Raw genomic sequence first — 115,343 nt, forward strand, 5'->3', positions numbered from 1 at the left:
CACAGTCCACACCGGCCGCGAAATACTCACGGTGCACATTGGCCACGATGTCCGGACGCGTCACGTTCAAGACCTCGTTACAGCCCTCCAACTGCTGGAAGTCCTCCATCGACGGGTCCTGCGCCTGAAGCATCGTCCCCATCGCCCCATCGGCGACCACCACCCGGGTGGCGAGCGCCTCCCGAAGGGCGTCGGCCCGCTCTCGCGCACTCCTCATCTCGGCCCCGGCAGGGCGGTCTCGATGCCCTGCGCCGCCGCAGGCCCGTACGTGGCGGCCAGCCGGGACAGGAGCGCCCCGCGGTCGAGCCCGTATTCCTGGGTCCCCACGCATTCCAGCGCGGTGGTGGCCAGGGCGCTGCCCAGGCGGGCGGCCTGCTCCGGGTCCAGCCCCCGGGCCGTCGCCGCGAGGAAACCCGCCCGGAAGGCGTCGCCGACGCCCGTCGGGTCCACCGCCGCCGGGCTAGGTACGGCGGGCACGTGCAGGGTTGCCGCGCCGGTGCGACGGATGTGCGAGCCGGCTTCGCCGAGCGTGCTGACCCACAGGCCGGTCCGGTCGAGGACCTGCGCTTCGGTCCAGCCGGTGCGCTCCTGCAGGAGTGCGGACTCGTATGCGTTCGTGAAGAGCCAGCGGGCACCATCGACGAGGGTGCGTACCTGGTCCCGGTCCAGGCGGGCGAGCTGCTGGGAGGGGTCCGCGGCGAAGGGGATGCCGAGGCGGCGGGCCTCACTGGTGTGGTTGAGCATCGCCTGGGGGTCGTTCGGCGAGACCAGGACCAGGTCGAGGCCCCCCACGCGCTGGGCGATCGGCTCCAGGGCGATGTTCCGTGCCTCCGCCATCGCACCGGCGTAGAAGGTCGCGATCTGGTTGTGGTCGGCGTCGGTGGTGCAGACGAAGCGGGCGGTGTGGTGGTCTGCCGAGACGTGCACCGCGTCGGTGTCGACTCCGTGTTCCTTGAGCCGGACCGCGTACTCCGCGAAGTCCGGGCCGACCGCACCGATCAGAACCGGGGCGAGGCCCAGCAGCCCCAGGCCGTACGCGATGTTCGCCGCCACTCCCCCTCGCCGGATGTCGAGACTGTCGGCGAGGAAGGAGAGGGAGACGTGGTCCAACCGGTCGGCCACGAGCTGGTCGGAGAACCGGCCGGGGAACACCATCAGGTGGTCCGTGGCGATGGACCCGGAAAGAGCGATGCGCATGGGTGTGTCTCGGCCTTCCTCGGTCAGATGCCGGCGGCGGTGCGCAGGGCGTCGGCGCGGTCGGTGCGTTCCCAGGTGAAGTCGGGGAGTTCGCGGCCGAAGTGGCCGTAGGCGGCGGTCTGTGCGTACACGGGCCGCAGCAGGTCCAGGTCGCGGATGATCGCGGCCGGGCGCAGGTCGAAGACTTCGCCGATGGCGCGCTCGATCCGGTCGGTGGGCACGGTGTGGGTGCCGAAGGTCTCCACGAACAGTCCTACCGGCTCGGCCTTGCCGATGGCGTACGCGACCTGCACCTCGCAGCGCGAGGCGAGACCGGCGGCGACCACGTTCTTCGCGACCCAGCGCATCGCGTACGCGGCCGAACGGTCGACCTTGGACGGGTCCTTGCCGGAGAACGCGCCGCCACCGTGACGGGCCATCCCGCCGTACGTGTCGATGATGATCTTGCGGCCGGTCAGGCCCGCGTCACCCATCGGACCACCGATCTCGAAACGACCGGTCGGGTTCACCAGGAGGCGATAGCCCTCGGTGTCCAGCTTGATCCCGTCCCGCGCCAACTGCCCGAGGACGTGCTCCACGACGAACTCGCGGATGTCCGGGGTCAGCAGGGACTCCAGGTCGATGTCGGCGGCGTGCTGTGAGGACACGACGACGGTGTCGAGGCGCACGGGCCTGTCCCCGTCGTACTCGATGGTGACCTGCGTCTTGCCGTCCGGGCGCAGGTACGGGACGACGCCGTCCTTGCGGACCTCCGTCAGGCGCCGCGAGAGCCGGTGGGCCAGGGCGATGGGCAGGGGCATCAGCTCGGGCGTCTCGTCGCAGGCATAGCCGAACATCAGGCCCTGGTCGCCGGCGCCCTGCTTGTCCAGCTCGTCCTCGTCGCCTTCGACGCGCTGCTCGTAGGCGGTGTCGACGCCCTGGGCGATGTCGGGCGACTGCGCGCCGATGGACACCGACACGCCACAGGAGGCGCCGTCGAAGCCCTTGGCGGAGGAGTCGTAGCCGATCTCCAGGATCTTGTCGCGGACGAGCTGCGCGATCGGCGCGTACGCCTTCGTCGTCACCTCGCCCGCGATGTGCACGAGACCGGTGGTGATCAGCGTCTCCACGGCGACGCGCGAGGTGGGGTCCTCGGTGAGGAGGGCGTCGAGGATCGTGTCGCTGATCTGGTCGGCGATCTTGTCGGGGTGACCCTCGGTCACGGACTCCGAGGTGAACAGACGGCGGGACATGGGGCTCCTGAGGGCGTTCGGGGACTGCGCATTCGCGGGCTGCGGGACGGGCTGGAGGATCGTCGAGTGGTGTGCTTGCGAGCTGCTAAAGGGATCCGGCCGGCGTGGGCCGGCGGGGCGCCGTCCAGGACCGGGGAGAGCGGTAGCCGCGGTCCAGGTCCCAGGCCGCCGCCGGAACGGGTGCCTGGACCGGCGTGCACGGGGCGGTGTACGCGCCGCGCGTACGCAGAACGGCGAGCAGCGCCAGGGTCGCCGCGACGATCTGCTGCTCCTGCGGCTCGCCGCGGACGAAGCGGAGCACGTGAGTCTGGTCTGCGGGCGTCATGCGGCCCAGGCCATGGCCGCGGGGCCGGGGTTGGCCCGGGTGGTGTCCGTCGCGCACCACAGTTCGGGCGCGTCCGCCAGCCCGTGCAGGACGCGCGCCAGGACCAGTGTCGCCAGGGTGCCGCGCGGCAGGCCGAGTCCGGGACCGCAGGACGTGCCGTCGGCCTCCAGCAGGCAGAGCACGCCCGCGGGGGCGGCTCCAGTGACGTCCGCGGCCAAGCGCTGCGCCAGCGCCTCCTCCTCGGCCGCGTCGGTGAGGTCCACGGTGCGGACGCCGACCTCCACACCACGTACGGCGAGTGCCTCCAGGGCGGCGGTGACGAACGGGTCCTCGGTGAACCCGGCCGGGACGAGCGCCAGCCAGCCGGCTCCCGTCGGCTCCGGCGGCCCGGCCGCGGGCCGCCAGTCCAGACTCCGGTGCTCCGACACTGCGCGCGCGGGTACGCCCAGCCAGTAGGGCTGCCGCTGGAAGGCGTACGTGGGGAGGTCCAGCGGCCCATGTCCGGGGTCGGCCGGGGCCTCGCCCAAGGTGTGCCAGTCGACGTGGGCGCCGTGCACGTACGCCCGGGCCAGTCCGGCCGCCACGTTCCCTCCGGGCGGGAGCAGTTCCACGAGGGTGACGTAGTCCTCGCATGTCTGCTGGTCGGAGGAGGGTCGGAAGAGGGCCCAGGACGGCTGTGCGGGGTCGGGCGTTTCGTCCAGGGCCGCGCAGCGAGCGGCGGCGTCCAACCCGAGGGCGCCGGCCGCGTGGACGGCCGCGGGCTCGTGCACCGGGTCGCCGACGAAGGCGTCGAGGCGTACGCCGAGGGCACGCCACATGCGGACGAGGGCGACGGTGAAGGCGAAGAGGGCGCAGCGGTCGGCGGCTTCGTCCTCCGGCTGCGGCTCAGCGGAGAGGAGCCGGTCCAGGACCGGGGCGTCGGTGTAGGGACGCAGGGCGTGCGCGCAGGCTTCCAGGTGACCGCGGAACTCCGTTGATTCCCCCGCGAGTCGGCGTGCCGACGCACGCCAGGGGCCCTGGGGGTCGGGCAGCACGTAGCCGATGCGCTCGTCGGTGACCTCACCCCGGACGACGTACGGGGAGTCCTCGCCGGCGGCGAGGGCGCGCAGGCCCGCTTCGAGGGCGGTCCGGTCGCTGCCCAGGACCACGGCGCGGTGGGACAGTGCGGCCCGGGTGGTGGAGAGCGCGTGGGTGAGGGCGGCCGGATCGGTGTCGGGGTGGGCGGCGGTGAATTCGAGGAGCCGTTCCGCCTGGGCGTGCAGGGCCTCGGGGCCGCGGGCGGAGACCGGCCAGGCGAGGGGGGCGGAGCCGAGCACGGCCGCGGGGGCGGAGGAGTCGTCCGGCGCCGGGACGGTGGGCGCCTCCTCGACGATGACGTGGGCGTTGGTGCCGCTGATGCCGAAGGAAGAGACGGCGGCCCGGCGCGGACGACCGGTCCGAGGCCACGCGACCTGCTCGGTGACCAGTTCCACGGCGCCCGCGTCCCACTCCACGTGCGGGGTCGGCTCGTCGACGTGCAGGGTCTTCGGGACGACGCCCGCCCGGAGGGCCATCACCATCTTGATGACGCCGCCGACGCCGGCGGCGGCCTGCGTGTGGCCCAAATTGGACTTCAGGGAGCCGAGCAGCAGCGGCCGTCCGTCCGGGCGGCCCTGCCCGTACGTCTCCAGCAGGGCCTGCGCCTCGATCGGGTCGCCGAGCCGGGTACCGGTGCCGTGCGCCTCGACCACGTCCACGTCTGCCGGGGTGAGCCCGGCCTGCGTGAGCGCCTGACGGATGACTTTCCGCTGGGCGCGGCCGCTGGGCGCGGTGAGCCCGTTGCTGGCTCCGTCCTGGTTGACGGCGGAGGACCGGATGACCGCGTGCACGCGGTGGCGGTTGCGCAGTGCGTCGGAGAGCCGTTCCAGGACGAGCACCCCCGCGCCCTCGCCCCAGCCCGTGCCGTCCGCCGCGGCGGCGAATGCCTTGCAGCGGCCGTCGGGAGCCATGCCGCGTTGGCGGGAGAACTCGACGAACACGCCGGGTGAGGCGAGCACGGTGACCCCGCCGGCCAGGGCCAGGTCGGTTTCGCCGGAACGCAGGGCCTGGCAGGCGGTGTGCAGGGCGACCAGGGAGGACGAGCAGGCGGTGTCGAGGGTGACGGCGGGGCCCTCCAGGCCCAGGGCGTAGGAGATCCGGCCTGACACCACGCTGGCCGTGGTGCCGGTGAGGAGGTGACCGTCGGCGCCGTCCCACGGCTGGTGCAGGCGCGGGCCGTACTCCTGGGCGATGGCGCCGATGTAGACGCCGGTGTTGCTGCCGCGGACGGTGAGCGGGTCGATGCCGGACCGCTCCAGCGCCTCCCAGGAGGTTTCCAGGAGCACCCTTTGCTGGGGGTCCATGGCGACGGCCTCGCGGGGCGAGATGCCGAAGAACTCGGCGTCGAAGCGGTCGGCGTCGTGCAGGAAGCCGCCTTCGTAGGCATACGACCGGCCGGGCCGGTCGGGGTCCGGGTCGTAGAGGTTCTCGATGTCCCAGCCCCGGTTGTCGGGCAGTTCCGTCAGGACGTCGCGGCCTTCGGCCACCAGGTCCCACAGCGCCTCGGGAGAGGTGGTGCCGCCGGGGTAGCGGCAGGCCATGCCGACGATGGCGACCGGCTCGGTGCGGCGGTCCTCCTGCTCCCGCAGTCGTCCCTTCACCTCGCGCAGCTCGGTCATCGCGCGGCGCAGGTACGCGCGCAGCTTCTCCTCGTTGCCCTCGTCGGCGGCGCCGATCTCGCGCTCGCCCGTGTTCTCGTTCCCCATGGGGATGCCGGCCTCCTCAGCCTCAGAAAAGATCGAGTTCGTCTTCGAGGGCCGCGAACAGCTCCTCGTCGGTCGCCGCCGCCAGGTCGTCCCGGGCGGGGACCGGGGCCTGCTGCTCCGTCGCCGGCTGCCGGTCCCAGCGCTGGAGCAGCTCGCGCAGCCGGTTGCCGATGTCCTGCCGGGCCGAGGCGTCCGGAGCGGCGGCGAGCAGGGTTTCGAACTCCGCCTCCAGTCGCCCCAGTCGGCCGTCGTCGGTGGCTTCCCCGGTCGCCGCGGCGCCGTCCGCCGGGGCCAGTTCGCCGTAGAGGTAGTCGGCGAGCGCCGCGGGGGTGGGGTGGTCGAAGACCAGCGTGGCGGGGAGCCTCAGGCCGGTCGCGGCCTTGAGCCGGTTGCGCAGTTCCACCGAGGTGAGCGAGTCCGAGCCGAGCTCCTTGAAGGCCCGGTTAGGCCCGATCGCGGCCGGCGAGGGTTCGCCGAGCACGACGGCCGCGTGCTCGCGGACGAGGTCCAGCAACATCCGGCGGCGCTCGGCCTCGGGCAGCGGCAGCAGCCTGTCGGCCGGCGCGACGGGCCCGGAGGCCCCTCCCGTGGCCTGGGCCCGGCGGCGTACCGGCGTACGGACCAGGCCCCGCAGCAGCGCCGGGATCTCGGCCCCGGCCCCGGTGAGGCCCGCGGTGTCCAGCCGTACGGGGGTGAGCGCCGGCCGGTCGCCGGCCAGGCCCGCGTCGAACAGGGCCAGCGCCTCCGGTGTGGGCATGGGGGCCACACCGGTGCGGGAGAGCCGGCGCAGGTCCTTGTCGTCCAGCGTGCCGGTCAGGGAGCTGGTCTGCTGCCACAGGCCCCAGGCGAGGGAGAGGGCGGGCAGGCCTTGGGCGCGCCGCTGCTGGGCAAGGGCGTCCAGGAAGGCGTTGGCCGCGGCGTAGTTGGCCTGTCCGGCCGTGCCGAGTGTGCCGGCCGCGGAGGAGAAGAGCACGAAGGCGGCGAGGTCCAGGTCGCGCGTCAGCTCGTGCAGGTGCCAGGCGGCGTCCGCCTTGGGGCGTAGTACGCGGTCCACCTGGTCCGCGGTCAGCTGTTCGACGGCGGTGTCGTCGAGGGTTCCGGCGGCGTGCACGACCGCGGTCAGCGGGTGCGCCGGTTCCACCGAGGCCAGGGCGGCTTCGAGTTCCGCCCGGTCCGACGCGTCACAGGCCGCGAGGGTCACGCGGGCGCCCAGCGCGCCGAGTTCTTCGGCGAGGGTCTGCGCGCCGGGGGCCTGGGCGCCCTGCCGGCTGGTCAGCAGCAGATGGCGTATGCCGTGCTGTTCCACCAAGTGCCGGGCGACGATCGCGCCGAGGGTGCCGGTGCCGCCGGTGACCAGGGCCGTCCCGTTCGGGTCCAGCGGCCGGGGGACGGTGAGGACCAGCTTGCCGGTGTGCCGGGCCTGGCTCATGTGCCGGAAGACGGCCGGCGCCTGGCGCAGGTCGCGGGCGGTGGCCGGCAGGGCCCGCAGGGTGCCGTCGGCGAACCGGGCCAGGACTTCGGCGAGCATCTCCCCGACCCGCTCGGGGGCGACGAGATTGAGGTCGTACGCGTGGTAGGAGACGCCGGGATGGTCCGCGGCGACCCGGTGCGGGTCCCTGATGTCGGTCTTGCCCATCTCGATGAGCCGCCCGGCGGGGGCGAGGAGGCGCAGTGAGGCGTCGACGAAGTCTCCGGCGAGGGAGCCGAGGACGATGTCCACGCCGCGGCCGTCGGTGGCCGCCCGGACGCGGTCCTCGAAGGCGAGGGTGCGGGAGTCGCAGATGTGCGCGTCGTCCAGCCCGTGGGAGCGCAGGGTCTCCCACTTGCCCCGGCTCGCTGTCGCGTACACCTCGGCGCCGAGGTGGCGGGCGAGCTGGACGGCCGCCATACCGACTCCGCCGGTCGCCGCGTGGATCAGGACGGTGTCGCCGGGGCGGATTCCGGCGAGGTCGACCAGCCCGTAGTAGGCGGTGAGGAAGGCGACGGGCACGGCCGCGGCCTCGGCGAAGGTCCAGCCCTCCGGGACGGGCGCGACGAGCCTGCTGTCGGCGACCGCGAGGGGCCCGAAGCCGTCGCGGACCAGGCCCAGGACCCGGTCGCCCGGGGCGAGGCCGGTGACGCCGGGCCCGGTCTCGACGACGACGCCGGCGGCCTCGTAGCCGAAGCGGTCCTCGTCCTCCTCGATCATGCCGAGGGCGAGGACGACATCGTGGAAGTTGAGCCCGGCGGCGCGGACGGCGATCCGGACCTGCCCGGGCCGCAGCGCGGCCGTCGCCTCGGGGGCGGGGGCGAGGGCCAGGTTCTCCAGGCTGCCCTTGCCTTCGGTGACCAGCCGCCAGGTGTCCGTCCCCGCCGGCGCCACCAGGCCCGTGACGGTATCGGCCGCGACCAGCCGGGGGACGAGGAACCGGCCTGCGCGCAAGGCGAGTTCAGGCTCGGTGCGCAGCAGCGGCGGGAGGGCGTTCAGGGCGGTATCCGGGTCCGTGCCGTCGAGGTCGAGCAGGGCGAAGCGGCCTGGGTGCTCGCGCTGGGCGGAGCGGATCAGGCCCCAGACGGCCGCGCCGGTCAGCGAGGCCGGCCGTTCGTGCGGGCCGGTGGCCACGGCCCGGTCGGTGACCAGGACCAGCGGGATGTCGGTGAGCCGGTCCTCCGCGAGCCAGGCGCGCAGCAGGGCGAGGACGGCGTCCAGTTCGGCACGGACCTCGTCGGTGGGCCGGTCGCCGGGCGTGAGCGCCGCGGTGGCGGCGACGGGCGCGAGAACGGCGGCGGGGGTACGGGGAGCGGCCCCGGCCAGGCTGTCCAGCAGGCCGGCGATGCTCTCGTGCGCCTCGTCGCCGCCCAGGCCGTGGCCGGTCCCGAGCAGCGCGAGCCGCTCGTCCGCGGCAGGGGCGGGGGGTTCCCCGAGCGGGCTCCAGTCGACGGCGTACAGCGAGCGCCGTACGTCGGCTCCGGCCCCGGTGAGGGCACCGGGGGGAAGCGCGCGCACGGTGAGCGCCTCGGCGGAGAGCACCGGGGCCCCCGCGGGGTCCCAGGCGGTCAGGCCGACGGTGTCCGACGCGTTACGGGTGAGCCGTACGCGCAGGGTCGTGGCTCCGGTGGCGTGCAGCCGTACTCCGGACCAGCCGAAGGGCAGCACCACCTGGCGGGTACCCTCGCCGTCCGGCCCCCGCACGATCAGCGGGTGCAGGGCGGCGTCGAGCAGCGCCGGGTGGAACGCGAACGCCCGGGTGTCGGCGTGCCCGTCGTCGCCGAGGGCGACCTCGCCGTAGAGGTCGTCTCCGATCTGCCAGGCCGCGGTGAGCCCGCGGAAGGCGGGGCCGTAGGCGTATCCGGCCTCCGCCAGCCGTTCGTACGCGCCCTCGACGGGCAGCGGTTCGGCGTCGCGCGGCGGCCAGGACGCGGGGGCGGCCGGCTCCGGGACGGCGGCGCCGGCGGCGAGGCGGCCACCCGCGTGGTAGGTCCAGCCGGTTTCCGGGGCGTCCTCGCGCAGGGCGTGGACGGACACCGCGCGTCGGCCTGCGGCGTCGGGTGCGGCGACGCCCACCTGGATTCGGACGCCGTGTTCGGCGGGCACGACCAGCGGGACGGCGAGGTCGAGTTCCTCGACGAGGTCGCAGCCGGTCCGGTCGCCCGCCGCGACGAGCAGTTCGAGCAGGGCGGTGCCGGGCAGCAGGACCGTGCCGAAGACTGCGTGGTCGGCCAGCCAGGGGTGGGTGTGCAGGGAGATCCGGCCGGTGAGCAGGGTGGTGCCGTCCTCGGCGGACTCGACGACGGCGCCGAGCAGGGGGTGGCCGAACGGTTCCAGGCCGAGACCGGCCGCGTCGGCCGCCTGCGCCGGCGCGTCGAGCCAATATGAGGTCCGCTGGAAGGCGTACGTCGGCAGCGGCGCGGGCAGGGCCGGTGCGGCCGGTGCGGCGAGCAGCGCCTGCCAGTCGAGCGGCAGGCCGTGGACGTGGGCCCGGGCCAGCGAGGTGGTGAGCCGGGCGGGGCCGCCTTCGTCACGGCGCAGGGTTTCGAGCACGACGGCGCTCAGGTCGTCCGCGTCCGCGATCTCCTGCACGGCGGAGGTCAGCAGCGGGTGCGGGGTGGGCTCGACGAACACCCGGAAACCGTCGGCGAAGAGGGCGCGCGTGGCGTCGGTGAAGCGGACGGTGCTGCGCAGGTTGCGGTACCAGTAGGCGGCGTCCAGCCCGGCGGTGTCGAGGACGGCGCCGGTAACGGTGGAGTAGAAGGGGATGCGGGAGGCGCGGGGCGCGACAGGAGCGAGGGCGGCGAGCAGTTCCGCCCGGACGGGCTCGACCTGGGCGACGTGCGAGGCGTAGTCGACGGGTATCCGGCGGCTCCGTACGCCGTCGGCGTCCCAGGCGGCGAGCAGGGTGTCGAGGGCGTCCGCCGGTCCGGCCACGACCGTCGAGGCGGGGCTGCTGACGGAGGCGATCTGGATCTGCCCGTCGGTGTCGGCGAGCAGCGACTCGACCTGGTCGGCGGGGAGCAGCACGGAGGCCATGGCGCCGGTACCGGAGAGCCGGTCGCGGCAGAGCAGGCTGCGCAGGGCGACGATCCGGGCCGCGTCGTCGAGGCTGAGGGCGCCGCAGACGTAGGCTGCGGCGATCTCGCCCTGGGACTGTCCGACGACGGCGGCCGGGCGGATGCCCGCGGCCTGCCATACGTCGGCCAGCGCGACCATCACCGCGAAGAGGGCGGGCTGGACCACGTCCACCCGGTCCAGCGGCGGGGCGGCGGCGTCCGCGCCGCGCAGCACGGCGGTGAGCGACCAGTCGATGTACGGGGCGAGGGCTGCATCGCACGCCTCGATGGAGGCCCGGAACACCGGTGAGGTGTCCAGGAGTTCGCGGGCCATGCCGGGCCACTGGGCGCCCTGGCCGGGGAAGACGAAGACGGGTCGACCGCCGGTCGCCTCGGCACGGAGCAGGTACGGCGAGTCCTGGCCCGCCGCCAGGGCGCGCAGCCCCACCTCCAGTTCGACCGGATCGGCGCCGATCGCCACGGCCCGGTGGGAGAGGGCCGCCCGGGTGGTGGTCAGGGCATGGGCGACGGCTGCGGGATCGGCCTCCGGGTGGGCGGTGGTGAAGTCCAGCAGGCGCTCCGCCTGGGCCCGCAGCGCGTCGTCGCCGCGGGCGGACAGGGGCCAGGCCGCGGGCGCACGGGTGAGCACCGGGGCCTCGGACCGGGTCCGGTCGAGCTCGGCGGGGGTGGCGGCGGCCTGCGGGTCCTCGGCCGGGGCCTGTTCGAGGATGACGTGGGCGTTGGTGCCGCTGATGCCGAAGGAGGAGACGGCGGCCCGGCGCGGGCGGCCGGTGTCCGGCCAGTCAACGGCCTCGGTGAGCAGCCGTACCGCGCCGGACTCCCAGTCGACGTGCGGCGTCGGCTCGTCGACGTGCAGGGTCTTGGGGGCCACCCCCTCGCGCAGCGCCATCACCGTCTTGATGACTCCGGCGACGCCGGCGGCGGCCTGCGTGTGGCCCAGGTTGGACTTCAGGGAGCCGAGCAGCAGCGGCCGTTCGGCGGGGCGGCCCTGCCCGTACGTCTCCAACAGGGCCTGCGCCTCGATCGGGTCGCCGAGCCGGGTGCCGGTGCCGTGTGCCTCGACCACGTCCACGTCCTGCGGGGTGAGACCGGCGTCGGAGAGGGCCTGGCGGACCACCCGCTCCTGGGAGGGGCCGTTGGGCGCGGTGAGGCCGTTGCTGGCACCGTCCTGGTTCACGGCCGAGCCGCGGATCACGGCCAGCACCTCGTGTCCGTTGCGCAGCGCGTCGGAGAGGCGTTCCAAGACGACCAGGCCGACGCCCTCGCCCCAGCTGGTGCCGTCGGCCCCTGCGGCGAATGCCTTGCTGCGGCCGTCGGGGGCGAGGCCGCGCTGCCGCGAGAACTCCAGGAAGATCGTCGGGGTCGGCATGATCGCCGCACCGCCGACCAGGGCGAGCCCGCACTCGCCGCGGCGCAGCGACTGGACGGCCATGTGCATGGTCACCAGGGAGGACGAGCAGGCGGTGTCCACGGTGACCGCCGGGCCTTCCAGGCCCAGGGTGTACGCGATCCGGCCGGAAGCCACGCTGGAGGAGCCGCCGGTGACGGCGTATCCCTCGTACTCTTCCGGGACGTGGCCCAGCCGGGCGGTGTAGTCGTGGTACATGAGCCCGACGAAGACCCCCGCGTCGGTGCCGCGCAGGCCGGTCGGGTCGATGCCGGCCCGCTCCAACGCCTCCCAGGAGGTCTCCAGCAGCAGCCGCTGCTGCGGGTCCATCGCCACCGCCTCGCGCGAGGAGATGCCGAAGAAGGCCGCGTCGAACTCGGTGGCGCCGTGCAGGAAGCCGCCTTCTCGGACGTACGACTTGCCGGCCTTGCCGGGCTCCGGGTCGTACAACCCGTCCACGTCCCAGCCGCGGTCGAGCGGGAAGCCGCCCATCGCGTCCGTGCCCGTGGCGACCAGCTGCCACAGGTCCTCCGGGGATTCCACACCACCCGGGAACCGGCACCCCATGCCCACCACGGCGATCGGCTCGTGGGCGCGCTCGTCGATCTCGCGCAGCCGCTGCCGGGTGGCGTGGAGGTCGGTGGTGACTTTCCTCAGGTAGTCGCGGAGCTTGTCCTCGTTAGCCATCCGACCCAACACTCCTCATGAGATACCGAGTTCACTTTCGATGAACGTGAAGATTTCGTCGTCGCTCGCGGACGCGATGGCCGCGAGCACGGGTTCGTCCATGGCCGGCACGGAGACCGGGGGCGTCACCGCCGCGGCCGTGGCGGGGGCGGACGGCGGGTCCTGGGGGGTGAGCCGCGTCAGGATCCGTTCGGTGACCGCCGCCGGGCTGGGGCAGTCGAAAAGCAGGGTGGTCGGCAACCGCAGCCCGGTCGCCGCGTTGAGCCGGTTGCGCAGCTCGACCGAGGTGAGGGAGTCGAAGCCGAGTGAGGAGAAGGCCCGTTCGGGTTCGACGGTCTCGGGCGAGCCGTGGCCGAGGACCACGGCAGCGCTGCGCCGGACCAGGTCCAGCACGGTGTGCCGGCGCTCGTCGGCGTCCAGTCCCGCCAGCCGCTCGGCCAGGCCCGGCCCCCCGGCCGGGGACCGTTCGGGCGCCGCCTGGGCCGCCTCGGTGCGGCGGACCGCGGCGACGCGGACCAGGCCGCGCAGCATCGGGGGCGGGATGGTGCCGTCGGCCGCGGCGCGGGCGCGCAGGGCCGAGGTCTCCAGGGCCACGGGTACGAGCAGCGGGTTGCCGGCCTCCGCCCATGCGGTGTCCAGCATCCGCAGGCCGTCCGCCGAGGCCAGTGGGGCGATGCCCGCGCGCGCCATCCGGGCCAGGTCGGCCGCGCTCAGCCGCCCCGTCATCCCGCTGGCCTCCTCCCACAGGCCCCAGGCGAGGGAGACGGCGGGCAGGCCCTGGGCCCGGCGCAGGTGCGCGAGGGAGTCCAGGAAGGCGTTGGCGGCGGCGTAGTTGGCCTGGCCGCCGAGACCGAGGACACCCGCCACAGAGGAAAAGAGGACGAAGGCGGTCAGGTCGAGGTCGCGGGTCAGCTCGTGCAGGTTCCAGGCAGCGTCGGCCTTGGGCAGCATCACCCGGTCCACCCGGTCCGGGGTGAGGGCCGTGACGGTGGCGTCGTCGAGCAGCCCGGCGGCGTGCACGACGGCGGTCAGCGGGTGCGCGGGGTCCACCGCGGCGAGCGTCGCCGCCAACTGCGTACGGTCGGCGGCGTCGCAGGACACCACCTCGGCCCGGGCCCCGAGGTCCGCCAGTTCGGCCACCAGTCGGGCCGCGCCCGGAGCCGCCGGTCCCCGGCGGCTGGTGAGCAGGAGGCGCCGTACGCCGTACTCGGTGACGAGGTGACGGGCCACCAGCGCGCCCAGGGTTCCGGTGCCGCCCGTGACCAGCACGGTCGCGTCCGACTCCAGCGGCCGGGCGACGGGGGAGCCGCCCGGCTCCGGGCGGACCAGGCGGGGTGCGTATCCCCGGCCGTCGCGGAGCGCGAGCTGGTACTCGCCTCGGGCGAAGGCGGCGGCGGCGAGCGCGGCCAGGTCGACGGTGCCGGTGTCGCTCCCGGTGCCGGTGCCGGTGCCGGTGTCGGTGTCGAGCAGCAGGCATCGGTCCGGGAACTCGGTCTGGACCGAGCGGATCAGACCCCAGGCCGCCGAGGCGGCGAGGTCCTTGATGCCGGCCTGCGGGTCGGTGGCCACCGCTCCCCGGGTCACCACGACCAGGCGGCTCCCGACCAGCCGGTCCTCGGCAAGCCACTGCTGCACGGTGGCGAGCAGGTCGCGGGTCAGCTGCCGGGCGGCGCCGCCGGGGTCGGCCCCGTCCGCGGTCCCGTCCGCGGTGACGGGTACGAAGATCAGGTCGGGGGCGGGGGCGCCGGCGTTCACGGCCCGGAGCAGGGCGGCGATCCCGTCGTACCCGGCGGCCCGGCCGAGGCCCGGCAGCCCGGCGCAGGCGCCGAGCACCACGTGGGTGCCCGCCTGGGCGGAGCGCAGGTCGAGCGGGGCGGGAGCCCACTCGACCGTGAACAGCGGGTCGGCGCGGAGGGCCACGGCCGCCAACCGCTCCGGTTCCACCGGCCGCATCACCAGGGAGTCGATGCCGACCACAGGCTGTCCGGCCATGTCGGTGGCAAGGACCGTGACAGCGTCGGTGTCCGCGCCGTCTCCCGCGGGGGTGAGCCGCACACGCAGCGCGGTGGCCCCGTGGGCGTGCAGCCGTACGCCGCTCCAGGCGAACGGAAGCAACGGCTTGCCGGTGGCCGTGGCGTCCGCGGGACCGGCGCGACCGAGCAGGCCCAAGGCGTGCAGCGCGGCGTCCAGGGCTGCCGGATGGACCCCGAACCCGGCACTGGAGGAGTCCGGTTCGGCGAGGACCACCTCGGCGAACACCTCCTCACCGCGCCGCCAGGCCGCGCGCAACCCCTGGAAGGCCGGTCCGTACTCGTAACCCTGCGCCGTCAGTTCGCCGTAGCGGCCGGCAATGTCGACCGGTTCGGCCCCGACGGGTGGCCACGCGGACTCGGCCGCCGGAACGGGGCCGGCGTCCGCCGCGAGCCACCCCTGCGCGTGCCGGGTCCACAGACGGTCGGCGGGGTCCGCGGCGCCGCCCTCCCCCGCCTCGGGGCGGGAGTGGACGGCGACCGGTCGGCGGCCGGACGCGTCGGCGTCACCGATGACGACCTGAATCTGTACGGCGCCCTCCTCGCCCAGTACCAGCGGCGCCTGGAGCACCAGCTCGTCCAAGGCGGCGTGGTCCACCGCGGCGCCGGCGTGCAGCACCAGGTCGACGAAGGCCGTGCCGGGCAGCAGAACCGTGCCGAGGACCGCGTGGTCGCGCAGCCAGCCGTGCTCGCGCAGCGCCAGGGAGCCGGTGAGGACCACCGGGCCGCCGTCGGGGAGGTCGAGACGGGCTCCGAGGAAGGGGTGTCCGCCAACGCCGTCCAGGCCGAGGCCGGCGGGCGTGGCGGCGGGGCTCGGCCGGTCCAGCCAGAACCGCGCGCGCTGGAAGGCGTAGGTGGGCAGTTCGGTGGCGGGGCCGGCCGGACTGCCGTGCAACGGGGACCAGTCGACGGCGAGCCCGCGGACCCACGCCTCGGCCGCGGAGGCGGCGAAGCGGTCAAGTCCGCCGTCGTCGCGGCGCAGCGACCCGACCACGAGGCGGGGTTCGAGGCCGGTGGCCTCCTCCACCGTCTCCTGGATGCCGGTGGAGAGCACGGGGTGGGCGCTGACCTCGACGAACGTGTCGTGACCCTCCCGCGCCAGCAGGGCGACGGTCTCCTGGAAGCGGACGGCGCCGCGCAGGTTGCGGTACCAGTAGCCGGCGTCCAGCCGCTCGTCGGTGATCCGGCGGGCCAGCAGCGCCGAGTAGAAGGGGATGCGCGGCGGTCGCGGCGACACCGGCGCCAGGGCGCGGAGCACGCCGTCCTCGATGGCTTCGACGTACTGCGAGTGCGAGGCGTAGTCGACGGGGATCAGGCGGGCCCTGCCGCCGTCGGCGGTGCATGCCTCCACGAACTCGGCGAGCGCGGCCGGTTCGCCCGCCAGGACGGTCGAGGTGGGGCTGTTGAAGGCGGCGACGCCCAGTCGTCCGCCCCAGGCGGCGATCCGCTCGCGCACTTCGGCTGCGGGCAGGGCCACCGAGGCCATTCCGCCGCGGCCGGCGAGGCGCCCGGCGATCTCTCGGCTGCGCAGGGCCACCACCCGGGCGGCGTCGTCGAGAGTGAGCGCACCGGCCACGTACGCGGCGGCGATCTCGCCCTGCGAGTGGCCCACCACGGCGGCCGGCTCGACGCCCCAGGAGCGCCACAGTCCGGCGAGCGACACCATCACGGCGAAGGAGACGGGCTGGACGACGTCCACCCGGTCCAGGGAGGGCGCGCCCTCGGCGCCGAGCAGCACCTCGGTCAGCGACCAGTCGGTGTACGGGGCGAGCGCCGCCTCGCAGGCTTCGATTGCCCGGCGGAACTCGGTTGACTGGCGGAGCAGTTCACGGCCCATGCCGGCCCACTGGGCGCCCTGGCCGGGGAAGACGAAGACGGGGCCGTCCGCGGCCGGGCCGGTGACGGCGCCCCGGACCAGGGTGCCCGACTCGCCGTCCCCGGCGAGTGCGGCCAGGCCGGATTCCAGTTCCGCCAGGCCCGCTGCGACGACCACGGCGCGGTGCTCGAAGGCGGTCCGGGTTTCGGCGAGCGCGTGGCCGAGCGCGGCGGGGTCGGCGACCGGGGCCTCGGCGAGTCGTTGTGCCAGCCGAGCTGCCTGGGCGCGCAGTGCCTCCTGGGTACGGGCGGAGAGCACCAGCGCGGCCGGAACACCGTCGGGGCGCGGCTGCGCGGGTGCACAAGCCTGCTCGGCGGGCGCGACGCGGTCGGCGGGAGCCTGTTCCAGGATCACGTGGGCGTTGGTCCCGCTGATGCCGAACGAGGAGACGGCGGCCCGGCGCGGGCGGCCCGTCCGGGGCCAGTCGGCGGCTTCCGTCAGGAGTTCCACCGCGCCGGCGGACCAGTCGACGTGCGGGCTGGGCTCGTCGAGGTGCAGGGTGCGCGGGGCGACGCCCTCGCGCATGGCCATCACCATCTTGATGACACCCCCTACGCCTGCGGCGGCCTGGGTGTGCCCGATGTTCGACTTCAACGAGCCGAGCAGCAGGGGCCGTCGCGTCGACCGTCCCTGGCCGTAGGTGGCGAGCAGGGCGCGGGCCTCGATCGGGTCGCCGAGCCGGGTGCCGGTGCCGTGCGCCTCGACCACGTCGACGTCCGCCGTGGTGAGTCCCGCCTGCGCCAGGGCCTGCCGGATCACCCGTTCCTGCGCGAGGCCGTTAGGGGCGGAGAGGCCGTTGCTGGCGCCGTCCTGGTTGGTCGCGGAGCCGCGGACGACCGCCAGGACACGGTGGCCGTTGCGTAGGGCGTCGGAGAGCCGTTCCAGGACGACCAGGCCGGCGCCCTCTCCCCAGCTGGTGCCGTCGGCCGCTGCCGAGAACGCCTTGCTGCGGCTGTCGGGGGCGAGTCCGCGCTGCTGCCCGAACTCGACGAAGATGCCCGGGGTGGACATCACGCACACACCGCCGGCCAGCGCGAGGGAGGTCTCGCCGGTGCGAAGGGACTGGCAGGCGGTGTGCAGGGCGACCAGGGACGAGGAGCAGGCGGTGTCGATCGTGAGGGCGGGCCCCTCCAGGCCCAGCGTGTAGGCGATCCGGCCGGATGCGACGCTGGTGGTGCTGCCGGTCAGCAGGTACCCCTCGGAACCCTGCGCGGGCTCGTGCAGGCGGGGGCCGTAGTCCTGCGCCATGGCGCCGACGAACACACCCGTGTCGCTGCCGCGAAGGCGGTGCGGGTCGATGCCGGCCCGTTCGAGTGCCTCCCAGGCGGTCTCCAGCAGCAGTCGCTGCTGGGGATCCATGGCGACGGCCTCGCGCGGCGAGATGCCGAAGAAGCCCGGGTCGAACTCGGCGGCGCCGTGGAGGAATCCGCCTTCGCGGACATACGACCGGCCTGGTGTACCGGGCTCGGGGTCGTACAGCGTCTCCAGGTCCCAGCCGCGGTCGGTGGGGAAGGCGCCGATGGCGTCGGCTCCTTCGGCGACCAGCTGCCACAGATCCTCGGGGGACTCGACGCCGCCGGGGAAGCGGCAGCCCATGCCGACGATGACGACGGGGTCTTCCTCGGCGGCGACCGCGGTCGGGCCGCCGGCGTGGGGCGCGGGCAGCTCGGCGGCGGGGCCGTCGGAGCTCTGCTCGACATCGCCGAACCGCTCCAGCAGGTGGTCCGCGAGCGCCTGCGGGGTGGGCCGCTCGTAGGCCAGCGTGGTGGAGAGCTTGAGAGCGGTCAGCGCCTGGAGCTTGTTGCGGAGCTCGACGGCGGTGAGGGAGCCCAGGCCTTGGTTCTTGAAGGTGACGGCGGGATCGACCCGGGCGGCCCCGTCCAGGCCGAGCACGGCGGCGGCGGTGGAGCGGACGAGGTGCAGGACGCGGCGCGCCCGTTCCGCGGGCCGGAGGGCGGCGAGCTCGCGGCGCAGCCCGTTCTCCCGCGAGTCCCCCGCTTCGTGCGCGTTCCCCGGGTCGTCGCGGTCGCGGTCCGTTGACCGGAGTAGGGGCGCGGGCGGCGCGGCGGCGTCCAGTTCGGGGAGCCAGTGCCGCACGCGCTGGAAGGCATACGTGGGCAGGTCGACGGGCCGGGCGCCCGGGAACGCGGCGGTGAAGTCGACGGGGAGGCCCCGGGTCCACGCCTCGGCGAGGGAGACGAGGAAGCGGGTGGGGCCGCCGTCCTCACGGCGCAGGGAGCCCACGGCGGCGACCGGGACGCCGGCCCGCTCGGCGGTGTCCTCGACGGCCGGGGTCAGCAGGGGGTGGGCGCTCGTCTCGACGAAGGCGGTGTGGCCGTCGGCGAGCAGCGCCTCGACGGCGTCCTGGAATCGGACGGTGCCGCGCAGGTTGCGGTACCAGTAGCCGGCGTCCAGCGGCTCGTCGGTGATCCGGCGGGCCAGCAGCGTCGAGTAGAACGGGATCCGCGGTACCCCGGGCGCGAGTGGGGCGAGGGCGGCCGACACCTCCTCCTCGATCTCCTCGACGTAGGCGGAGTGCGAGGCGTAGTCGACCGCGATGCGGCGGACGCGGATCTCCTCGCGCTCCAGCTCGGCGGCGAGGGTGTCGAGGACAGCCGGGTCGCCGCACACGACGGTGGCGGCGGGGCCGTTGACGACTGCGATCTCCACGCCCGCGTAAGGGCCGTGCAGGCGCTCCGCCACCTGGGCGGCGGGCAGGGCGACGGAGGCCATGCCGCCGCGGCCGGCGAGCCGGCGGGCGATCACGGCGCTGCGCAGGGCCACGACCCGGGCGGCGTCGTCGAGGGACAGGGCACCCGCCACGTACGCGGCGGCGATCTCGCCCTGCGAGTGGCCCACCACGGCGGCCGGCTCGACGCCCCAGGAGCGCCACAGCGCGGCCAGGGCGACCATGACGGCGAACAGGGCGGGCTGGACCACGTCGACCCGGTCGAGACTCGGCGCCCCACCCTCGCCGCGCAGCACCTCGGTCAGCGACCAGTCGGTGTAGGGGGCGAGCGCCGCCTCGCAGGCCTGGATCTCCCGGCGGAACACCTCGGAGGTGTCCAGCAGTTCGCGTCCCATGCCCGCCCACTGGGCGCCCTGCCCGGGAAAGACGAAGACGGTTCCGCTCCCGGCGCCTGTGGCGGTGCCCCGGACCACGGAGGCCGACTCCTCGCCCCCGCCGAGCGCGGCCAGTCCGGCCGTGAGGCCGGCCGGGTCGGCGCCGAGCACGACGGCGCGGTGGGTGAAGGCGGTACGGGTCGCGGCCAGCGAGTGGCCGACGTCTGCCTCGTCGAGCGGGCGCCGGTCGCGGGTGAAGTCGAGCAGCCGTACGGCCTGGGCGCGCAGCGCCTGCTCCGAACGGCCCGACACGGGCCAGGGCGTGACGGCCCCGGCGAACGGTGCGCGCGTCGGCGCCTCGGCCGGGGCGGGGAGGGCCGGGGCCTCGGCCACGACCAGGTGGCAGTTGGTCCCGCCCATGCCGAAGGAGGAGACGCCCGCGAGCCGCGGTCGGTCCGCCGCGACGGCGGGCCAGTCCGTGAGCGCGGTCGTCACCCGCAGGCCCAGGCGGTCGAGGGGGATCTCCGGGTGGGGGTTCTCGTGGTGGAGGGTCGCCGGGATGCGCCGGTGCGTCAGGCACAGGGCCGTCTTGATCAGGCCGACGATGCCCGCAGCGCCCTCCAGATGGCCGACGTTGGTCTTGGCGGAGCCGACCGCGAGCGGAGCCGTCCCGCCGGCGGCGCCCGTGTCGGCGCTTCGGACGGCGCCCAGCGCGGCGGCCTCGACCGGGTCGCCGACGGGCGTGCCGGTGCCGTGCAGCTCGACGTAGCCGAGCTCGCGCGCCGCGACACCCGCCCGCCGCAGCGCGGCCCGCAGTACCTCCTCCTGCGCGGCCTGGTCCGGTGCGGTCAGACCGGCTCCGCCGCCGTCGTTGTTGACCGCGCCGCCCCGGATCACACAGTGGATCCGGTCGCCGTCGGCCAGCGCGTCGGCCAGCCGCTTGAGGACGACGGTGGCGCCGCCCTCCCCGCGCACGTAGCCGTTGGCGCGTGCGTCGAAGGTGTGGCTGCGCCCGTCGGGGGAGAGCGCGCCCATGCACTCCATGCCCAGGGTGCTCTCGTCGGCGAGGATGAGGTTGACCCCCGCCGCGACGGCCACGTCACTCTCGGAACGTCGCAGGCTCTCGCAGGCCAGGTGGACCGCGACCAGCGAGGACGACTGGGCGCAGTCCACGGTCAGGCTCGGTCCACGCAGCCGCAGCAGGTAGGACAGCCGGTTGGCGATCAGTGCGCGGTGCAGGCCCGTGGCGGTCAGGCCGGAGATCGCGGCCGGTCCGGTACGGCGCACCAGCGTGGCGTAGTCGTCGTTGATCACGCCGACGAACACACCCGTTCGGGTGCCGCCGAGCCGGTCGGGGAGCATGCGCGCGTCCTCGAACCCCGCCCAGGCCAGTTCGAGCACCAAACGCTGCTGCGGGTCCATGGCCGCGGCCTCGCGCGGCGTGAGGCCGAAGAAGGCCGCGTCGAACCGGTCCTTGTCTTCGATGAACCCGGCCCACTGCCCGGTCCGCTCGTCCCGGGACACCGCGCAGGTGCCGCTGCTGAGCAGCTGCCAGAACGCCTCGGGCGTGTCCGCCCCCGCGACCCGGCAGGACATGCCGACGACGGCGATGGCCTCACCGTCGGCGGCGTGGTCGGGGGAGGCGGTCCCCTCGTCGGTCAGCATGTGAACTCGTGTCCCCTCGTGGTGGGCAGGGCGGGCCGGGCGTGACGGCGCGGCGGGAGTGCGGGTGGGGCCGTGTGCCCGCGGGACGCCGGCGGCCCGGCAGAGCGGGCCGCGGGCGCCGTGGGCGCCGCCGGGACGGCGGCGGGCGCGCTCAGCTGGAGAGCACGGCCTTGAGGGTGCTGCCGGCGGCGACGTCGGCGAGGGCGGCGCCGTGCTCGGCCAGCGGGTAGGAGGTGACCAGGCTCCGCAGGTCGAACCGGGCCGTCAGGGCGGGCAGCAGTTTCACGTACTCGGTCAGGTGGGCGCCGGTGAAGGCCCAGGAGCCCACGACGTCCAGTTGCCTAAAGACGATCTGGTGCGGGTTGAGCAGGGTGTCCCCCGCGTCCGTGTACTGCCCGATGATCAGGTACGAGCCGCCGCGGCGGGCCAGGGTGAGGCCCTGGGCCACGGCCGCGGGCACGCCCGCGCACTCGATGACCAGGTCGGCGCCGCGGCCGCCGGTTTCCTCGCGGACCTGCTCCAGGGCCGCTTCGGTGCCCGCGGGGCCGGTGATGTCGATGTGCACGTCGCCGATGCCGGCCTTGGCCGCGAGGTCGAGCCGGCCCTGCGGGCCGCCGACCACGACCACCTTGGCGGCCCCGGCGAGCTGGGCCAGGGCGGCGGCGGCCAGTCCGACGGGGCCGGCGCCCTGGACCACCACCACCTCTCCGACGCGGACCGGGCGACGCTCGTAGAGGGCGTGCACGACGGTGGGGCCGGCGCAGGCGAACGCCATGGCGGCGAGCGGGTCGACGGTGTCGTCGAGCCGGACCACGGTGGCGCCTTCGTGCAGCACGATGGCCTCGGCCCAGGCCCCGGCGAGCTCCGAACCCCCGTCCAGGGGGCGGTTGACGCCGTAGGTCCGCCGGTTCTCGCAGAGGGTGGGCTCGCGGTGCAGCCGGCAGGGCACGCAGGTGCCGCAGGCGATGGAGGAGGCCCACATGACGGTGTCGCCGACGCGCAGTTCGCGGCCGGCCGCGTCGCGGGCCGGGGTGCCCGGCCCGAACTGTTCGACGGTGCCGAGTCCTTCGTGGCCGAGGACGAGCGGGGTGGGGATGGGCAGGTGGCCCTGGGCCAGGTGCAGGTCGGTGCCGCAGACCCCGCCGTGGCGGCAGGCGACGACCATGCCGCCCGCGGGGGCCTCGGGCACCTCGAAGGTGCGCAGGGAGAGCGGCGCGCCGAACTCCTCCAGGACGACGGCGTGGGCGGTGCGGCTCATGCTCCGGCTCCCTGGAGGGCTTCGAGGAACGGGGCGTCCAGGACGCGCAGCGGCTCGGTGTCGCGGCAGACCACGTAGTCGGGGCGGGGCTGCCCGTCCGGGTAGCTCGGCAGGTTGGTGGTGTCGTTGTACGTCATGATCAGCAGGCGGCGGGGGAACGGCGACATGTTGGGCGCGGAGCCGTGCACGATCTCGGGCGAGAAGAGGACCACGGAGCCGGCCCGGCCCTTGGGGCTGACCATGCCGCGTTCGGCGACGAGTCCGGAGAGCTGGTGCTCGGTGAGGGCGATGTCGTCGGGGTCGAGGTGCTGCGTCGACTTGGCGGTGGCCTTGCGGCTGTCGTTGATCAGACCGGAGCGGTGCGAGCCGGGCAGGAAGATGACCGGCCCGTTGAACTCGTCGACGTCGTCCAGGAAGACGGCCGCGTTGACCTGGAGGGGGGCGGGCAGGTTGTCGGCGATCCGCCAGGCGACGTAGTCCTGGTGCCAGGACCACTTCTCGCCGCCGAACGCCGGCTTGGCGTTGATCTTGAACTGGTAGATGTAGACGTCGTCGGTGAGCAGTTGCCGCACCGGGGTGAGCAGGCGCGGGTCGCGGACGAGGCCGGCGTACTCCGCCTGGCGCTGGTGGGAGGCGTAGACGGCGCGCACCTCGTCGCGGCCCTCCTCGGCCACGCGCTGTGGGCCCGGGATCAGACAGTCGCGTGCGAAGGCCTCGCGCAGCCGGTCGATCTCCTGCGGATCGAAGGCGGATTCCAGCAGCAGGAATCCGTCCTGGTGATAGCGGGTGATCTGCTCTTGGGTCAGAAGCATGCTGGGTCTCTCCATCCAGACGTTTTCGTGGGGCAGGGGTCCGGCGCGCGCCTGCGGGCACGGCGGGTCATCCCATGAAATTCCCGCCGTCGACGACGAGTTGCTGTCCGGTGACATAGCTGCTCTTGGCGGTCACCAGGAATTCCAGCGCGTCGGCGATGTCCTGCGCCGTTCCGATACGCCGGGAGGGAATGGAGCGCAGGATCTCCGCGCGCCGGGCCGGTTCGTGAAGTCCGTACCGTTCCACGACTTCCGGGGTGTCGGTGAATCCGGGGATCAGGGCGTTGACCCTTACCCGGGGGGCGAATTCGAGGGCCAGGCATTTGGTCAGCTGCAGCAGTCCTGCCTTGGACGCGCAGTAGTTGGCGCCATTCGGCCGCGGCCGGATGGCCGTGGTGGCCCCTACGTTGACGATGCAGCCCGTGCCGGCTTCGAGCATCGCGGGGGCCAGCGCCCGGGTGAGGCGGAAGGGACCGGAGAGGTTGACCGCGAGCACCCGGTCCCAGTCCTCGTCCGTGAGGTCGAGGAACGGGCGGTCGCGGTTGATTCCCGCGTTGTTGACGAGGACGGCGGGCGCGCCGGAGGCCGCGAGGATCCGCCCGCACACCTCCGCGACCTGCTCCTGCCGCGTGACGTCCAGGCGGACCGGTTCGATCAGCCCCCCGCCCGCTGCCGCCGCCTTGTCCGCGGCCTCCTCGTCCCCCTGGTAGAGGGCGTGGACGTGGTGTCCGAGGGCGGCGAGGCGCAGACTCAGGGCGAGCCCGATGCCGCGGGTGCCGCCGCTCACCACCGCTGTGGGTCGGTCCATGGCGGTCAGGACCAGTACTGGAGGGTGCCGTCCGCGCCGACGCCCATGAAGAAGGAGAGGGCGACACGCCGGCCGGGGCCCTCGTTGCCGCGTACGGCGTGGTAGTTGCGGGGGTCGAAGATGACCGCGTCGCCAGGACCGGGACGGACCACGACGCTCGGCTCGCCCTGTGCCAGCTCCTCGGCGTATCCGTACCCGTCGCGGGCCCGCTCGTCGGTGGGGAGCCAGCGGCGGCGGAAGATCTGGGTGGCGCCGCCGCCCTCCGGCATGGAGAGGTACCAGTTGAAGCCGATCTGCGCGATGACCGGGTCGTCGAGGGCGCCGGGGAGCTCCCGGGCGATCTCGTCCCAGTGCATTTTCATCCCGCCGGTGGTCTCACGGATCATGCCGGCGTACATGGGCCGCCCGCCGCATGAGGCCGGGGCCATCGGGCCGCCCCAGGCGGCCCGGATCCGGTCCACGGCGAGGTCGAGCGGGTCGGCGCCGCCGAGGAGGGTGGCGCGGTGCAGGGCGGACTGCTCGGCGTCCTCCCAGTACGCGCCGCCGAGGCCGTGGGCGTCGTAATGGTCGTAGGCGGCGGGGCCGAGCTTGGGAATGCGCGGGAATACGATCTCCTCGTCGTACGAGCCCATCGGGACGTTGTCGAGTCCGCGCAGGACGGTGCCGCACTCCTCGGGGCTGCCGAAGCTCTTGATGTGGATCGCGCCGACGGTTCCGGCGGCCAGTCGGACGAGCTGGTCACGGGTGAGCTTTTCGGCGCTCTCCACGGTCTCCACGTCAAAGAGGACGTAGATGGGTGTCTGATTGCTGCTGACGTTCTCACGCGTCGAAGCGGTGGTTGCTGCCACGGTTTCTCCAGATGATCGCTCGAGGAAGAGCGGCATGTTCTTTGCGTTTCCCTCGAGTTCGACGGTACGAGGGGCCTGGCCTGAAGCTGCACCCCTATCGGCCCCTAAGCCTTCTGGGGGCGCCCCCGAGGCTCAGCCGGCGGCGAGCGCGTCGATGTGCGCGGTGACGGTGGCGAGCACGTCTCGCTGCTGCTCGGCGAGGTAGAAGTGCCCGCCGGGGAAGACCCGCAGGGCGAAGTCCCCCGCGGTGTGGTCGCGCCAGGCCGCACCCTGTTCGGCCGAAACACGCGGATCGCTGTCGCCGATGAGGGCGACCACGGGGCAGCCCACCCGGGCGTCCGGGGCCGGCCGGTAGGTCTCCACCGCGGCGAAGTCGGCCCGGATGGTGGGGACGACCAGCTGGAACAGCTCGGGGTCGTCCAGCATCCGCAGGTCGGTGCCGCCGAGCTTCTTCAGCTCGTCGAGCAGGGCACGGTCGGGCAGCCGGTGGATGCCGTCGTCCCGGCTGAGGGCGGGGGCGCGCCGACCCGACGCGAGGAACAGGTCCGGCGCGCGGACGGTGCCGGGGCCGGCGGCGGCGAGCCGTTCCAGCGCCCGGGCGGTCTCGAAGCCGACGACGGCTCCCATGCTGTGGCCGAAGAGGACCAACGGGCGGTCGGCGGGGACGGCGGCGGCCACCTCGGCCGCCGCCGCCTCGGCGAGTTCGGCGATGCTCGCGGCGCAGGCTTCGCGGTGCCGGTCCTGCCGGCCGGGGTACTGCACGGCGATGACCTCGTACCGGGTCGAGAGCGCCTGGGACCAGGGGAAGTAGAAGCTCGCCGATCCGCCCGCGTGCGGCAGGCACACGAGGGTGGCCTCGGCCCGGGCCGGGCTGTCGTGGTAGCGGCGCAGCCACGGCCCGGGGTGTTCCGCGGGCAGGGTGCGCCCGCCGCCGGCGGCGGCGGGCGCGCTCGCGACGGTCACGACGCGACGAGGTCGCCGCGCAGCAACCCCGAGCCGGCCGGGGTGTCCGCCGGGTCAGAGCCCGTGTGGCGCACGGTGTTGTGCTCGTCGACGAAGACGACGCGGGGCTCGATGCGCCGGGCCTCGGCGTCGGTGACGGTGGCGTACGCGATGATGATCACGAGGTCGCCGGGGCTGATCAGGCGGGCGGCGGCGCCGTTGATGCCGATGACCCCGGAGTCGCGCGGACCCTCGATGACGTAGGTGGAGAGCCGGTTGCCGTTGTTGATGTCGACGATGTCGACCTTCTCGCCCGGCAGCAGGTCGGCGGCCTCCATGAGTTCGGCGCTGATCGTGACTGATCCGACGTAGTGCAGGTCCGCCTGGGTGACCCGGGCCCGGTGGATCTTGGACTTGAACATGGTTCGGTACACGGTTGTCTCGTCTCCTTCTGTGGCGTGGGTGGGGGCGCGGGGGTGCGGGCCTCAGCCCGCGTCGGCCATCCGGCGGCGCAGGCCGAGCGGACGCAGGTCCGTCCAGTCGGCGGCGATCCGGGCCAGGCACTCCTCGCGGGTCCCGGTGAATCCGGTGGTGTCCCAGCCGGCTGGGGGCTCCTGGTCCGCGGGCCACACGGAGCGCTGCTCCTCGTGGTTGACCACGACGTCCCAGGCCGACGCGGCGGCGGGGGCGGTCATCGGGCACCGCCCGCGGTGGCGGGCTTGGTGCCGGAGAACATGAAGAACACCAGCATCATCGAGGCGTCCGGGCGGGCCAGGAACTCGTCCATGGCATCGGCGGTCACCTCGCAAGGGCGCTGGGCGGCGGGGTTGACGGCGACCATCGCCGCGGTCCGGGAGCGGATGTCGAGCTGCGGTGCCAGGACGTCCATGCCGACCTCCTCGCTGGAGATGGCGACGGCCTCGACCTTGATGTCGGTGAAGCCGGCCTCGCGCATCAACCGGCCCATCTCGCGGCCGATCAGGCGGTTGCCGCCGCGGCCGGCCTGGAGCTCGATGCGCAGCCGCACGACCTCGTCGAACTCGGGCAGTTCGGGCTGCGGGTGCAGCAGACCCCAGAGGGCGTCGTCGACGTCGATGACGGCGAGGCGGCCGCCCGGGCGCAGCGTGCGGTGGATCTCGGCGAGCGCGTCGGCGGTGTGCGGCACGTGCTGGAGGACCAGGCGGGCGTGCGCGAGGTCGTAGGCGTCGCTCGGCAGTCCGGACTCCAGGACGGAGCCCTGGACCAGGGTGAGCTGCTCGGGGCGGGCGGGGGCGAGGTGGCCGCGGGCGTGCTCGATCAGGTCCTCGTTCAGCTCCAGGCAGGTGACGGTCCCGTCGGGGACCTCCTCCAGCAGGCGCTCGGTGATGTATCCGGGGCCGGAGCCGATCTCCAGGACGTCGCTGTCGGTGGTGAGGCCGAACTCGCGCAGGATGCGGGCCTCCTTGCCCCAGGAGGCGGCGACCTGCTGGCGCAGGCGGTGGATCTCGTTCTCCGGCGCGTGGTGCTCGCCCGGCTTGTAGTAGGAGGACGGGCGGGACAGGTCCGCGCCCGGCGTCCGGGCGAGGTCGGCGGCGGCGGGCTGGGTCAGGGTCGTCATGGCGGTTCGGTGTCTCCGTCGCTGGTGGTGGTGTGTGGATGGGAGGGGTGCCGGACGGCTCATCGGGGCGCCGGGAGGTACCCGGAGCCGACGAAGTAGCCGAGGTAGGTGTGGAAGAGCCGGGCGTCCAGTGGCGGGCAGGTGATGCCCGTGCCGGCCAGGTGGGCCCGGGTGTCCTCGTCCGAGAAGCGGACGGACGTGAAGCCGCCGCCGGCCGGGTCGAAGAGGCTGAGCAGCGGGTAGGCCGCGTTGGCGGGGTCGGCCTTGACGAGGTCGACCCATGCGGAGGGCTCCAGCTCGTCGAGCCGGTAGCCGAAGTCGCGTACGTGGCCGAGTACCCGGGACAGCGGCACGGGCCGGGTGTTGACCTGGTGGTGGAGCCCGCCGAGCGCCTCGGGTCGGGCGGCCACGGCCACGATGGCCCGGGCGACGTAGTCGACCGGTACCAGGTCCGCCTCGGCGGTCAGGCCGCGCGGCACGGCGCCCGCCTGGACGCAGCCCTTGATGACGCGCCACAGGAAGTCGTCGGTCTGGCAGGCGCCGGTGACCGTGTGCCCGGAGATGCGGGCGGGGCGGTGCAGGGTGACCGGCACGCCCTCGGCCCGGGCCAGCTCGATGACCTGCTCGGCGACCCACTTGCTCTGGGTGTAGCCCTGGCGCAGGAGTTCGGGCGGGCCGGTGGGCGAGGTCTCGGCGAGCGCCTTGCCGTCGGCGGGCGGCCCGGCGAAGACGCCGACCGTGGAGACGTGGTGGACGGCCGCCCGGCCGGTCGCGGTGGCCAGCCGGAGGATCTCGCGGGTGCCGTCGACGGTGGCGGGTCGCAGCTCCTCGTAGGGCAGGACCAGGTTGACGGCGGCACCCGAATGGTAGATCGCGTCGACGCGGGCCGCCAAGTCCTCGTACGCGGCCGGGGCGAGGCCGAGGCGGGGGGCGGCGAGGTCGCCCGCGACGGCGCGGATCCGGTGGGACCGGGTCGGGTCCCACAGCCCGAAGTCGGAGAGCGCCTTCTCCAGTCGTCGCTGCGCGCCGGCCTCGTCCTCGGCGCGCACCAGGCAGTGCACGGTGGCGCCGGTGGCCTCCAGGAGCGCGTCGAGGAGGAACGCGCCGAGGAAGCCGGTGGCGCCGGTGAGCAGGACATCGTGCTCACCGCCCGGCCGGGCGGGGGCCGGGAACCCGGTGATGCCCTCGCCGAGCACGGTGTCGGCCCGCATCGCCGCAACCGGCGCGAGGGCCGCCCCGCGGTCCTGGTCCGCGGCCCCCGAGCCGTCGAGGACGGCGGCGATGCCGGCCACGGTGGGGTCGGAGAACAGGGTGCGCAGCGGTAGGCCGGTCGCGAACTCCTCGCGCAGGCGGAAGACCAGCCGCGTCGCCAGCAGCGAGTAGCCGCCGAGGTCGAAGAAGCTGTCGTGCACACCGACCCGTTCGAGGCCCAGCAGCTCGCGCCAGGCCTGGGCGACGCGCTGCTCGGTGGACGTACGGGGGGCGACGTAGGCGGTGGTGCTCTCGGCGCGGACCGGCTCGGGTACGGGCAGCGCCTTGCGGTCGACCTTGCCGTTGACGGTGAGCGGCAGCGCGGCCAGCACCACCACGGCGGTAGGCACCATATAGGCGGGCAGCCGCTCGGCGAGGTGGTCGCGCAGCAGGGCGGCGGTGGTCCCGGAGGCCTCGCCCTCGCGGGCGCCGGGCTCCAGGGTGGCGTACCCGTACAGCCGCATCTCGCCGTCGGCCGCGCGCTGGGGCACGATCACGGCGGCGTGTACGTCCGGGTGGTCGAGGAGGACGGCCTCCACCTCGCCGGTCTCGATGCGGTAACCGCGGATCTTGACCTGGTGGTCGGCGCGGCCGACGTACTCGAACTCGCCCCGGGGGGTGAGCCGGGCCAGGTCGCCGCTCTTGTAGAGGCGGGCGCCGGGGACCGGGGAGAAGGGGTGCGGGACGAACCGGTCGGCGGTCTTGTGCGGGTCGCGGAAGTAGCAGCGGGCCAGGCCCGGGCCGCCGACGTACAGCTCGCCGGTGACGCCGATCGGCACGGGCTGGAGCAGTTCGTCGAGGGCGTACAGCTCCATGTCGGGCATCGGCCGGCCGATGGGGCTGCGCCGGTTCTGCCGGACGTCCTCGGCCGTCATCTCGCGGATGGTGACGTGGATGGTCTCGGTGATGCCGTACATGTTGACCAGGCGCGGGCCCCGGTCGCCGTGACGCTGGAACCAGGAGGCGAGGGTGCCGGACTCCAGTGCCTCGCCGCCGAAGATGATGGTGCGCAGGGGCAGCTCCGCCGGGTCGTGCCGGGCGTCGACGGCGGCGAAGTGGACGAAGGCGGACGGGGTCTGGTTGAGGACGGTGATGCCCTCTTCCCGGACCAGCGCGTAGTACGCCTCGGGGTCGCGGGCGGTCTCCGCGGGGACGACGACCAGGCGGCCGCCGTGCAGCCAGGCACCCCACATCTCGACCACGGACACGTCGAAGGCGTAGCTGTGCAGCATCGGCCAGGCGTCGTCCTCGCCGAAGTCGAAGCTGCTCGTCGCGGTCATGGCGGCGAACATCCGGGCCACGGTGGCATGGCTGACCTGGACGCCCTTGGGGGTGCCGGTGGAGCCCGAGGTGTAGATGACGTAGGCGGCGTTGTTGGGTGCGAGCGGCGCGCCGTCGCGTGCGGGCACCGGGCGCGCCGGGTCCGGGAAGGGCTCCTCGGGCCGGTCGATGACGAGCAGGTGGCCGTCGTAGTCCGGCAGGGCGCCGCGCAGCGCGTCATGTGTGATCAGGACGTGTGGGGTGGCGTCGCCGAGGATCCGGGCGAGCCGGGCGGCCGGGTAGAGCGGGTCCATCGGCACGTAGCCGCCGCCCGCCTTGAACACGCCGAGGATGGCCACGGCCGTGTCCAGGCCGCGATCGAGGAAGAGGCCGACGAGGCTCTCGCGGCCGACGCCGGCGGCGCGCAGCCGCACCGCCAGCGCCTCGGCCCGGCCGTCCAGTTCGGCGTAGGTGAGGCTGCGGCCCTCGCAGCTGACGGCGACGGCGTCGGGGCGTCGGCGCGCGTGTCGGGCGAAGGTCTCGTGCAGGCACTCGGTGACGGGGAAGTCCCGGGCCTTGCGGCCGATCTCCAGGACGCGCCGCCGCTCGGTGGCGCTGAGCAGCGGGAGCCGGGAGAGTCGGGTACCGGGTTCGGCGACGGCCCCTTCGAGCAGGGTCAGGTAGCGGTCGAGCATCCGCTCGGCGGTGCCGCGGTCGAAGAGGTCGGTGTCGTACTCCAGTGTGGCCACCCAGCCGTCGCTCCGCTTGCCGACGATGAGCTGGAGGTCGAAGCGGGAGGTGCCGTTGTGGGTCTCGACGGCCTCGGCGCTCAGGCCCGGCAGTTCCAGGCCGGTGGTGGTGGCGTTCTGGAGGATGAACATGGTGCGGAACAGCGGCGTGAGGTGGCTGCCGCGGTCCGGCCGGAGCTCCTCGACGATCTTCTCGAAGGGCAGGCCCTGGTGGGCGTAGGCGCCGATCGCGGTGGTCCGGACCCGGCGGAGCAGGTCCCCGAAGGAGGGGTCCCCGGACAGGTCGACCCGCAGCGGGAGGGTGTTGGCGAACAGGCCGATCAGTTCCTCGGTGTCCACGTCGGAGCGGCCCGCTATGGGCGTCCCCACGATCACCTCGGCCTGTCCGGCGCACCGGTGGAGGAGGGCACTGTACGCGGCCAGCAGCACCATGTACGGGGTGACGCCCCGGCCGCGGGCGGCGGCGGCGACCGCGTCGAGCAGCGGCTGCGGGATCTCGCGGCGGATCCTGGCCCCGCGGTAGCCGGGCTCCTCGGGCCTGGGCCGGTCCGTGGGCAGTTCCAGTGCGGTCGGGTCGCCGGCCAGCCTCTCGCGCCAGTACGCCAGGTCGGCGGACATGGAACCGTCGGTGAAGCGTCGGTGCTGCCGTTCGGCGAACTCGGCGTATCGGACGGCCGGTTCGGCGAGGGACGGTTCGGCGGCCCCGCCGGCCAGCTCGGTGTAGGCGGAGTTGAACTCGCGGATCAGGACGTCCAGCGACCACCCGTCGCAGACGAGGTGGTGCACGGTGAGGGAGAGGACGTGCTCCTCGGGCCCGAGCCGCGCGAGGCCGATGCGCAGCAGCGGCGGGCGGCCCAGGTCGAAGGGCTCGGTGGCCTGCTCGTGCAGCCAGCCGCCGAGGGCGCGCCCCTCGGCGCCGGCGGTGCCGCAGAGGTCCACGAGGGAGAGTTCCGGCTCGGCGTCCTCGGGAGCCAGCACGGTGTGGCCGGGGGCGCCCCGGTGAACACCGAACGCCGTGCGCAGGGTGTCGTGGCGGCGGACGACCGCGCGGAACGCGCCGCGGACGGCGTCGATGTCGAGCGGGCCGGTCAGCCGTACGGCGAGCGGGATGTTCTGCAGGGAGGTGCCCGGGACGAGTTCTTCCATGAACCACATGCGCTGCTGCGCGAAGGAGAGCGGGCGGTCCGCGGGCCGGCCCGCCGTTCTCGGCGCGTCCGCCGTCGGGCTGTTCGTCATGGTGATGTGGCTGGTCACTGCTCCACCGCCTCGGCAGGGTTGTGGGTCTGTGCGCGGACGGCGAGTTCGGCCATCCGCCGGACGGTCGGCTCGTCCAGGAAGTCCTCCAGCGGGAGGTCGGCCCGGAAGAGCCTGTTCGCCCGGGAGATGAGCTGGGAGGCGTTCAGGGAGTCGCCGCCGAGCATGAAGAGGTCGTCGTCGGGCCTGATCCGCTCGATGCCGAGCAGCTCCCGCCACAGGGCGGCGACCTGCTCCTGCGGGCCGTCGGCGAGGCGGACCGGGCCGCCGACCTCGACGTCGGCCGGGTCCGGCCCGCCGGCGGCTGCCACGTCGGCGGCGGGCGGTGCCGGGAGGGCCGAGAGGGCCGGGGCGGCAGCCGCCGTGGCTCCGGCCGCGGCCGGGGCGTCGATCCAGTGCCGGCGCCGGTCCATCGGGTGCCCGGGCAGCGCCGTGATCCGCGGCCGGTCCGGGCCGTCGCCGGCCGACGGCAGCTCCAGGTCGACGCCGTGCGCCCAGGCGTCGCCCACCGCCTGGAGCAGGACCTGCCGGTCCGAACCGGCCTGGCGGGCGCCCCGTACGGTGCCGACCGTGCGCAGCGCGGGCCCGCCGGTCCAGGCGGCGAACCGGCCGAGTGCCCGGCCGGGGCCCAGCTCCAGCAGCACCGGGTCGGGCTGGACCTCCAGCAGTGCGCCGACCCCGTCGGCGAAGCGTACGGCGGCCCGCGCCTGGCCGGCCCAGTACCGCGGGTCGGTGGCCTCGGCGTCGGTGATCCAGGTGCCGGTGACGTTGGACGCGAAGGGGATCCGCGGTGGGTTCAGCCGCACCCCGGCGACCAGGTCCGCGAAGGGCTCCACCATCGGGTCGAGCAGCGGCGAGTGGAAGGCGTGCGAGGTGACCAGCCGTTTGGCGGCGACCCCGCGGGCGGCCAACTCGGCCTCGGCGGCGGCCACGGCCGCCTCCGTGCCGGACAGCACGCAGCGCGCGGGTGCGTTCAGCGCGGCGATGGTGAGCCCGGGACCCTCCAGGGTGCGGGCCTCGGCCTCGGTGAGTTCCACCGCGAGCATCACCCCGCGGGGGCACTCTTCCATCAGGCGCCCGCGGGCGGCGACCAGGCGGACGGCGTCCTCCAGGCCCATGACCCCGGCGACGGCGGCGGCGGTCCACTCCCCCAGGCTGTGGCCGAGCAGCGCGGCGGGCCGTACGCCGCGCGCCGTCCACCACCGGGCCAGTGCGTACTCGACGGCGAACAGCGCCGGCTGCGCGAACCGGGTGGAGGTGAGCGCGTCGTCCGCGCCGGCCGGGGCCGGGCTGCTCAGCAGGGCGAGCAGGTCGGTCCCGGTGTGCGGGGCGAACAGCTCGGCGCACTCGGCGAGGTGCCGTGCGAACTCCGGCTCCTCGGCGAGGAGTCCGGCGGTCATGCCCTGGTACTGGGTGCCCTGGCCGGGGAAGAGGAAGACGGCCGGGGCGTCGCCGGCCGCCCGGACGCCGGTCGCGCGGCGCAGCGCCGCCGCCGCCGCGGCGGGCTCGGCCGCCGCCACCGCGGTGCGGTACGGGAACCGTCTGCGGCCGCGGGCCAGGGTGTGCGCGATGTCGGGCAGGGTCTCGGCGGGTGCGGTGCCGAGGACGTCCGCGAGCCGGCCTGCGGCTTCGGCGAGGGCGTCGGAGGTACGGGCGGACAGGGTGATCAGCTGGTGCCGGGGCGGGGCGGCGGCAGCGGTGGTGGTCCGGGCGGGGGCGGCGGGCGGTTGTTCCAGTACGACGTGCGCGTTGGTGCCGCCCACGCCGAAGGAGCTGACCCCGGCCCGGCGCGGTCCGGGCCCCGCCGGCCAGGCCCGGCGCCGGTCGTTGACGGTGAAGGGCGACTTCTCACTGGTCCGCGGGTTGCGTGTGCGGTAGTGCAGGCTCGGCGGCAGTTCGCCCTCACGGACCGCCAGCACGGCCTTGATCAGGCCGACGACGCCCGAGGCGGCGTTGAGATGGCCGATGTTCGTCTTGACCGATCCGATGGCGACGGCGCCGGGCGCCGCCCCGTCGGCGCCGAACACCTCGTCCAGGGCCGCCAGTTCGATCGGGTCGCCGATCGCGGTGCCGGTGCCGTGGGCCTCCACGTAGCCGATCGAGGCGGGGCTCACCCCGGCCGCGAAGTAGGCGTCGGTGAGGACGTCGGCCTGCCCGTCGGTGCTCGGCGCGGTGTAACCGCTCTTGCGGGAGCCGTCGTTGTTCACGGCGGAGCCGAGGATCACGGCGTGGATCCGGTCGCCGTCGGCGAGGGCGTCGGAGAGCCGCTTGAGGGCGACCACGCCGGCGCCGCTGCCGAAGACCGTGCCGGCCGCGTCGGCGTCGAAGGCCCGGCAATAGCCGTCGGGGGACTGGATGCCCCCCGTCTCGTACACGTAGCCCCAGTCCTGCGGGAGCTTGACCGAGGCCCCTCCGGCGAGCGCCATGTCGCACTGGTAGTCCAGCAGTGCCCGGGCCGCCTCGGCCACCGCGACCAGCGAGGTGGAGCACGCGGTCTGGACGGTGACGGCGGGCCCGGTCAGGCCCAGCCGGTGGGCGACGCGGCTGGTGAGGTAGTCCTTGTCGTTGCCGTGCAGCAGGGCCGCCGGGTACTCGCCGAGCAGCCCCTCTCGGGAGCGGCCCGGCAGCACGTTGAGGACCAGGTAGGAGTTGAAGGAGGTACCGCCCCAGACGCCGATCCGACCCCGGGACCGTTCGGGATCGCAGCCCGCGTCCTCCAGCGCCGCCCAGCACTGCTCCAGGAACAGCCGCTGCTGCGGGTCGGCGAGCGCCGCCTCGCGCGGCGTCATGCCGAAGAACTCAGCGTCGAAGTCCTCCACGCCCTTGATCCGCGCGACGGCGGGCACGTACCCCTCCGGGGCGTCGGCGGGCGGCTCCAGGCGCTCGATGGACTCGACGCCCTCGACCAGGTTCCGCCAGAACCCGTCCGGGTCATCGGCTCCCGGTACCCGGCAGGCCAGTCCGACGACGGCGATCCGCTCCTGGTCGTCCGCCCCGTCCATGCCGTACGTCCCGTCCGTGCGGTCGTTGTGTTCGGCCACGGCCTCAGACATCCCCCTGTCCCCTTCTCATCCGGCGCCGCCGGTCGGCGGCCCGTCGTGCACGTTCTGCGGCCTGTTCGCGGGCGGCGGCCGACCGGTCCGGCTCCCCGCCCGGGCCGGCGGCGGTCCCGCCGAGGAGACCGTCCACGTGGCGGCCGAGCGCCGCCACCGTCGGGTGCCGGAGCAGGTCCAGCACCGGTACGTCCACGCCCAGTTCCTCCCGCAGTCGCAGCTGGAGCGGGACCAGTTGAAGGGAGTGGCCGCCGCGCCCGAAGAACGTGTCGTCGCGTCCGATGTCCTCGACACCCAGCAGCTCCTGCCACAGGGAGCGCACCGTCTCCTCGGTGCGGGTGGCGGGCGTACGGGCCGCGCCGCCGGCCGTCGCCGCGCTGCGCCGCCAGGCCCGCAGCCGGGCGGTGTCCACCTTGCCGTTCGTGGTGAGCGGGAAGGCCTCGACCACGTCGACGGTGGCGGGCACCATCGCGGCGGGCAGCCGGCCCAGCAGGTGGGCGCGGAGCGCGGCGGCGTCGGCGCCGCCGTCCGTGGTGGCCCAGGCGGCGAGGCCGAGCTCGCCGGTGGCGTCGGCCACCGTGGCGACCACTGCCGCCGTGACCGCGGGGTGGCCGCGCAGGGCGTGCTCGACGCCGGAGAGGTCCACCCGGTGGCCGCGCACCTTCACCTGGCGGTCGGCGCGGCCCGCGAAGACCACCGTGCCGTCGGGCCGGTGCCGGCCGAGGTCGCCGGTGCGGTAGAGCCGTTCGCCGTGGGCGCCGCCCGCCGGGTCGGGGCGGAACCGGCCTGCCTCGTCCGGCCCGAGGTAGCCCTCGGCCAGGTGGGGGGTGCGGACGGTGATCTCGCCCAACTCGCCTACCGTGGCGGGCCGTTCGCCGCGCAGCACCAGCAGCTGCGCGCCGTCGATGCCGGTGCCCAGCGGCACCTGCTCGTCGGCGGCGGGCTCGCCGACCGGGTACCAGGCCGGGGCCTGCGGGGTCTCGGTGGCGCCGTAGAAGTTCACCAGGCGCACGCCGGGAGCCAGCCTGCGCAGCACGGCGGCCTCCCGTCCGGTGAGCGTGTCCCCGCCGAAGACGGCCAGGCGCAGCGATGGCAGGCAGCCGTCGGGCAGTCCGCTCAGGAAGCGTGCCGTCGGCGGGGTCAGGTGGAGCACCGTGATCCCCTCGGCGGCCAGCCAGCGGGCGTACGCCTCCGGCGCGGCCAGCAGCCCCGGTTCCGGGATGTGCAGCCGGGCGCCGACCGAGAGCGGCACGAACAGGTCGCGCAGCAGCGGGTCGTGGCTCAGCCCCGACGTGAGGGCGAAGCGGTCCTCGGCTCCGATCCCGAAGGTGCGGGTGTACCAGTCCGTGAAGTGGGCCAAGGGCGCATGGCTGCCGACGACGCCCTTGGGCGCGCCGGTGGTCCCGGACGTGAAGGCGACGTACGCGGTGTCGCCGGGGGCGGCGGGGCGGGCGGCGGGCACCGCCGCGGCCGCCGGCTCCGCACCTGCGGGGGCGTCCGCCGTGACGCTGCGCGCGAAGACGACCCCGGGACCGAGGACTTCGGGAAGCTCGGCGCCGGTCTCCAGCCACGCCGCGGCGCCGAGGGCGCGGGCGGTCCGCTCGCGCCGCCCGACCGGGTGGGCCCGGTCGAGCAGGCTGAAGGCGGCTCCGGCGCGCAGCGCGGCGAGTACCGCGACGACCAGGGCCGGTGACCGCTCGGCGTGCACGGCCGCCACCCGGCCGGGGCCGATGCCCGCGGAGGCCAGTTCGGCCGCCAGCGCGGCGCTGGCGCGGTCCAGCTCGCCGTACGTCAGGTCCCGGCCGCCGTGGCGGAGGGCGACGGCGTCGGGGCGGGCCGCCGCGGCCCGCGCGAACCTCTCGTGCACGGCCGCGGTCCACGGGCCGGCCGGCAGCGGCCGGGCGGGGTCCGGGAGCGCGGACGGTCGCGGCAGGGCCAGCTCCGCCACGGGGGCGGCGGGGTCGGCGGCGGCCGATGCCAGCAGCGCCTCGAACTGGTCGAGGAAGGCGGCGACGGTCCCGGCGTCGAACAGCGAGGCATCGTAGACGAGGTCGAGCCCGAGCGAACCGTCCGCATCCGGGGTGACGTAGAGGGTGAGGTCGTAGCGGGCGCTGAGGTCCTCGGTCCCGGCCAGCCGGGTCCGCACCCCGGGCACGGTCGGGTGGGTGTCGTCCAGGTTGAGCATGTTGAACAGCACCTGGAACACGGGGGTGCGGGTGAGGTCGCGGTCGGGGGCGAGCCGGTCCACGACCCTTTCGAAGGGCACGTCCTGGTGGGCGTCGGCGTCGAGGGCCGCCGTCCGGACCCGCCCGAGCAGATCCCGGAAGCCGGGGGCGCCGGAGGTGTCGGTGCGCACGGCGACGGTGTTGACGTAGAGGCCGACGCTCTGCTCCAGGTCCGGGCGGGTCCGGCCCGCCACGGGCATGCCCACGACGACGTCCTCCTGCCCCGACCAGCGGGACAGCAGTGCCGCGTACCCGGTGAGCAGGGCCATGGACAGCGAGGCGTTGTGCTGCCCGGCGAGCGTGCGCAGCCGGCCGGCCAGGTCCGCGCCGAGGGTGCGCCGCTCACGCGCCGCCGGGCGGTCACCCACGTCGCGGCGCGGCCGGTCGGTGGGCAGCTCCAGGTGGGCGGGGGCGCCGGCGAGGGTGCTCGCCCAGTGGGCGAGTTCGGCCTCGCCGGCCTCGCCGGACTGGCGTTCGCGCTGCCAGTGGGCGAAGTCCGGGTACTGCACGGGCGGTTCGGGCAGCTCGGGCGAGGCGCCCGTCGCGTACGCCGCGTACAGCGCGGTCAGTTCGCGCACCACGAGCCGTACCGACCAGCCGTCGGCGGCGATGTGGTGGACCGAGAGCTGCACGGTGTGCCGGTCCTCGGCCAGCCGGATCAGCTGGGTGTGCAGCGGCGAGCGGGTGAGGTCGAAGGGCTGCTCGAAGAAGGCCCGGCTCCGCTCCGCGCGGGCCTCCTCGCGCTCCTCGGCGCCGAGACCGCTGAGGTCCACGACCGGCAGGATCGCGTCGGCGGCGACCTCGGTGACGAGCTGCCGGGGCTCCCCCGCGAAGGAGGTGAAGACGGTGCGCAGTGCCTCGTGGCGGCGTACCACCTCGGCCATCGCGGCACGCAGGGCGGCCGGGTCGAGCGGCCCGTCGAGGTGCAGCTCGCCGGCGATGCGGTACGCGAGGCCGCCCGGCCGCAGCTGCTCCACGAACCAGAGCCGTTGCTGGGCCGAGGACAGGGGCAGGCCTTCGGGGCCGCGCGGCAGCCTGGGCAACGGCGCGGGCTCGGCGGCCCGCACGGCGCCGGTCCCCGCGGCCCGCAGCCCGTCGATCCGGGCGGCCACGGCACGCAGCACGGGGGCGTCGAACAGGTCGCGCAGGGGCAGTTCGACCCCGGTGTGCTCGCGCAGCCGCGCGGCGGCCCGGACCGCCAGCAGGGAGTGGCCGCCCAGTTCGAAGAAGTGGGCGTCGGCGCCGATCCGCGCGATGCCGAGCAGCTCGCTCCACACCTCGGCCACGGCCCGTTCGGTGGGCGTGGAGGGCGGGGTGGCGGCGGCGCCGTCCTCGGGGAGCTCCTCGGGGGCGGGCAGCAGGGCGCGGTCCACCTTGCCGTTGGGGTTGAGCGGGAACGCGTCCAGGACGAACAGGTGCGAGGGGATCATCGCGGAGGTGAGCCGCTCCGCCAGGTGCGCGCGCAGCGCGGCGACGGTGGGGGCCTCGGCGTCGGGCTCGCGCAGGACGTATCCGGCGAGGACAAGGCGGCCGTCGCGGCCGGGACGGGCCATGACCACGGCCTCGCGGACCCCGGGATGCGAGTCGAGGGCGTCCTGCACCTCGCCCGGCTCGATGCGCACGCCGCGGATCTTCACCTGGTGGTCGGCGCGACCGAGGTAGTGCAGGGTGCCCTGCCGGTCGAAGCGGACGCGGTCGCCGGTGCGGTAGAGCCGGGCGCCCGGCTCGTCGGTGAAGGGGTGCGGGACGTAGCGGTCGGCGGTGAGGTCGGGCCGGTTCTGGTAGCCGCGGGTGACGCCCGTGCCGCCCAGGAACAGTTCGCCGACGACGCCGGCCGGGACCGGGCGCAGCCCGGCGTCCAGGACGTAGAGCTCGGTGCCGGGCAGCGCGCGCCCAATGGGCGGGACGCTGCCGTCCGGTACGCAGACCTCGGTGGTGCAGAAGACGGTGATCTCGGTGGGCCCGTACGCGTTGACGATGCGCCGGCCCGGTGACCAGGCTCGCACCAGGTCGGCGGAGACGGCCTCGCCGACCGAGGTGAGCTCGGTGACGGTGGGCAGGTCGGCCGGGTCCATGGTGGCCAGGACGGAGGGGGTGGCGCTCAGGCTGGTGATGCGTTCGCGCCGGATGGTGTCGATGAGCGGCGGCCCGGGGCGGAGTTCCTCGCGCGGGGCGACCACCAGGGTGGCCCCGGTGGTCAGCGCCATCATCCATTCCCAGGTGCTGACGTCGAAGCTGATGGAGGCGTTCTGGAGGACCCGGCGGCCGGGGCCGGCCGGCAGGGCCTCGCGGTGCGCGTGGTCGAAGTCGACCAGGCCGGCGTGCTCGACCATCACGCCCTTGGGTCGGCCGGTGGAGCCGGAGGTGTAGATGACGTAGGCGAGCCGGCCGCCGTCGGGGGCGGGCAGTTCGGGCGCCGGGGAGGGCGGTTCGTGGCTGTCGTCGAGGTACAGCACGGGAACCCCGTCGGGGACGGGCAGCCGGCCGGCGACGCTGCGCTGGGCGAGCAGCAGGGCGACCGAGGAGTCCTCGATCATGTACTCGAGTCGCTTGACCGGGTAGGTGGGGTCGAGCGGGATGTACGCGCCGCCCGCCATCAGGATCGCGAGCAGGCCGACGAAGAGGCGGGGGGTGCCGTCGCCGCTGAGGCCGACCTTGACCTCGGGGCCCACGCCGTACGAGCGCAGCACCAGTGCCAGTGCCCTTGCCTGTTCGGCGAGTTCGGCGTAGCTCAGGCGCTCCTCGCCGGCCGAGACGGCGGTGGCGTCCGGGGTGCGGGCGGCCTGTTCCAGTACCAGTTCGTGCACGCCCCGGCCGGCGAGGGCCGCCGGGTCGCCGGGCCGGCTCCACTCGCTCAGCACCTGGCGGCGGTCGGCGTCCGAGAGCATCGGCAGCCGCCCGTGCGGGGTGTCGGGGCGGGCGGCGCAGGCGGCGGCCAGCGCGCGGAAGTGGCGGCCCAGGGCCTCGGCGGTCTCGCGGTCGAAGAGGTCGGTGGCGTAGCGCAGGGAGCAGCTGACGCGCCCGTCGACCTCTTCCGCGAAGACGGTCAGGTCCTGCTCGCTGCCCTGGACGGACAGCGGGTACGGCTCCAGGCGGAGGTCGCCGATGTCGAGGCGGGCGCCCGCGGCGCCGGTGGCGAAGAGCGAGAGGCCCTGTTCCGAGCTGTAGGAGGCGGACTCGTAGAAGAACGCGACGTCGAACAGCGCGCCTGCGGTGGCGCCGGCCCCGTCCGCACCGCCCTGGGCGGCCTGCCCGGCGACCAGCGGGTACGGGTAGTCCTGGTGCTCCATCGCGTCGAGCGCGGTCTCGCGGACCTGTTCCAGCAGGGTGCGGAAGGTGTGGTGGGGGGTGATGCGGGTGCGCAGCACCATCAGGTTGGCGAAGTAGCCGACGACGTCCTCGAAGGCGGCCTTGCCGCGGCCGGTGGAGACGGAGCCCAGCCAGATGTCGTCCTGGCCGGTGTAGCGGTGCATCAGCAGGTTGAAGACGGTGAGGGTCGCCGTGTAGAGGGTGCCGCCGGTCTCCCGCGCGACGCGGCGCAGCCCGTCGGTGACCTCGGCACCGAGGCTGAAGGTGTGCACGGCCGTCCGGTGGGTGGGCCGGGGGGGCCGGCGCCGGTCGGCCGGCAGTTCCAGCCGGGGGACCTCGCCGGACAACTGCTCGCGCCAGAAGTCGGCGCTCGCCCGACCGCGGTCGCCGGCGACCAGTTCGCGCTGCCACCGGACGTACGCGGGGTAGTCGGCGGCGGGCGCGGCCAGGACGACGGGGCGGCCCGCCCGGGCGGCCGGGTAGGCCGCCTGGAGGTCGCGCAGCATGAGCGAGAAGGCCCACAGGTCGGCCGCGATGTGGTGGGTGCCGAGCAGCAGGACCGCCCGGTCGGCGGCCAGCCGCAGCACCCGGGCGCGCAGGAAGGCGCCGGCCGCCAGGTCGTACGGGCGCTCCGCGAAGGCGGTGGCGGCGGCTTGGGCGGCGGCGTCCCGGTCCGGCCGGCCGGTGAGGTCGAGCTCGTCGAACTCCACCGCCGCCTCGGGCCGGATCCGCTGGACGAGTTCGCCGTCCTCCTGGAGCACGGCGGTGCGGAGCACCGGGTGGTGGTCGAGCAGGCCTTGGAGGGCGGTGCGCAGGGCGCCGGCGTCCAGCGGGCCGGTGACCGTGGCGGCGAAGCACAGCCGGTATGCCGGGCTGTCCGGGTGCATCTGCTCGAACAGCCAGAGGGCGCGCTGTCCTTCGGAGACGGGGTGGACGGCGGCGGCGGGGCGGCCGGCGGCGGCGGCGCGGCGCAACAGCTCGGCCCGGAGCAGGGCGCGCCGCTCGTCGGCGGTGGCCGCCGGGGCGGCGGACGCGGCGGACGCGGCGGCGACCGTGGCGGACGCGGCGGCGACCGTGGCGGACGCGGCGGCCGGGCCCGTCAGGGGTGCGGCAGGGTGTGTGGTCATAGCTCGCCCGCCGCGTCACCGGCCAGTCGGCCGAGCAGCGAGTCCACCTCCTCCGGGGAGAGCGCGTCGAGGTCGGCCAGGAGCCGGTCAAGGTCCGCGGGGTCGTCGAGATCGGGCAGGCCTGTGGGGGCCTGGGCGGGATCGGGCCGGGCCACCGGGTCCGCGGCGGGGGCCGCGGGCTGCGTGGCGTGCTGCTCGGCGAGCTGTCTCGCCAGGTCGGCGGCGAGGTCGGCGGAGGTGGCACCGCGCAGGACGGTCACCAGGCCGATCTCCACGCCGTAGTCCGCCTCCAGGCGGCGGCGCAGCTCCAGGCCCATGACCGAGTCCATGCCGAGCGCGTTCAGCGGGCGGTCCGCCGGGACCCGGTCGGGGCCGGTGCGCAGGATCACCGCGGCCGCCTGCCGGATCCGCTCGGTGAGCAGGGCGGCCCGGGCGCCGGGTTCGGCCGCCAGCACCGCGGCCGGGTCGGCTCCGTCGGCACCGGTCCCGTGCGGGGTGCCGGCTCCGGCGGAGGGGGCCTGCGGTTGTTCGGCTGACGGCGCCGGGGCGGTCCGCTCGCGGGGGGCAGGGCGCCAGCTGGAGCCGGCGATGCGCAGCAGCGGCCGACCGCTCGCGGCCATGACGGTCACCGCGGGTCCGGCGGTCTCCGCGACCCCTGCGTCGTCCGGGGCCGCGGCGGCCTGCGTGCCGTGGGCGACGTGCACCCATCGCGGGGCCGCACCCGTGGCCGACTGCTCGATTCCGTACAGGGCCTCCGGCGCGTGCATGCCGAGGACGGCCGCGGCCACCCGCAGGGCCAACTCCAGCAGCGCGCGCGGACCGACGCCGTCGCCGGCGGCCGGGCGCAGCCGTACCAGGGTGCCGTCCGCGGCGTCCCAGGCGGCTTCGACAGCCGGGTCCGCGACCGTACGGGCTCGGGTGCGGGGGGCGGTCGGCACGTCCGCGTCCGGCCGGGCGGGCAGCGGGCCGGGCTCGGTGCGTGCCGTGGCCAGCCGGCTCCAGCCGCTGCCGGGAGTACGGCCGTACGCGGCGACGGCCGCGGCTCCGGGGGCGACGGGGGCGGCCACGACGGTCGCCTCGCCGGGCGCGAGTTCGACGTCCTGCTCCCAGAGCACGCGGGCGGTACGGGGCTGCGCGCCGTCACCGGTCCGCTCCAACGCCTCCAGGGCGGTGGCGGCGACGGAGGCCGCGAACCGGGCGGCGCGGCCCCGCAGGGCGGGCCGCTCGGTGTCGCGGGTCACCGCGGTCAGGAAGCGCACGTCGCGGGCGGCGACGACCGGGGCCGCCGTCGGACGGACGACACCCGCCGCGCGCAGCTCCCACACGGTGCGCAGGACGTTCTCCTGACCGTCCTCGCCGCGCCGCAGGGTGGGCAGGACGACGGGTTCGACGCCCCGGGCCGCGCAACAGTCGGCCAGCGAGGGCGCGAGGGTGGGGTGCGCGCCGATCTCGACGAAGGTGCGGCAGCCGAGACCGACGAGGGTGTCGACGGCTTGGAGGAAGCGGACCGGGCGGCGCAGGTTGTCCGCCCAGTAGGCGGCGCCGAGCTCGGTGCCGGCGACCACGTCGCCGGTGACGGTGGACACCAGCGGGGCGCTGGTCGGCCCGGCCGGCACACCGTGCGCCGCCTGCTGGAACTCGGCACGCAGTGGCTCCAGGAAGCGGCTGTGGAAGGCGATGTCGCCGGGCAGCACCCGGGCGAACACCTCCCGGGCCGCCAACTCGTCCACCACGGCCTGGACGGTCGCGGCGTCCCCGGCCACCAAAGTGGAGCCGGGGGCGTTCCACGCGGCCACGTCGGCCGCGCCGCCGTGGCGCTCGATCCGGGCGGCGGCCTCCTCGGCGTCCACGCCCAGGAGCGCGGTGCGTCCGGTGCCCACGGCCCGGCGCATGAGCTCACCGCGCAGCCGGGCCAGACGGAGCGCGTCCGCGAGGCCGAGGGCCCCGGCGGCGGCCGCGGCCGCGATCTCACCAAGGCTGTGCCCGGTGTACGCGTCCGCGATCACGCCGCGTTCGGCCAGCAGCCGGGCCACGGCGATCTGGAGGGCGACCAGGGTCGGTTGGAGGACCGCCGGGTCCGACAGCCGTGACTCCCCTCGGGACGCGGCCAGTTCGCCGAGCAGTGACCATCCGTCGGGCCCGCGGAGGATGGCGTCGGCCTCCTCCAGCGTCTGCCGTACGGACGGTTCCAGGGCCATCAGGTCCCGGCCCATGCCCGGCCACTGGTTGCCCTGTCCGGAGAAGACGAAGGCGGTGCGGCCCCGGTGGTGGCCGCCGGCCGGATCGGCCGCCGCCGTCGCGCGGCCCACGGCCCAAGTCGATGTCGTCACTGGTGCGCCCCCCCGGCCCCTCAGTCGCCGTCTATGACGGAGAGGGCCTGCTGCGGGTCCCAGTAGTTCTGCGCCTGGTAGATCTTCCCGTCCTTGAACCGGGTCTTGCCGGTGTAGGTGAGGGTGAAGGTCTTGCCCGTGGGCTCGCGATCGAAGATGTAGCCCTGGTGCGTGACGGTGGTCTTCCAGGCCAGGTGCGCGATGTCGCCCTCCCAGCGGACCACTTCGGCGCTGTAGTGGGGGGCCAGCTTCTCGCGCACCTCGATCAGGCCGGCCTTGATGCCTTCGAGGTCGGTCCCGTCGTTTTCGAGGGCGAGGGCGCTCTCGTCGGTGAAGTGACGGAATTCCGGGTGGATGAATTCCTCGACGAGGGTGTCGTCGTGCCCGTTGAGCAGCTCGTCGATATAGCGGCGCAGGACGTTTTCCAGCTCTTCCTGGACCTGGGTCATCTGATTCCCTTTCGCATGGGCTCCTACGACGGAAAAGCTATGTGTTGGCTCGAATGGAGGGCACCCCTAACCGGCCCCTACCGGCAGGGGCGGCACCCCGGCCCCGGGACCCCGCCACCCCACCCCGCGACGACACGGAGCCGCCCGCGCGAAGGGTGCGCGGGCGGCTCTGTGTGGGGGGAGGGCCAGGGGGTCGGGGGCCGGGCCGGGACCGGGGGCCAAGCGGCCACGGCGTCACGGGTCGGGGCGTCACGCGGTCACGGCGTCACGCGGTCAGGCGGTGCCCTTCCCGGCGGCTCGGGCGGGGACCCCGGCCACTACGGCCGTGTCACCGTCCGCCTCGGCCTCGCCGGCGGCCCGGAGCGTCGCGGGCAGCAGGACCGCCGCGGCCACGGCGCCGAGGACGACCACTCCGGCGCAGACTGCCGCCGAGGCCGAGAACGACTGCGCGAAGGCGGACTTGGCCGCTTCCACGGTCGCCCGACCGGCCGCCTGCGGCAGGCCGTGGGCGGCTTCCAGCGCCTGGTCGAGGGAGCGGGTGGCCGGCGCGGCCGGATCGTGCGGTGCGTACGTCGCCGCGTAGCGGGCGGCCAGCACGCTGCCCACCACCGCCACGCCGAACGCGGCACCCATCTCCTGCACGGTGTCGTTCATCGAGGACAGCAGGCCGGACTGCTCGGGCGGCCCGGCCGTCATCAGCACGTCGTTGACCAGCGGCTGGGACAGCCCCATGCCGGTGCCCACCAGTGCCATCGCGACCACCATCGCGCCGTATCCGTACTCCTCGGTGAACTCGGCGTACACGCCGTACCCGGCGGCGAGGACGAGCAGGGAGAGCACCACGGTGTTGCGTACACCGATCGCCTTGGCCACCACCGGTGACAGCGGCGAGCAGACCATCAGCGCGACGGCGACCGGCAGGATCGCGGCGCCGGACAGCAGCGGCGAGTACCCGAGCACCAGCTGGAACTGCTGGGTCAGCACGAAGAGGCTGCCGGTGAGGGCGAACATCAGCACCGCCATGGTGCCGCTGGAGCCGAGGAAGCGCCGGTTGCGGACCACGGTGAGATCGATCATGGGGTGGCGTGCGGTCGCCTGGCGGACGAAGAACAACACCATCACCACGGCTCCGCCGATCAGCCCGGTCAGCACCTCGGAGGACGACCAGCCGAACCGGGGCTGCTCGATCACGCCGTACACGAGCCCGGTGACGCCGACGACGGAGAGCACGGTGCTGACCGGATCGAGCGGGTGGGCCGCCGGATCGGTGGACTCGGGCACCAGCACCGCCGCGCCCAGTACCGCGGCGGCGACCACGACGACGTTGACCAGGTAGAGCGAGCCCCACCAGAAGTGCTCCAGCAGCACACCGCCGATCAGCGGGCCGGTGACCGCGCCGAGCGCCGTCACCGCGCCCCAGACGCCGATGGCCTTGGGTCGCTCCTCGTCGGAGAAGACGTGCACGAGGATGGAGAGGGTGCCCGGCATGAAGGCCGAGGCGCCCGCGCCCATGACGGCGCGGGCGGCGATCAGCTGCCAGGTCTCCGCGGAGAAGGCGGCGGCGACCGAGGCCGCGCCGAACAGCAGCAGGCCGATCAGCAGCAGCTTCTTCCGCCCGAAGCGGTCCGAAAGGCTTCCCGCCATGAGGAGGAGCCCTGCGAGCGCCACGGAATAGGCGTCGACCATCCATTGGAGTTCGCCCGTTCCGGCGCCGAATTCCCGGCCCAGGGTGGGCAGGGCGACATTGAGGACGGTCGAATCGATCGAGACGACGAAGACTGCCACGGCGAGCACAGCCAGAATGGCCCACCTGCGCGGGTGCCCTTTGTTTTCCACCACAACTCCTCGCGCGGCAGTGCAGTGCCGCTCAACGACGAAAGCAACGCTCCGACGGTAGGGACCGCCTCGAACGGCCCGCAAGGGACCGGACGCAGGTTAGGGGACCCCTAAGAGCCGGCCCCCGCGGGGCCGGGCCGGTAGGCGCGCAGCAGCGCGACCGCGGCCGTCGTGGCCAGCACGGGGACCACGGCCATCCCCGTGAGCACGCCGAACCGAGCCAGGGAACTCTGTTCGGCCGCCTGCCCGCTGTCCGAGGAGAGGTAGCCGAAGGCCTGGAGCACCACCGCATACAGGAAGGGGCCGAGAGCCAGCCCGATCGCCTCCGCGGTGGAGAACAGCCCGGCCAGGACGCCGCCTTGGCGGGTGCCGGTGCGGGCCGTCTCCCGCGCGATGCAGTCGGGCAGCAGCGCGTAGAGGAAGAGCAACTGACCGGCGTGCCCGGCTCCGGCGAGGGCCATGGTGGCGAGGACCGCGGCGGGCGGCAGCAGGGGCGCGGCGAGGAAGAGCAAGCAGCCCGCGCCGAACAGGGCGCAGGCCGCGGAGTACGCGCGGCGCGGGCCGATGCGGGCGCCGAGCCGTGACCACACGGGGGTGGAGATCAGGTTGGGCGCGACGAACACCGCTACCAGGGCGCCGGCCCAGCCGGGCCCGGGCAGCACCTGGGCCGCCGCGTACGGGGTTCCGGCCAGCAGCACGCCGGTGGCGACGGTCTGCGCGGCGGCCGCGCGCAGCAGCGCCATGAACGGGCGGTTGCCGCGGGCGACGGCGAGCTGGAGGCGTATGCCGGACGCGCTGTGTAGGACGGGTTCGGCCGGCACGGACCGGGCGGCGAGGAAGACTCCCAGCGCGCCGGCGGCGATGACTGTGCCGCCGAACAGTCCGGCCCATCGGTGGCCCGCCACTCCCCCGCCTCCGGCGTCGATCAGTGCGGGCGCCACCGCCCCGGCGGTCAGCGCCGCCAGCCCGAGCGCGACCACCCGCCCGCCGACGAGCCGGACCTGCTCCGGTCCCGGCGGGGCCAGTTCGGCGGGCAGGGCGGCGTAGGGGATCTGGAAGCAGGCGAAGGCGGTGGCGGTGAGCAGGAACCCGGCCTCCGTGACCCACGCCCCGGCAGCGCCGCGGGCGAGGCCCGCGAACATCAGGGCGAATGCCAGGGCCATGGCCAGTCCGCCGCCCAGCACCCACGGACCGCGCGCCCCCCAGCGGGAGCGGGTGCGGTCGCTGAGCCGGCCCACCACCGGGTTGACGAGCGCCACCCAGGCTTTGGGGACCAGGACGGCGACACCGGCCAGCGCCGCGCCGATGCCCAGGGTGTCGGTGAGGTAGGGCAGCAGCAGGAGCCCGGGCAGGGTGGTGAAGGTGCCGGACGCGAGGGCGCCCGACGCGTATCCGACGCGGACCCTCCGGGAAAGGGCGGCCGGTGGGGCGGCGCCCTCCGTGGCGGGCTCCGCGGTACGGGCCGCCGGTACGGAAGCAGTGGTCGTCATGGTGGGGTCGCCGCCTTTCGGGCCGTTCAGCCGACTGCGGGCCGGGCCCCGGCGGCCGGGGGATGGACACACCGGAACCGGCCCGCGCACCCACGCTCGCGCGCGAACCCTCTATTTCGCTAAATCGGGCGGAGTGGACGCAGTAACGGACGTGCAACTAGCTGCCACCGGCCGGAAGTGGCGTCCTGCCCGTGAGTTTTCGCAAGCTTGGCCGGCCGGTGGCGTACACAACGCTGGAGGACAAGGGGGACGGGATGACGAATGCGACAGCCGTGGAAGGGCCACGCGCGGCCGTGCCGGCCGAGGGCGGGGACCACGCCCGGCGGTTCGGCACGGCCCGCCACCTGATCCACTGCCCCGTCTCCTGGGACCACTGCCTGAGCGGACCGAGCCTGGGCGAGGAGCACTTCGTCATCACCGACCGGTTGCCGGATGTCGCCGCCGCCCTCTTCGACGATCCTGGGGCGCACTTCCACGACACCCTTGCGGTTACCGAATCCGTGCGGGACGTGGGCGAGTTCGTCGGCCACCGCTACTTCGGGGTGCCCGAGGAGCGGCCCGGTCTGTTCTTCCGGTTCGACCTGCGGCTCACCGAGCTGTCGGCCTGGCGCACCGGTCCGCAGGGCGGATCGCGGCTCAGCACCCGGCTCCGGGCCCTGCCCGCGCACGTGGTCAACGGGGTGCCGCGGGGGTTGGACTTCGAGCTGGAGGTCAGCATCGACGGCGCGCCGTGCGCCGCCGGTTCGGCCGGCTTGGTCTTCCTGATGCCCGGCGTGTACGGCAGCCACCTCGCGCGCGCGCGGCGCGCGGCCCGCGACGCGGCGGCCGGCGCGGAGGGAGCCGCCGGTCCGCAGGAAGCCCCGGACCGCCCCCTCGTGCCCGCGGACGCGGCGTCGGTGGGCCGCGAGAACCCGGCCGACGTCGTGGTGGGCCACCCGGAGCCGCTGTCCTGCGGCCGCTGGTCGACCCGGGTACTGACCGACGGCGTCGGGCCGGTGTTCGCGGCCGAGGACGGCCGACTGACAGGGGCGCACGTCCTGGAGTCGCTGCGCCAGACCGCGCTGCTCGCCGTCGGGCGCAGCCACGGGCTGACCGCCTCGCGCAGCGCGTTGGCCGCTTCGCGGGTGCACTTCCGCGGGCACGCCGAGGCCGGGCTGCCGACACGGTGCACCGCCGTGCCGGGCCGGCTGGAACGGGACGCGCAGGGTCGCCCCTCGGTGCCCGTGACACTGACGCTCACCCAGTGCCGCAAGCCCGTGGCCGAGGCCCGCGCCCTCGTGGTCCAGGATTTCTGATCGTGTTCGAGAGGTCGTCCCAGATGAGATTCCGGATCCTGGGTCCGCTGGAGGTGGCGGGAGACCCGGGCCCGGCTACCGCGGGTCTGCACACCCCCGGCCCGGCCAAGCTCCGGGTGGTGCTCGGCACCCTGCTCGTGCGGGCCAACGAAGTGGTGTCCGTGGACAGCCTCGTCGACGAGTTGTGGCGTGACGCCCCGCCGCGCACCGCGATGACCACGTTGCACGTGTACGTGTCCCAGATCCGCAAGGCACTGCGCTCGGCGAGCACCCGGCACGGCGAGGGCATCCTGCTGACTCGGCGGCCCGGTTATCTCCTGCGGGCCGCCCCCGACGAGCTTGACCTCGCCGTCTTCGAGGACCTGAGGGAGCGCGGACGCAAGGCGCTCGCCGGGCACGACGACGAGAGGGCCGCGGCGCTGCTGCGGCAGGCGCAGGACCTGTGGCGCGGACCGCTGCTCTCCGGAGTGCCGTACGGGCCGCTGCTGGAGAGCGCGGCGGCGCGGCTGACCGAGGCGCGGCTGGAGGCCCTGGAGCAGCGGGTCCACGCGGATCTCCGGCTCGGCCGGGACCGCGAACTCGTCGCGGAGCTGCGCGCCTTGGTGTCCACGTACCCGCTGCGCGAGGAGTTGCACGCCCACCTGATGACGGCGCTGTTCCGCAGCGGCCGGTTGGCCGAGGCCCTCCAGGCGTACGCGGCGGTGCGCCGCACCCTGATCGAGGAGCTGGGCGTCGAGCCCGGTGTCCGCCTGCGCCGACTGCACGAGGAGCTGCTGCGCGCGGACGGCGACCCGCTCCCCGCCTTCCCGGCCGCGCCGGTGGCCCTCTCGGCAGCCCCGGCGGCGGGCAATACCGACTGGCTTCCGCCGGACGACGGCCCGCCTGCCGGCCGCGACGCGGAGCGCGTCGAGTTGGTCGGCCGGTTGCGCGACGCCCGCCCCGGGTCCTGGGTCGCGATCACGGGGCTGCCCGGCTCGGGCAAGACCGCCCTCGCCGTCGCCGCGGCCCGTGAGGCGGCCACCGCCTTCCCCGACGGTGTCCTCTTCCTGGATCTCGCCCCGGACGGCGGTCCGGTCCTGGCCCCGGCCGAGGCCGCCGCGCGGCTGCTGCGCCGGGCACGGGCGGTGGCCTCCGAGGCGGGCCGTACCCCGGAGCCGGACGGCGATCCCCTGGAAGCGCTGCGCACCTTCACGGCCGGGCGGCGACTGCTCTTCGTGCTCGACAACGCCCGATCCGTGGCGCAGGTACGACCGCTGCTGCCGACCACCCCCGGCAGCGCCGCCGTCGTGACCGGCCGGCTGCTGCCTGCGGGAGCCCCCGGCATGCACTCGTTGCGGCTCGGTCTTCTCGGCCGGACGGCCGCCGCCGAGGTGCTCGCCGGCGCGGGGCCGGTCGCCGCCGAGGAGATCGCGGCGCTCTGCGGCCGACTACCGCTCGCGCTGCGCGCCGCGGCCGTACAGCTCAAGGCCCGCCCGCACTGGACCGGCGAGGTCCTCGCCGCACGGTTGCGCGACGAGACGTCCCGCCTGGACGCTCTGCGGATCGGCGAATTCGACGTACGGGCCCGGCTGACAGCCGCGTATGACGAGCTCCCCGCGGCCGGGCGCCGGGCGTTTCGGCTGCTCGGCCTGCTGCCCGCGGCCGGCTTCCCGCTCGTCGCCGCGGCTGCCGTGCTGGACCTGGCGACGGCCGAGGCCGCACCGCTCGTGGAGTCCCTGTGCGACCGGCAGTTGCTGCTGGCCCCCGGCCCGGACACCTACGTCCTGCCCGAGCTGCTGCGCGTCCTGGCCGCGGAGCTGCTCGCCGCGCGCGAGCCGGTCGAGGCGGTCCGGGCGGCCACTTCCAGGATGTGCGCCGCGTACGCGGCCGCCGCCGCGGAGCCGGGCGGAGGCCCGACGGACGCCGAAGGCTTGGGGCGGTACGCGGGGCTGGTCCGTGCGGCGCACGGCGCCGGGTTGTGGGCGCAGACCATACTCCTCGCGGACACCGTCACCGGGGCGCTCGAACGCGCCGCCGCCTGGGACGACTGGGAGGGCGTACACACCCTCGCGTTGGATGCCGCCCGGCGGGTCGACGACCGGCGCGCCGAGGCCCGGATGCTCCGTTCGCTCGGCGATCTCGCCTGGCAACAGCGGATGGCCGATCGGGCCGCCGAGCGCTATGCGCGGGCCGCCCGGGCGGCGACCGCGGCCGGCGCGGCCGCCGAGGCGGCCCGGGCCCTGGCCGGGCTCGCCGAACTACGCCTGGAAGGCGGGCTCGTCGCCGAGGCGGACGCCCTGCTCACGTCGGCACGGCACGCCCTCGCGACCGGACACGCACGCCCCGGCGCGGGGCGGTTCGAGGTGCGGCGCGTAGAGGCGCTGCTCGCCCTGGAGACCGGAGCGGGCGCGGACGCCGCCGGGGCCCTGGCCGACTGCGTGGCGCTCGCCCGGGCACTCGGCGACCGCCACCGCGAGGCTTACGCCCGCCGTGCCCTGGGCAACGACGCGGCCTCCGGTGCCGGATCCGGCCGGGCGGTCGAGGTACGGCCCGGGATCTGGCGCCTGCGGTGCGGGACACCGCGCTGACCATGGGGGAGACATGAAGTCCACGCAACACGCGCGGCGGCCGGTGACGGCCCCGCCCGACCCGACACCGGGCCCGACCTCGGGGCCGGTGTCCGTTCCCGCGTCCGGGCCGGCCTCGGGGCCTGCGGCCCGGGCGGCTTCCGGGCCGGTAGCCGTGCCTCGGCCGGGGGCGGCCTTCGGGGCGGCGTTCCGTGGCGGGTCCGTGCCGGCATTCGCCCCGACGGAGGCGATGGTCGGACGGGAGGCCGAACGGGAGGCCTTGGAGGCGCGCTTGGCCGACCCCCGTACGCGCCTGGTCACGGTGACGGGGGTCGCCGGCGTCGGGAAGAGCCGGTTGGCCTCCGTCGCCGCCGAGAACGCGGCCGGTGCCTTCGGCGACGTCCGGACCGATCCGCGGGAGCTGGACGGCGCCGGCGGCGCCGGGCGCACGCTGCTCGTGCTGGACGGCGCCGAGGCCCGCGCCGACGAAGTGGCCGCGCTGCTGGCCCGTATCCCCGGGCTCACGGTGCTCGCCACCGGCCTGCAGCCGGTCGGGGTGTACGGCGAGCAGCTGGTGCCTGTCGCGCCGCTGCCGTTGCCCCGCCCCGCGGACGCGGACGATCCCCAGGCACTCGCGCGGATCGCCTCGGTGGAGCTGTTCGTCCGGCGGGCTGCCGCGGCCTGCCCCGGCTTCGCGCTCACGGCCGACAACGCCCGGGACGTCGCGGCCCTGTGCACCCTCCTCGAAGGGCTGCCGCTGGCCTTGGAACTGGCCGCGGGCCGGATGCGGCTCTACCCTCCCGGTGTCCTGCTGGCCCGGCTCGGCACCCGACCGTGCACGCTGTCCGGCGGTCCGGCCTCCGCGCCCGCCCGGCACCGTTCCCTGGACGCGCTCGCCGAGTGGAGCTGCCGCTCCCTGGACACGCAGGCGCGCGCCCTGCTGGAACGGCTGGCCGGGTACGAGCCCGGTTTCGGCGCCGTGGCCCTCGACCGCTCCGACGGACCGGCCCTCGACGCCCTGCTCGACAGGGGTCTGCTGCGGCTGGTCGGAGACGACCACGCCGACGCCCGGTACGCCGTGCCGGAACCGGTCCGCTCGCACCTGCGCGGATGCCAGGAGGAGGCGGGCCGTGCCGAGGCCGCGGCGGACGACCACGCGGACCGGTACGCCCGACTGGCGGCATCGGCCGCGCCCCGGCTCACGGGCACGGACCAGGCCCGCTGGCTGGCGGTCTTCTCCGCCGAGGCCCCGAACTTGCGGGCCGCGCTCGACCGGTTGTGGTCCCGGGGCGACCGGGCGGCCGCCGCCGCGACGGCTCTTGCCTGCGGTGAGCCGTGGCTGGCACAGGGGATGCTGCGCCCGGGACTCGGCTGGTGCGATCGGCTGCTGGAGGCGGGCGGCCTACCCGAATCGCCGGCGGCCCGCCTTGCCGACCTCTCCGGGGTGCTGGCGGCGGCGATCGGCGATGCCGCCGACGCGGTACGCCGTCACCGCTCGGCCCTCGCCGTCTGCAAACCGCTCGGCGACCGCAGGCTCACTTCACAGGTCACCGCCCACCTGGGGGCGGCCCTCCTCTCGGCCGGTGATCCGCAGGGCGCACTGGCCGCCCTGGAGCCGGCCGTGTCCGCCCTGGACGCCGTCGGCGCCGTCGGTCCCGCGGCCCGGGCCGCCACCACGCTGGCAGCGGTCCTGCGCGCCCTCGGCCGCGACCACCGGGCGGCGCACGTGCTGGAGGGCGCGCTGGGCCTGCTGCGCCGGATCGGGGACGATCGGGGCCTGGCCGAAGCGCTGCGGCTGTCGGCCGCGCTCACCCGCGGGCACGACCCGGACAGGGCCGGCGCGCTGCTGCGGGAGAGCCTGCGGCTGTGCCGGGAGACCGGCGACCGGACCGTACTTCCGCTGGTGTTGGACGAGTTCGCGCTCCACGTGCTGCGGGTGACCCCCGCCCAGCAGCCGCGGGTCGTACGCTTGCTGGCCGCGGCGTCCGCACTTCGTGAGGGGACCGGCTCCCGGGCTCCGCAGGACCACGAGGCCGTGGTGACGCGGGCGCGGGAGGGCGTGCTGTCCCGCCTGGGCTGGAGCCCGTACACCACGGCGTGGGCGGAGGGGAGGGCGCTCGGTCCGGTCGAGGCGGTGCGGGAGGCGTTGTCCTCCCCCGTGGCGACCGACACGGACAGCGACGCGGCGAGGGTGTCCGGCGAGGCGCCGCGCACCTTGACCCCGCGCCAGGTGCAGGTCGCGATGCTGGTCTCCGAGGGCCTGACGAATCGACAGATCGCGGAGCGGCTGGGTTTGTCCGAGTGGACCGTGGTCAATCACGTGCGACAGATCATGCGGCGGCTCGGCTGCTCTTCCCGTATCCAGGTGGCCTGGGCGATGGGACAGTGGGCGTGAACCGGGACGAGGGGGCGGCCACCCGAGCGGTCGAGCCGTCGATCGGGCCGCCGGACGTGGCCGGGGCGCTGGCGGCGATCACACCGCCCCCCGACGTGGCCGCCGCCTTCCGCGCGCAGGGCTGGTGGCGCGCGGACACCTTCATCGACGACCTGCGCCGGACGGCGGCCCGGCACCCCCGCCGGACCGCTCTCGTCTCCCACCGCCCGCACCGCCCGGTCGGACGGCGGGACGTCGTGCTCGACTACGCCCGACTGGCCGCCTACGTCGAGAGGTTCGCCGCGGCACTGGCCGCCCTCGGCATCCGCGAGGGCGATCCCGTCGCCTATCAGCTCCCCGACCGCTGGGAGACGGCTGCGCTCACCCTCGCCTGCATGCGGCTGGGCGCGGTCGCGGTTCCCGTGCTGCCGACCGTACGCTCGCGCGGTTTGGCCCGCATCCTGACGGCCTCGCAGGCCCGTGTGTGCGTCGTGCCGGACGTCTGGGACGGTTACCCGCACGCCGAGGCGCTGGCCCGGATCGCGGCCGGACTGCCGTGGCTGCGCCACCAGGTGGTGGCCGCCGGAACGGAGCGGGCGGGCGCGGGGGCGGGCACCGGCCGGAGTGACGTCCCCGACGGCACGGTGGATTTCCACGACCACTTCCTGCGCACCGCCCACGAGCGCGGCCCGCACGGCCGACGCCCTCCGCCCTCCCCCGGAGCGGCGGACCGCATCTGCCTGATGGTGACCGTGATGGGCGTACGCGAGGACCGGTACACCACCACCCTGCACACGCCGAACACGCTGTACGCCAACATCAGCGGCCAGGACGACCGGACCGGGCCGGGGCGCCGGCCGGGCGAGGTGTTCTTCTCGGCGCTGCCGCTGACCTCCCTCGCCTCGATCCTGTACGCCGTCTGCTGGCCGCTCGCGGTCGGCGGAAGCGGGGTGTACCAGGAGCTGTGGTCCCCCGACGGTTGCCTGGACCTACTGGAGACGGCGGGTGTCCACCAGGCGTACGCCGCCCCGGCCCAATGGTCCGAGGTGCTGGCGGCCCAGCTACGGCGACCGCGCACGCCGGACTCCCTGCGCCTGGTGCTGTCCGGCGGTCGCACCGGCACGGCGGCCCCGCTGCCGGCCGCGTTGGCGGACGCGTTGGGCGGCGCTGCGGTCCGCATGGTCTGGGGCGCGCCCGAACTGGGCATGGGCACCCTCACCCGGGGTGACACCCCGGCCGAACGCGACGGCGCCAGCGACGGGATGCCGCTGGCCGGCCTGGAGGTGTCACCGTTGCTGCGCGGGCACGGCGCACATCCCGAGGAGTCCGTCCCGCTGCGGGTCAGGGGCCCCTCGGTCTGCCTGGCCACCTGGGCGCACGGCGCTCCCGCTCCCGTGGCGACCTGGGAGGACGCCGAGGGGTGGGTGGACACGGGAGACCGGGGCCAGCCCGACGGCCTCGGCGGCATCCAGGTGACGGCTCGGGCCACGACCCGTACCGGTGGCCTGTTCCTGGTGCCGGTGGACCGTATTGAACGGGAACTGCGCGCGCACCCGGGCGTCCGGGAGGCGGTGGTGCTCGGCCACACGGATCCCGACCTCGGCGAGCGCCCCTGCGCGGTGGTGGTACCGGAGGCCGAGGACGCCCCGCCGGGCCTGCTGGAACTGCGCGAGCACCTCACGGCCCGGGGGGTCGGCGAGGGCTTCCTGCCCATCCGGCTGGAGCTGGTGGGCTCCCTCCCGAGGGACGACCGCGGCGAACTCCTCAGGGACGGCCTGCGCGCATGGCTGGAACGCCTCCGACCGGGCATGCCCCGCCTCGACCCCCGCCACGAGGGGCCCACCGGGCAGTAGGCCACAGGGCCTCGCGAACCTCCGTCAAGCGCAGTCCGTCAACAGACGGGTGTGGGCGGTGAGGTCGGTACGCCAATGGTCGGCGAGGGGCGCGCGAGCCAGGACGCGGGCGGCCTCCGCGGCCAGTTCGCCGATGCGGCGTTCGGCTCCGGCGCGGCTTCGCGCGTCGAAGAGCACATCGCGCAACAAGGCCGCCTCGTCGCCGAACTCCGGGCCGCCCGCGAGGAAGCCCCGCAATCTCCAGGCGGCATGCAGCCGCGTGGCGAAATCCCGGTAGTAGGGGCTGAGTTCGGGTGTCCCGGCAAGGGCGGCGCCGAGCAGCAGCGGATGCCGTACGGCGTACCATCCGGCCGCGCAACCGCGCCGGCAACCTCCGGTCAGACACGGGCCCGGCCACGGATCGTCCTGGTAGGCCGCTCCGGCGGCGACGGCCGCGTGGATGCCGAGCACCCGCTCGACGCGCAGCCGGTCCCAGACCTGCCGGGCGGCTTCGGGCAGTCCGGCGGCGAGCCGGTCCGCGTAGGAGACGGCGAGGTCCCCCGCGAGCACCGCGGTGCCCTCGCCGAAGCGGCGGGACTCCCCGCGCCAGCCGCTGCGTTCGTGTTCGGCGGCATGGCTGACGTGCAGGGTGGGCAGGCCGCGCCGGAGCGCCGTGCCCTCCCTGGTGTCCGTGCGGATCGACAAGGCCGCGTCGAGGAATTCGAGGGCGGCGGCGGCATCGACGGCGTGTCCCGACTCCGGGTCGCCTCCGGCCGCCAGGTAACCGGTCAGGAAGAGGACCGGGCGGACCCGGTCCCCGGCCGTGCGGACCACGGCCGCGATATCACTGACCAGGGCCGCCGCATGGCGGTCCTCGACGGCCCAGTGGCCGTGCTCCTCGGCGAGCAGGCCCCCGATCCGAGCCTCGGCCCGCTCCAGTACGCGGTCGCGCAGCACCGCGGGCGTCGCGGTGGGCCGCGCGGGCCGGTCGTTCGTCATGTGTGCCCCCTCGGTGGGTCGCGCCTATGACCGAGCGTGCGGGACCTGGCCCCGGATCGCGGAGGGTACGGGGCCTCCCACCCGGACCGGGGAACCGCGCGGACCCGAATTGCGACTGACCTCTGCCATCCGATACGGCGCACCGGCCACCCTTGCCATGAGCCTGCCATAGGCGGAGCGGCCGAACCGGCTGTACCAGCGGACTGCCGGTGGCCTTGCGGGCAGGGGTGCGGCGGCGGCGCCGGCACCGCACCCGGGCGGACCGTCGACGGGCGCTACATCTCGGCGCCGATGAGTTGGAGTTCGACCGGCAGCTCCAACCGCCGCGTGATGCCGAGTTTCCGGTACGCCCGGGTGAGGTGCTGCTCCACGGTACTGACCGTGACGCACAGCCTCTCGGCGATCTCCCGGTTGGTGTCCCCGCGTACGGCGAGCGCCGCGACGCGGCGCTCGGAATCGCTGAGCCGGTGGACCAGTTCGGCGTACGAGGTCACCGGAGGCGCGGGCGCTTCCGCGGCCGATTGCGGACCCGGGCGGGCGATGGTGTCGCGCAGCGGCTGCGCGCCGCACTCGTCCGCCAGGTGCCAGGCGGTCCGGCCGACCATGACGGATCGGCTAGTCTCCCCGCAGTCCTGTAGCACCCGCGCGAACTCGGCAAGGGTGCGGGCGAGTTCGTAGCGGTCACCCGATCGGCGCAACGCCTCGGCGGCCCGGGCCAGCATGACCTGCCGTTTGCGCGGCTCCTGGTGGGCGGACCGGGCGCGCAGCGAGATGCCCTCCACCCAGGGGTCGGCCATGTCGGGCATGGCGAGCTGGTCCGCGACGAACCGCTCGGCCTGGCGGGACTCGCCGAGCCGGTGCAGGGCCTCTGCGGCCTCCGTACGCCAGGGCATGACCACCGGGCGGTCCAGGCCCCAGCGTCGCATGCGCCGGCCGATCTCCAGGAAGTCGCCGAGTGCGGCGTGGTAACGGCTGGCCGCCATGTGGAACTGGCCGCGGGCCCGCAGGTACTCCAGACCGGGAACCGAGGCGAAGACCGAGTCCGGCACGGGCCTGGCCAGTTCCTCCGCCGCCCCGTCGGTCCGGCCCAGCGCCAGCCGGGCCCGCACGAGCGTGCCGGAGGCAGCGCTCATCAGGGCGCTGCCGGCACCGCGCGGCACCGAGTCCAGGGCCGCCGACGCCTCCCGCTCGGCTCCCGCCAGATCACCCAGGCGCAGCAGGGCCATGGCATGGACGGTGCGCAGGAGTGCCGACCAGGCGGGCGCACCGCGCCGATCGGCCTCGGCGGCGGTGTGCCGGCACCAGTGCGGGGCGTGCTGGGCGCCGCCAAGGTAGAGCAGCGTGCGCAGGGCCTGCAGGGTGGGTTCGACGGCGGCGCAACCGGGCGAGACACCGCGCAGGAAATCGTCGGCGGCCGCCACGGCGGCGGCGGGGCTTCCCTCGGGCAGATGCCACAGGGCCGTCGGCGTGGCCACCGGCTCGTCCCTGCCCTGGCCGTACGCGGGGAACCCGCCCCCGTCCCGGCGCACCGGGCTCTCCCCGCGCGACATCGAGATCCTGCGCGGAAAGGCGCAGAGTCCGTCCAGCGGGTCGGGGTCGTAGCCGTCGGCCCGGCCGTGCGTCTGGGGCCGGTCGTGGCCGCCTGACCCGCCGCGTTCGCCGGGGACGGGCCCGGCGGCGGCCCGCAGGGCCAGCACCTGCGCCGCCTCGTCGAGCCGGCCGTGGCTGGTGAGTGCCCGGGCGAGCGCACCGAGCGCGGATGGACCGAGCCGCTCCGCCCGGGCCGCCGCCAAGGGCGTACGGAGGCGGAGTTCGGCGAGCGCGGGGTCCAGCCGGGCGGCGACCGCGACGGCCCGCAGCCGGATGTGGGCCGACTCCTCCGGTTCGGTGACTTGGGCGGCGGCCGATTCCAGGCATGCGAGGGCGCGTTGGGCGTGGCCCGCGGACAGCAACTGGCCGGCGGCGCTCTCCAGCACGGGAACCCCCCAGTCGGGTGCCGGGGCATCGGTGGCGAGCAGGTGTGCGGCGACAGCGGGGGCCTCGGCCCCGGCGTCGTGGAGCACGGCCGCCGCCCGGGCGTGCAGAGCGGCGAGGTCGGCGGCGGGTGTCGCGTCCAGCACGGTCCGGCGGGCCGCCGGGTGGCGGAAGCGGCACCCGTCGAGCAGACCCGCCCGGTCGAGCGTCTCGACGGTGCGCCCGACAGCGGCCGCAGGCGTACCCAGCAAGGCGGAGGCCGTATCGGGCGAGGCGAGCCCCCCGAGCACAGCGAGTGCGCGGGCGAGTTCGACGGTCCCCGGGCCGTTGCGCTCCAGGCAGGCCAGGACGGCCAGGCCGAAAGCGCCGTCCGGCTCCGGCTCCGGCTGCCACTGCGCCTTCGACTGCGACTGCGACTGCGACTGCGCTCCATCGTCGTCAGCGGTGTCGGCGCGGGAGCCGTAGGCCGGACCGAGCTCCTCGAACAAGGCGCGCAGCAGCAGCGGGTTGCCGCCGCTGATCCGTCGCAGCCGCCCACTGTCCCGGGCGGCCCCCGGCAGCGCCCCCGCCTCGGCCAGCTCGGCGACGGCGCCCTCGGTGAGCGGTGCCGGACGCAGCCGGACCAGGTGGGGCAGCCGGATCAGGTCGGTGGCGGGCAGCGGGTCGCCGGGGCGCCCGTCCACGGTCCGGCCGAGGACCAGCAAAATGCCCGACGCCCGTGCGCTGTGGGCCAGATGGAGGAGGTACGAGCGTGACAGGTGGTCGGCGTGCTGCCAGTCGTCGACGCAGATCACCACGGGCGCGCCGGGGGCGGCGAGCCGGCGTACGGAGGTACTGAAGAGTTCCATCGACTCGCCCTGGCCGCCGCGCGCGGTCCGCCCGCCCGAAGTGAGCAGTCCGGCGCGGCTGCCGGCCGCGAGTTGGCCCAGCACGCCGAGCGGGAGCCGCCGTTCGGCGGCCGTGCCGGTGGCGCGCAGCACCAGGGCTCCGAGGGCGATGCCGAGCTGCACCACGAAGGTGATCAGTTCGCTCTTGCCGCACCCGACGGGGCCTTCGATCAGGACGGTGGCGCTCTCTCCACCCGCACAGGACGCGAGGATCGTTTCCAGCTTTTCGAGCTCGGCTGCTCGTTGCACAAGCTTCATGTGGTGCCCCCCTGAAAGCCCGTATTCCGTTTTCCGACACCCGGATTTCTTCTGAGACGGTCCCCCGCGGCGGCAGCGCACTTCTCCACACCCGTGAATTCCGTCGTCACGTGCGAAGGCGTTTTTGTACGCGACGCAATCGACCCGTAGGCGCAAGAGCGCACGGCCGGCCGTATGGCAAGCGCATGGCAACCCCCGGTGCGGGGTGTGACCGCCGTGCGGCCGTGCCCCTCGGTCACGGTGCCGCGCATGGCAGCAAGGTGGCGGATCCGCCCCCACCCGAGGGGCACCCCGGCCCGTTCGGTCCTTCGCACCCCGCGACGGCGGCCGACCGCTGGGACGGTGGAGACCTGCCCGTCAGCCATTCCGAGAGCCACAGGGGTCGCCATGCTTTCTTCTCTGTTGCCGCCCGACGTCGTCGCCGTCGAGGTGCGCTCGGACCCGGTGGATGCCGCGCTCTTCCCCGAGGAGGCCGAGCTGGTCCGGGACGCCGTGCCCAAGCGTCGGGAGGAGTTCACGGCCGTCCGCTGGTGCGCGCGGGTGGCGATGGCGCGGCTGGGTCTGCCGGCCGCCCCGGTGCTGCCGGGCGAGCGGGGTGCGCCGACCTGGGATCCCTCCGTGACCGGCAGCATGACGCACTGCAAGGGGTACCGGGCGGCGGCGCTGGCGCCGCGCTCGCGGATCGTCGGCCTCGGGATCGACGCCGAGCCCGACGAGCCCCTGCCCGAGGGGATACTGGACGTGGTCGCCCTCGGCCCGGAGCGCCGGCAGGTGGCGGCCCTGCTGGCCGCGCGTCCCGAGCTGGCCTGGGACCGTTTGCTGTTCAGCATCAAGGAGTCCGTCTTCAAAACGTGGTATCCCCTGACGGGACGGGAACTCGGTTTCCACGAGGCGCTGGTGGTGCTGGATCCCGACCGGGCCGCGTTCCACGTCCGGCTGCTGACGGGCCCCGCGCCGAGCGCCCGTGCCCCTCGGGGGCTGCGGGGTCGCTGGGCGGCCCAGGACGGGCTTCTGGTGAGCGCCATCGCCCACACCGCCGGTTCCCCCGCCTCCCCCGCCTCCCCCGCCTCCCTCGACGAGGACGGCGGGATCGACCTGCTCAGAGGCACCTGCGCGTCGGGCGGCCGGGTCCTGACCGCCGTATGACGCGGGCACCCCATGCGACGCGCTTGGAGGGCCTCACCGGCACTTCGATGCCCGTCCGAAGGGTGGGCATCAGTTCCAGCGGTCGTCCTCCGGGATCGTGACCGAGCCCAGAACCGAGCCGATCGCCCCCAAATCGACCTGGACGTGGGCGCCGGACCCGTCGGCCCGGTAAGTGCCGGCGGCTTGGGCGCCGCCCGCCACGGAAAGACACAGCGCGAGAGCGAGGGTGATCACAGCGAACACGCCGACCCGTACGCTCCACACGAAGCTTCCCATTTCTCGTCCCCCAAACGGTAAAGATTCCCCAAAGAGGCTTCGCCGTAAAGTTTCGATTTGAACTTTCTCCGGCTGCCCCCGCCTGTCCCCAACAGAGTGCCCGCGATCATCGGCGCAGACCAAACCCCTCACGGTGGCGTAATGTTGCATGACAACAAATGCGCCGGAGTTCGGGGGAGCGGCACGGATGATAGGGAGCGAATACACCGCTTCGGGCTTCACGGAGCTGGACGACACGAGCGCGTCCGCCTACGGACAGGCCGTCCGGACGGGCCGTTTCGACAGGGAGGTCGTCGCCGAGCAGCTCGGTCTGTCCCCTCAGGACATCCAGCGCACCGAACAGGTGCTGCGTCACCTCAAGTTGCTCCAGCCCATGCCGGGCGACCCGTCCGTCCTGGTGCCGGTGGGGCCCGACGCGGCTGCGGCCGACCTCGTCGGAGCCGCCGAGCGGCAGATCCGCGACCTCCAGGCCGCCGTGACCGACGTACGGTCCAAACTCCTGTCGTTGACGCCCCTCTACTTCGAGGGCCGCCGGGAACGCAATCGCGTCGAGGCTTTCGACCTGATCACCGACGCCGCCCTGGTGCAATCGACGATCGACGAGCGCCGCCAGACCTGCCGCAGCGAACTGCTCATCATCCAGCCCGGCGGGCCCCGCCCGGCCGAGATCCTGCCCGCCGCCCGGGAATCGGCACTGGAACTCCTCGGCCGGGGCGTACAGATGAGAACCCTCTACCAGCACACCGCACGCAGTGATCTGCCCACCCGCGCCTACGTCCGTGAAGTGACCGCGGCCGGCGGGGAGGTGCGCACGGCCGACGAGCTGATCGACCGCCTGTTCGTCTACGACCGTGAGATCGCCTTCCTGCCGGAACGCGCCGCGTGCCCCGGTCGGCCCCCGGGTGCGGCGATCGTCCGCGAACCGACGTTGGTGTCCTTCCTCTGCTCCGTCTTCGACCATCTGTGGGACGGGGCTACGCCGTTCGCGCCGGACGGCAACAAGGTGACGGCCACCGCCGACGACGTCAAGCACTCGATCATGCGACTGATGTCGAAGGGCTTCAAGGACGAGATGGTGGCGCGCCGCCTCGGCATGTCCGTGCGGACCTGCCGGCGCCACATCGCGGAGATCACCGAGGAGTTGGAGGCGACCAGCCGCTTCCAGGCCGGCTTCAACGTCGCCATGTCCGGCATCCTCGACACCCCGCAGGACGAACTGCTCTGACCCGGCTGGCCCTCAGACCCTGCCGAGGACGTCGCTGATGGTGTCCACGCAATCCTGGTCCAGCATCGTGGTGATGTCGGTGTCCGGCGAGGAACCGAAGCCCGCGTCGTAGACGGCGCTGCTGACGCAGTACTCGTCGTCGATCACGAAGGTGCGGAAGGACCACTCGTCCCCCGCCCCGGGAGTGCCGTCCGGGCGCTGCACCTGGATCGGCCGACCGTCCGGACCGAAGCCGAATTCGGTGAACCGGAAGTTCATCCCCTGGCCGATCGCCTTGCTGTATGCCTCCTTCAGCGTCCACAGCCGTACGAGTGAGGGATTGCGCTCCCGCTCCTCCACCGCGGCCAGCGTGATCAGCTCGTACGGCGTACAGACGTGCCGGCCGAGCCCGTCCCGGTACATCGGACGGTCCGTCCTCTCCGCGTCGACCCCGATCAGCCCACGGGTGGTCAGTCCGACCAGGAGCAGGTCGCCCGTGTGGCTGAGACTGATGTCGATCTGGTCGTAGCCACGCAGGTACGGCCGGCCCGTCGGCCCGTACGTGAGCTCCAACTGGACCGGGTCGCTGCCCAGCACCGCGCCGGCCGCGTACTTGAGCAGCAACCGGGAGGCCGCGTAGCGGCTGCGTACGTCCTCGTGGGCCAGCTCGAAGTAGCGCGTCCAGTCGCGACCGAGCAGTGCGCGCAGTCCGTCCCCTTGCGGAAGCCGTCGCCCCAGCTCGGACATCCGCGCCCACAGCAGGGCGGAGCCCGTCTCCCGCAGGTCCTCGCGGACCTGGTTCCAGGCTGCGTCCGAGCAGTCCGCAACCTCGACCGGGGTGGTAAGCGGCGCTCTTACGGCCGTCTTTCGGGGGGCCGTCATTCTTGCTCCTTCACCAAAGCGTGGATGTCTTCGATCGTGCCGGCTTCGAGGATGGGCCGGACCGGAAGCCGTCGTCCCGTCTGTTCCTCTATGAGGGTGATGAGCTGCAGCAGGAGCACCGAGTCCCATTGCGGCAGGTCCGCCAGCCGGGTACCCGGCCCCTGCGCCCTCAGGTCAAGACTGAACTCATCATGGAGCAATCGGTGGAAATCGTCGAGGCTCCCCAGATCCACTTCTGTCCTTTCCGGCCGAAATGATGCGCAGCTCGATGTATTCGGGGACTGCTTGGATGTCTGTCAAGTCGTGGTGGAACAACGGCCCGCCCGCATCCCGGCCGCGTTCGGTGAAGCCCAGGGAGGGGTAGAACCCGGCGGCCCGGCCATTGGCCCGGGTCTCCCGATAGCGGGCGGTGACCGCCGTACAGCCGTCGGTGCGCGCGCGCTCCAGCAGGGCGCAGACTATGGCCTGTTCGATCCCCCGGCCCAGGACCCGGCAGCTCAGCCAGACGTTTTCGATGTCCAGGACGCCGCCGGTCCGTCGCGCCAGCACCGCTCCCACCATGCCGCTCGCGCCGAACCGGTCGCAGGAGCGGGCCACCAGCAGCACCCGGCCACCGGTCCCGGCCGCGGCAGCCTCCGCCTCCTTTTCGGTCAGCCGCAGTCCTGTCAGATTGAACCGGTTCGTACGCTGTGTGAGTTGAGCGGCTCTTGACCAGTCGTGTGGTCCGGGTGGACCGAGATCCACGGTGGTTTCGAGGTCACGCAGGAATCCGTCCGGCGTGCCGGCCAGTCGGCGGGCTGCGGAGCGCTGTGATTCGGCGCGATATCGACGGCCCCGGTCCCGGTCGTCCTCGGTGAGGCTCGGCGTGTCGAACCAGCCGTCGCGCAGCAGCCGGGTGACGTGCAGGGCGGGCTCGTCGTCGAGGCGGACCACGGCGGCCTCCGGCACCGCGGCGCGGACCCGCGCGCACTCGGCCGAGGAGTCGTCCACGAAGACCAGGGCTCCGGTGCCGATGCCCAGCCGCTCGGCGATGTCCCGCACCTGGGTGTCCTTGGGCCCCCAGTCGGCACGGATGGCCGCGAAGTCCCGCTCGCGCAGCACCGCGCCGGGAAGGCCGGAGAGCGCGGCCGACACCTCTTGGCGGTCGTTCTTGCTGCTGACGGCCAGCAGTACGCCCTGCGCGGCGATCTGGGCGATCACCCGCTGGAACGCCCCGAATGCCTCGGCGCGGCCCTCACCCGCCGCGGAGATGCCGTCGACACCGTCCTCGGCGAGCACCCCGTCCCACAGGGTGTGGTCGAGGTCGAGCACCAGGCACTTGCGCGTCAGACCGTGACGGGACCGGACCAGGTGGCCCACTTCGCGGGCAATCGCAGCCAGAAGAGGTCCGCCGAGCCGGGACCGGGCGTATCGGGCGAGCCGCACGTCGTGCACCGGCCCGCCCTCCGCGATCAGCGGATCGAGGTCCAGCACCACCAGACCGGTGCCGCTCGTACCGAGCCGCAGCAGCCGACTGTTGAAATCCCGCCAAACGGCGCCGAGTTCGGCCCGCGAACGGTGGTCGACGAGCTGATGGGTGCGCTCCCGGGGCAGCGGGACGGTGTTCAGGACCAGGACGCCCCGACCCTCGCCCGCGTGCCGGGCCGCCAAGCCGGTGAGCAGCTCCAGGGCCTCCCCCGCCGCGCGTTCCACGTCCTGCGGCCGCCACACGGCGGGGACGCGGCCGAAGACCGTCTCGTCGTCGAGCAGGCACAGGACCAATTCCGCCGCCCCGAACGGACCGCCCGGCCCGGCCAGGTCCTGGACGTAGGCTCCGTGGTCACCGAGGACGGGCTCCAACAGCAGCCCGTGTCGGGCCAGTTCGGCCGTCAGCGGGTCCACCACCGGTCCGACGGTGGACTGCCCGGTGATCCCGATCGTGACCACGGGGATGTCGGGGTGCCGGTCGCGTACCCGCTGCCGGTCCACCCCGGCCAGCATCCGCCCGATCCGGCGCAGCAGGGCCGGGTCGTCCTCCACCTCGTCCCGGGCCAGCAGTGCCGCGACCGTGTCGTAGGCATCCTCCAGCCGGCCTTGGTCCCGCAACGCACGGAGCCGGTCCAACACCCCCGTCCGGGCCGGCCCCTCCGCGGACACCGAGGTGCCCCTCCCCCATGTCTCCACGGCCGTCTCAGAGCCTCTCCAGGCCGAGTCCGGCCTCGATCCATTTGCTGGACTCGACGGACAGGACGAGCGCCCGCTCCCCCTGCGCCATGACGTCGAACAGCCGCTCCATTTGCAGGAAGGGCAGCGCGTTGCCCGTGTTCCCGGTGTCGGCGACACAGCTGATCTCCTGCGCGCAGGGCAGGGTCAGCCGCTGCGTGATCCGTTCGGTCATCCTCCGGGAGAGCTGCGGCGGCAAAAGGTAGTGGACGTCTTCGGGCTGCCAGCCGGTCTCCGCCAGCAGCGCCCACAGCAGCTGCGCCGCCATCTGCGGCACCTGTTCCTCGATCGCCTTGTAGTCCTCGGCCAGCATCGGCCGGTCCGACTCCCTGTCGCTGATGCCGTACCAGTCCAGGAGCTGTCCGGGCGCCCGGCCGAGGCCGGTGAGCCGGTGGACGATGTTCCGTACGGCGACCCGCTCCCCGGCCGGCTCCGCCGTCAGCACGGCCGCGCCCGCCCCGTCCCCGAACAGGACGTAGTTGACGAGTTCGCGGCCGGGGAGCCGGCCCGCGCCGGGCCGCAGGTCGAGGTGGCGGTGGGTGACGTCCCCGCCGATCACCAGCCCGGCGCCCGCCCCGGCGCCGAGCAGCGCCGCGCCGAGCTCCACCGCCTGCAACGCTCCCGAGCAGCCGGACTGCAGTTGGTAGGCCGGAAGGTGGTCGAGCCCGAGCCGGTCGGCGACCTGGGCGGCCGTGGTGGGAAGCAGTCGGTCCGGGGTGGCGGTGGCCAAGACCAGGAACTCGATGTCCGCCGCGTCCAGGCCCGTGGCGGCGAGCGCCTTGGCGCCCGCCTCGGCACACAGGTCGGCCAATGAGGCGCGGACCTCCCCGGTGGCGAGGTCCCGGGCGAAGTGCCGGGTTCGCGTGCCGACGAACACGTCGATCCACTCGTCGCTGACTCCGAGGGCCTGGCCGAGCATGCTGTTGGAGACGGGCGGGCCGGGAAGGGCGCTGCCGCCGGCGGCAATGAACACGCTTGCGGGGTGCACGGTGTGCTCCTTCATGCGGCCGGGGCCGCCTTCGCGGTGATCTGGACGCCGAGATGGTCTGCGAGGGTGGCGACCGAGCGCAGCGCGGGAAGCATGTGCGGGACGGAGATCTCGCCCAGCCGGGGCAGCCGGGCCTCGATCCGGTCCTTGAGCTGCATGATCATGACGGAGTCGAAGCCGAGGTCCTCGTAGAACCGGGTGGTGGGCACGATCTCCTCGTTCGCGTAGCCCCCGACCTCCGACACGGCGGCGATCACGGCCGCCAGGACCTCCCGGCTCCCGCCGGTCCGCTGCGAGGCCGTCCCGGACGCCGCCGCCGCTGCCGCGGGCGTCCGGACCGCGGATGCCGGCTCCGTCGTCCCCGTGTGCGCGGGACCCGCCGGGGGCGCCGTATCGGCCGGGGCCGCCAACGCCCGTCGGCCGTTGCGAAACCGGCTCTCGGTGCTGAAGACGTACGGCGCCAGTCGCTCGTCCCCGCGGTCCCGGGGCTCGTACAGGGTCGCCCAGTCGGGGTCGAGGCCTGCCCGGTACAGCGCCGCGACCACCTCGGCCAGCTCCCGGCCGCCCGACTCCGGACCGGGGCAAGGGTGCAGGAAGTCCCGCCCGCGGGCCGCGCCGGACCGCCCGGCCAGCGGCAGCAGCTGCGGGCGCGGCCCGACCTCCAGCAGATGGGTGGGCGCGCTTTCCCGTACGAGCGCTTCGAGCGCCTCGCCGAACAGGACGGGCTCGGCGGCCTGTCCGACCCAGTAGGCGGCGTCCAGCGGCTCCTCGCGCAGCATCCGGCCGTACCGGCAGGAGGCGAAGGGGATCTGCGGGCGCACGGCGGCCGTCCGCTCGGCGCGTTCCCGCAACCGGCCGAGGACCGGCTGCAGCCCGGGCGAGTGGAAGGCGTGGGCGACGCCCAGCCGGCGGGCGCGCACACCGTCCGCGCGCAGTGCCCGTTCGATCCGGTCCAGCACGGCGACCGGTCCCGAAACGGTCACGTCCGACGGGCCGTTGACCGCTGCCAGTACGGCTTCCGGTTCGGCCGCGAGCAGCGGGGCGATCTCGCCCCGCCCGATACCGACGGCCAGCATGGCGCCGCGCGGGAGTTCCTCCATCAGCGCGCCGCGGACGGCGACCAGCTCGGCCGCCTCCGCCAAGGTGAGCGCCCCGGCGGTCACCGCCGCCGCGAACTCGCCGGCGCTGTGGCCCAGTACCGCCACGGGGCGCACCCCCAGCCCGTCCAAGGTCGCGGCCAGCGCGTACCCGACCGCGAACAGGGCGGGCTGGGCGTACCGGGTCCGCCGCACCCGCGGATCGGCGCCGAGCAGCAGCTCCCGTACGGAGAAGCCGGTGTGCGGGGCGAGCGCCGCGTCGGCCTCCTCCAGGTGACGCCGGTAGGCGGCGGACTCCCGGTGGAGACCGGCGGTCATCCCCGGGTACTCGCTGCCCTGGCCGGTGAAGAGGAAGGCGACGGTCGGCCGCGACCAGGAGGGGGCCCGGCGCGTCCCGACGACGGCGTCCGCGTCCGCCTCGGCGGCCTCGAACAGTGCGGCGGCGAGTTCGCCGGTGTCGCGGGCGGTGGTCGCGAAGCGGTACGGCAGCCCGGTCTTGACCCGGTTGCTGGATCGGCACAGAGCGGCGGCCGCGCCGCGCGGCCGGGCGGCCACCGCCGCGGCCTGCACGGCGAGGTTGCGACGCAGCCCCTCGGGGCTGTCCGCGGTGAGCGTGAACACGCCCGCGGTGGACCCGGTGCTTCCCGGGGCGGGTACCCGGGCCGCCGCGCTGCCGCCCGCCGCGATGCGGCGGGGCGCCGTCGCGAGCACCGCGTGCACGTTGGTGCCGCCCATCCCGAAGCTGCTGACCCCCGCGACCGTCTCCCCGCGCGGTAGCCGCAGCGGGGACTTGAGCAGCCGCAGCCCGCGCTCGGCGAGCCGCAGCCGGGGGTTCTCACGGTCCGCGAACCTGCTGGCCGGCACCAGGCGGTGGTGCAGTGCGAGCGCCGTCTTGATCAGCCCGGCGAGCCCCGCTGCGCCCTCGGTATGGCCCAGATTTCCCTTGACCGAGCCGAGGGCGCACGGCTCGGCGCGCCGCACGCCGTGCACCGCGCCGAGCGCCGCGCACTCGATGGCGTCGCCCAACACCGTTCCGGTGCCGTGCGCCTCGACGAACCGCACCTGGTCGGGGGTGACACCGGCCCGGCGGTAGGCGGCCTCCAGCACCTTTTGTTGGGCCCAGCGGCTCGGGGCGGTGACTCCGTTGCTGCGTCCGTCCTGGTTGACCGCGGTGCCGCGGATCACGGCGTACACCCGGCTGCCGTCCGCGAGCGCGTCCTCCAGCCGGCGCAGCACCACGACCGCGACCCCGTCGCCGCGCCCGATGCCGTCGGCCTCGGCGCTGAAGGGCTTGCACCGGCCGTCGGGGGCGGCCAACCCCAGCTGCTCGTAGACCAGCCCCAGCGACGGGGACAGGACCAGGTTGACGCCTGCCGCGAGCGCCGTCGACGTCTCGCCGGACAGCAGCGAGTTGACCGCCAGGTGGACGGCGACCAGGGAGGACGAGCAGGCGGTATCGACGGTGAGCGAGGGCCCCGACAGGTTGAGGTGGTACGAAACCCGGTTCGCGGTCATCCCGGCACTGCCGCCCGCACCGAGTTGTGGCGTGACCCAGCGGTGGTCGGACATGGTGAGGCGGCCCCACTCGCCGCCCATCATCCCGACGAAGACCCCGGTGTCGGTACCGGCGAGCGCCGGGGGCGCCGTACCGGAGTCTTCGATCGCCCGCCACGCGCACTGGAGCAGCATCCGCTGGTGCGGGTCCATGGCGGCCGCCTCGCGGGGTGAAACGGAGAAGAAGGCGTGGTCGAAACTGTCGATGCCGTCGGCGAAGCCGCCCCGGGAGACCGCGGGGAAGTCCGCGGCCGTCCACCGCTCGTCGGGCAGTCCACCGATCGCATCCCCGGAGCGCAGCAACAGCTCCCAGTAGGCGTCGGTGCCGTACGCGCCCGGGAAGAAGCAGTCGATGCCGACCACCGCGATGTCGCCCATCACCGGTACCGCCCGTCCGCGGTCGTCGCGGTCATGGCCGTCCCCGCGGTCGGGGCTCCGCGGCCCGCCAGCACCGTGGGGAGGTGGGCGAGCAGGCTTTCCACGGTGGGGTGGTCCCACAGCAGCGTCGGTTCGACCTCCAGGCCGAACTCCTCCTCCAGGTCGCCGCACAGGCTCAGGGCCATCACCGAGTCCATGCCGTACTCGGCCAGCGACACGGCGGGGTCGATGGTGGACGCCGGCCGGCGCAGGTACAGGGCGACCCGGTCCAGTAGCCAGGCGGGCGAGAACGGGGTGGGGGCGGTCATCGCGTGCGCTCCTTCGGTGTGGCGGCTTTCGCCCGGCGCGGGGGCCGTTCGCACGGCACCGGGGCCGGCTATCAGCCGCACACGGGTGTGTTGTAGAGGTCGTAGCTGTGTTGGGCGCCATATCTGATCTGCGTCTCGTGCCGGATCCGGGCCTCGCACCCGGGAGGCAGGGCGGGCACCCGCGCACCCAGCCTGCGCGCCACACGGTGCAGGGCGGCAGCCGCCCACGACGCGTCGGCGAGGAAGGGGTCCCCACCGTCGGCCGCGTGCCGCCAGACCCCGAGCACGGCGGCTGCGGCCAGCAGCAGGGCGTACCGGTCGACCAGCGCGAAGCCGGCCGCGATCGGCAGCGGTCGGGTGCCGTCGCGGTCGGCGGCCCTCACCCGCTCGCGCAGGTCGCGCAACTCATCGGCGAGTACGCCGGCCAGTGCGGCCAGCGCCCGGACGGCCGGGTCTGTGCCGGTGATGTCGGCGCCGATCAGCGGCAGGCAGGCGCTGAGTGCGTCCCGGCCCGATGCGAGCCTGAGCCGGCCGGCGGACGGCAGCGGCGGCAACGGGTCCCAGGGCCGGAACAGCGCGGCGGGCGGCTCCGCCTCCCGGAACCAGGAGTCCTGGGCGAGCCGGGAAAGCTGGGGGATGACCGTGGCCTGGCAGGCGGCGGAGCCGGCGTGCCCGAGACTGAGCACCGGTACGTCCCGCAGGTGCTTCTGGAAGATGCCCAGCGTGCCCTCGAAGGTGTAGATGGCCGAGCCGAGCACCGTCGAGAGGTCGTACAACGTCCCGGTGAGCACTTTGGGCAGCAGGTATTTGAGCGCGGCCGAGTAGACGCTGGTCTGCTCGGGCAGCACGTGCAGCGCCCGCAGCGCCACCACGGCGAGGCTGTCGTAGAGCAGCAGGTCGACGAAGGCGCCCGTGGTGGCGGCGAAGGCGCGGTCGGTGTCGGGACCGTGGGCGCCGAAGGCCATGGAGCGCTGCGCCTGGAAGCCGACGGCCGTACGCAGCACGGTGTCGACGGCGCCGACCGCCAGGGCGGAGATGACCGTACGGCTGAGCTGGAAGGAGCGCAGCGCGGTGGTGACCCCGCTGCCGAGTGGGCCGAGCAACGCGGAGGAGGGCACCGGGCAGGAGTCGAACTCGACCCCGGCGAAGCGGCAGCCGCGCAGGCCCACGGCGAGGTGGCGGGGCAGCAGGGCGACCCGGTCGGCGGGAAGCGCGGCCGGGTCGAGCAGCAGGGCCGAATGGCTGCCGCTCCCGGGTTCCGGGTCGGTGCGGCAGAACAGCACCAGCGCACGGGCACGTTCGAGGTTGTTGATGACGGGTTTGGCCCCGCCCAGCAGCAGTCCGCCGTCCGGGCCGGGCCGGGCCGAGACCTGACTGCGTACGTAGTCGTTGCTGTGTGCGGTCTCGTGCTGGGCGATGGCGGCCTTGCCGCCGTCCAGCAGCAAGCCGGCCAGTTGGGTGCGCTGGTGCTCGGTGCCCGCCATCCACACGTCGGAGGCGGCCATCCAGCTCATGACCCCGTAGCCCATGCCGAGGCCGACGTCGCGCCGGAAGACCGGCCGCATGACGGCGACCAGGTCCTCGTACGAGGCGAGGCGCCCTCCGAGGGAGACCGGCACGAACTCGGCGAATACCCGGTGCTCGTCCAGCAGTTCCTCACCGGGGGTGAAGCGCTCCGCCGCCCGGTCGGCGGCGACCAGTCGGGCGTACCCGAGGGGGTTGGCCGGGTCCCCGGGGTCGCCGAAGGCCGCCTCCAACCCGGCCACGCGGGCCCGGACGGGAGGCTCGGCGGGCGCGGGGGCGGGCGGGGATTTCGGCGCGCGGGCGAGCAAGCGGTTCACCACAGGCCGCCGCCCCCCGCGGGCTCCGGCCGCAGCAGATCCTCGCCGAGCGCCGCGCCCCGGGAGCAAACCAGGGCTGCCACGGCGGGATCGAGCACCTCGAAGTCGGCGTGCAATGCGCCTTGCAGGAAGAGCGTGCGCATCAGAGTGCGCTGGATCTTGCCGCTCGTGGTCCGCGCGATCGAGCCGGCCCGGACCAGCAGCACGTTGCCCACGGGGATGTTGAACTCGGCCCCCACCCGGTCCTGGATCCGCCGCAGCAACGAGCGCAGACCGGCGGCGTCGCTGTCGGACGCCCTGACCTCGTGGACGACGACCAACTGTTCGGAACCACCGGTGTCCACGGAGAAGGCCGCGCCGACACCCGCACCCAGGGCCGCGGCCGTGCCCCGGACGGTCCACTCGATGTCCTGCGGGTAGACATTGCGGCCGTTGAGGATGATCAACTCCTTGAGCCGACCGGTGATGTACAGCCGTCCCTCCTCCAGGGCGCCGAGGTCGCCGGTGCGCAGGAAGCCGGTCTCGCCGGTGTCGAGCGTGGCCCGGAACGTCCGCTCGGTCTCGGCGGGCCGCCTCCAGTACCCCTGGGCGACGCTGTCACCGCGCAGCCAGACCTCGCCGACGACGCCGGGCGGCAGCTCACTGCGGCTCTCGGGGTCGACGATCCGCAGGTCGTAGCCGGCGGCGGCGCCGCAGGCCGTCAGCGTGCGGGAGGGACCGCCGGGCACCGTCGCCGCCGGGGTGAACCGGCCTTGGTCAAGGGCGGCCGGGTCCACGGTGGTCGCCGTGTAGAGCGCCCCGGGGGTCCCGGCGGACACGAGCAGGGTCGCCTCGGCCAGCCCGTAGCAGGGGTAGGGCGCTTCGACTCGCAGGCCGGCCGGGGCGAAGCGGCGGGTGAAGGCGTCCATGGTGCTCGCGCGCACCGGTTCGGCACCATTGAGGGCGAGCCGCCAACGGGAGAGGTCGAGCCGGGCGATGTCCTCGTCGGAGACCCGCTCGACGCACAGGTCGTAGGCGAAGTTGGGCCCGCCGCCCACGCTCACGCCGTACTCCTCGATCGCCTGGAGCCAACGCAGCGGACGCTTCACGAAGGAGGTGGCGGACATCTGCACGGAGAGGCTGCCGAGCAGGAGGGGGTGCAGCAGGTGGGCGATGAAGCCCATGTCGTGGAAGTGCGGGAGCCAGCTGCCGAACCGGTCCTCGGCGTCGGTCCGCAGGACCTGCCGGAGCAACCGCTGATTGTCCATCAGGTTCCGGTGGCTCACCATGACTCCGCGCGGATCGGAGACCGAACCGGAGGTGTACTGGAGGAAGGCGAGGTCGTCCGGTCTGCTGCGCACCGGCCGCCACGCACCGGCGTCGCCCAGCCCCGGCAGGTCGGTGGCCAGGCAAGTCACCCCCTCCGTCAGCGAGTCGGCGAGCCACCGCGACACCTCCGGCGCGGCGCCGGCCTCGGTCAACACCCACCGCGCCCCCGTGTCCCGCAGCACCGCGCTGACCCGGTCGCTGCGCCGGCCACGCGGCCCTTTCCCGGGCAGCGGCGCGGGAACGGCCACCGCCCCCGCGTACAGGCAGCCCGCGTAGGCGGCGAGGAAGTCCGTGGTCGAGCCGTACAACAGCAGCACGGGTGTGCCCTCGGCCCCGCGCTCCTGGAGCAGGGAGGCAATCCTGCGGGCCTCCCGGTCCAGCTCGCCATAGGTCAGTGTCCGCGCCCCGGTCCCGGCCCGCTCACCGATCTCGACATGCGCGACGGCGTTCCCCGACCGCCCCGCCCGCTCAAGCAACGCCTCGGTGAAGGTCGGCAGTTCAAATACATCACAAAGCTTCGGCATCGCTCCCCCTCGCGCCGCTGATGGAACCCGACCGATGCTTGAGCAGCCCTCTAAAGAACCGCTTGTGCCGCCCGAGGCCGGGCGGCGCCTCTCCCCCGGCGCCGCCACTCACGGGGCCGGACGCGACGGCCGGTGCTCACGGACGGGAGGGACGCCGGGTCGGATGCCTGCGAGCAGTCGTGCTCACCGTTCAGCCGCCGACGCCGTCAGGGCGGACGCGGGGGCGCCGGTGACGCGGGGACGCCGTGCGAGAGGCCGTGGTGGCGGGAGGAATCGGAAAGGCGTCGGAAGAGTGGGGACACGGTGGTGTGTGCGGATGACGCTCGCTGTGCCGTCGGGGCCGGCGCCGGTTAGACTGGACGCACCATCTGTTACTCAGGCGCGGAAGGCCCCCCACCTCGTGGGGGGCCTTCCGTCTTGTTCGGGCATCCGCGGAGGTCAGGCGACCTGGAGCTTCGGCCTGCCGGTGGGAGCCGGCGGGGCCTGGTGGTAGGTGGGCAGCTTGAGGTTGGGAAGGTCGCCCGCCTGGATTCGCGCGAGGGACGCCCGGAAGGCGGCCTCCATCGCTTCCGGGCTCTCGTACTTCGCCGCGAGCGGGTGCAGTCGGTACGAGTTGCCGTTGCGCTCCTCGCTGCGCGGTCGCAGGACGATGTTCAGGTCGCACAACGGCGCCATCAGCCCGCTGATGGCCTGCGGGGTGACCCCGTACTCGGCCGCCATGTCCTTCTGGCGTACCGGCAGGGTCCCCCCGAAGTCGCTCCGGGAGACGAGGTACTGCAGGAACTTGACGGCGGACCCCGACAGCGGCAGGGCCCAGATGCGCTCCGCGACGATCGGAGACATGACGTTAGCCATGGGATGGCCTTCCTCGTGAACGGTCGCCCGTGCGCGGGCCTGACAGGACTATCACCCAGTGCGCCTTCTCTTGGGAGCGGGAACCTCGGCCCCGAAGTCGAGGTGCAGTTGCTCCTGGTGTGCGCCCTCGGGTCCCACCGCATACGGGAAGGACTCCGGGTCGTTGCCGTGCTTCTCGGCGATCTCCGCGAGAACCTCCTGCTGAGCGGTGCTGTTGCCCTGGAACCACAGGCGCACGTTGATCTGGATGCGCCCGTTGCCGGCCTTCTCCACCCAGTTGTAGCCGCAAAGGGCCTGGACGGCACGGTTGACCGTGGAACGCGAGATCATCTTGCCGCCCTTCTGAGCGGCGATCTTGTTCAGCCCGTCGGTGATCTCCTGCTGCGTGTACTGGGTGATGCCGGTGCCCGGCACCTGACCACCCGCCACGAAGAGGAAGACGCACAGCTGGGACTTGGTGATGCTGTTCGCGACGGCCAACTGGGCAAGGAGCTGGGTGAACCAGTTGCTGGCGAGGCTGTAGCCGGCGCCTCCGGCCATGTCGTGGACGGACTTCGGGTCCGCCGCGTATTCGAGGTGGACCCCCTTGAGGCGACGACGGCCGGTGGGATCGGCGGCGTTGGCCACCTGCTCGCCGAGCTGCTGGCCCAGAACGGCCAGGATGTCCCCGTACTCGGCGTCGTTTCCGGCGGCGGCGGGGAGGGGAACAGGACGGGGCCCGCGCTGTCGACGACGGGCGGGCGGATCAGATGTCACAGGACCTCCTTGTTACTCAGGCGGTCCGAGACTATCCAAAAAATCAACGGGGGCTTGTCTTTTGGTGCGTCGGCGCGCCGAATCTCAAGCCCGGGACGAGCCTTGTGCGCGACAGGCGCCAAAAGTACACCACACGTGTAGTTATTTTGCCCAAGGGCCCCGAAAGTCCACGGCTCCTTGATTTCGGTTGTCGCGATGGTGGCACATGTTGTTCGAGCGGTCGGTGCCGCGCGGGCCACTGGGCCACCCATGCGCACCGCTCTGACCTGCGGCGATCCGAAGCGCGACAGCGCGCGAAGAAAGTACACCCCTGCTTGAGTTTTCCGCGAAATGTGCTCGCCAGGTACACATTTCGAAGGGTCAAATGTGTCCTGGGCGACACATCACCTCGGGAGAACCAGCAGGTCAGAGGCCTGTGGACGCGCGGCTCTCTTACTACAAGAGCAACCGACCACCGGGGCCCCGCGAAGGCACGACGCTCTGTTTGTTCTGATGGTCCGTCAGCATTGGGGCGGTGGCACATGAGCCGGCTTCCCGACACCGCTGCGCACACCGCTGCCGGCAACCGCTGCCGGCAGCATGCCGATCGACCGAGTCCACTCCCCCGTCAACACATCAGCCGCCGCACCTCAGCCCCAGCAGCCTTCCGCCCGCCCACTTGCTCAGGGCTCCCGCCCCAGCCGACTCTTCGAGCAGCCACCGGGTTTGTCTTCGGCCCTCGTGTCCACCGAGGGCGCCCCGCGCCCGAGGGGTGCACCGCCGACCGTCAGGGAGGCGGTGCAGGACGCGGGGGTGAGCGGGTCCAGGGCGCCCGAGCGCCTGGCGAGGGGGTCTGGGGGGCGAGCAGCCCCCCATGCCAAGGCCGGTCCAGCGCGGCCAGGCGCTGGCGGGGTCCAGGGGCTGGCCCCTGGGATTCACGGTCCGCAGTCGACGAGGGACAAGAGCCCTCGCCCCGAAGAGTTCGTTCTCTTCTGGGCCGGCGCAGCAGGAAAATTGCACACAACGGTCAAAAGTGACCCACAGAATGGGGCCTCAGAGGGCCGTTCGCGAGGGCCCTGGTGCGATGAGACCTTCGAGGCCACTCCAGGCCGCCAGAAGGCGCTACAGGGCTTTTCCGCCTCTGCTGATCGGTGTGCGCGGATCACGGCATCGCCTCAACGGCGCAACGGGGGTGGGTCCGAGAAGGGTGGGCGGTTTCGGTGAGCCAGCGGCGCGGTCGGGTGAGACCGGTCCGCTCCGGGGCGGCGAGGGGGTGGTGGTCGGTGCGCATGGGGCTTGATGGGGCTCGCACGGTTCCGGCTCCGACCCCCGTGACCGGGAAGAGAAGCTGTCGGCAGCCTGGCCGGTGCGTGGACAAATTAGTTCAGAACGTCGACAAGCGGGCCACCAACGACGAGGCAGGGCAGGGGCCATGGGCGACGTGTTTTCGGTGTGCCTCTTCGCCTTCCGCCAAGAAGGTTAGTAAGGTACCCGCATGACCGCTCCATATGATCCGGAAGTCAGGGAAAAGGTAGTCGCAAAGCTGCCTGGGTCCCTGCGGCAGGAACTCAAGGTCCGCGCCGCCCAGTTGGGCGTGGACATCCAGGACGCCGTCACCGAGGGCATCCACGCATGGCGCGCCGACGCCTCGGCGGCGACCACCGTGGACACCTCCGGCGCCTCCTCGTTCTCCACCTATCTCCCGACAGGCCTGTACGGGGAGTTCAAGGAGGACTGTCGGACACGGGAGATCCCGTACAACCAGGGGGTGGCCCAGTCGATCCGGCTGTGGCTCGACACCCACCCCTCCCCCATGGGCCGGCGCCGTCCCGCCCACGAGGGGGCCCGCCGGATCGTGGTCTGCAACCAGAAGGGCGGCGTCGGCAAGAGCGCCATCAGCAACGGCGTCTCCCAGGCCCTCGCCGAGACCGGCGCGCGGGTCTGCGTCATCGACTTCGACCCCCAGGGCCACCTCACCCGCCATCTCGGCGCCGAGATGCTCTCCATCAAGGAGCCCAGCCTCGCCAAGCACATGCTGGGCGAGATCGAAGGCCGGGTCCGCGACCTTCTCGTCCCCATCGAGCACGGGGTGTTCGCCGGACGCCTGTTCCTCCTCCCGTCCTGCAAGGACGCCTTCCTCCTGGACGCGCGGCTGGCCACCACCCGTCATGTGCGCACCAAGGAAACAGCCCTGGAGAAGGCACTGGAGGAGCTGGAGAAGGAGTTCGACTACATCGTCGTCGACTGCCCGCCCAGCCTCGGCTACACCATGGACACGGCCCTCTACTACGCGCGCACCCGCGAGGGAGAGCCCGAGAAGACCTCCGGGATCATCGTCCCCGTACAGGCCGAGGACACCTCCGCGGACGCCTACGACATGCTCAGCGAGCAGTTGGAGGACCTGATCGACGACCTCGGCATCGAGATCGCGCAGCTCGGTTTCGTCGTCAACCTCTACGACAGCCGCAAGGGGTACGTCGTCACCTCCTCCCTGAACAGTTGGAAGGAGTTCGGCGACCCGCCCGTCATCACGGTCATCGCGGACTTGAAGGAACAGCGCGAGGCCGTGCGCGTCAAGCTGCCCCTCCTGCACTACGCGCCCGAGTGCGAGCAGTCCGAGGCCATGCGTGAGATCGCGCGGGTGATCGCGGCATGAGCAAGAGCGACCTCCTCGGCACCGGCGCCGCCTTCAGCAACGCCCGCCGGAGCAGTGGCCGCAGCGAGCGGGGGCGGGCCAAGGCCATCGCGCAGGGGGATGTGCCGGCGTACGAGCTCATCCGCGTTCCTCTCGACCAGGTCTCCCCCACGCCCCTGAACCCGCGCCGCAACTTCGGTACGGACGAGGAGAAGACCCGCTTCGGCGAGGAGCTGCGGCAGGCGCAGCTGTCAGCGTGTGTCGTCGTCAGCCGCGCCGCCTATCTGGGGCTGTGGCCGGACCACGAGTCCCGTATCGGCGCGGCGACCCACGTCCTCATCAACGGTGAGCGCCGCTTCCGCAGTGCCCTCCACGTAGGGCTGGAGGCCCTGGACTTCGTCGTGCGCGACGACCTCGCGGCCTCCCGCACCGACTTCATCGACCACCTCCTCGCGGAGAACCTGGAACGCGAGGACTTCGACGTCATCGAGCGCGCCCGTGGCGTGCAGCAGTTGGTCGACACCTGCGCCGGCGACGAGGGGCGCGAACACGGGGCGAAGTCCCGGGCCGCCGAGCGGCTGGGGCGTTCCCCGTCGTGGGTGACGAACCAGCTGGTGCTGCTGGAGCTCCCCGAGGAGATCCAGCTCATGCTCAGCTCGGGCGAACTGCCGGAGCGTGACGGTCGCCTGCTGGCCCGTAAGGCGAAGGAACAGCCCGGCATCGGCGCGGCCGACCTTCTGGCTCTGCTTCAGCAGAACAAGCAGCAGGAAGCGGAAGTGAAGGCGGCCCAGCGGGAGATCCTGCGCAGCGTGCAGGAGCCGGGCGCGAGACTGGCCGGGGGAGTACCGGTGGGCTCGGAGCCGGTCGCGCAGCCGTCTCGACTTTTGTCCGCGGACAAAAGTCCGCGGGAGGGTGAGGAGGACGCGGAGCCGGGTACCCCTGCGCACCGACTTTTGTCCGCGGACAAAGATCGACCCCAGGGCGGCCACGACTCCGAACCGGACCGACACACCTCCGGACCTTTGTCCGCGGACAAAAGTCCCGAGGAGGACGGGGAGGGCTCCACCAAGGGCCCGGAGACGGACCGACTTTTGTCCGCGGACAAAAGTCGGGCGACGGAGAGCGTTCCGCCGATGTCGGCACCGGCACCCGCACCGGCACAGCCGGCTGCCCCGGTCGCCGAGCCGGTCCGCGCACCCTCCCTTTCCCAGCCGGGCGGCGGGCGCGAACCGGAGAACGTGATCCCGTCGCAGACCCGGACGACGGACGGTACGCCGGCTCCGTGGCAGGACCCCAAGGCCATGTACGAGGCGATCCGGACCAACATGTCAGCCAAGCACCGCGCCGAGCTGACGGTGCTCCTGATCGAGAACAACCGGCGAAGCTGAGCTCCCACCGACCCGATCGAGGCCTACCGCAAGACCGCGGTAGGCCTCGACTTTTGTCCGCGGACAAAAGTCGAAGCACTGGGCAGTGACGAGCGGCCGCGTCGGACGCACCCGCCACCCGACTTTTGTCCGCGGACAAAAGTCCGCGGGAGGGTGAGGAGGACGCGGAGCCGGGTACCCCGACGCACCGATCTTTGTCCGCGGACAAAGATCGACCCCAAGGCGGCCACGACTCCGAACCGGACCGACACACCTCCGGACCTTTGTCCGCGGACAAAAGTCCCGAGGAGGACGCGGAGGGCTCCACCAAGGGCCCCGAGGCGGACCGACTTTTGTCCGCGGACAAAAGTCGGGCGACGGGGGCGAGCCAGAGAGGCGCGCGCGGTCGCCCGGGTAAGGCGGCGACGCCCGGGGGGCTGGTGACGGCAGCGGAGTCACCCGGCCCGCAGGTCGCTTGGTACAAGAGCAGCAGGCCCCCGCCCGGGCTGCCCATCGTGACCGCCAACGGCAGGACACCCAGCCCGACTTCGGTCGTGTGGGTCCGGGAGTGCCTCGGCGGCCGAGAAGCGGATCAGCTCAGTCGTGGTGGGACCCAGGCGTGGTGCCGAAGGATCATGCGGGCTGCGGCGCGGGAGGGGGTCAGCCGCATCGCCGTGTTGCGCAGGGTGACTGCCAGTGGGTGGGCGAGCTGCTGGCCCATCCGCCCGGCCTGCCGCGCGGCCCGCGCGACGGCCTGGCTGCGCGGGCGGCGCTCGGCGTCGTACCGGGCGAGCGCGGCTTCGACGGTGGGCTCGGTGGCTAGCGCGGCGGCCAGGGTGACTGCGTCCTCCAGCGCCTGACAGGCGCCCTGTCCGAGGTTGGGGGTCATCGCGTGTGCCGCGTCACCGAGCAGCGCGATCCGGCCGACCGTGTACGAGGGGAGCGGCGTGCGGATTTCCCTGACGTCGTGGTGCAGCACGGCGGCGGGCCGGGTCGCGTCGAGCAGCGCCCGAATCGGGTCGTGCCAGTCTTGGAACCGTCGGCGCAGTTCGGCCAGCGGGTCGGGGAACCGCGTCCCGGCGGGCAGGTTGAGGACGGCGTGCCACTCGGCTCGTCCGTCACGAAAGGCGATGTGCCCGAACTCGGCCCCCCGCCCCCAGGTCAGCTCGAAGTCGGTGCTCAGTTCGACCGCCTGCTCGGTGATGGCGCGCAGCACCGTCGAGCCGCTGTAGACCGGGCCGGGGTGGGCTGGGAAGAGGAGGCCGCGTACCTTGCTGCCGATGCCGTCGGCCGCCACCACCAAATCGGCGTCCAGGACCTTGTCGCCGCAGCGGACTCGAACCGTCCCCGGGGCGATCTGCCCGACCAAGCTCGCCTCGGAGCCGATAAGCAGTGCCTCAGCGGGCAGCGCCTCGCAAAGCAGCCGGTGCAAGGTGGAGCGGGGGATGCCCATGATCGGCGTGCCCACCGCCTTCTCGAGTACCGCGCCGTCCATCCGGACCAGCCGGGCCCCCTCTGGCGTGCGGGTGCCGCCGCTGTACTGGCCTCGCGAGGCGTCCCGTACCGCCTCGCCGACGCCGAGTTCGTCAAGTGCGCGCAGGCCGTTGGCTGCCAGTGAGATGCCCGCCCCCGCGTCCTCAAGCGTGGGCGCGCGCTCGACGACCGTCACTTCCCATCCGATGCGGCGCAGGCCGATCGCGGCGGCGAGCCCGCCGATACCCCCTCCGACCACAACTGCCGTCTTGCCCATGCCGACCCCCAGAGTTTCTACACCTGTAGAAGGATGACCCTATCGGAGGCTCTACAGGTGTAGAAAGGGGCCATGGCTTCGGATCGACGCACCCTCCTCGCAGACGCGGCTCTCGACGTACTCGCCGACGAAGGGGTCCGCGGCCTGACCCACCGGGCGGTCGACCGCAGAGCGGCCCTGCCGCCCGGCACCACGTCGGCGTACTTTCGCACCCGGGCCGCGCTGCTCACTGGTCTCGTCACCCGGCTGGTCCAACTCGACCAGGAGGAACTGCACACGATGGCCGAGCAACTCCCGCCCATTCTCACGGCCGAGGAACTCGTCGCCGGCATGGTGGTGCTCACCCGTCAGCGGCTCACCGGCGAAGGGCGCCGCCGCTCGCTCGCCCGTTACGCCTGTGCCGTCGAGAGCGTGCGGGACCCCGAGCTGCGCGAGATTCTCGTCCCCCGCGAGAACGCCGGCCGCGAGGCCGTCCGACTGTTCCTCGCCGGTCAGGGCGTGACGGATGTCGAGAACCGCACCCACACCCTGCTGACCTGTGTCGACGGGCTGATCTTCGACCGGCTGGTGTGCGGCGGCGAAGTACCGCGCGAGCCTCTCGAAGGCCTTGTCGCCGCAGCCCTGCGGTAGGGCCCGGCCGCCCACGACCCGGCCTGAGCCCGGAAACCACGCCTCCGCCACATACAAGCGCTCGGCGTCCGGCTCGCACTAGGCTCCGCCATGCAAATGCCCTGGGTCTCGGGCGGGGTGGCGCCGGCGAGTGGGCGGGCCCCGTCGGAGGCCGGGCTGGTACGAGATGACCCACCGGGGGCGGATGCCGTGCAGGACTCCGTCGAGCAAGGGCTTCGCGACGCGATCGCCGAAGCGGACTCTTCCGACTGGTCCGTCAGGGCCGCCGCCGGCCGACGGCCGGCGGCGGCGCCTCGGATCGGGGGCGTGGCCGAAGTCCTGCACCGTCTGCTGCCGGACACCCAGGACACCGGGGTGACCTCCGATACCGCCGTCGCACTGCCGGCTCGGAGGGACCCGGCCGGGCTGCGTGCGGTGCTTGCGGCCCGGGCGGTCGCGTGCGACGTGGGAACGGCCGATCAACTCGAAGCGGAACTTGACGGCGACCCACGCCGGACGACCGGACAGGGTGGCGACGAGCTGGTCGCGCAGCTTCGGGCCCTGGCTTCGGATACGAACCCCGAGGTTCGCGACGAGGCCAGGTTGCGACTCCCACGCCTGCGCTGACCCGTACGACGAGGGGCCGACTTTTGTCCGCGGACAAAAGTCGGCCCCTCGTCAGGTGTTCGCGCCTTGAGGCAGAGTCTCGGCTGGGCCGGCCGCCGGGCGGGTCCGAGTCGTCCGGGCGGCGCTTGCCGGCCGGACCCCACGAGAGGAAGAAAACGTTGGACATCATGGTGGACGACCTGTCGGGCCCGGAGATGGTCCTGTTCCTCGAAGCCCACGTCAGGCAGATGCAGGCCATCACGCCTGCGGGCAGCAAGCACGCCCTCGATCTCGACGGGCTGCGGAGCCCCGCCATGACGGTCTGGTCGGTCTCCGACGGGGGGACGTTGGTGGGCTGCGGCGCCATCAAGCGGCTGGACGCGGAACACGCGGAGCTGAAGTCGATGCGCACCCGACCGTCACGGACGAGGAGCGGGGTCGCGTCCCGACTTCTGGGGCACATCGTCGGTGAGGCGCGGGGCATGGGCTTCAGCCGGCTGAGTCTGGAGACGGGCTCCTCCGCCTTCTTCCTGCCGGCGCGCAGGCTCTACGAGAAGTTCGGCTTCCGGGAGTGTGCGCCGTTCGCGGACTACCGGCCCGACCCGAACAGCACGTTCATGACGAGGGAGCTCTGAGGGACTCTCGCTGCGGGTGGGCGTGGGCCGCGGGGGAGGGGACCGCGGGGCCGGCCGAGAAGCGCATGTGCCGGGAGAGGGTGAGCCGCTGGCGCAGTGGCTTCGCCGCGGCAGCCCGAGGTCGTCCAGGGCGCTCCCGTGTCCCTGCGCACGGCGCCGACGGGCTCCCGGCCCCAGGGTCTCAAGGCGGATCGGGGTCGGGCCGCCCGAACGTGCGCGGGGGGAGGGGTTCGGGGGGCGAGCCCCCCGTCCCCTGTCCCCCTGTCCCCGGACAGGTACTGAAGGTCCCTCTCACAGCTTCGGTCCCTGGTCCTTCAGTCACTGCATAAACCTGCAGGTCAACGGCCCGGCCTCGGCTCGACAGGGACCGAAGGGACTCAAATCTCTAGTTATGAGCCAGATATGCAATACCTAGATCCTTTACGCGCCCGCGCATACACACACGCACGTAAAGGCCGGAAGTAGTCACTTTGAGTCCCTTTGGTCCCTGTCGGTCCCTGTGCACCGCTGTGACCTGCATCTTTGTCCAGGGACTGAAGCGTCAGGGACCGAACGCCCCTCCAGCCCCTCGGTACCTGTGCTGTCGGTTGCCGTCGGTCTCCCGGCGGGAAGCAGTGGCTGTCCTTCTGGGACGGCCGTCGTGCCCGCCTTGAGGCCCGGTGGAGGCGTGGGGGCCACCGGCCGGGGACTAACTGCCCGCGACACGCCCGGGGATGGGCCGGAAATCGCCGGAAACTCCCCGGGGCGGAGGAGCCTGGGGCCTCAGGGACGGAGGGACTGAAGGGACTCAAATTCGAATAGAGGAGTGATCCACACCGGACGTGGGGGTTTCCCTGGGGTAATCTCCGCGATAGTGAATCTTCAGTCCCTCTGGTCCCTCCGAAGCATGGTCCGGGGACAGAGCAGCCGTCTCCGACACCGCGTCAAGGAAGAGCCAGTGCTTGTCCATCCCGAGGGGCCGTCGCAGGGTGTGCGCGGCGGGGGGCCGATGGATGTGGCCGTCTGGCTGGCGGGACGGGGCTACCCCGTCCATCCGCTGGCTCCGGGTGGCAAGACGCCCGCCGCCAACTGTCGGGACTGCCGGGAGAGCGAGCATGCCCCGGAGGCCTGCCCCTGCCGTGCCGAGCGTCGTTGGTGCCACGGGTTCCACGCCGCGACCACCGATCTCCGTACGGTGCGGGAATGGTGGCAGACGGAGCCGGACTTCGGGATCGGTGTGGCCTGCGGTGCCGCCGGGCTCGTGGTCATCGACGTGGACGCGCATTCGGCGCCGCTGCCCGACCGGCAGCGGCTGCTTCCCGGCATCGCCATCGACGACCGGGTCGACCTGACCGGTCTGCGGAGCGGATTCGACACCTTGGCGCTCCTGGCCGCTCACCGGTCCCGGCCCAACCCGTGCGAGGACGCCTCCACCCTGCGCGTACGCACACCCTCCGGCGGGATGCACATCTGGTACCGGGCGCCAAAGGACGGGCCGCGGTTCCGGTGCTCCAGCGGGTCGAGTTCCCGGGTCGCACTGGCCTGGCAGGTCGACGTGCGGGCGATCGGCGGGTACATCGTGGCGCCTTCCACCCGCACCTCCGCAGGGGTCTACGAGGCGCTGCCCGGCGCGCGGGTCCCGGCGGCCCTCCCGCTGTGGCTGGCCGCCGAGTTGGTGCGTACGGGGCACGACGGGCAGCCCGTGGCGCCGGCGCCGGCCCGGGCGAAGCGGGCTCCGCGGGGCAGGGGACGACAAGGACAGGGATCGGGACAGGGGGATCGGGTGCTGGCGTCGCTGTTGGAGGAAGTGCGTGCCTGCGGACTCAGTCCCTCCGGGACGGCGTTCAGCGAGAAGCTCAACCGGGCCGCCTTCACCGCCGGTGGACTGGTCGCCGCCGGGCACCTCGTGGAAGAGGAGGGCCGCCGGCTGCTCCTGGAGGCGGCGGACGGGGCTCGCCCGCACCAGACGCGCCGCAACGTCCTCATCGTCGACGCGGGGTTGCGCGCCGGAAGAGAACGACCGATCCAGCCCAAGGAACGCGCATGAGCGCCGGAAGCACGGGGTTCGACGCCCAGGCCGCGGCGGAACAGCTCGCGGCGTTCGGCACGGAGGCCGCGACGGCCGGCCCGCGCCTGCCCGCCCAGCAGGCAGGGGCGCAGGCCGTCGCGGGCGCCGCCGACTTCGTCCAGGCCGGTCTGTTGCACAACCTGACCGACCGGGGAAACGCGAAGCTGTTCGCGCACCTGCACCACGACCGGTTCCGGCACGTCGAGGGCCTGGGCTGGTACGTGTGGGACGAGTACCGGTGGAAGCGCACGGGCGGCGAGAAGGCCGCGATCTGGGCCGCCGGGGACATGGCCGAGGAGTTGCCCGTCCACGACCCGCGCGGGGTGTTCACCGACCGGGAGCTGGCCCAGCACCGCAAGCGGGCGATGTCCACCTCCGGCGTGAAGGCCATGCTCACGCAGGCCAAGGCCTCGCCGGAGCTCGCACTCGACCCCGACACCCTGGACGGGGACAAGTACGCCCTGTGCACCCCGGCGGGCGTCGTGGACCTGCGCACGGGCGACCTGCACAAGCCCAACCCCACGCAGGACCTCCACTCGCGCGCCACGCACCTGGCGCCCGAGGCCGTGCCCACGCCGCGCTTCCACCGCTTCCTGGACGAGACCTTCGGCGAGGACGACAAGGGCAAGGAGATGATCCACTTCCTGCATCTCCTGCTCGGCTACAGCATCACCGGCGACGTGGGCGGCCAGGTGCTGCCGTTCCTCTACGGAGTGGGCGCGAACGGGAAGTCGGCGCTGCTCGACGTGGTGATCAAGATCCTCGGGGACTACGCGGACGTGGCGCCCCCCGGCTTCCTGATGGAGCGCGGCAAGTTCAACGAACATTCGACCGAGCTGACGGAGCTGCACGGCCGGCGGCTCTTCGTCTGCAGCGAGCTCAAGCCCCACGACAAGTTCGACGAGGCCCGGGTCAAACTGCTCACCGGCGGCGATCGGCTCAAGGCGCGCCGGATGCGGCAGGACTTCTTCAGCTTCGAACCGACGCACAAACTCTGGCTGCTGGGCAACCACCGACCGGAGGTGGGGACGGGCGGCCATGCCTTCTGGCGCCGTATCCGGCTCATCCCCTTCGAGAAGGTCGTTCCCGACCACCGCAAGATCGACAACCTCGCCGAGACGCTCGTCCAGGAGGAGGGCCCCGGCATCCTCCACTGGATGATCCAGGGCGCCAAGGCCTACCTCGCCGCCAAACCGGCCCTGGTGGGGCCCAGCGTGGTCCGTACGGCCACGCAGGCCTACGCCACCACCGAGGACCACATCGGGCGGTTCCTGGCGGAGTGCTGCACCACCGGGAGCGACTTCGCCGAGCCCCGCGACCTGAAAGTGGAACAGGGCGCCCTCTACCGCGCCTACAGTGCCTGGTGCAGTGATGGGGAGGGCCTGCGGCCCGCGACCACGCGCGCGTTCGCCACGCGGATCAGGGCCGAGGTCGGTGTCGCGTCACCGAGTGAGATGTTGCGCTCGAACGGGCAGAAGTTCTATCCCGGGCTGGCGCTTCTCGCGGACGAGGACCAGTTACCGCGCGAGGCGAACAGGGCAACCACGACGTGATCGGCCCATGCGTGCCGCCGCCCCGGGACGGGCATGCCTACGATGGACGAGGAACATGAACACATCCACCACCCGGTCGCGCCGCACAGGCGGCGGCTGCATAACGGCACCGGCGCCGCTCGCGGCGCGGTGGAACCAGGGGCCCCGTCGGGGCGACGTGCATGAGGAGGGACCCACGCCATGAGCTCGCTACTGTCGGCAAGCGATCTCGCCCACGAGGTCAAAGTGGTGTGGCTGGAGAACCCGGAGCAGCTCGACTACGTCCGCCAGGCCCTCGACAAGACGCCCCGTCGGCGGGGCAAGCCCCGGTACCACCGCGACGGGCGCATGATCGGTTTCACCGAGCTCGGTGAGACGGCGGAGGCCGATCCCGACAGCGGGCTCCAGAAGCGGCGCGTGTTCTACCTGCTGCCGCACGATCGGGACGCCGAGCCCGACGGGCTGTACCGCGAAGGGGCGCCCGGCGAGGCGGTGGACCCGCGGACGATCCAGCCCCGGCAGGTCGGGAGGAAGACGGAGCGGTCGCAGCGAGGGCTCTCCGCGCCCACGGTCGCCTGATCCGTCCGCCGCGCAACCATTTCCGGTCCCTCAGTGCTCCGCGCGCTCCGAGGGACCTTCGCGGTGCCCGGGGCCTCAGAAGGCGAAGTCGACGTAGTCGATGTCGGTGAACTCGACCAGGAGCCCGGCGGCGCGCCCGCCGTTGTCCTTGAAGTAGATCTCCTGGAGGCCCTCCGCCGCGATGGCGCGCAGTTCGGCTTCGGTGGCGCCGGCCTCCTGGGCGGTGAAGAGGCGGCTCGCGTACTCCGGTGGCAGGTGCTGGGTGATGCGTCGGATGCGGCCGTCGTCGGTGGTGCCGGGGGCGGCGGTGAAGCCGAAGCGGGCGCGGGTCTCGATGACGAGGCCGGTGGTGCGGGCGGCCCGGTCGCGGGCGCGCCGGCGGACCAGGGGCTGCCAACGGCGGCGTACCTCGTCGGCCAGGCGGGTGGCCAGGGCCGGTTTGGGACTCCTGATCTGGTTCTTGACGTAGCGCTCGACCGTGCGCTGGGAGATGCCGAGCAGGCGCGCGGTTTCCCGGGTGGACCTGAGCTGCTTCACGAGGAAGCGCATCTGGGCGCCCGCGGACCTGGGGATCGGGCGGGTGAAGTTCTGCTCGTCGGCGCGGACGAGGCTTTCGTCGATCTCGGAGGGGGGCATGGGTCCTTACTCTCCGTCGGCCGCTGCGTCGTGGCCCTTGATGTGGCGTGCGGGGTTGAGCTGTGAGTCGAGCATCTCGACGGCCCAGAGGAGGGGTTGGGTGCCCTCGTGCTTGACCATGCCCGGGCTGACCCCGATACGGAAGCCGCCGGGCAGGGGCTTGCCTTCCGGGGTGCGGGGGAGGAAGTCCAGGGGGCCGGGTCCGGGGGAGAGGTACACGGCGCAGTCGGAGAGGACCGCGATGGGGTACTCCCCGGCCGCGGTGGCCAGTTTGCGCATCTTGCGGTGCATGTTGACCCGGGCCGTGGAGATGACGGCGGCGCGGATGTCGGGGCGCCAGGTGGGGCGTTCGAGGGCCGCCCACGCCTCGCCCGGGCGGTAGCCGGCGCCCTGGGGGCGTTCGCGGAGTTTGCCGATGCCGCCCTTGACGGTGGATTTGATCGCCGAGAGGACCGAGCCGGCGATCGGGTCGTGCTGCTTGTACGTCGTCATCGCCTCCAGGAACTCGCTCTCCGTGAGGGCGGGGGTGATGCCGAGGTCCGCCATCGTGGCCATGTAGGCGTCGCGGAGGCGGGTGTACCAGGCGTCGAGGTAGGCGCCGCTCTCGGGGCGCAGCCAGGCCTCGGTGGGGTGTACGGCGTGGCCGAGTTCCTGCGCGTAGGCGAGGGTCGGGGTCGCGTACCAGGCCGGGCCGGTCGGGGGGCGGCCGTGGGGGGTGAAGGGGCTCGGGAGACGGGGGTCGTGGGGGAGGGAGGAGAGGTCCGCCAGCCAGCAGCCGGGGGTCTTGGGGTCGAAGCGGGGCGCCGTGGTGTGGGTCGCGGGACCCAGCCCGACGACGAGACGGTTGGCTGCCGCGGCGAAGGCCATGTTCACGTCGATGCCGACGGCGTGGGTACGGGCGCACTCGTCGTCGGTGAGGAGTTGTGGGTCACGGAACCAGTCGTACGCCTCTTCGTCGAGGACCTGGTCCGGGGTGCGTTGGTGGGCCCGGGGGTAGAGGGCGGCTACGACCGGGTGTTCGTCGGGGGCCTCCGGGGGCGCCGGGTCGACGGGGCGGGTCAGGGAGCCGGGGACCGGGGCGGATTCCCAGGCGCCCGTGACGGGGTTGCGGGCGGCGCGGGTGGGCGGGCGCAGGGCCGTCATGAGTTCGAGACCGGTGACCGCCGTCGAGCCGCGGGGGGTGAGGACCCGGGTGGCGTAGGTGGTGAGGAGCTCGGCGAGTTCGGGGGCGGGGAGGTCGGCGGTGTCCTCGCCCCAGGCGCGGGAGTCGAGGGCGCCCCAGGGGAGGATCGCGAGCTGGACGCACTGGCGGCCGGTGGTGGGGGTCGCGGGGCGGTAGACGCGGGCCCAGGGGCCGAAACCGCGGCGGGTGAGCTGCCACTTGTGCTGCGCGAGGAGCTTGAGGGCGGGGTGGGTGTCGGGGAGGCGCAGGGCGCGGCGGTCTTCGAGGACGAGGGGCAGGCCGAGGGCTTCGGTGGCGGCCGCGGTGAGGACGAGGAGGGGGTCGCCGTCCTTGCCGTTTCGGTGGAGGCGCGGGGAGCGGAGGTTGGCGTCGGGGCCGAGGGCCCAGGCGATGAGGGTGGGGAGATGGGTGGCGGCCTTGGGGGGGAGGTCGAGGAGGACGCCGCCGCCGATGTGGGCGTGGGTGGTACCGGTGAGGACGGCGAGGGGGGCGGTGTGGGGGGTGGTGGTGCGGGGAGGCGTGGTGCGGGGCGCGGGGGAGTGCGGGGCGCGGGAGTGTCGGACGGGGGAGGGGGGAGCGGGGGCGGGCGGGTGAGAGGCGGTCGGGGGGTGGGGCTGAGGCTGCGGTTGGGGGGCGGGGATGGTCGCGGTGGCCTCTGCGGTCCCGGCCTCTGCGGGCGCCGCGGGGGAGGAGGGCGTGTCCGGCAGGGTCCCGGGGGCGGGGGCGGGGGCCGGGGTGCCGGGGGCGGGGTGGAGGGCCGAGAGGCCTTCGAGGAGGCGGGCGTAGGCCGCGCGCTTCGGGGGGCGGGGGGCGGTGCGGCCGGTTTCCCAGGAAGTGACCGTTTCCCGGCGGACGGAGAGGGCCTTGGCGATCTGGTCCTGGCTCAGACCGGCGGCCTCGCGCAGGCGCTTGCGCTCGTCGGGGTGGGGCAGACCGTCCTGTGCGGCGGCCTCTTCGAGCAGGGCGTCGACCGCTGCGAAGAGGGTGGTCTGTTCGGGGTCCTGGCTCATGGCGTCTCGTCGGGTCTCTCGTCGGGCTCGGTCATCAACGTCTCCGCGGCAAGGCTATGCGAAGCGCACGTTTGAACGCACACGAAACGCACGCAGGGGCGCCGATACAGGCACAACGCATCGCCGGCCCTTACGGCGGGCTGCCTCGGATGCGGCTATCAGCACCTCGGCGACGGCCCTGAGGTCGTCGGGGGAGAGGTGGGCGGTGAGGCGTCCGCGACGGTCTCAGGGGACTCGGTGGAGATGGTGAGGCGGGGGAGGGGAGGGGAGGGGAGGGGCCGCGATTGCGGGGTCTCCTTCCGGATGCCGACGAGGAGGTGCTGCGCCACCCCGTCGAGCGCCGCGAGGCTCGTCGCCGCGGGGCGGAGGTGGTCCGCTTCGTCGGCGCCCGCACGCGGAGGGGCGAGGTCGCCTCGTGGGCCGACCCGACCTCTGTGCGGACCCGGCATCGGGCACGGCCCGGATCGAGCAGCTGCTCACCTCGCAGGCCCACCTCAGGCGCGGTCACGGGGCATGCCGTCCTGGCCGCCGCCTTGCCTCTGGCCGCCGACGTCGACTGCGGGACCCGGTTCCTGACCGCCGACGCGGCGGACCGACCGCGGGAGTGGTGCGAGCGGCGCGGCTTCTGCGTCATCGGCCGCACCCGTCGCTTCGGGCGGGTCTGACCTCCGGGCCGCCCCGGGCGCGCGCATCCCGAAAACGCGGGGCGGACTTTGCATGATCATGCGAGGGTGTGCATACTCTTCCTATGTCTAAGGTCCTCACCTCCCTTCCCGCCGGCGAGCGCGTCGGCATCGCCTTCTCCGGCGGTCTCGACACATCGGTCGCGGTCGCGTGGATGCGCGACAAGGGCGCGATCCCCTGCACCTACACCGCCGACATCGGCCAGTACGACGAGCCGGACATCGGCTCCGTGCCCGGTCGGGCGAAGACCTACGGGGCCGAGATCGCGCGTCTGGTCGACTGCCGCGCCGCGCTGGTCGAGGAGGGGCTGGCCGCGCTCACGTGCGGCGCGTTCCACATCCGCTCGGGCGGCCGGGCCTACTTCAACACCACGCCGCTCGGCCGCGCCGTGACGGGCACGCTCCTGGTGCGGGCGATGCTGGAGGACGACGTACAGATCTGGGGCGACGGGTCGACCTTCAAGGGCAACGACATCGAGCGGTTCTACCGCTACGGGCTGCTCGCCAACCCGCACCTGCGCATCTACAAGCCCTGGCTGGACGCGGACTTCGTGACCGAGCTGGGCGGCCGCAAGGAAATGTCGGAGTGGCTCCTCGCCCACGACCTGCCCTACCGGGACAGCACGGAGAAGGCGTACTCCACCGACGCCAACATCTGGGGCGCCACGCACGAGGCCAAGACGCTGGAGCATCTGGACACCGGCGTGGAGACCGTCGAGCCGATCATGGGCGTGCGGTTCTGGGACCCCTCGGTGGACATCGCCCCCGAGGACGTGACGATCGGCTTCGACCAGGGCCGTCCCGTCACCATCAACGGAGAGCAGTTCGCCTCGCCCGTCGACCTGGTGATGGAGGCGAACGCCATCGGCGGTCGCCACGGCATGGGCATGTCGGACCAGATCGAGAACCGGATCATCGAGGCCAAGAGCCGCGGCATCTACGAGGCGCCCGGCATGGCGCTGCTGCACGCCGCGTACGAGCGCCTGGTGAACGCGATCCACAACGAGGACACCGTCGCCCAGTACCACAACGAGGGACGGCGCCTCGGTCGGCTGATGTACGAGGGCCGCTGGCTCGACCCGCAGGCGCTGATGGTGCGGGAGTCGCTGCAGCGCTGGGTCGGCGCGGCCGTCACCGGTGAGGTGACGCTGCGGCTGCGGCGCGGCGAGGACTACTCGATCCTCGACACCTCGGGCCCCGCGTTCAGCTACCACCCGGACAAGCTGTCCATGGAGCGCACCGAGGACTCGGCCTTCGGCCCCGTGGACCGGATCGGCCAGCTCACGATGCGCAACCTGGACATCGCCGACTCGCGGGCGAAGCTGGAGCAGTACGCGGCCCTCGGCCTGATCGGCACCGCCAACCCCGCGATCGGCGCGGCGCAGGCGGCCGCGACCGGGCTGATCGGCAGCATGCCGGAAGGTGGCGCCGAGGCCATCGCCTCCCGGGGCGAGGTCTCCGGTGACGAGGAGATGCTGGACCGCGCGGCGATGGAGTTCGGCACGGACTGACCGAGGTCGGTCCAAGCACGACGCGGAGAGGTCGGCCGGCGCCCCGGGGCGCGGGGCCGGCCTCTTTGCCGTTCCGTTCGGTGCCGTCCGGTCCGTGGCCGTCCGGTCCGGTGCCGTCCGGTCCGTGGCCGTCCGGTCCGTGGCCGTCCGGTCCGTGGCCGTCCGGTCTGGTGCCGTCCGGTCCGTGGCCGTCCGGTCCGGTGCCGTCCGGTTGGGTCCCCGGCCGGTTCGGGGACGTGCGCGCGGGGCGACCTTCGGAAGTCCCCTCGCCGCGGCGCGGGGCTGTTTCCCGAGCGGGTGGTCGGGGGGAGGGGCCGGGGGACGCCGTCGTGGGGAGGGGCTTGTGACGGGTGATCCACTGCCGGGGGTGCTGATCGCCGTGCCGGTGGTGCTGCTCCTGTGCGGGGCCGGCGCGGCGGTGATGCGCAGGTGCGGGCAGACGGCGGTGATCGGGGAGATCGCCGTGGGGATCGTGCTCGGCCCCTCGCTGTTGGGGTGGGTGTGGCCCGCGGCGCAGGGCCGGCTGTTGCCGGCGGAGGTGCTCCCGTACCTGGGGTTGCTGGGGAACCTGGGTCTGGTCGTCTTCATGTTCCTGGTGGGGCTGGAACTGGACCACGGGCTGTTGCGCGGGCGTGGGCGGGCCGTGGTGGTGATGGGCCAGGCGAGCGTCGTCGTACCGCTGGTGCTGGGCGGCCTGCTGGCCACGGCGATGTACGGGTCGTTCGCGCCGGAGGGGGTGGGTCGGGGCGCGTTCGTCCTGTTCGTGGCCGTGGCGATGAGCGTGACGGCGTTCCCCGTACTGGCGCGCATCCTGACGGAGCAGGGCCTGCACGGGACGCCCGTCGGGGTGGTGGCGATGGCGTGCGCGGCGGTCGCGGACGTGGTGGCGTGGTGCCTGCTGGCGGCGGTCGTCGCGGTGGCGGACGGAAGCGGGCGCGGCGTCGCCGGGGCGGTGGTCACAGGGGTCCTGACCGTGGGCTACCTCGCCGGGATGTGGTGGGGGGTACGACCGGTCCTGGCCCGGTGTGTCGAGTGGTGGGACGGTGGCGGGGCCGTCGCCCTGTTCGCCGGGCTGTTCCTGGCCGCGTACGCGACGGACGCCATCGGAGTACACGCGCTGTTCGGGGCGTTCGTCTTCGGCGCGGTGGTGCCGCGGGACCGGGCGCCGGTGGAGCGGACGGCCCGGCGGATGCGCGAGGTCGTGGTCCCGGTGCTGTTGCCGCTGTTCTTCGTCGGGAGCGGTCTGCGGACCGACATCGGGTTGCTGGGCGGCGACCTCGGAGCGTGGCTGTGGGCGGGGGCGGTGCTACTGGTGGCGGTGGCCGCGAAGTGGGGCGGGGGTGCCGCGTGGGCGGCGGGGCAACCGGTGCGGGAGGCGGTGGTGCTGGGGGCGCTGCTGAACTGCCGGGGGGTGACGGAGCTGGTGGTGCTGAACGTGGGCCTCGGGCTCGGGGTGATCGGGCCGGAACTGTTCACGGTGCTGGTGCTGATGGCCCTGGTGACCACGGCGCTGACGGGGCCGGTGGTACGGCGGTTGACGGGGCGGGGCGCCGACAAAGGCGTCAACGCCGCAGACAGGGTCAACGTGGCTGACGCTGTCGACGGTGTTCAGACCGCCGACACCGACGACGCCGCCCGGGGCACGAGTCCCCCGGCGGATCGCTGACGACGCCGACGGCTCCGCTGTCCGGGACCGGTCAGCGGGTGGTCCAACCGCCGTCCACGGAAAGGGTGGTGCCGACGACGAATGAGGCGCGGTCGCTGCACAGCCAGAGGGCCGCCTCGGCGATCTCGGCCGGATCGGCGATCCGGGGCAGCGGAGCGGCCTGGAGGAGGACGTCCTCCATCTCCGGGTTGCTCTTGAGCCAGCCGTCGATCATCTCGCTGCGCGTGGAGCCGGGGGCCACGGCGTTGACGCGGATGCCGTGGGGCGCGTACTCCGTCGCGGCGGCCTTGGTCAGACCGATGACCGCGTGCTTGGAGGCGATGTACGTGGCGCCCACGGGGGTGGCCACCAGGCCGGCGGTGCTGCTGTTGTTGACGATCGCGCCGCCGCCGGTGAGCAGCATCGCGCGGATCTGGTGGCGCATGCAGTTCCACACGCCGCGGACGTTGGTGTCCATGGCGGTGTCGTATGCGTCCTCTTCGAGGAGGTGCATGGGCGCTGGTTCGATGCCGACACCGGCGTTGTTGAAAGCCGCGTCCAGCTTGCCGTACGTGTCCACGGCGGCGGCGACGGCGCGGGCGACGTCCTCGGACTTGGCGACGTCGGCGACCACGTACTGGGCCCGGTGTCCGGCGGCTCGCAGTTCCTCGGTGAGCGCGGCGAGTTGCGGCTCCCGGCGGGCAACCAGGGTGACCGCGGCGCCTTCGCGGCAGAACACCCTGGCCGCGGAAGCCCCGATACCGGCGCTGGCGCCTGTGATCAGGGCCGACTTGCCTGCGAGAACACCGATGTCACTACTCATGGAGGCTGACAGTAGCAGCGGGTGGGGCGGCTTGTACCCGGGTCGCCGGCGAGCGTTTTTCGGCCGATCGGGCCGGGGCCGGCGCGGCGTCGAGGCGAGGGTGGGGAGGGACGGGGAGGCGGATCGGGGGGACGGGTAGGGAGGCGGGTCATGACGAGGGTGCGTGGGGCGTACGGGCGACGGTGGGTGCGAAGGGGCGGACGGGGCTCCAGCGGGAGTCCGCCCGGACTCGGCTGTGGGCACCGACTGTGGCCGCCCGATCCCCTCACACCTCCTCAGGTGTACCGCGCATGCGGAGCATGCGGTTTGTGGAGCCCTCATGGATAAGCAGGAGCGTGCGGCGCGCACGCGGGAGTCACTCGTGCGCGCGGCGGCGGAGGTCTTCGCGGAAGAGGGGTTCGCCGCCGCGTCCGTCGCCACGATCAGCCACCGGGCCGGAGTGACCACAGGAGGGTTCCACTTCCACTTCGCCGGCAAGGCCGCGCTCGCCCAGGCCGTCGAGGACCGCTCCGTGGACGCGGTGCGGCGCATCATCGACACGGCCAGGGCGGGCGGGGAACTGACGGCGGACCCCTTGCGGGTCCTGTCGGACTCGACGTCCGCGCTGATGGCGCTGCTGGCCGAGGACGTCGTGGTGCGGGCCGGCTTCGGGCTGTCCGCCGACGTCTCGCACCGGGGTCGGATCGACGTGTGGGGCGAGTGGCGGTCGTGGGTGGACGAGTTGCTGGAGGCCGCCGAAAGGGGCGGAGCCCTCGCCGAGGGGGTGTCCCGGCGAGACGCGGCGCGGGCGGTGGTGGCCTCGACGGTCGGGCTGGAGGTGCTGGGCGCCGCCGAGCCGGGGTGGGCCGCGCCGGAGATGGTGGCGCGGATCTGGGCGCTGATGCTGGGAGGGCAGGCGCCGGGGTAACAGAAAGAGACTGTTTGGTTTGGTAACTGACGGAGGAAAGTGGCCGCGAGTAAGGGTGGATGGGTTTCGAAAAGTGGAGATGTTGCAGGTGGAGGGCGGGCAGCGTGGCGGTGGGTGGCGGCCGGGCGTGACAAAGGTGTGATGTGGGCGCGATTGACAAACCGTCTGTCCCGTTTTTTACTGGCTCCTGCGACTCATCCAAGGACAGGGGAGTACGACGTGGACATCTGTGTACTGGGCGCACTGGCCGTGCGGGAGAACGGGATCTCCATCACGCCGACCGCCCCCAAGCCCCGGCAGGTCCTGGCCCTTCTGGCCCTCCATGCCGATCAGGTGGTGCCCGTATCGGCGCTCATCGAGGAGCTCTGGGGAGGTCTGCCGCCGCGCAGCGCCCGTACGACGTTGCAGACGTACGTACTTCAGCTGCGGTCGCTGATCGCGGCCGCCCTGGAGGGCGGTGACGGCTCACGGACGGCTAAGGACGTGCTGGTCACGCTGCCGGGCGGGTACCTGCTGAACAGCGGTGGCGGGACGAGCGACGTGCGGGAGTTCGACCGGTTGTCGTCGATGGGCTACCGGGCGATGGACGCCGGTGACCACCCGGGGGCGGCGCGGCTGCTGCGGGAGGCGCTGGCACTGTGGTCGGGACCGGCGTTCGCCGATGTGCACGGCGGTGTGCAGTTGGACATGGAGGCGCGGCGGCTGGAGGAGACCAGGCTGTGCGCCCTGGGCCAGCGGATAGAGGCCGACCTGCGGTTGGGGCGGCACCGGGAGCTGGTGGCCGAGTTGACCGTGCTGGTGAGCCGGTACCGCACGCACGAGAACCTGCACGGGCAGTTCATGCTCGCGCTGCACCGGTCGGGGCGGCGCGGGGAAGCGCTGGACGTGTACCAGCGGCTGCGGACGACGCTGGTGCGGGACCTGGGAATCGAGCCGTCGGCCGCGTTGCGGCGGTTGCAGCGGTCGATCCTGATGGCCGGCCCGGACGGGGTGGCCGCGGGACGGGTGGTCGGGGCCGGGGCGACTGCCGGTGTCGGTGTCGGGGCAGGTGCGACGGATGTTCGGGAGCGGCTCGTACGGGCCTGATCCTCGGTGCGGTGCGGTGCGGTGCGGTGCGGTGCGGTGCGGTGCGGTGCGTGCGTGGCGGCGCGGTCGAGAGGAGACGAGCGGTGCAGGAGAGGTCGGAGCGGACACGTAGGCGGTTGGTCTTCGCCGGGGCCGAGTTGTTCCACCGACACGGCTACGCCAACGCGACCCTGGGGGACATCGCGCGTGCGGCGGGGGTCACCAAGGGAGCGCTGTACTTCCACTTCGCGTCGAAGGACGACCTGGCGGACGCCGTGCAGCGCAAGGGCTGCCGGTTGTTGCAGGAGGCGGTGACAGGGCTTCGGGAGGGCGGGGCCTCGCCGTTGCAGGCGCTGATCGACACGACGCACTGGCTGGCGCGGACGCTGCACGAGGACGCGGCGATCCCGGCGAGCTTCCGGATCACCAAGGAGTGCGCGGGGCAGGAACCGGCGGTGCTGGACTTCCACGAGGCGTGGCTGGCGTCGGTGTGCGGGTTGCTGCGGATGGCGCGGGACGCCGGGGAGTTGGCCGGGGCGGGGTTCGACGGCGACGGGCGGTTCGGCGGCGACGCGGTGCTCGCCGGGGCCGGGGCCGGGGCCGGGGAGCTCGGCCCGGAGCGCTGGGAGGAGGCGGAGGCGTTGGTCGCCGCAGCCCTGTCGGGGATCGAGGTGCTGTCCGGGACCGGCTTGTCGTACGAGGAGCTGCGCCGGAAGGTCGCCGCGTTGTGGGGGCTGTTGCTGCCGAGCCTGGTGGGCGCGGGCCGGGTGGGCGAATACCGGACGGCAGGCGTCGCGTAAGGCCGGGACGGCGCCGTTTTCCCGGATGCCTTCGCCCGCGGTCGGTGTGATCATGCACGGGTGAAGGAAGAAACGACGCGAGTGAAGCGGACGCCGCCCGTACAGGACGGCGATGAACGGGCCACGCTGACCGGCATGCTGCAGTGGCAGCGCGACACCCTCATGATGAAGTGCGCCGGCCTGACGGACGAGCAGCTGCGGCGCAGGGCCGTGCCGCCGTCCGGGCTGAGCCTGCTCGGGTTGGTGCGCCACCTCGCGGAGGTCGAGCGGGGCTGGTTCCGCAACGTCGTGAACGACGAGGACGTACGCGGATACTTCCCCGCCAACGCGGCCGGAGAGCGGACGGAGTTCCACGTCGAGGACGCGGATCCGGCCGAATCGCTGCGGATCTGGGAAGAGACCTGCGCGCGGTCGCGGGCCATCGTGGAGGCGGCCGGGTCGCTGGACGTGCAGGGGCACTTCGGGGAGGAGACGTACTCGCTGCGCTATGTCCTCGCCCACATGATCGAGGAGTACGCCAGGCACAACGGCCACGCCGACCTGTTGCGCGAGGTCATCGACGGGGCCACCGGCGAGTAGCCGCTCACGGGGCCGGGCGGGCCGTCGCCCGGTCCACCGCGTCGAGGGCCGGCGCCCAGGGGAAGGGCGCCGGGGCGACCTCGCCGGGCGGGGCGGGGGTGAAGCCGTTCTCGCCGTACAGCAGCTCGACGCCCGCACCCCGCAGCACGCTCAGCGACAGCTCGAAGCGCGGGTGCGCCGCCAGGGCGGTGCTCAGGCACGGTACGGCCACGGTCGGGGTGCCCCGGCCGATGGCCTCGGCGGCGACCCCGGCGACGAACCGGTCGGTGAGCCCGAGGGCCCAGGCGTTGAGCGAGTTGAAGGTGGCGGGGGCGAAGAGCACCGCGTCGGCGGGCGGCCAGGCGTCGGGGTCGCCGGGCAGCGGGTACTGCCACAGCACGGGATTCCCGGTGAGGGCGGCCAGTCCGTCGAGGCTGGCGGACACCCAGAGCGCGGCGGTCGGGGTCAGGCCGAGGCAGACGTTCCAGCCGCGCGACTGGGCGTCCTCGATGACATGAGCCACGTCGAAGACGGGTGGGGCGGCCGAGCAGAGCAGGTACAGAGTCCTCGTCATACCGCCATGTGATCATATTTTCCGCCCTTGACCATGCGTGAGGGTGCCGGATGATCTCCGTGGACGGCGGATCACGCGCCGGACACGGGCCGGCCCGATGAGTTTCGGGCGGCGCTCGGGTCCATACCCGTGGGCGGCGGCCGGTGACCGTGCGGCGCGACAGTTCGCGCACCGGCCGTGATACCCACTCGAAACGTGATCAGGTTCAATGACGAGACAGAGGACGACCTTCCCCCATGCGTATCGTGATCAGCGAGTTCATCAGCCTCGACGGTGTCGTCCAGGCCCCGGGCGGCCCCGACGAGGACCGTGACGGCGGCTTCGGCCACGGCGGTTGGTCCCACCCGTTCTTCGACCCCGAGGTGGTCGGCGGCGCCTTCACCGACACCTTGGCCGGCGCCGAAGCGCTGCTGTTCGGACGCCGTACGTGGCAGACGATGGCCGCGGCGTGGCCCGGGCGGGCGGGCGACCCCTTCGCCGACCGGATGAACTCCCTGCCCAAGTACGTGGTGTCCGGCACGCTCGGCGAAGACCGGCTGACCTGGGAGCACACCCGGCTCGTCCCCGCCGCCGACGCCATGGCCCGGATCGCGGAGCTGCGCGCGACCGACGGGGGCGACGTGGTCGTCATGGGCAGCCCCACGCTCGTCCGCGGCCTGCTGGGCGAGGGCCTTGTCGACGAACTCCGCCTCATCGTCATGCCGGTGCTGCTCGGCGGCGGAAAGACGATCTTCCCGCAGGACGGGGGCCTGCGCACGCTGGAGCTGGTTTCCGTGGTCACCGGCTCCACCGGTGTGAACGTCTGCACCTACCGGCCGGTGACGGCGTGAGCGCCCCGGTGAAGGGCCCCGCGAGCTACTTCCCCTCCATCGAGCGGAAGTACGGCCGCCCGATCGCCGAGTGGCAGGAACTCCTGCGGGCCTCTGCGCTGACCAGGCACATGGAGCTGGTCGCCTGGTTGAAGGCCGAGCACGGACTGGGGCACGGTCACGCCAACGCGCTCGTCGCACACCACCTGGCCGGGTCCGCCCCCGCGTAGGCCGCTACTTCGACGGCGCCAGGTCGAGGACGCCCACCCGCTGGCCGCCGCTGAGTTCCCCCGTGGTGCGGAAGCCGAGCCCGAGGTAGAAGGGCTCGGGGCCGCGCTCCCCCGCGTGCCAGGTGACGTAGAGGTGCGAGCCGCCGGAGCGGCGGACCTCCTCGGCGACGGCCCGGACCGCGAAGCGGCCGTACCCCTTCCCCTGGTGGTCGGCGGAGATGTTCAGGCGCCACAGGCCCGAACGTCGGTCCGCCGGGTCGCCGTTCCAGGGGTGGTCGAGGAACGCCATGACGAACCCGACCACTTCGTCGCCGTCGACGATGGCCCGGGGCCAGGCGAGCGGCCCGTGGACGTACGCCTCGGCAAGCGATTTCAAGACAGGAGAAACGAAGTGCTCTTGGTGCGGGTGGAGCCGGATCGCGCACACGGCGTCGAAGTTGTCACTGGTCACCGGCGTCAGACGGGGAGTTGAGCTGGTCATATTCTCAGCCTACTTTCCCGTGGGTAGGTGATCATCGGGCCGAGTATGGGGTATGACAGGTGAGACCCCGGCAGGGAACCCCCGCCGGGCCCCCGACGCAGGACTTCCCGCGGAGACGTCCGGCAGTGCCCCCCACCAGAGCCTTCGGCTCTCCGGCGAAAGGTTGTCGTTGATACCCGAACGAATCCTCGTGACGGGCGGCACCGGCTTCGTCGGCTCCCACGTGACGCGGCGGCTGCGGGCCGGCGGCCCCGACGCCCCCGTGCTGCGGCTGTTCACCCACCGCCGCCCCACCCCCGGCGAGGACGCCGACGCGCGGGCCGTCGAGACCGTGACCGGCGACCTCACCGACCCGCGCTCGCTGCGCGGGATCTGCGACGGCGTCACCACCATCGTCCACATGGCCGTGCGGATCGGCGGCACCGAGGAACAGTGCCGGGCGGTCAACACCGAAGGCACCCGCGCCCTGCTGGCGGAGGCGGAGCGCGCCGGCGTACGGCGCTTCGTCCACCTCGGCACAGCGGCCGTGTACCGGGACGAGCCGCACCGGGGCGCGGCGGAGGGGGAGTTGGTCGAGGAGCCGTCCTCCTCGACCAGCGTCACGCGGCTGGCCGCCGAGCGGTCGGTCCTCGCGGCCGGCGGTACCGTACTGCGGCCGCACCTGGTCTACGGCCGCGGGGACACGTGGGTCGTCCCCGCGATCGCGGACCTGATGGGCCGGCTCCCGCACTGGGTGGACGGTGGCCGGGCGCGGATCTCGATGATCTCGGCGGACGCCCTGGCGGGGGCGGTGGCGGACCTCGCCCGGCTTCCCGAGTTGCCCGCCGGGCAGGTGCTGCACGCTTCCCACCCGGAGCCGGTGACCTGCCGCGAGCTGATCACCGCCGTCGCCCGGGCGCTGGACGTGCCCCCGCCGGAGGGTGAGGTCACCCTGGACGAGGCGCCGGCGCTGTTGGGCGGCGCTGACGACCCCCTCGTACGCCGCAGGCTCTCGCTGCTCACGGTCGACCACTGGTACGACAGCAGCCGGCTGTGGAAGCTGGTGGGGGCGGAGCCGGGCCCGCGGCCGGCGGAGACGTTCGAGCGGTACGCCTCCTGGTACCGGGATCAGAGGGCGGCGAGGACCGGGGTGGTGACGGGCGCCGAGGGAACCTCGACGGGCATGGCGACCGGGGGCGCGGCGGCGGGCCCGGACGCGGGGGCGACGGCGACCGTGCCGGTGACCGTGGCCTCGAATACCTTCACCTCGCCCTGACGGCCGACCACCCGCACCGTGCGCACGGAGGGGTCCGAGGAAGGGGCCTGCTCCGTCTCGATCCAGCACGGAGCGTCGAGTTCGGCGTAGTTGAGGAAGGACGACTCGATACCGGTGACGCTGAACGCGTCGGTCGCGAAGGAGCTGTACGCGGCTTGGCGGGCCGCCTCGACCAGGACCATCGCGGGGTGGTGGTCGTTGGCGTGCTCGAAGAGGATCGGGTGGTTCAGGTAGGGGTCCAGCAGCCAGCGGCCCGCTTCCGCGGTGGGGGAGAGGACCACGTCGATCGGCAGGTGCCGGCCTGCCTCGACCGGGCGGAGGGGCGTCGCCCGGGTCGCCGGTGCGACGGCGCTGCTGGTGCATGTGCCGCGTAGCCGTCTGTAGACCGCCGGCGGGACGAAGCTGAAGAACGCGGTTCCGGTGGCGGCGACCCGGCCGTCACGGCGGACGCTCACTTCGAGGAAACCGGAGAACCGGTTGCCCTTCCAGGCGAAGTCGCGGCAGGACGCGATGAGTTCCAGGTCGGTGGGTCTGGTGCCTATGAAGAGCTGTGCGGGGTCCGCCTTGAAACCGAGGTTCCACAGCAGGGCATTGTGCCCGAGCGGTACGCCGTACTCGGCGTGGCACAGCAGGAGACCGGCCTGGCGGATGGTCTCACCGGCCTGAACGGGGTCGTGGCTGGTGCCGTCGGCGGTGGTGAAGAAGGTGTGGGCTCGGGGCCACTGGCCGCTGAGCATGAAGAGGTCGTCACCGGTGCGCCGGTAACCGGTCAGGAACACCTCGGCGACGGAACTCCGGTGGACGTATTCCCTCGGTACCGTGCTCGTGAGCTCTGGAAGGTCGTTGCAGCGCGTCCAAGGCGCCCCCGTCCCGGTCAGGGGCTGCACCTGGGCGTCGGTCTGGAACGTCAGCAGGGTCATTGACCTCTCCACAGAGTCGTAACGACGGTTGGGGGGTGCACTCCTGGCCCGCAAGATACGTACTCTCCGGTTTTGTTTGCAAGGTACTTCGAAGGGCAGTTGTGACACGAGCTCTGTCGCGAGGACGTGTCTACAAGGGTCCGAGGCGCCCCATCCCGACCCCTACCAGGCACGTTACGAATCGATCGCACTCCGTGGCACCTGGAGGTCCCGCCCCAAGTAGGAGGGGGTATTCCGTTCCTCGGGGGACCTGCGGCAGGAGTCGCCGCCTCGCAGGCCCGCACCCCTTGCCCCCTGCGGAGAGTGACTTCGGCGGATACGTCGGCGGCGTTCGGGGATACCGTTGGACGCTACAACAAACCGATCAAGCGGTTTAGTATTCATCTCGACGATGAGACTCGGTCTCGACCGGAAGAGGGTGGTTCGCTCCTGTGTGAAGCGTGGCGACAGGAGGAGGCGCGCCGATGAAACCGCCTCGAACTCCAGGTTGTTATCTTCCTGGACTTGATAAAATACGGACCTTCTGGTTCTTTTTGAGGTGGGGGGAGGGGATCTCCGAAGAGAGCCCCTTGGTCGGTTTCCCAGACACCATCGGAGGCATCGTGGCACGGCAAGAGCGTGCGGTCCGCACGCGGCGCGCAATCTTGGAGGCGGCGGCCGCCGTCTTCGACGAGCGAGGCTACGAGGCGGCGACGATCGCGGACATCCTCGCCCGGGCAGGCGTCACCAAGGGTGCGCTGTACTTCCACTTCTCCTCGAAGCAGGAGCTGGCGCAGGGCGTCCTCGACGAGCAGATGGCCGAGGGTGATGTCCCCCCGCGCGAGAGCAAGCTCCAGGAGCTCTTCGACGTCGGCATGGTGCTCGGCTACCGGATGCGACGCCATCCCATGCTCAGCGCCGGCGCGCGGCTGTCGCTGGGGCCCGACATGCGGGAGATCTTCGGCGGGGGATCGGTGCCCGCCTGGAACGACATCACCGAACAGCGGCTGGTGCAGGCCAAGGCCCAGGGCGAGCTGCTCCCGCACGTGGATCCCGCGGAGGCCGCCTGGATCCTCTCCGCCGGCTGGGCCGGCGTGCAGCTCTACTCGCAGACGTTGACCGGCCGGGAGGACCTCGAACAACGGGTGGCCTCGCTCTACCGGCACGTCTACCCCAGCATCGCGACGCCCGCGGTGCTCGCACGCCTGGACATGGCGGCGGACCGCGGGGAGCGGGTCGTGGAAGAGATCCGCGCATTGGAACTGTCCCTCGGGGAAGAGCAGGAGACGGCACTGGCGGTCAAGGAGCCGGTGCTCACCTGAGGCGGTCGAGGGGGACTCCGGGCCGCTTCGACCGGCCCGGTCGACCATCACGATCCACACGTTCCCTGGGGCAAACCGCTGACACGGTTTGTGGAGATGTCATGGTGAAGCAGGAGCGCGCGGTCCGTACGCGCGAAAGTCTGGTCCGCGCAGCCGCGGAGGTGTTCGCCGAGGAGGGGTACGAGACCGCCTCCATCGCCACCATCAGCAAGCGGGCGGGCGTCAGTACGGGCGGTCTGCACTTCCACTTCGGAAGCAAGACCGCCCTGGCGGAGGCGGTGGTCGACCGGGCGGCGGAGTCCTTGCGGATGATCACTGTCTCCCGGCTCGCCGGGGCCAACCCCCTCCAGTCGCTCGTCGACTCGACCCACGACCTGGTGGCGCTGCTGGCCCGGGACGCCGTCGTCAGTGCGGCGTTCGGGCTGGTGGCGGGCAATGGTGCCCGCTCGGCGGTGGGTCGCGAGCGCGGCTGGGCGGTGCGGCGGCAGTGGCAGCGCTGGGTGGAGGCGATGTTCCACGAGGCGGCGGCCGAGGGGCTGTTGGCCGAGGGGGTGTCCCCGCGGGACGCCGCCGCGGCCGTCGTGGCGGCGATCGTCGGCTTCGAGGTGCTCGGGACCGACCGGCGCGAGTGGTCCTCTCGTTCCTCGCTCACCCGGTACTGGGGGCTGATGCTGCCCCAGTTGGTCGCCCGGCACCGGCTCGACGACGTATCGGCCGGCGGTTCGGGCCCGGCGACCGCCGCCCGGTCGGCCCGAGCGGGTGACCGTCCCGCCCAGGCCTCCTGAGGCCTGTCGTCGGTTTCGCCGTGGCCGGGCGCGGGCCGCCGTCTCGCCCGAACGGCTCGGCCGCGGTGTCCGAACGGACCCCATGGTCGGTTCTCATGGGCCGCAACCTCCCCTCGGGATATATCCCGAGGGGATTTTTCGTATGCCCCGGCGGCCCCCCGGAGGCTCTCCGGAGGGGTAAAAGTGCAGCTCAGCGATGCATTGTGGGGACAGCGGACGGGATCGCGAACGAAACAGTACGAGCGGTTTGGTATTGACAAACCGGCGATGCTGTTTTTTCCTCATTCCAGCGGGACTCAAGGAACCATCCAGGATCAAGCAGGGGGAGCACATCGTGGACATCCGAGTACTGGGCGCACTGGCGGTACGGGAGAGCGGTACCTCCATCACGCCGACGGCCGCGAAGCCCCGGCAGGTCCTGGCGCTGCTCGCGCTGCACGCCGACCGGGTGGTGCCGGTGACCGCGCTCATCGAGGAGCTGTGGGGCGGGAAGCCGCCGCGCAGCGCCCGCACCACGCTCCAGACCTACGTGCTCCAGCTGCGCGCCCTCATCACCGCGGCACTGGAACAGGGCGGCGAGGAGGACCGGACCGCGAAGGACGTCCTCGTCACCCTGCCCGGCGGCTACCAATTGAACAGCGCCGGCGGCACCAGTGACGTCCGCGAGTTCGACCGGCTCGCGGGCCTCGGCTACCGCGCCATGGACTCCGGCGACCACCGCGGCGCGGCCCGTCTGCTGCGCGAGGCGCTGGCCCTGTGGTCCGGCCCCGCGTTCGCCGACGTGGCGGCCGGCGTGCAACTGGACATGGAGACCTGGCGGTTGGAGGAGACCCGGCTGTGCGCCCTCGACCGGCGCATCGAGGCCGACCTGCGACTGGGCCGGCACCGCGAGCTGCTGGGCGAACTGACCGTCCTGGCCGGCCGCTACCGCACCCACGAGAACCTGCACGGCCAGTTCATGCTCGCCCTGCACCGCTCCGGCCGCCGCGGCGAGGCGCTGACCGCCTACCAGAGGCTGCGCACCAACCTGGTCGAGGAACTGGGCATCGAACCGTCGACCGCCCTGCGGGCACTCCAGCGCTCGATCCTGCTGGCCGACCCCGAGAACGCGACCGACGCGCGGGAGGAGACGGCGCGACCCGCGCGCAAGCGGTTGGTCCCGGCGAGCTGACGGCCGGGCGCACGGCCCGCCGCCCAACCCTCTGCCACCACCCCCGGCACACCATCCCCGGAGCGCCGCTCGACAGCGGCTTGAGATTTCGGGGACACCGCACACCGCGCCGCTACCGTGCTCGCGTCGAATGCTGACACCCGTGAGCATCTCGACCCATTCCGGAGGGGAGACTGGAGACCGTGAAGATTCAGGTTCTGGGACCGTTGAATGCCGAAGTCAACGGAGGATCGATCGTTCCTACGGCGGGCAAGCCGCGCCAGATCCTGGCGCTCCTCGCGCTCCACCCCGGACGGGTGGCGCCGATCCCCACCCTGATGGAAGAGATCTGGGGCACCGAACCGCCGCAGAGCGCGCTCACCACCTTGCAGACGTACATCCTCCAGCTGCGTCGGCGTCTGGGCACGGCCATGGGCCCCGGCGCCCCCGGCTCGGCCAAGGACGTGCTCACCACCCGGCACGGCGGCTACCTGCTCCAGATCCCGCCGGAGAGCGTGGACGTCCACGAGTACGAGCGCCTCGTCGCCGGCGGCCAGAGCGCATTCGAGGCCGGGGACGACGAGCGCGCGGCCGACCTGCTGCGCGAGGCGCTCGCACTCTGGGAGGGTCCGGCGCTGGTCGACGTACGGGTCGGACCGGTGCTGGAGATCGAGGTGCTGCGGCTCGCGGAGAGCCGGTTGGTGACCACCGAGCGGCGCATCGACGTGGACCTGCGGCTGGGACGGCACACCGAACTGCTCGCGGAACTGGCCGAACTGATGGCCAGACACCCGCAGCACGAGGGGCTGCACTCCCAGGCGATGGTGGCGCTGTACCGCTCGGGCCGGCAGGCCACCGCGCTGGACGTCTACCGCAGGCTGCGCACCCGGCTCATCGACGACCTGGGGGTGGAGCCCTCGCACCAGCTCCAGCGTCTGCACCAGGCGATGCTGCGGGTGGACCCGGCCCTGGACGTGGTGGCGGGCCCGCGCCGCAGCTCGACCTTCGACCTGTACGCGGCCTGAACCGGGCGGCGGTGCTCCAGCGGCGCCGCACGCGCGCTCGAGGCGGGCTCGACCGGGCGCGGCCAGGCTCTGCTCGGCCCGGCACGCCGCGTCGGGGCCTCGGGAGGGGCGGCCCGCTCCCGGTGGGAGGAGAAAGGTAGGCCATGGACCGGTTGGAACTCACCGACCTGACCCGCGTCCTGCGGTTCTGGGGAGGGCAGGACGAAGGTGTCGAACTGAACGAGGACACCCTCGACCTCTACTGGATGGAACTCGGCTACGACTGCCTCTCCGTCCTACAGACCACCGGCTACATCGAGCGGAAGTTCGACATCCTCCTCGACGGCGAGCTGCTCGAAGCCGCCGACACCCCGCGGCGCTACCTCGTCCTCGTCAACAGCGTGCTGGGCGCACGCGCCGCCGTCTGACACGCCGCGGGGCCTCCGCCGAGGCTCCGGCGGGATTCCACCGGCTCCGGACAAGGTCTGCGTCAAGCGTTGGAGGAGGTGTCCGATGTCCGTCGGGCGAGCACACCGGATGTCGTGCGCGGTCGACGCCGCCGCCCCGGCCGGCGTCCTGTACGCACTGGTCGCCGACACGACCCACTGGCCGCTGTTCCTGCCCGGCGTCCTGCACGTGGAACCGCTGGACGCGGACGGCGACACGGACGGATTCCGCCTGTGGTCCGCCCCCGAGGACAGCGCCGTGTCGTCGTCGCGATGGCGCCGTAACCTCGACGCGGGCGCCCTGCGGGCGGACTTCCGCCGGGAGGACCCGCAGGCCCCCTTCGCCTCGGTGGCCGGCTCCCTGAGCGTGACGCGACTGGCGCCCGGCTGGTCGAGGCTGACGCTGGAGCAGGAGACCACCGTCTCCGGCGTCTCCGGGCCGTCGACCGCGCGGACGCGGCAGGCGCTCGCGACGGCCGAGCGGGACGCACGCGCCGCGCTGAACGGCCTCCGGGTGGCGGCCGAACGCTGGAAGGACCTCGACGCGCTGCTGATGACCTTCGAGGACCGCGTGCGCGTGGCCGGGACGGGCGAACAGCTCCTGGAGTCCCTCTACCACGTGGGCGCCTGGCCCGGTCGGGTCCCGCACGTCGTCCGCGCCGACGTCACCGAGGAGCGGCCCGGCGTACAGCGAGCCACCCTGGTCCGGGTGAACGGCGACGGCTCCGCGTACACCACGGAGTCGGTACGGGTGTGCTTCCCGGCGGCCGGCCGCATCGTCCACCGCCGGACCCGGCCGCACCCCCTGCTCGCCGCGCACTGCGGCGAGTGGTCGGTGCTGCCCGACGCGGGGGCCGGGTGCACGGTGGTGGCCCGGCACGCCGTCCTGCTGGACGGGCGCGCGGTCGAGCGGGCGCCCGGGCCGGGCGCGGACCCGGAGTCGGCGCGCCGTCGCGTGCGCGAGGTGCTCCGGCGCGAGAGCGAGGCCGCCCTGGGGCAGGCGCGGCAGTCCGCGGGCGGGGAGGGTCGCGCCCTGCGCGCGGTGTGACGGCGGGCCCCCGGCCCCGGGCGAGCCCCACGGGCGGCTTCGGGGCGCTCTCAGAGGTCCAGTCCGCGCAGGGCCTCCGGGGCCGCCAGGCAGGGCAGCACCACCCGCCAGAAACCGGTCAGGGTGCGCCGTGAGAGCCACTGGGGGTCGTCGCGGCCCAGCAGCTCGAAGCCGATGGTGGCCGCCACCACCATCGCGGCGGCGTGCCGCCGGCACAGGCCGGGAAGCAACGTGTCCTCCGCGTCCGCCTCCTTGAGCAGCCGGCGGACGTAGGCGTGCCATTCCTCGCGCAGGTCGTACACCGTCGGGTAGGGGACCTCGTGGCCGAGTTGGAAGCCGGCGCGGGCCACCACGTCGGAGAGCAGGGCGTGGGCGAGGGCCAGTGAGCTGTCGGCGAGCGCCTGGAGGGCCGAGGTCCGGCGCACGTACACCTCGTGGGCCACCGTGCGCAGACAACCGGCCGCCGCGGACTCGACGGCCGCCGCGACGGCCGCCTTGTTCTCGAAGTGGAAGTGCAAGGCGCCCGGGGACACTCCCGCTCCCGCGCTGATCATGTTCAGCGTCGCCTCCGCGTATCCGCACCGTCCGAACACCGCGGCCGCTGACTTGATCAGCGCCTGGCGGGTCCGGAGGGCGCGCTCTTGTTTCATCACGCTCGCTCCTATGGCAGTTACTCCCTTATTAAACCGTCTCGTTGGTATTGTCCAGCGCCTTGTACTGCGGCAAGGTGAGTGGGGCGCAGGGGGATGAGCGTGGCTCGTCCGTCCCCCCACCCCGTTTCACCCCTTTGTGGCGCGTCTCGCCGGGGTTTGAGGGGTAATCAGATCTTTGACAAACCGACGAAGCGGTTTGTATGTTCATTGACGTTGGCTCAACTGAGCTTGAGGACGGGGGGCAGATGAACCAGCGTTCCATGGCTGTGCTGGAACCTCACACGGTCGCTGCGGGAGTGAACGGAGGGCACTCCCTCGCGGAGGGTCTGAGGACGCAGCGGAGCGGAGCCGCCCAGTCGGCGCTTTGGCGCATTCTCATCGTCGAGAGCAACGCCGTCGAGGCCGAGACCCTGGCGCGCGGCCTGCGCCGTCACGGGCACGAGGTCGACATCGTCGCCACCGGCAGCGAGGCGTTGCGCAGCTACACCGACGCCGATCTCGTCCTGCTCGACCTGGAACTCCCGGACCTCGACGGGCTGGAGGTCTGCCGGGGCATCCGTGCCGCCCACGAGATCGCCGTGATCGCGGTGACCGCCCGGGGCAGCGAACTGGACCGGGTGCTCGGCCTCCAGGCCGGCGCGGACGACTACCTGGTCAAGCCCTACGGCTTCCGCGAGCTGATGGCGCGCATGGAAGCGGTCATGCGCCGCGCGCGCCCGCCGCGTCCCGTGGCCGCCGCCATCACCGCGGGACCGCTGCGGATCGACGCGGGGACCCGGGAGGTCACCTTGGACGGGGAACCCGTCGAGACCACCCGCAAGGAGTTCGACATGCTCTACCTCCTGGCCTCGCACCCCGGCACCGTCATCCCGCGCAAGCTCCTGATGGAGCGGGTCTGGGGCGACTCCTGGTCGCGCCGGACCGTCGACACGCACGTCAGCACGTTGCGCAACAAGATCGGCGCCGGCTGGATCATCACGGTCCGCGGCGTCGGTTTCCGGTTCGGCCAGGGCTGACCCGGTCCACGACGCGACGCGACGCGACACTGAACCGGGGCGAGCAGAAGGGGGGACGACATGACGGTGACGGCTCTGTGTCACGGCGAGGGCTGCCGCGGCGGCCACGACCGGCGGCGCGCGTCCGCGGGCACGCGGCTGTGCCGCCAGTGCCGGGACCACTTCGCCGCCGGGGTCGCCGAGCTGGCGCACCTCTACGAGGAGTGCGGCCGGATGCTGGGCGGCGGCGCACCCGGCAGCCTGCGCGAGCGCACGACCGGGGGCGATCTGCCGGGCCTGCCGTTCAACGCCGCCGCCGCCGACGTACGGGCGCGCATCGTCTCCGTACTCGGTTCGTGGAGCGGACTGGTCGCCCAACAACGCGGACTCACCCCGCCGCCCCGTACCGCCGGCGCCCTCACCGCCTTCCTGCTGCGCCACACCGACTGGCTCGCGGCGCACTCGGCGGCGGCCGAGGCGAGCGAGGAGACAGCCCGCCTGGTACGGGCCGGGCGCCGCGCGGCCTTCCCCGACCCCGCCCGCACCATCCGGCTGGGTGCCTGCCCCCGGCCGGACTGCGCCGGCGCCCTCGACTTCGCCGCCCGCGCGGGCGAGCGGGCGGGCGGCCTCGTGATCGTGTGCGACGCCGATCCGGCCCACCGCTGGACCAGCGACCGGTGGGGCGAGCTGAGCGACTCCATGGGGTCGGCACGGCCGACGGGCACGGTCGGCGCGCCGGCCACCGAGCGCTGGCTGGCCGGGGCCGACATCGCACGGCTGTGGCAGGTGCCGATGGGTACCGTCTACCGGCTGGCGAGCGAGGAGCGGTGGCGCCGCCGCAACCGGGCGGGGCGCACGTACTACAACGAGAACGACGTCCGTTCCTGCTTCAGCCGTCGCGCCGCACGCCGCTGACCACACCGCACGCGAAGGGGGCCCGAAACCCCTTCCCTGACCTGTCCTTGACATGCTCTTGGCCGTCACCCGAGGCTGCGGACCGACTCTTGTGCAACCTGACCGAGTCCTGAATCCACCGCCATTGAATGCTCGTTCGCATCCGAAGAACCTTGTAGTCAAGATCCGGTGCACTGTCTCCGGGGGCGACTCCAAGGAGACCTGATGGACGCACCGGTCATCGTCGTCGGCGCGGGACCCACGGGAATGATGCTCGCCGGCGAGCTGCGGCTCACGGGGGTCCACGTCGTCGTTCTGGAGCGGCTGGAACGGCGTACGGGGGAATCGCGCGGACTCGGCTTCACCGCGCGCACCCTGGAGACCTTCGACCAGCGCGGCCTCCTGCCCCGCTTCGGCGAGATCGAGACCGGCACGCTCGGCCGCTTCGGCGGCCTCCCGCTCGACTTCGGGGTGCTCGGCGAGACGACCTGCCGCGCCGCCAAGGGCGGTGCCGCGGTCCGTCACCGAGATCCGCCTGGAGGAATGGCCCACCGGCCTCGGGGCCGACGTCCGGCGCGGCCACGAGGTGCTCTCGGTGCGCGACGACGGCCACGGTGTCGAGGTGGAGGTACGCGGCCCGGCCGGGACGCACACGCTGCGGGCCGGCTACCTGGTCGGATGCGACGGCGGACGCAGCACCGTGCGCAAGGCTGCCGGGTTCGACTCCCCGGCACGGCCGCCACGACGGAGATGTACCTCGCCGACATCAAGGGCGTCGACCTCGAACCCCGCATGACCGGCATGACGTTGCCCGGCGGCATGGCGATGGCGGGGCCGCTGCCCGGCGGCATCACCCGGATCATCGTCTGCGAACGCGGCACACCGCCCCGCCGGCGCGAGGGACCGCCGCCCTTCGAGGAGCTGTTGATCCGTCCCGACGGCTACGTGGCCTGGGCGGCGCCCGGCGGTCATCACGACCTGCCCACGACGCTGGAACGCCGGTTCGGCACTCCCTGACGCCCGCACCACTTGCCGGCCGGCGGACCCGCCGGCCGGCCGAGCACGTCACGAGGAGGAACCCGACCATGGCCATGCCGCCGGTCATCCTTGAGCGCACCCCCCGGCCGCCGGACGGAGCGGCCGAAGAGCGCCGCGCCATCGTCCGGGCGGCCCGCACCGTACTGGCCCGCGAGGGCTGGCGACGCTGCACCGCCGAGGCCACGGCAGTCGAGGCGGGCGTACCGACGGAGACCGTGCGGCGGTGCTTCCCCGACCACGAACACCTGCTGGAGCGCGTACTGCTGGACAGCTCCGTCTCCGTGGCGGCCGCCCTCGCGGCCGTCGCCGAGAGCTGCCTGGCGGAGATCACCGACCTGGAGCAGGACCTCATCGCGCTGGGCCGGGCCTGGCTGGCGCCGCTGGAGACGTTCCGAGAGCACTTCGCCATCGTCCGCCACGTCAGCGCCGAGGTGACCCGGCTGCCGGCCGGCGCCGTCGAGAAGTGGCAGGCGGCCGGTCCCCGCCAGGCCCGCCGCGAACTGGCCCACAGACTCCGGGGTGTCGCCGCCCGCGGACTGCTCGACATCCCCGACGCCGACCAGGCGGCGGAGCGGTTCATCCTGCTGGTCCCCTCCGGCGTCGTCCAGCGGTCCTTCCTCGGCGCGCTGCCCGTGCCGCGTGCCGAGGCCGACGCGCTCATCGCGGACGGCGTGGCGGACTTCATCCGGCTGTACCACCCCTGAACCACTCCCCGACGCACGGAAGAGAGAGACCCGATGACGCACAGCAACCTGATCGTGGCCCGGATGGACAGCATGTCCAGCGATCAAGTGGCCCAACTCTTCACCGAGTTCGACAAGACCGACATGCCCGAGCGGATGGGCACCCTGCGCCGTCGGCTGTTCATGTACAAGGGCCTCTACTTCCACCTCCAGGACTTCGCGGAGGACGACGGCGGCCGGCGTATCCAGGAATCGCGCCACGACCCCCGCTTCATGAAGATCAGCCACGACCTGCTGCCGTTCATCCAGCCGTACGACCCGGCGACCTGGCGCACCCCCGCCGACGCCATGGCCACGCGCTTCTACGACTGGTCGGCGTCCGAGTGATTCGCCGCCACGCCGACACGAGGGGAGGGCCGTACCGGTGGTTCGCCGGGTAGTGATCACGGGGGTCGGAGTGCTGGCGCCGGGAGGCACCGGCACCGGGGCCTTCTGGCGCCTGCTGAGCGAAGGGCGCACGGCGACGCGGGAGATCAGCCTCTTCGACGCCTCCGCGTTCCGCTCCCGGGTGGCGGCCGAGATCGACTTCGACGCAAGGGCCCACGGGCTGACCCCGCGGGAGATCTGCCGCATGGACCGCGCGGCCCAGTTCGCCGTGGTGTCCGCGCGCGAGGCGTTCGCCGACAGCGGGCTCGCCCTCACCGGACTCGATCCCCACCGCACCGGTGTCAGCCTCGGGACCGGCGTCGGCGCCGTGGGCGCGCTCGACCGCGAGTACCGCGCGGTCAGCCACGACGGCCGGCTCGCCGTGGTCGACCACACCTATGCCTCGCCCGACCTCTACGACCACTTCGTGCCCAGCTCGTTCGCCGCCGAGGTGGCCTGGGCCGTCGGCGCGGAGGGCCCCGTCACCACGGTCTCCACCGGCTGCACCTCGGGCATCGACTCGGTGGCGCACGCCGCGGCCCTGATCCGCGAGGGCAGCGCCGACGTCATGGTCACCGGGGGCACCGACGCCCCGATCACGCCGATCACCCTGGCCTGCTTCGACGCCATCAAGGCGACGACCCCGTACAACGACGCGCCGGGCACCGCGTCCCGTCCCTTCGACGCCTCCCGCAAGGGATTCGTCCTGGGCGAGGGCGCCGCGGTGTTCGTCCTGGAGGAGCTGACGGCCGCCCGCCGGCGCGGCGCGCACGTCTACGCGGAGATCGCCGGACACGCCGCGCGCTCCAGCGCCTTCCACATGACCGGCCTGCGCCCCGACGGGCGCGAGCTGGCGGAGGCCGTCACGGTCGCCCTGGACGCGGCGCGCCTGCGCCCCGCGGACGTCGACCACGTCAGCGCGCACGGCTCGGGCACCCGGCAGAACGACCTCCACGAGACGGCCGCGTACAAGCTGGCCCTCGGCGACCACGCCTACCGGATCCCGATGAGTTCCATCAAGTCGATGATCGGGCACTCGCTCGGATCGGTCGGCTCGATGGGGATCGCCGCCTCCGTCCTGGCGATGCGGCACCACGTGGTGCCGCCCACCGCCAACCTGCGCACTCCCGACCCCGAGTGCGACCTCGACTACGTACCGCTCCACGCGCGGGAACACCGCACCGACGCCGTCCTGACCGTGGGCAGCGGATTCGGCGGGTTCCACAGCGCGATGGTGCTGACCCGCCCCGACAGGAGGACCGCATGAGCGCCAGGACCCTGGTCACCGGCATCGGGGTGGCCGCCCCCAGCGGCCTCGGCGTGGAGGACTTCTGGGCGGCGACCCGGATCGGCAAGAACGCGATCGGCCCCGTCACCCGCTTCGACGCGTCCTCCTACCCCTCCCGCCTGGCAGGCGAGATCCACGGCTTCGACGCCAAGGAGCAGCTGCCGGGACGGCTCGTACCGCAGACGGACCGGGTCACGCAGCTCGCGCTGACCACCGCCGAACACGCCTTCGCCGACGCGGGCGTGGCGCCGGGGGACATCGACCCGTACCGCATGGGCGTGGTCACCGCGGCCGGGTCCGGCGGCGTCGAGTTCGGCGGGAACGAGCTGCGCAAACTGTGGGGCCGGGGCGCCAACCACGTCAGCGCCTACCAGTCCTTCGCCTGGTTCTACGCGGTCAACAGCGGGCAGGTGTCCATCCGCCACGGCCTGCACGGGCCCTCCGGGGTCGTCGTCAGCGACCACGCGGGTGGTCTCGACGCCCTCGCGCAGGCCCGGCGTCAGATCCGCGCCGGCGGGAAACTGGCCGCCACCGGCGGCTTCGACGCCCCGATCTCCTCGTGGGGTTGGGCGGCCCAGCTCGCCGGCGGCCTGATGTCGACCGGCACCGAACCCGAGCGCGCCTACCTGCCCTTCGACGAGGACGCGGCCGGCTACGTACCGGGCGAGGGCGGCGCCCTGCTCGTCCTGGAGGACGAGGACAGCGCCCTGGCCCGCGGCGCCCGCACCGTCTACGGCGAACTCGCCGGGTACGGGGCGACCTTCGACCCCAGGCCCGGCAGCGGGCGCGAGCCGGGCCTGCGCCGCGCCATCGAAACGGCGCTCGCCGACGCGGGCTGTCACCCCGCCGAGGTCGACGTGGTCTTCGCCGACGCCGCGGGCACCAAACGGCTCGACCGCGAGGAGGCCGAGGCAATCACCAGCGTGTTCGGCCCGCGCGGCGTCCCCGTCACCGCCCCCAAGACGACGACCGGACGGCTGGGCGCGGGCGCGGCTCCCGTGGACGTCGTCTCGGCGGTGCTCTCCATGCACGAGGGCCTCATCCCGCCGACGACCAACGTGGAACTGTCGCCCGCCTACGACCTCGACCTGGTCGCCGTGCGTCCGAGGACCGCCTCGGTGCGCACCGCCCTGGTCCTGGCCCGGGGCCGCGGGGGCTTCAATTCCGCGGTGATCGTCCGCGCCGTCGACTGACGGCCACCCGGCCTCCCCACCTTCCCACTCGCCCCGGCGTACGGGACACCCGTACGCCGTGACATGACCATGACCATGACCAGGAGCGCATCATGACCACACTTCACATGTCGCACACCTACGAGACGGACAGCGGGCCGGTCCACATCAGCCCGCCCGACGTCACCCTCCTGCACACCGTCGACAAGCGCGAGCGCACCCGCATGCTGGAGCAGTACGTGCGCGAGGAGCTCGGCCGCATCCTCGGCATCGAACCGCACCGCGTCGACACCACGGGCCGCCCGATGGGCTGCCTGGGCATCGGCTCGATCTCCGGCATCGAACTCCAGTACCGGATGGAGGCGGTGCTGGGCGTCGACCTGAACCTCCAGCGGCTGCTGACCGGCAACAGCGCGCAGGAGCTCATCGACTGCCTCGTCGGCCAGTTCGGCCCGGAGTCGCACCCGCGCGGTGCAGCAGTGCCGGCATGACGACGACCATCCTGCGGCAGACCGCCCGCCCCGTCGTCAACCACCTCGACCTGCCCGACGCCGCCTTCACCCTCTCCGCCGACCGGGTCGACCTGTGGCTGGTGCGCCGGCCCACCGGGGCCGACGCCGAGGCGCTGGCCCTCGCGGAACTGGACGCACAGGAGCGCGAGCACACCGACTCCTTCATCCGGCGCTCCGACGGCCTGCTCTACGCGGCCGCCCACGTGGCGGTGCGCCGGCTGCTCGGCCGCTACACGCGGACCCT

General features: G+C 73.4%; 80 protein-coding genes and 2 pseudogenes (1 of these 82 running past the window's edge). 39 read left to right on the plus strand and 43 right to left on the minus strand.

Going from position 1 to position 115,343, the window contains the following annotated elements; all coding sequences use genetic code 11:
• From E6R62_RS15485 to E6R62_RS15595, 22 genes are all read right to left on the minus strand, one after another.
• On the minus strand, positions 1–217 hold a 217-nt coding region (locus E6R62_RS15485), incomplete at its 3' end, for a homocysteine S-methyltransferase family protein (protein WP_136214009.1).
• Entirely contained in the window at positions 214–1,197 is a 984-nt protein-coding gene (locus E6R62_RS15490) for a carbohydrate kinase family protein (RefSeq protein WP_136214010.1), read from the minus strand. The genes E6R62_RS15490 and E6R62_RS15485, both read right to left, overlap by 4 nt.
• 23 nt (positions 1,198–1,220) lie before the next feature.
• Positions 1,221–2,429: a methionine adenosyltransferase gene (metK, locus tag E6R62_RS15495; protein WP_136214011.1), complete on the minus strand. Its 1,209-nt coding sequence runs from the start codon at positions 2,427–2,429 to the stop codon at positions 1,221–1,223.
• Between the two features lie 85 nt (positions 2,430–2,514).
• A complete protein-coding gene (locus tag E6R62_RS15500; RefSeq protein ID WP_136214012.1) occupies positions 2,515–2,754 on the minus strand; it encodes a hypothetical protein in 240 nt (79 codons plus the stop codon).
• The gene (locus E6R62_RS15505) at positions 2,751–5,537 is read right to left on the minus strand and encodes a type I polyketide synthase (protein WP_206308731.1); all 2,787 of its coding nucleotides are present in this window, start codon (positions 5,535–5,537) and stop codon (positions 2,751–2,753) included. The genes E6R62_RS15500 and E6R62_RS15505 overlap by 4 nt, the downstream gene beginning before the upstream one ends.
• A gap of 22 nt (positions 5,538–5,559) precedes the next feature.
• On the minus strand, positions 5,560–12,159 hold the full coding sequence (locus tag E6R62_RS15510) for a type I polyketide synthase (protein ID WP_136214013.1): 6,600 nt from the start codon (positions 12,157–12,159) through the stop codon (positions 5,560–5,562).
• Positions 12,160–12,174: 15 nt separating this feature from the next.
• Positions 12,175–20,793: a type I polyketide synthase gene (locus E6R62_RS15515; protein WP_136214014.1), complete on the minus strand. Its 8,619-nt coding sequence runs from the start codon at positions 20,791–20,793 to the stop codon at positions 12,175–12,177.
• A gap of 151 nt (positions 20,794–20,944) precedes the next feature.
• Entirely contained in the window at positions 20,945–22,051 is a 1,107-nt protein-coding gene (locus E6R62_RS15520; protein WP_136214015.1) for a zinc-binding dehydrogenase, read from the minus strand.
• The gene (locus E6R62_RS15525) at positions 22,048–22,863 is read right to left on the minus strand and encodes a phytanoyl-CoA dioxygenase family protein (RefSeq protein ID WP_168714065.1); all 816 of its coding nucleotides are present in this window, start codon (positions 22,861–22,863) and stop codon (positions 22,048–22,050) included. Before E6R62_RS15525 ends, E6R62_RS15520 begins: the two co-directional genes overlap by 4 nt.
• A 67-nt stretch (positions 22,864–22,930) precedes the next feature.
• Complete coding sequence (locus E6R62_RS15530) at positions 22,931–23,671, minus strand: SDR family NAD(P)-dependent oxidoreductase (protein ID WP_136214017.1); 741 nt, start codon at positions 23,669–23,671, stop codon at positions 22,931–22,933.
• A gap of 5 nt (positions 23,672–23,676) precedes the next feature.
• Entirely contained in the window at positions 23,677–24,519 is an 843-nt protein-coding gene (locus tag E6R62_RS15535; protein WP_136214018.1) for a putative 2OG-Fe(II) oxygenase, read from the minus strand.
• 132 nt (positions 24,520–24,651) lie between these two features.
• Positions 24,652–25,482 (minus strand): thioesterase II family protein, encoded by an 831-nt coding sequence (locus E6R62_RS15540; RefSeq protein ID WP_276615588.1) that lies wholly within the window; start codon positions 25,480–25,482, stop codon positions 24,652–24,654.
• Positions 25,479–25,895 carry an aspartate 1-decarboxylase gene (gene panD, locus E6R62_RS15545; protein WP_136214019.1) on the minus strand — a complete coding sequence of 139 codons (417 nt, stop codon included), beginning with the start codon at positions 25,893–25,895 and terminating at the stop codon, positions 25,479–25,481. Before panD ends, E6R62_RS15540 begins: the two co-directional genes overlap by 4 nt.
• 51 nt (positions 25,896–25,946) lie before the next feature.
• The gene (locus tag E6R62_RS15550) at positions 25,947–26,156 is read right to left on the minus strand and encodes an MbtH family NRPS accessory protein (RefSeq protein ID WP_136214020.1); all 210 of its coding nucleotides are present in this window, start codon (positions 26,154–26,156) and stop codon (positions 25,947–25,949) included.
• Complete coding sequence (locus tag E6R62_RS15555) at positions 26,153–27,058, minus strand: class I SAM-dependent methyltransferase (protein ID WP_168714066.1); 906 nt, start codon at positions 27,056–27,058, stop codon at positions 26,153–26,155. The genes E6R62_RS15550 and E6R62_RS15555 overlap by 4 nt, the downstream gene beginning before the upstream one ends.
• A 59-nt stretch (positions 27,059–27,117) precedes the next feature.
• Positions 27,118–31,572 carry a non-ribosomal peptide synthetase gene (locus tag E6R62_RS15560; RefSeq protein WP_136214022.1) on the minus strand — a complete coding sequence of 1,485 codons (4,455 nt, stop codon included), beginning with the start codon at positions 31,570–31,572 and terminating at the stop codon, positions 27,118–27,120.
• Positions 31,569–34,625 carry a type I polyketide synthase gene (locus E6R62_RS15565; protein WP_136214023.1) on the minus strand — a complete coding sequence of 1,019 codons (3,057 nt, stop codon included), beginning with the start codon at positions 34,623–34,625 and terminating at the stop codon, positions 31,569–31,571. Before E6R62_RS15565 ends, E6R62_RS15560 begins: the two co-directional genes overlap by 4 nt.
• Entirely contained in the window at positions 34,618–41,286 is a 6,669-nt protein-coding gene (locus tag E6R62_RS15570) for a non-ribosomal peptide synthetase (RefSeq protein WP_136214024.1), read from the minus strand. Before E6R62_RS15570 ends, E6R62_RS15565 begins: the two co-directional genes overlap by 8 nt.
• Complete coding sequence (locus tag E6R62_RS15575; protein WP_136214025.1) at positions 41,283–43,616, minus strand: acyltransferase domain-containing protein; 2,334 nt, start codon at positions 43,614–43,616, stop codon at positions 41,283–41,285. The genes E6R62_RS15570 and E6R62_RS15575 overlap by 4 nt, the downstream gene beginning before the upstream one ends.
• A 20-nt stretch (positions 43,617–43,636) precedes the next feature.
• Positions 43,637–44,065, minus strand: a complete 429-nt coding sequence (locus tag E6R62_RS15580; protein WP_136214026.1) for an ester cyclase — start codon at positions 44,063–44,065, stop codon at positions 43,637–43,639.
• A 273-nt stretch (positions 44,066–44,338) separates the two neighbouring features.
• On the minus strand, positions 44,339–45,901 hold the full coding sequence (locus E6R62_RS15590) for an MFS transporter (protein ID WP_168714067.1): 1,563 nt from the start codon (positions 45,899–45,901) through the stop codon (positions 44,339–44,341).
• Positions 45,902–46,011: 110 nt separating this feature from the next.
• The gene (locus E6R62_RS15595) at positions 46,012–47,391 is read right to left on the minus strand and encodes an MFS transporter (RefSeq protein WP_136214029.1); all 1,380 of its coding nucleotides are present in this window, start codon (positions 47,389–47,391) and stop codon (positions 46,012–46,014) included.
• 254 nt (positions 47,392–47,645) lie between these two features.
• Between E6R62_RS15595 and E6R62_RS15600 the strand changes: the two genes are divergently transcribed.
• The 4 genes from E6R62_RS15600 (at position 47,646) to E6R62_RS15615 (ending at position 55,459) form a co-directional block, all read left to right on the plus strand.
• Positions 47,646–48,686, plus strand: a complete 1,041-nt coding sequence (locus E6R62_RS15600) for an AfsA-related hotdog domain-containing protein (RefSeq protein WP_136214030.1) — start codon at positions 47,646–47,648, stop codon at positions 48,684–48,686.
• 23 nt (positions 48,687–48,709) lie between these two features.
• On the plus strand, positions 48,710–51,253 hold the full coding sequence (locus E6R62_RS15605) for an AfsR/SARP family transcriptional regulator (protein WP_136214031.1): 2,544 nt from the start codon (positions 48,710–48,712) through the stop codon (positions 51,251–51,253).
• Between the two features lie 202 nt (positions 51,254–51,455).
• Complete coding sequence (locus tag E6R62_RS41750; RefSeq protein WP_276615591.1) at positions 51,456–53,627, plus strand: LuxR C-terminal-related transcriptional regulator; 2,172 nt, start codon at positions 51,456–51,458, stop codon at positions 53,625–53,627.
• Positions 53,624–55,459 carry an AMP-binding protein gene (locus E6R62_RS15615; protein WP_240801694.1) on the plus strand — a complete coding sequence of 612 codons (1,836 nt, stop codon included), beginning with the start codon at positions 53,624–53,626 and terminating at the stop codon, positions 55,457–55,459. The genes E6R62_RS41750 and E6R62_RS15615 overlap by 4 nt, the downstream gene beginning before the upstream one ends.
• Positions 55,460–55,483: 24 nt before the next feature.
• On the opposite strand, the gene E6R62_RS15620 is transcribed toward E6R62_RS15615, so the two are convergent.
• On the minus strand, positions 55,484–56,437 hold the full coding sequence (locus tag E6R62_RS15620; RefSeq protein WP_136214032.1) for a polyprenyl synthetase family protein: 954 nt from the start codon (positions 56,435–56,437) through the stop codon (positions 55,484–55,486).
• A 275-nt stretch (positions 56,438–56,712) separates the two neighbouring features.
• Positions 56,713–59,556: a LuxR family transcriptional regulator gene (locus tag E6R62_RS15625; RefSeq protein ID WP_136214033.1), complete on the minus strand. Its 2,844-nt coding sequence runs from the start codon at positions 59,554–59,556 to the stop codon at positions 56,713–56,715.
• Positions 59,557–59,943: 387 nt separating this feature from the next.
• Between E6R62_RS15625 and E6R62_RS15630 the strand changes: the two genes are divergently transcribed.
• Positions 59,944–60,702 (plus strand): 4'-phosphopantetheinyl transferase, encoded by a 759-nt coding sequence (locus E6R62_RS15630; RefSeq protein ID WP_136214034.1) that lies wholly within the window; start codon positions 59,944–59,946, stop codon positions 60,700–60,702.
• A gap of 69 nt (positions 60,703–60,771) precedes the next feature.
• Here E6R62_RS15630 and E6R62_RS15635 read toward each other — a convergent pair whose 3' ends face one another.
• Positions 60,772–60,978 (minus strand): hypothetical protein, encoded by a 207-nt coding sequence (locus tag E6R62_RS15635; protein ID WP_136214035.1) that lies wholly within the window; start codon positions 60,976–60,978, stop codon positions 60,772–60,774.
• Between the two features lie 187 nt (positions 60,979–61,165).
• On the opposite strand from E6R62_RS15635, the gene E6R62_RS15640 reads away from it, so the two are divergent.
• Positions 61,166–62,203: a LuxR C-terminal-related transcriptional regulator gene (locus E6R62_RS15640; RefSeq protein ID WP_136214036.1), complete on the plus strand. Its 1,038-nt coding sequence runs from the start codon at positions 61,166–61,168 to the stop codon at positions 62,201–62,203.
• Positions 62,204–62,215: 12 nt separating this feature from the next.
• Here the strand turns inward: E6R62_RS15640 and E6R62_RS15645 are convergent, their stop codons facing one another.
• From E6R62_RS15645 to E6R62_RS15690, 10 genes are all read right to left on the minus strand, one after another.
• Positions 62,216–63,064, minus strand: coding sequence for a 4'-phosphopantetheinyl transferase superfamily protein (locus E6R62_RS15645; RefSeq protein ID WP_136214037.1), 849 nt, complete (start codon positions 63,062–63,064; stop codon positions 62,216–62,218).
• A complete protein-coding gene (locus E6R62_RS15650) occupies positions 63,061–63,297 on the minus strand; it encodes an acyl carrier protein (protein ID WP_136214038.1) in 237 nt (78 codons plus the stop codon). The genes E6R62_RS15645 and E6R62_RS15650 overlap by 4 nt, the downstream gene beginning before the upstream one ends.
• Complete coding sequence (locus E6R62_RS15655; RefSeq protein WP_206308732.1) at positions 63,254–65,200, minus strand: HAD family hydrolase; 1,947 nt, start codon at positions 65,198–65,200, stop codon at positions 63,254–63,256. Before E6R62_RS15655 ends, E6R62_RS15650 begins: the two co-directional genes overlap by 44 nt.
• A 34-nt stretch (positions 65,201–65,234) precedes the next feature.
• Positions 65,235–66,185 carry a 3-oxoacyl-ACP synthase III family protein gene (locus E6R62_RS15660; protein ID WP_240801706.1) on the minus strand — a complete coding sequence of 317 codons (951 nt, stop codon included), beginning with the start codon at positions 66,183–66,185 and terminating at the stop codon, positions 65,235–65,237.
• Between the two features lie 80 nt (positions 66,186–66,265).
• Entirely contained in the window at positions 66,266–69,283 is a 3,018-nt protein-coding gene (locus tag E6R62_RS15665; RefSeq protein ID WP_136214040.1) for a type I polyketide synthase, read from the minus strand.
• Positions 69,283–69,591 carry an acyl carrier protein gene (locus E6R62_RS15670; RefSeq protein WP_136214041.1) on the minus strand — a complete coding sequence of 103 codons (309 nt, stop codon included), beginning with the start codon at positions 69,589–69,591 and terminating at the stop codon, positions 69,283–69,285. The genes E6R62_RS15665 and E6R62_RS15670 overlap by 1 nt, the downstream gene beginning before the upstream one ends.
• Positions 69,592–69,662: 71 nt before the next feature.
• Positions 69,663–71,432: an acyl-CoA dehydrogenase gene (locus E6R62_RS15675; RefSeq protein ID WP_240801695.1), complete on the minus strand. Its 1,770-nt coding sequence runs from the start codon at positions 71,430–71,432 to the stop codon at positions 69,663–69,665.
• On the minus strand, positions 71,429–73,264 hold the full coding sequence (locus tag E6R62_RS15680; protein WP_136214043.1) for a fatty acyl-AMP ligase: 1,836 nt from the start codon (positions 73,262–73,264) through the stop codon (positions 71,429–71,431). Before E6R62_RS15680 ends, E6R62_RS15675 begins: the two co-directional genes overlap by 4 nt.
• Before the next feature lie 438 nt (positions 73,265–73,702).
• On the minus strand, positions 73,703–74,119 hold the full coding sequence (locus E6R62_RS15685) for a hypothetical protein (RefSeq protein WP_136214044.1): 417 nt from the start codon (positions 74,117–74,119) through the stop codon (positions 73,703–73,705).
• A 51-nt stretch (positions 74,120–74,170) separates the two neighbouring features.
• The gene (locus E6R62_RS15690; RefSeq protein ID WP_136214045.1) at positions 74,171–74,875 is read right to left on the minus strand and encodes a hypothetical protein; all 705 of its coding nucleotides are present in this window, start codon (positions 74,873–74,875) and stop codon (positions 74,171–74,173) included.
• Between the two features lie 1,474 nt (positions 74,876–76,349).
• Here E6R62_RS15690 and E6R62_RS15695 point away from each other — a divergent pair.
• Positions 76,350–77,510 (plus strand): ParA family protein, encoded by a 1,161-nt coding sequence (locus E6R62_RS15695; RefSeq protein WP_136214046.1) that lies wholly within the window; start codon positions 76,350–76,352, stop codon positions 77,508–77,510.
• Complete coding sequence (locus E6R62_RS15700) at positions 77,507–78,877, plus strand: plasmid partitioning protein (protein WP_136214047.1); 1,371 nt, start codon at positions 77,507–77,509, stop codon at positions 78,875–78,877. Before E6R62_RS15695 ends, E6R62_RS15700 begins: the two co-directional genes overlap by 4 nt.
• Positions 78,878–79,448: 571 nt before the next feature.
• On the opposite strand, the gene E6R62_RS15705 is transcribed toward E6R62_RS15700, so the two are convergent.
• Positions 79,449–80,606, minus strand: coding sequence for an FAD-dependent monooxygenase (locus E6R62_RS15705; RefSeq protein ID WP_136214048.1), 1,158 nt, complete (start codon positions 80,604–80,606; stop codon positions 79,449–79,451).
• A gap of 72 nt (positions 80,607–80,678) precedes the next feature.
• On the opposite strand from E6R62_RS15705, the gene E6R62_RS15710 reads away from it, so the two are divergent.
• The 6 genes from E6R62_RS15710 (at position 80,679) to E6R62_RS15735 (ending at position 86,614) form a co-directional block, all read left to right on the plus strand.
• Positions 80,679–81,236, plus strand: a complete 558-nt coding sequence (locus E6R62_RS15710; protein WP_136214049.1) for a TetR/AcrR family transcriptional regulator — start codon at positions 80,679–80,681, stop codon at positions 81,234–81,236.
• 306 nt (positions 81,237–81,542) lie between these two features.
• Complete coding sequence (locus tag E6R62_RS15715; protein ID WP_136214050.1) at positions 81,543–81,842, plus strand: hypothetical protein; 300 nt, start codon at positions 81,543–81,545, stop codon at positions 81,840–81,842.
• A gap of 158 nt (positions 81,843–82,000) precedes the next feature.
• Entirely contained in the window at positions 82,001–82,456 is a 456-nt protein-coding gene (locus tag E6R62_RS15720) for a GNAT family N-acetyltransferase (RefSeq protein ID WP_136214051.1), read from the plus strand.
• A gap of 994 nt (positions 82,457–83,450) precedes the next feature.
• Complete coding sequence (locus E6R62_RS15725) at positions 83,451–84,482, plus strand: bifunctional DNA primase/polymerase (protein WP_240801707.1); 1,032 nt, start codon at positions 83,451–83,453, stop codon at positions 84,480–84,482.
• The gene (locus E6R62_RS15730; RefSeq protein ID WP_136214052.1) at positions 84,479–86,056 is read left to right on the plus strand and encodes a phage/plasmid primase, P4 family; all 1,578 of its coding nucleotides are present in this window, start codon (positions 84,479–84,481) and stop codon (positions 86,054–86,056) included. The genes E6R62_RS15725 and E6R62_RS15730 overlap by 4 nt, the downstream gene beginning before the upstream one ends.
• 180 nt (positions 86,057–86,236) lie before the next feature.
• A complete protein-coding gene (locus tag E6R62_RS15735; RefSeq protein WP_136214053.1) occupies positions 86,237–86,614 on the plus strand; it encodes a DUF6009 family protein in 378 nt (125 codons plus the stop codon).
• A 75-nt stretch (positions 86,615–86,689) separates the two neighbouring features.
• Here the strand turns inward: E6R62_RS15735 and E6R62_RS15740 are convergent, their stop codons facing one another.
• Positions 86,690–87,250, minus strand: coding sequence for an XRE family transcriptional regulator (locus tag E6R62_RS15740; protein WP_136214054.1), 561 nt, complete (start codon positions 87,248–87,250; stop codon positions 86,690–86,692).
• A 6-nt stretch (positions 87,251–87,256) separates the two neighbouring features.
• Positions 87,257–89,443: a helix-turn-helix transcriptional regulator gene (locus E6R62_RS15745; RefSeq protein ID WP_136214055.1), complete on the minus strand. Its 2,187-nt coding sequence runs from the start codon at positions 89,441–89,443 to the stop codon at positions 87,257–87,259.
• A 284-nt stretch (positions 89,444–89,727) separates the two neighbouring features.
• Here E6R62_RS15745 and E6R62_RS15750 point away from each other — a divergent pair, with 284 nt between their 5' ends.
• The 3 genes from E6R62_RS15750 to E6R62_RS15760 all read left to right on the plus strand — a co-directional run bounded on the left by E6R62_RS15750 (position 89,728) and on the right by E6R62_RS15760 (position 93,303).
• Complete coding sequence (locus E6R62_RS15750; protein WP_240801696.1) at positions 89,728–90,108, plus strand: hypothetical protein; 381 nt, start codon at positions 89,728–89,730, stop codon at positions 90,106–90,108.
• An 83-nt stretch (positions 90,109–90,191) separates the two neighbouring features.
• The gene (argG, locus tag E6R62_RS15755; RefSeq protein ID WP_136214056.1) at positions 90,192–91,637 is read left to right on the plus strand and encodes an argininosuccinate synthase; all 1,446 of its coding nucleotides are present in this window, start codon (positions 90,192–90,194) and stop codon (positions 91,635–91,637) included.
• Between the two features lie 343 nt (positions 91,638–91,980).
• Positions 91,981–93,303, plus strand: a complete 1,323-nt coding sequence (locus E6R62_RS15760; protein WP_240801697.1) for a cation:proton antiporter — start codon at positions 91,981–91,983, stop codon at positions 93,301–93,303.
• A gap of 31 nt (positions 93,304–93,334) precedes the next feature.
• Here the strand turns inward: E6R62_RS15760 and E6R62_RS15765 are convergent, their stop codons facing one another.
• Positions 93,335–94,105, minus strand: coding sequence for a glucose 1-dehydrogenase (locus E6R62_RS15765; RefSeq protein ID WP_136214057.1), 771 nt, complete (start codon positions 94,103–94,105; stop codon positions 93,335–93,337).
• A 319-nt stretch (positions 94,106–94,424) separates the two neighbouring features.
• Here E6R62_RS15765 and E6R62_RS15770 point away from each other — a divergent pair, with 319 nt between their 5' ends.
• From E6R62_RS15770 to E6R62_RS15785, 4 genes are all read left to right on the plus strand, one after another.
• Positions 94,425–95,012 (plus strand): ScbR family autoregulator-binding transcription factor, encoded by a 588-nt coding sequence (locus tag E6R62_RS15770; protein ID WP_136214058.1) that lies wholly within the window; start codon positions 94,425–94,427, stop codon positions 95,010–95,012.
• Positions 95,013–95,231: 219 nt separating this feature from the next.
• Positions 95,232–96,098, plus strand: coding sequence for an AfsR/SARP family transcriptional regulator (locus E6R62_RS15775; protein ID WP_136214059.1), 867 nt, complete (start codon positions 95,232–95,234; stop codon positions 96,096–96,098).
• Between the two features lie 83 nt (positions 96,099–96,181).
• Positions 96,182–96,877 (plus strand): ScbR family autoregulator-binding transcription factor, encoded by a 696-nt coding sequence (locus E6R62_RS41755; protein WP_136214135.1) that lies wholly within the window; start codon positions 96,182–96,184, stop codon positions 96,875–96,877.
• Positions 96,878–96,937: 60 nt separating this feature from the next.
• Positions 96,938–97,456 (plus strand): DinB family protein, encoded by a 519-nt coding sequence (locus E6R62_RS15785; protein WP_306432431.1) that lies wholly within the window; start codon positions 96,938–96,940, stop codon positions 97,454–97,456.
• A gap of 4 nt (positions 97,457–97,460) precedes the next feature.
• Here the strand turns inward: E6R62_RS15785 and E6R62_RS15790 are convergent, their stop codons facing one another.
• Positions 97,461–98,009 (minus strand): flavoprotein, encoded by a 549-nt coding sequence (locus E6R62_RS15790; protein ID WP_136214060.1) that lies wholly within the window; start codon positions 98,007–98,009, stop codon positions 97,461–97,463.
• 236 nt (positions 98,010–98,245) lie between these two features.
• Here E6R62_RS15790 and E6R62_RS15795 point away from each other — a divergent pair, with 236 nt between their 5' ends.
• Both E6R62_RS15795 and E6R62_RS15800 read left to right on the plus strand, forming a co-directional pair.
• Positions 98,246–98,839 (plus strand): dihydrofolate reductase family protein, encoded by a 594-nt coding sequence (locus tag E6R62_RS15795; RefSeq protein ID WP_136214061.1) that lies wholly within the window; start codon positions 98,246–98,248, stop codon positions 98,837–98,839.
• Positions 98,836–99,048, plus strand: a complete 213-nt coding sequence (locus E6R62_RS15800) for a DUF4287 domain-containing protein (protein ID WP_136214062.1) — start codon at positions 98,836–98,838, stop codon at positions 99,046–99,048. The genes E6R62_RS15795 and E6R62_RS15800 overlap by 4 nt, the downstream gene beginning before the upstream one ends.
• Before the next feature lie 4 nt (positions 99,049–99,052).
• On the opposite strand, the gene E6R62_RS15805 is transcribed toward E6R62_RS15800, so the two are convergent.
• Positions 99,053–99,529 (minus strand): GNAT family N-acetyltransferase, encoded by a 477-nt coding sequence (locus E6R62_RS15805; protein ID WP_136214063.1) that lies wholly within the window; start codon positions 99,527–99,529, stop codon positions 99,053–99,055.
• A gap of 52 nt (positions 99,530–99,581) precedes the next feature.
• On the opposite strand from E6R62_RS15805, the pseudogene E6R62_RS40875 reads away from it, so the two are divergent.
• A pseudogene (locus E6R62_RS40875) lies at positions 99,582–100,181 on the plus strand (NAD-dependent epimerase/dehydratase family protein); the annotation flags it as partial.
• Positions 100,182–100,636: 455 nt separating this feature from the next.
• Here the strand turns inward: E6R62_RS40875 and E6R62_RS15815 are convergent.
• The gene (locus tag E6R62_RS15815) at positions 100,637–101,704 is read right to left on the minus strand and encodes a ScbA/BarX family gamma-butyrolactone biosynthesis protein (RefSeq protein ID WP_136214065.1); all 1,068 of its coding nucleotides are present in this window, start codon (positions 101,702–101,704) and stop codon (positions 100,637–100,639) included.
• A 602-nt stretch (positions 101,705–102,306) separates the two neighbouring features.
• Here E6R62_RS15815 and E6R62_RS15820 point away from each other — a divergent pair.
• From E6R62_RS15820 to E6R62_RS15845, 6 genes are all read left to right on the plus strand, one after another.
• Positions 102,307–103,005 (plus strand): ScbR family autoregulator-binding transcription factor, encoded by a 699-nt coding sequence (locus tag E6R62_RS15820; protein WP_136214066.1) that lies wholly within the window; start codon positions 102,307–102,309, stop codon positions 103,003–103,005.
• Positions 103,006–103,106: 101 nt separating this feature from the next.
• Positions 103,107–103,790, plus strand: coding sequence for a ScbR family autoregulator-binding transcription factor (locus E6R62_RS15825; RefSeq protein ID WP_136214067.1), 684 nt, complete (start codon positions 103,107–103,109; stop codon positions 103,788–103,790).
• Between the two features lie 334 nt (positions 103,791–104,124).
• Entirely contained in the window at positions 104,125–104,961 is an 837-nt protein-coding gene (locus E6R62_RS15830; RefSeq protein ID WP_136214068.1) for an AfsR/SARP family transcriptional regulator, read from the plus strand.
• 182 nt (positions 104,962–105,143) lie between these two features.
• Positions 105,144–105,965, plus strand: a complete 822-nt coding sequence (locus tag E6R62_RS15835; RefSeq protein WP_136214069.1) for an AfsR/SARP family transcriptional regulator — start codon at positions 105,144–105,146, stop codon at positions 105,963–105,965.
• Between the two features lie 143 nt (positions 105,966–106,108).
• Positions 106,109–106,372 (plus strand): actinorhodin polyketide synthase, encoded by a 264-nt coding sequence (locus E6R62_RS15840; RefSeq protein WP_136214070.1) that lies wholly within the window; start codon positions 106,109–106,111, stop codon positions 106,370–106,372.
• Between the two features lie 85 nt (positions 106,373–106,457).
• On the plus strand, positions 106,458–107,438 hold the full coding sequence (locus E6R62_RS15845) for an SRPBCC family protein (RefSeq protein ID WP_136214071.1): 981 nt from the start codon (positions 106,458–106,460) through the stop codon (positions 107,436–107,438).
• A 50-nt stretch (positions 107,439–107,488) separates the two neighbouring features.
• Here the strand turns inward: E6R62_RS15845 and E6R62_RS15850 are convergent, their stop codons facing one another.
• Positions 107,489–108,088, minus strand: a complete 600-nt coding sequence (locus tag E6R62_RS15850; RefSeq protein WP_240801698.1) for a ScbR family autoregulator-binding transcription factor — start codon at positions 108,086–108,088, stop codon at positions 107,489–107,491.
• 248 nt (positions 108,089–108,336) lie between these two features.
• On the opposite strand from E6R62_RS15850, the gene E6R62_RS15855 reads away from it, so the two are divergent.
• From E6R62_RS15855 to E6R62_RS15895, 9 genes and pseudogenes are all read left to right on the plus strand, one after another.
• Positions 108,337–109,107: a response regulator transcription factor gene (locus E6R62_RS15855; protein ID WP_136214073.1), complete on the plus strand. Its 771-nt coding sequence runs from the start codon at positions 108,337–108,339 to the stop codon at positions 109,105–109,107.
• A 60-nt stretch (positions 109,108–109,167) separates the two neighbouring features.
• Positions 109,168–110,001 carry a hypothetical protein gene (locus E6R62_RS15860; protein WP_136214074.1) on the plus strand — a complete coding sequence of 278 codons (834 nt, stop codon included), beginning with the start codon at positions 109,168–109,170 and terminating at the stop codon, positions 109,999–110,001.
• Between the two features lie 204 nt (positions 110,002–110,205).
• Positions 110,206–110,997, plus strand: a pseudogene (locus tag E6R62_RS15865) (FAD-dependent monooxygenase).
• A 68-nt stretch (positions 110,998–111,065) separates the two neighbouring features.
• Positions 111,066–111,722 carry a TetR/AcrR family transcriptional regulator C-terminal domain-containing protein gene (locus tag E6R62_RS15870; protein WP_136214075.1) on the plus strand — a complete coding sequence of 219 codons (657 nt, stop codon included), beginning with the start codon at positions 111,066–111,068 and terminating at the stop codon, positions 111,720–111,722.
• A gap of 33 nt (positions 111,723–111,755) precedes the next feature.
• A complete protein-coding gene (locus E6R62_RS15875) occupies positions 111,756–112,088 on the plus strand; it encodes a TcmI family type II polyketide cyclase (protein ID WP_136214076.1) in 333 nt (110 codons plus the stop codon).
• A gap of 37 nt (positions 112,089–112,125) precedes the next feature.
• Positions 112,126–113,394 (plus strand): beta-ketoacyl synthase, encoded by a 1,269-nt coding sequence (locus tag E6R62_RS15880; protein ID WP_136214077.1) that lies wholly within the window; start codon positions 112,126–112,128, stop codon positions 113,392–113,394.
• On the plus strand, positions 113,391–114,608 hold the full coding sequence (locus E6R62_RS15885; RefSeq protein ID WP_136214078.1) for a ketosynthase chain-length factor: 1,218 nt from the start codon (positions 113,391–113,393) through the stop codon (positions 114,606–114,608). The genes E6R62_RS15880 and E6R62_RS15885 overlap by 4 nt, the downstream gene beginning before the upstream one ends.
• Before the next feature lie 92 nt (positions 114,609–114,700).
• The gene (locus E6R62_RS15890) at positions 114,701–115,078 is read left to right on the plus strand and encodes an acyl carrier protein (protein ID WP_136214079.1); all 378 of its coding nucleotides are present in this window, start codon (positions 114,701–114,703) and stop codon (positions 115,076–115,078) included.
• Positions 115,075–115,343, plus strand: the start of a protein-coding gene (locus E6R62_RS15895; RefSeq protein WP_136214080.1) for a 4'-phosphopantetheinyl transferase superfamily protein. The gene runs 559 nt beyond the window's last position; 269 of the gene's 828 nt are visible here — the first part of the coding sequence; the start codon lies at positions 115,075–115,077; the stop codon falls past the right edge of the window. The genes E6R62_RS15890 and E6R62_RS15895 overlap by 4 nt, the downstream gene beginning before the upstream one ends.

The sequence above is a fragment of the Streptomyces sp. A1136 genome (assembly GCF_004795055.1).
In the GTDB taxonomy this organism is placed as follows: Bacteria; Actinomycetota; Actinomycetes; order Streptomycetales; family Streptomycetaceae; genus Streptomyces.

Coding starts and splice junctions, on each gene's coding strand:
- E6R62_RS15860 (WP_136214074.1), top strand. CDS start 109,168: ATGACGGTGACGGCTCTGTGTCACGGCGAGGGCTGCCGCGGCGGCCAC.
- E6R62_RS15805 (WP_136214063.1), bottom strand. CDS start 99,529: ATGACCAGCTCAACTCCCCGTCTGACGCCGGTGACCAGTGACAACTTC.
- E6R62_RS15670 (WP_136214041.1), bottom strand. CDS start 69,591: ATGACCGCCCCCACCCCGTTCTCGCCCGCCTGGCTACTGGACCGGGTC.
- E6R62_RS15825 (WP_136214067.1), top strand. CDS start 103,107: ATGGTGAAGCAGGAGCGCGCGGTCCGTACGCGCGAAAGTCTGGTCCGC.
- E6R62_RS15530 (WP_136214017.1), bottom strand. CDS start 23,671: ATGGACCGACCCACAGCGGTGGTGAGCGGCGGCACCCGCGGCATCGGG.
- E6R62_RS15525 (WP_168714065.1), bottom strand. CDS start 22,863: ATGCTTCTGACCCAAGAGCAGATCACCCGCTATCACCAGGACGGATTC.
- E6R62_RS15580 (WP_136214026.1), bottom strand. CDS start 44,065: ATGACCCAGGTCCAGGAAGAGCTGGAAAACGTCCTGCGCCGCTATATC.
- E6R62_RS15745 (WP_136214055.1), bottom strand. CDS start 89,443: ATGAGCCAGGACCCCGAACAGACCACCCTCTTCGCAGCGGTCGACGCC.
- E6R62_RS15600 (WP_136214030.1), top strand. CDS start 47,646: ATGACGAATGCGACAGCCGTGGAAGGGCCACGCGCGGCCGTGCCGGCC.
- E6R62_RS15570 (WP_136214024.1), bottom strand. CDS start 41,286: ATGACCACACACCCTGCCGCACCCCTGACGGGCCCGGCCGCCGCGTCC.
- E6R62_RS15845 (WP_136214071.1), top strand. CDS start 106,458: ATGTCCGTCGGGCGAGCACACCGGATGTCGTGCGCGGTCGACGCCGCC.
- E6R62_RS15550 (WP_136214020.1), bottom strand. CDS start 26,156: ATGACCGCCCCCGCCGCCGCGTCGGCCTGGGACGTCGTGGTCAACCAC.
- E6R62_RS15490 (WP_136214010.1), bottom strand. CDS start 1,197: ATGCGCATCGCTCTTTCCGGGTCCATCGCCACGGACCACCTGATGGTG.
- E6R62_RS15885 (WP_136214078.1), top strand. CDS start 113,391: ATGAGCGCCAGGACCCTGGTCACCGGCATCGGGGTGGCCGCCCCCAGC.
- E6R62_RS15765 (WP_136214057.1), bottom strand. CDS start 94,105: ATGAGTAGTGACATCGGTGTTCTCGCAGGCAAGTCGGCCCTGATCACA.
- E6R62_RS15595 (WP_136214029.1), bottom strand. CDS start 47,391: ATGACGACCACTGCTTCCGTACCGGCGGCCCGTACCGCGGAGCCCGCC.
- E6R62_RS15565 (WP_136214023.1), bottom strand. CDS start 34,625: ATGTCTGAGGCCGTGGCCGAACACAACGACCGCACGGACGGGACGTAC.
- E6R62_RS15645 (WP_136214037.1), bottom strand. CDS start 63,064: ATGACGGCCCCCCGAAAGACGGCCGTAAGAGCGCCGCTTACCACCCCG.
- E6R62_RS15850 (WP_240801698.1), bottom strand. CDS start 108,088: ATGAAACAAGAGCGCGCCCTCCGGACCCGCCAGGCGCTGATCAAGTCA.
- metK (WP_136214011.1), bottom strand. CDS start 2,429: ATGTCCCGCCGTCTGTTCACCTCGGAGTCCGTGACCGAGGGTCACCCC.
- E6R62_RS15620 (WP_136214032.1), bottom strand. CDS start 56,437: ATGACGAACGACCGGCCCGCGCGGCCCACCGCGACGCCCGCGGTGCTG.
- E6R62_RS15795 (WP_136214061.1), top strand. CDS start 98,246: ATGCGTATCGTGATCAGCGAGTTCATCAGCCTCGACGGTGTCGTCCAG.
- E6R62_RS15870 (WP_136214075.1), top strand. CDS start 111,066: ATGGCCATGCCGCCGGTCATCCTTGAGCGCACCCCCCGGCCGCCGGAC.
- E6R62_RS15680 (WP_136214043.1), bottom strand. CDS start 73,264: ATGCCGAAGCTTTGTGATGTATTTGAACTGCCGACCTTCACCGAGGCG.
- E6R62_RS15505 (WP_206308731.1), bottom strand. CDS start 5,537: ATGGGGAACGAGAACACGGGCGAGCGCGAGATCGGCGCCGCCGACGAG.
- E6R62_RS15695 (WP_136214046.1), top strand. CDS start 76,350: ATGACCGCTCCATATGATCCGGAAGTCAGGGAAAAGGTAGTCGCAAAG.
- E6R62_RS15770 (WP_136214058.1), top strand. CDS start 94,425: ATGGATAAGCAGGAGCGTGCGGCGCGCACGCGGGAGTCACTCGTGCGC.
- E6R62_RS15665 (WP_136214040.1), bottom strand. CDS start 69,283: ATGGGCGACATCGCGGTGGTCGGCATCGACTGCTTCTTCCCGGGCGCG.
- E6R62_RS15640 (WP_136214036.1), top strand. CDS start 61,166: ATGATAGGGAGCGAATACACCGCTTCGGGCTTCACGGAGCTGGACGAC.
- E6R62_RS15710 (WP_136214049.1), top strand. CDS start 80,679: ATGGCTTCGGATCGACGCACCCTCCTCGCAGACGCGGCTCTCGACGTA.
- E6R62_RS15735 (WP_136214053.1), top strand. CDS start 86,237: ATGAGCTCGCTACTGTCGGCAAGCGATCTCGCCCACGAGGTCAAAGTG.
- E6R62_RS15790 (WP_136214060.1), bottom strand. CDS start 98,009: ATGACGAGGACTCTGTACCTGCTCTGCTCGGCCGCCCCACCCGTCTTC.
- E6R62_RS15520 (WP_136214015.1), bottom strand. CDS start 22,051: ATGAGCCGCACCGCCCACGCCGTCGTCCTGGAGGAGTTCGGCGCGCCG.
- E6R62_RS15630 (WP_136214034.1), top strand. CDS start 59,944: ATGCTTTCTTCTCTGTTGCCGCCCGACGTCGTCGCCGTCGAGGTGCGC.
- E6R62_RS15515 (WP_136214014.1), bottom strand. CDS start 20,793: ATGCTGACCGACGAGGGGACCGCCTCCCCCGACCACGCCGCCGACGGT.
- E6R62_RS15875 (WP_136214076.1), top strand. CDS start 111,756: ATGACGCACAGCAACCTGATCGTGGCCCGGATGGACAGCATGTCCAGC.
- E6R62_RS15890 (WP_136214079.1), top strand. CDS start 114,701: ATGACCACACTTCACATGTCGCACACCTACGAGACGGACAGCGGGCCG.
- E6R62_RS15740 (WP_136214054.1), bottom strand. CDS start 87,250: ATGCCCCCCTCCGAGATCGACGAAAGCCTCGTCCGCGCCGACGAGCAG.
- E6R62_RS15700 (WP_136214047.1), top strand. CDS start 77,507: ATGAGCAAGAGCGACCTCCTCGGCACCGGCGCCGCCTTCAGCAACGCC.
- argG (WP_136214056.1), top strand. CDS start 90,192: ATGTCTAAGGTCCTCACCTCCCTTCCCGCCGGCGAGCGCGTCGGCATC.
- E6R62_RS15555 (WP_168714066.1), bottom strand. CDS start 27,058: ATGACGACCCTGACCCAGCCCGCCGCCGCCGACCTCGCCCGGACGCCG.
- E6R62_RS15625 (WP_136214033.1), bottom strand. CDS start 59,556: ATGAAGCTTGTGCAACGAGCAGCCGAGCTCGAAAAGCTGGAAACGATC.
- E6R62_RS15635 (WP_136214035.1), bottom strand. CDS start 60,978: ATGGGAAGCTTCGTGTGGAGCGTACGGGTCGGCGTGTTCGCTGTGATC.
- E6R62_RS15500 (WP_136214012.1), bottom strand. CDS start 2,754: ATGACGCCCGCAGACCAGACTCACGTGCTCCGCTTCGTCCGCGGCGAG.
- E6R62_RS15605 (WP_136214031.1), top strand. CDS start 48,710: ATGAGATTCCGGATCCTGGGTCCGCTGGAGGTGGCGGGAGACCCGGGC.
- E6R62_RS15815 (WP_136214065.1), bottom strand. CDS start 101,704: ATGACCCTGCTGACGTTCCAGACCGACGCCCAGGTGCAGCCCCTGACC.
- E6R62_RS15840 (WP_136214070.1), top strand. CDS start 106,109: ATGGACCGGTTGGAACTCACCGACCTGACCCGCGTCCTGCGGTTCTGG.
- E6R62_RS15660 (WP_240801706.1), bottom strand. CDS start 66,185: ATGCTCGGCCAGGCCCTCGGAGTCAGCGACGAGTGGATCGACGTGTTC.
- E6R62_RS15705 (WP_136214048.1), bottom strand. CDS start 80,606: ATGGGCAAGACGGCAGTTGTGGTCGGAGGGGGTATCGGCGGGCTCGCC.
- E6R62_RS15510 (WP_136214013.1), bottom strand. CDS start 12,159: ATGGCTAACGAGGACAAGCTCCGCGACTACCTGAGGAAAGTCACCACC.
- E6R62_RS15685 (WP_136214044.1), bottom strand. CDS start 74,119: ATGGCTAACGTCATGTCTCCGATCGTCGCGGAGCGCATCTGGGCCCTG.
- E6R62_RS15855 (WP_136214073.1), top strand. CDS start 108,337: ATGAACCAGCGTTCCATGGCTGTGCTGGAACCTCACACGGTCGCTGCG.
- E6R62_RS15730 (WP_136214052.1), top strand. CDS start 84,479: ATGAGCGCCGGAAGCACGGGGTTCGACGCCCAGGCCGCGGCGGAACAG.